We start from the raw sequence: 112,167 nt of genomic DNA, 5'->3' as shown, positions 1-112,167 counted from the left end.
GTGGCAGGGCTCGGTGCGCCAGCGGGTGCGCTGCTGGCCGATGTGCCATGCGATGCACCGGTGCTGGCAGCAGCCGGGGCGCTGGCAGCCACAGGCGCAGCCGCTTTGTCTTTGGCGCTGTCGGGCGCAGCCTCAGCGGGTACCAGTTGCAAACGTAAGGCTTTGAAAAAGTCGTCCGTCATTTTTTTGGCCACGCTGTCGATCAGGCGTGAGCCCACCTGGGCCAGCTTGCCACCCACTTGGGCGCGGGCTTCGTAGGCCAGTTCGGTGCCTTCGGGCGTGTCGCGCAGGGCCACGTTGGCGCTGCCTTTGCCAAAGCCCACGGCACCGCCTTGGCCTTCAAAGTGCATCAGGCACGAGCTGGGGGCATCCACCTCGCTCATGCGCAAGCTGCCTTGAAAGCGCGCGCGCAGCGGGCCAATGACAGTCTTGATGGCCACCTTGAATTCGTTGGGCGCGGTCAGCTCCACCGACTCGCAGCCAGGCAAGCAGGCTTTGAGCACCTCGGGGTTGTTGAGTGCAGCCCACACCACGTCGCGTGGCACGGGGATGACTTGTTTGCCAATGATTTCCATAGGGCTTCAGTGCGCTTTGCGTTTCATGGCGGCCGATGTGTTGACCATCGAGTGCAGGCTGCGTGCGTAGTCGATGGCGCCTTGCTCGTCCATGCGAGGAGCCACGCGCAAGTACTCTTTGAGGCCCAAGATGGCAGGGCGAGGGCGGCTGAGCAAAATTTCGCAGAAGCGGTCCACTTCGGCTTGGAGTTTGTCGGCGGCCACCACGTTGCTGACGATGCCGTAGGTCATGGCTTGCTGGGCGCTGATGAAGTCGGCCGAGTAGGCCATCCACAAAATGGCGTTGCGGTTCATGCGGTCGTACACCGCAGACATGACCATGGTGGGCATCACGTTGTGCGCGATTTCTGGAATGTTGAAGGTGGCGGTGTCACTGGCAAACGACACGTCGCACAGCGACGCAATGGCGGTGCCAAAGCCCATGCAGCGGCCTTCGATCACACCAATCACAGGCACCTTGCAGCTGCGCAGCGCTTTGTAGCTGTTGAAGATCGAGTCGTATTCGTCGCGGCGTGTGTAGGCTTCGGCGGCGGGCGGGGTGGTGCCTGCGTCGCGGATGCGGCCGGTGCAAAAGTCGGGGCCCACGCTGGTGAGGATCACCGCGTCAGAGGTTTCATGGGCGTTGAGCACCGCCTCAGACAAGGCGGCGGCCATGCTGTCAGAAGTGCCGTTGTCTTCGGCGCGGTTGAGTTGGATGCGAAGAAGACGACCGTCTTGTTGAATCAGCAGGTGGGGGTGGCTCATGGTTTGCTCCAGGCGGGGGTGTTGAAAAAGTGGCGCATCAACGCAGCGTTGAAGGCAGTGGGTTGGTCAATGTTGGGCAGGTGGCCGGCGTCGGCAATGATCTCCAACTTGGCATTGGGAATGACCTGGCACAACGCGCCCATGACTTGCGGAAACACGCCGTCGTTGGCGCCGGTCAGCAAGGTCGTGGGGGCTTGAATGCGGGCCGCTTGGGGCAGGTAGTTGAGGGTTTGAATGGCTTGGGCGCAGCCCACAAAGCCCTCCACCTGGGTGGCACCCACGGTGTCTTGAAAACGCTTGGCGGTGTCGGGGTGGGCGTCCAAAAACGCTTTGCCAAACCAACGCTCGGTGGTGGGCACGGCCAGCACGGCACAGCCTTGGGCACGGGCGGCGTCGATGCGTTCGTTCCACATGGCCCCCGCTGCTTCGGGCATGTCGGCACGGCCGTCGCATAGCAGCAAGCTCAGCACGCGCTCGGGGTGGCGAATGCCCAAGCCAAAGCCGCTCATGGCGCCCAGCGACAGGCCCACATAGTGCGCGCGCTCGATGTGCAGCGCGTCCAAGATGGCGATGGTGTCGGCCACCAAGTCGTCCATCACATAGGGGGCGGGGCCGGCTTCAGAGCCGCCGTGGCCTCGGGTGTCGGCACGCAGCACGCGCCAGCCGCAGGCGGCCAGCAGCTCGGCTTGTTGGGCCCACATCATGCTGGACGACAAGATGGAGTGGCTCATCACAATGGCGGGGCCGTTGGGGTTGCCTTGTTCCAGCACCGAGAGGTTGCCCACGGGGCCGGGGATGTGGTGTTGCAGGGTGGCGTGGCTCATGTCAAACACTTCCTTGTCTCTGTTGTAGGGCAGCCCAGATGGCCTGCGGGGTCATGGGCAAATGGTCGATCGAGGCACCCAGGGGCGCCAAGGCATCGTTGACTGCGCTGGCAATCGCGGCAGGGCTGCCGAGGTAGCCAGCTTCGCCCGAACCCTTTTGGCCGAACTCGGTCAAGGGCGAGGGGGTGCAGTGGTCGACGATGGTAATGGCGGGCACTTCGGCGGAGCTGGGCAACAGGTAGTCCATGAAGGTGCCGGCCAGCAACTGGCCTTCGTCGGAGAACGCAAACTTCTCCATCAGCGACGCACCCAGGCCGTGGGCAATGCCGCCGTAGGTCATGCCGTGAACGACGTCGGGGCTGATCATCACGCCGCAGTCGTGGCCACACACATAACGCTGGATGCTGACTTTGCAGGTCTCGGGGTCGATGCTGGCCAAGATCACGTGCGACTCGAACGAGTGGCAGGGGTACATCTGGATGCGGCCGTCTTCGGTGGGCAAGGCGCCCCCGGTGGGCACTTCCATCACAAACTTTTCTTGCAGGCCGGGCTCCATGTGCTCGGGCAGCAGGTGGTATTTGCGGTGGGCCACGTCCACCATGGCGTCCCAGCTCATGCGCACGCTGGGGTCGCTGCGCAGGTGCACATCGCCGCCTTCGTACACCAACTGATCGAGGGGTTGCTTCAGGTTGTGCGCCGCAATTTGCAACAGCTGTTGGCGAATTTTTTTGGCCGCACCGGCTGCAGCGCCACCCAGCATGATGGCCATGCGGCTGCCCACCGGGCTGTTGGAGGGCAGGGCGTTGAGCGAGTCGGCGTGGATGACGCGGATGCTGTCGGGCGCACGGTGCAAGATTTCGGCCACCACGGTGGACACCAAGGTCTCGTGCGCTTGGCCCGAGGTGGAGGTGGCCATCAACGCCGTGACGGTGCCGCCTAAGTCCACGCGCACCAGGCACGAGTCCATCCAGGTGGTGGTTTGGTTTTTGGGGTTGAACAGCGGCTCGAACGACGAGTTGCCGCCCGAGGGCTCCAGGCAGGTGGAGATGCCAATGCCAGCCAACATGCCTTGGGCGCGCAGGCGGTCGCGCTCTTGCACGATGTGGGTCATGGGCGCGGCGTTGAGGGCTTTGTCCATCACGGTGGCGTAGTCACCCGAGTCGTAGTGCGTGCCGCTGGGGATGAGGTAGGGGAACTCGTCTTTGCCAATCAGGTTGCGGCGGCGCAGCTCGATGCGGTCCATCTTGAGAAAGCGTGCCACTTTGTCGATGCCGGTTTCCAGCGCGTAGTTGGTGGGCGCTTGGCCAAAGCCACGCACCGCTTCTTGGGGCGTTTTGTTGGTCATCACCGCCATGGCGTGGTACTCGACGCTTTGAATGCGGTACGGCCCCACGATGGCGCCCACTGGCTTGCCCAACTGCAAGGGCGAGCGGCCCGAGTAGGCGCCAATGTCGTCCAAGGCGCGCATGCGCATGGTGCGCAAGGTGCCGTCGTTTTGAAAGCCCAGCGTCACATCAAAAATGCGATCCGGGCCTTGCATGTCGCCGCCGCGCATGTTCTCGATGCGGTCTTCCACAAAGCGCACCGGGCGACCGAGTTTTTTGGCGAGGTAGCCCACCATGATGGAGTGCTTCAAGCCGCGCTTGACGCCGTAGCTGCCGCCCACGTCGACGTCAAAGTGCACGCGCACGCCGTTGCCGGGCAAGCGCAGGGCTTTGGCCAGTTGGTCGGGGAACTTGGGCATCTGGATCGAGGCCCACACGTCGAGCACCTCGGTGGCGTCGTTCCACTCGCAGGCCACGGCAAAGGTTTCGATGGGCACGGTGGAGTTGCGCGCCCAGCGCACGCGGTAGCTCAGCTGGTGGTCGCACTTGGCAAAGTCTTCTTCGACCGGGCCCCACACAAACTTGCGGTCAAAAATCAGGTTCGAGCCGTGGGCGGGGTGCACCAGCGGTGCGTCGCTGTGCAGCGCCGCTTCGGGGTCGACGATGTGAGCTGTTTGTTCGTACTCCACCATCACCAGCTCGGCGGCGTCTTCGGCCAGGGCGCGGGTGTCGGCCACCACAGCGGCCACCCATTCACCGGCGTAGCGCGCCACGTCCGAGGCCATGGGGTAGCGTGTGACCTGCGGTGCATCTACGCCCGGCAACACCGGGTCGGTGGCGGCGCGCAACTCAGCACCGGTGACCACGGCATGCACGCCGGGCATAGCCAGGGCTTGTGAGGCATCGATGCTCAAAATTTTGGCGCTGGCGTAGGGGCTGGCCACCAAGGCCACGTGCAGCATGCCTTGGCGGTGAATGTCGGCGGCGTAGTGGCCTTGGCCCACGACAAAGCGTTTGTGTTCGACCGCGCGGCGGTGTTTGCCGATGTAGCGGAAAGGGGTGGCGTCACTCATGGCTGTGCTCCTGGGGGGAGGTGGCGTGCATCACCGCATCCACGATCTGTTGGTAGCCGGTGCAGCGGCACAGGTTGCCGCTGATGGCTTCGCGCACTTGCGCCTCGCTGGGGTGCGGGTTGTGGGCCACCAAGGCGTGGCAGGCAATCAACATGCCGGGCGTGCAGTAGCCGCATTGCAGGGCGTGTTTTTCGCAAAACGAATCTTGAATCTTGGACAGACAGCCACGCTCGGGTGCTAAGCCTTCGACGGTGGTGATGTTCATGCCATCGGCTTGCACGGCAAACATGCAGCACGAGCGCACGGGTTCGTCGTTGAGCAGCACCGAGCAGGCACCGCACACGCCGTGTTCGCAGCCCACGTGGGTGCCGGTCAGGGCCAGCTCGTCGCGCAGAAAGTCGACCAGGGTGGTGCGGGGTTCAACGTCGCGCTGTTGCAAGACGCCGTTGACGCGAATTTGGACAGTCTTTTTGGAGGGCATGGTCATTCTTTCGGGGTGGCGGCTTGCAACAAGACACGGGCCAACAAGGCGGCGGCCAAATGGCGGCGGTAGTCGGCGCTGGCGTGCATGTCGCTGCCGGGGTCACAGGTTTGGGCGGCGGCGTGGGCCACGTCTTTGGCCAGCTCGGGGCTCAGGCGTTGGCCCACCAGTTGTTGCGCGAGTTCTGCAAACACCAGCGGTGTGCCACTGACGCCACCCAAGCCAAAGCTGGCGCGGGCGACCAAGCCTTGTGCATCGAGTTGCACCTGGCAAGCGGCCGAGGCCATGGCGAAGTCGCCGTGGCGAATGGCGGTTTCTTGAAAAGCCGAGCCAATGCGTGTGCCTTGCCAGATGGGCCAGTCGACGCGACGCAGCAAGTCGGTGTCGCCGATGGCGGTGAACATGGGGCCCAAGAAGAAGTCTTGCGCGGCCACTGCGCGTACGCCGTCTTCGGCGTTTTCAAGGTGCAGCGTGGCACCCAAAATCAAAGCGGTCAGGGGCAATTCGGCGGAGGGGTCGGCGTAGGCCAAGCTGCCGCCCACGGTGCCACGGTTGCGGGTTTGCTGGTGGCCGACCCAATGCAGGGCTTGGTGAATCAGGGGCAGTCGCTGGCCGATGTCGGCATGGCGCTCCACCTCGCACTGGCGCACACCGGCACCCAGGGTGAGGGTGTCGTGGGTGAGGGTGATGGTGCGCAGGGCGTCGAGGCGGTGGATGTCCACCAACAACTCGGGGCGCGCCAGGCGCATGGCCATCATGGGCACCAGGGTTTGGCCACCGGCAATCAGCTTGGCGTCGCCGCCGTGCTGTTGCAGCAGGCTCAGGGCGTGCTCGACGTTGTCGGCACGGATGTAATCGAAGGCGGCGGCTTTCATGGGGTGATGTTCCGAATGGCTGTGGGGGTGTGCTGACTATTTCTCACGCGCGGCTCCTTCTTGGGTCGGGCCAGAGTGTCTATTGAAAATGCCCATGCAAGCAATTCAGTAATATTCACGTTGCCTGAGAAAATCTCATACGGCAGAGCCGCCCCCCTAACTAACATTGCCTTCACTTATGAGAAAACTTCCTCCTTTGAATGCGGTCCGTGCATTTGAGGCAGCGGCGCGTCATGTGAGCTTCACCAAGGCGGCCAAAGAACTCTTTGTCACACACGGTGCCGTCAGCAAACAAGTGGCGGTGCTGGAGGCCTGGTTGAGCACACCGCTGTTCAACCGCAGCCAGTCGCAGCTCAGCCTGACCGATGCGGGGCGCACGTTCTTGACGGCGGTGACCCCAGCCCTGGACCGCATTGCCGTGACGGCCATGCAGTTGGTGGAGCAGGCCGAGCCCACGGCCTTGCGCATCAACGCGCCACCCACGTTCACCATGCGCTGGTTGATCCCGCGCATCTCGGCATTTCAAAAACGCCGGGGTGGGGTGGAGGTCAAGCTCACCACCTCGACCGCGCCGGTGAACTTTGAAGAGCGTGGCTATGACGTGGCCATTCGCGGCGCCCACGAGCCCTTGCCCGGCATGGTGTCGGTGCCATTCATGACCGAAACCATCGTGCCCATTTGTCACCCCGACTTGTTGGAAGGTGGGCGACTCCAAGACCCAGAAGATTTGGCCGAACACACCTTGATCAATTACGACACCGAGCCCCTGACCTGGGCCGAATGGCTGGCCTTGGCTGAGGTGTCGCCAGACGCAGCACCTAGCAAGTCTTTGCACTTTGAGCAGATGTACTTTGCCTTGCAAGCCGCCGCCGAAGGCTTGGGCGTGGTGCTGGTGCCTTTGTTTTTGGTGGCCGATGACGTGATTGCCGGGCGCTTGTGCGCGCCCTTTGGTTTGCGGGTGGCGCGTCAGCGCCGCTACTTTGCCAACTCGCCGCTGGGCGCGGCACAAAACCCCGTCATTGAGAGTTTCAGTGACTGGCTGCTCAAAGAAGGACAAGACACCGAGCGCTCCATCGCGCAGTTGGCCGACACCATGAAGTGGTGAGGGGTGTGAGTTTTTCTCGGGTATTGCCGGATGCAGGGTGACAGCGATGCAGGCATCATCGCAGCCTGATTTCTCAGACTACAGATTGAACCTCTCCCATGAGCCAACACACCACCGGTTACCCCGATTTGCACGACCACTTGGAGGAGCTCAAGCGTCGCGGCTTGCTGCAAGTGATTGACCGTCCCATCGACAAAGACTCTGAGTTGCACCCCTTGGTGCGCTGGCAGTTTGTGGGCGGCATGGACGAAGCCGAACGCAAAGCGTTTCTCTTCACCAACATCGTCAACGCCCAAGGCCGCAAGTACGACATCCCGGTGGTGGTGGGCGCACTGGCCGCCAACCGCGAGATTTACAGCGTGGGCATGGGCTCGTCGGTGGAGCAAATCCAGGCACGCTGGGACCATGCCATCAACCACCCCATCAAACCGCGCATGGTGGAGAACGCGCCTTGCCACGACGTGGTGCATGAAGGGGCCGACTTGCAAGGCGAGGGCAAGGGCCTGGACATGTTGCCCATTCCCATTTCGACGCCTGGCTTTGACAGCGCACCGACACTGACCGCCACCAACGTGATCACGGTGGACCCCGAGACCGGCGTGCAAAACATGGGCACCTACCGTTGTGCCCTGAAAGCGCCCGACCGTTTGGTGGTGCGCATGGCCACCCGCGTGGGCGGTGCTGGCGGTTACCTGCATTACCAAGCTTGGAAGAAGGCCGGACACAAAACCATGCCCTGCGCCATCGTGCTGGGCTGCCCGCCATATGTGGCGTTCATGGGCCCACAAAAACTGCCCATCGGCATGGACGAGTTCGATGTGGCCGGTGGCTTGGCGGGTGCGCCCATTGAGGTGACCCAGGCCCGCACGGTGAACCTGCGTGTTCCGGCGCAAGCCGAGATCGTGATTGAAGGCCAAATCGATTTGGAATTTTTGGAGCCCGAGGCACCGTTTGGTGAGTCGCATGGCCACGTGGCGTTGGAAGAGTTCAACCTGCCCATGACCATCACGGCCATCACGCACCGTGCCAAGCCGGTGATTCCGTCGTACATCAGCCAGGTGGCACCCAGCGAGTCGAGCGTGATCAAGCGCGTGGCCTACGAGCCCTTGTTCTTGGCGCACTTGCGCAATGCCTTGGGCATTCGCGGGGTCAAGCGTGTGTCCTTGCACGAGCCGCTCACAGGCTTGCTGCGTGTGACGGTGATCACCTTTGACAAAGACACCCCCAAGACCGAAGTCTGGCGTGCCCTGTATGGCGCGGCTTTCTTCAAAGGCGACTGCGGCAAGATTTGCATAGCGGTGAACGAGGACATCGACCCCGACAACGCCGACGCGCTGCTGTGGGCCATGGCCTACCGCATGAACCCCGTGGTCGATGTGCAAACGCTGGAGCACCGCGGCCAGGGCCACGGACCCAAGCGCGAGTTGGACGGCGAAGAAGACTCCACCTTGTTGATGGACGCCACCATGAAGTCGGTCATGCCGCCCTTGGCCTTGCCCACGCAGCCCTACATGGAACGCTCCAAAGCCATTTGGGAAGAGCTGGGCTTGCCCAAGCTGCGCCCGCAAGCGCCGTGGTTTGGCTACACCCTGGGCGACTGGCTGCCCCAGTGGGAGGCCGCTGCCCAGCGCGCCGCCACCGGACGCTACCTGGAGAACGGTGCCATCAGCTTGACGCAGCAGCGCAATGACGTGAAGGCCGAAACCAAGTTTCGACCGGACGAGCAGTGAGCGCTGTCATGACAAGCGTGCACAACACAACACCCCGGCGTCTGATCGTGGGCATCAGTGGTGCCTCGGGCATTGTGTATGGCGTGCGCATCTTGCAAGCCTTGCAACACAGTGACATCGAGACCCATTTGGTGATGAGCGACTCGGCGCGTTTGACGCTGACGGCCGAGACCGACTACACCCACAAAGAGGTGGAGGCCATGGCCTTTGAGGTGCACAACGCCAAGAACATTGGCGCCACCATTTCGTCCGGGTCGTTCAAGACCATGGGCATGGTGGTGGCCCCGTGTTCGATTCGCTCGCTGTCTGAAATTGCCTATGGCATGACCACCAGCTTGTTGTCGCGTGCGGCTGACGTGGTGCTCAAAGAGCGCCGCCGCCTGGTGCTGATGGTGCGTGAGACACCGCTGCACGCCGGCCACCTCAAAGCCATGACGCAAGCCTGCGAGAACGGCGCCATCCTCATGCCACCGGTGCCCGCTTTGTATGCGCGGCCACAAACCTTGGACGACATGGTCAACCACACGGTGGGACGGTGCCTGGACCTTTTTGACATTGAGACAGACCTTGTGTCGCGCTGGGCGGGCATGGGTAAAACAGGAGACAAAAAATGACAACGACGATGGCTAAGTCTGCCGCCTGGTGCGCGCGGTGGTTGGTGTGTGTGGGGCTGCTGGGTGCGGCGTCTGTGCTGCATGCGCAAAGCAACAACTACCCCAACAAACCCATTCGTCTGGTGGTGGGCTATGCACCCGGTGGTGTGGCCGACATCACGGCACGCATGGTGGCGCAAAAACTCTCTGACGCTTTGGGCCAGCAGGTGGTGGTGGACAACAAGCCCAGCGCGGGCGGCATTGTGGCCGGTGAAACCGTGGCCAAGGCTGATGCCGATGGCTACACCTTGCTGCACATGAACTACGGCAACGCGGTGAGTGCGGCCATGTTCAACAAAATGCCCTACGACATCAAGCGCGACTTTCAGCCGATCTCGGCCATGGGCTTTTTTGACGTGGTGATGTTGGTGGACAAAAGCTCTGACATTCAGAGCGTGCAAGACTTCATCACCAAGGCGCGCGCCAACCCCGAGAAGTACAACATTGGCACTGTGAGTTTGGGCAGTGGCCAACACATGTCGGCCGTGCTGTTCAAAAGCCTGACCGGCTTGAACGCCACCATCGTGCCTTACCGCACCACGCCCTCGTTGATGCTGGCACTCAAGAGCAAAGACATTGCGGTGGCGTTTGAAATCATCTCGCCTGCCATGCCCTTGATTCGCGGTGGCGAGATCAAGGCCATGGCGGTGTCCTCAGGCTCGCGTTTCCGTGGCTTGCCCGAGGTGCCCACCCTGGCCGAGAGCGGTGTGAAGGGCTACAACGTGACGGCCTGGAACGGCGTGGCCGCACCGGCCAAAACACCGCGCCCCATCATTGAGCGCTTGAACAAAGAAATCAACGCGGCACTGGCCTTGCCCGATGTACGCAGCAAGTTTCAAGACGTGGGCATTGACGCACGCGGTGGCACCCCCGAAGAGTTGCGTGACATTTTGTCGACCGAGATCGACAAGTGGAACAACTTGGTGACCACCATGAAGTTGGAGCGCCAATAAGGCCGGACCCATGAGCACCGCACACACGCACACCGGCGTCACTTTGTTTGTGTACTACAAGCTGCCGCTGCCCGAGCATGCGCAGTGGGTGGGGCGTGTGCGTGCGTTTCAGCAGGCGGTGGTGCAAGCCTGGCCGGGCATGACCGTGGAGTTGATGCAGCGGCCTGAAGCCTCACCCGAGGGCTTGGAGACGTGGATGGAGGTGTACCGCCACCCCCAGGGCGTGTCGCCTGACATGATGGCCTCAGTGGCCACCCTGGCGCAAGCGCACGGACTGCCCCCCAAACGTGCCGCCGAGCTGTTTGTGCCTTTGCACTGACGTCAAAGCGTGATCACCACGTTGCCCATCACCTGACCACTCTCCACCGCTTGGTGGGCTTTGACGATGTCTTGCAGCGGGTACTGCGCCGCCACCGCGTGGACCAGCGCGTTGTCTTGCAGCAGTTGGGTCAAATAGCGCAAGCCATGCTGGCGGTCTTCGGCTGTCAAGTCGTAGACCAAGAAGAACTTCAAGGTCATGGAGTTCCACAGCAGCGGTCTGAAGCTCACCGTCACATCGCCCGCCACGTTGGAGCCGTAGCACACCAAGGTGCCGTGGCGCTTGATGCTGCCGTCAGCGGTGAGGCGGTGTGAGGTGGAGAAGTCCATGTCAATCACCACATCCACACCTTGGCCGTTGGTGAGTTGTTTGATGCGCTCACTCACCGATTCGGTTTTGTAGTGAATCACCTCATGCACGCCGATACGGCGCACATGCTCGGCTTTGGCTTCGGAGCCTACGGTGCCAATCACGCGTGCGCCTTGCAGCACCGCCAATTGCGCCGCGTAGTGGCCCACTGCCGACGAAGCGGCAACGACCAACACGGTTTTATCTTTGAGGTCGCCCGCCAAATGAATGGCTTGAACAGCGGTGAGGGCCGGGATGCCAAAGCAGGCAGCAGATGCAAAGTCGATGTGATCGGGCAGCGCCACGGCTTGTTGTGCAGGCAGGGCGATGTATTCACACGCAGTGCCCCAGGGGCGCTGCCACTGGCCATTCCAAATCCACACGCGCTCGCCGATGCGTGCAGCGCTGACGCCCGCACCCACCGCGTCGATCACGCCCGCGCCATCGCTGTGGGGAATGATTTCGGCGTCGGTGATGGGCCGCGTTTTGCGCGACTTCACGTCAGACGGATTGACGCCTGAGGTGGCGAGCTTGACGCGCACTTCACCCGCAGCGGGTTGTGGGGTGGGCAGTTCGCCCAACGTCAACACCTCAACGGCTTCACCGTTGCGGTTGTACCAAGCAGCTTTCATGAGAATGTCTTTCAGGATCAGTTGTTGTGAATCACATGGGCGGCGCAAAACCGTTGCGCCCCACGGTCACGCGCACAGCGGTGGGCTGACCGTCTTTGACCTGAGCCACCACCATGACCTTGGCACCAGGAATCAGCAACACATTTTCTTCTTGCTTGGCCGGGCGGATGGTGACGATGGGCGTGCCCGCAGGCACCAGCAACCGCTTTTCACCGTCTTTGTATTTCAGCAGCAGTTGCTGACCGCCAGGCATTTGGCTGGGAGCTACGGCTAGGCTTGCCACGGTGGCGTTGGTCATGGTGCTTTGCGGTTGCAAGTCCCACGCGTAGTGACCTTCGCCCGTGCCGCGTGCGGCTTCAGGAAACACCAACACTTCCAAGGCCACCTGAGACCCATCGGCTTGTGGCATGGCGGCCGAGCCGATGAAGCTGCCCACTTGAATGTCTTGCAACGCGATGGGCAAGACCTCAGACACGGGCATATCGGCAGGTCGCACCAGCGTGACGACTTCGCCGCTGCGGTCTTTCACCACCAGTTGAGTGGGGCTGACTTGTTCAATCGTGCCGCGCACGCGCACAGGCGCAGAGGGGCTGGCTGTTTGTGCGTTGATGCACAGGGTGAGACAAGATAAAAGGCCTGCAATGAGCATGCGTGGCAACATGGCAACTCCTAGAGGGGGACGGTGGATGTCTCTGGACGATACCGGGTTTCAAGAGGCCGTGCTGGCGTCGACGGCAGACCACGCCTCGCAGGCGTTGAACTCTTTGACTTCGGGGTAGTGCTCCATGCGTTGGAATTTACGCATGAGCACCGTGCTTTGAAAATATTTGAGGCCGCAGCGCAAGCCGGTGCTGGCGGAATACGAGGGCATCACATAACTACACGACTGGCATCGCGGCTCATTGGGATGCTGCGATGCCAGGCTTGTCATGGTCAGTCGTCAGGCCTTGACGGGTTTGCAGTCTCCGCACATGAACATGCTTTGGTTGAGCAAGCGCTTGAAGGTGCCCAACGCACGCGGTTTGTGTAAACCGCATTTGTAGCAGCTCATGCTGGCTGCTGTGTGCCCAGAGCCACCAAATGGAGACCCTCCGGCTTTGGATTTGTAGCGAAGTCCGTCGCTGGCGATCTTGGTGGTTTCGTCTCTGCTCATGCTTGTAATTTTAGGTCATGTGGATGAAGTGTGGGTGCCTGGTGTCTGGGACGCTCAAATCGCGTCTGCAACATGTCGATGCAAGACGGCGCGGCGCATCATGTCGCAAAAATATTCAGCGGCGGGGGTGAGTGGCAAACCGCTGCGTCGCACCAAGCAAATAGGGGGCGCAGGCAAAACTTCGCGCACAGGGATGGCTTGCACCATGTCGCGCAATGGCATGAATTGGGTCCACTGCACGGGCAGCATCATCAGCAAGTCTGAGTGAGTGAGGGCCACCAGGAAGGACAGGGTGGAGTGAGCCTGCATGACCAAGCGAGGTGCAGGCAAGCCGTGTTGGGCAAACAAGGGGCCGAGTTCTTCTTCGGCAATGTGGGTGACGGAGGTGGTGATCCACTCGGCGTCAACCAGGTCAGCCAAAGACTTGGCATGTGCCAGCGGGTGGCCTTTGCGGCCATAGATCAAGCGTGTGTTGTCAAACAGTTTTTCGCGTGTTAACTCTGGCGCCAATACGCCTGGGTCGGGGCCCAGGTAGCAGTCCACGCGGCTTTCTTTGAGGTCGGCTTCGATGGTGGGGTACATCGCATCGCGTATGTCGATGGTGACATGCGGGTAGCGCGCACGAAAAGGTTGCAGTGCGTGGGGCAGCAAGGCAATGTGCGGCACGCTGGAGAGGGCCACCGTCAATCGGCCATGGGTTTCGCCGCGCAGTTGGTCGAGTTCTTCTTGGGCCAAGCGCAACTCGTTGCGCACCGCGCTGGCGCGTCGCAAAAACACCGAGCCCATGGGGGTGAGCTGCACGCCGCTGGGGCTGCGTTCGAACAAGACCACGCCCAGTTCACGTTCCAACTCTTGAATGCTGCGGCTGATGGCGGGTTGTGAGCCATTGAGTTGGCGTGCCGCCGCACGCAGGCTGCCGCGTTCGGCCACGGCCAAAAAGTCACGAACCGCGCTGAACTTCATGCCATAGGCCTCAACAAAGCCGTGATGTTGGCAACATAGGGAAAACGAGAGAGATCGAATTTGTGCATCAACATTCGAATATTGTCATCTTCCCGGTTCACCAACGCATCCGTACCATCCCTAGCCATTGAAAAAGGAGACTGTTGCATGGGTGATTCGTTGTTGAAGACGGGGGTGTTGATCGTGGGTGCTGGGCCGGTGGGCTTGGCATTGGCGATTGAGCTGGGACACCGATCCATTCCTTGTGTGTTGATTGAGCGCAATGAGCGTGTGGGCTATGCCCCACGTGCCAAGACCACCAATGTGCGCACCCGTGAACACTTTCGCCGCTGGGGCATTGCCGACACGCTGCGCGCTGCCTCGCCGTTTGGCATGTATTACCCCTCCAACGTGGTGTTTTGCACCAGCTTGTCGGGCCACGAGCTGACCCGATTTGAAAACGCCATGTACTGCGCGCCAGGGCGCAACCCGCTGTATTCAGAGCATGGCCAATGGATTCCGCAGTACACGGTGGAAGAGGTGATGCGTGAGCATGCGCAATCGCTGCCGAATGTGGACTTGCGTTTCAACACCGAGTTGACGACTTTTGAACAAGACGGAGACGGCGTACACGCGGTGGTGCGTGATTTGCGACAAGGCCAGAACATCACCATCGAGGCCAGTTTCATGGTGGGTGCGGATGGTTCGCGCAGTGCCGTGCGCGAAGGCATTGGCGCCAAGATGGAGGGCACGCGAGGTTTGTCACGCAACTACAACGTGGTGTTCAAGGCCCCAGGTTTGGCCGAAAAGCAAAAGCATGGGCCGGCCATCATGTACTGGCAAGTCAATGCCGAAGCGCCCAGTTTGATTGGTCCGATGGACCAAGGCGACAAATGGTTCTTCATGCCCACCGGCATGAAAGAGGGCACCAAGCTGGATGTGGCGAACACGCCCGATTTGATCCGCAAAGCCACGGGCATTGACTTGCCCTACGAGGTGCTGTCCACCGACGAGTGGGTGGCCAGCCGTTTGCTGGCCAACACCTACCGCGACCGCCGCGTGTTCTTGGCCGGCGACGCGTGTCACCTGCACCCGCCGTTTGGGGGCTACGGCATGAACATGGGTGTGGCTGATGGGGTGGACTTGGGTTGGAAGATCGCTGCCGTGCTGCAAGGCTGGGGTGGGCCCGCGTTGCTCGACAGTTACGAACAAGAGCGCAAGCCGGTGCACAACATGGTGCTGGACGAGGCGGTGGCCAACCACGCCATGTTGGGCAACCAGCTTTGGAAGGAGGGCTTGGATGGCGACAACGCCGAGGGCGCTGCGATGCGCCGCGAGGTGGGCGCAGTGATTCAGGCTGGCAAGTTGCGCGAGTTCACCACGCTGGGCGTGATGCTGGGCTACCGCTACGAAAACTCGCCTGTGATCGTGCCGGACGGCTCACCCATGCCCGGGCATGACTACATCAACTATGTGCCCAGTTCACGTCCGGGTTCGTTGGCCCCACATGCTTGGTTGCACGATGGCTCTTCGCTGTACGACCACTTGGGTCAAGGCTTTACCTTGTTGGCGTCCAAAGACGCGCCGTCTGAGGCGATTGAGCAAGCGCGCTTGCAAGCCCGCAACGCGGGGGTGCCTTTGACGGTGATTCAGCCCAACGAAGCAGGCATTGCCGAGCTGTATCCGACACGCTTCACGCTCATTCGTCCTGACCAACATGTGACATGGCGCGCCGATGCCTGGCCACACGCAAGCGTAGGATTATTCGAAAAAATCAGTGGTCGCAACAATTCGTTCACACCTGGAGGAGTCAAAGCATGAGTTCAACCCCCCACCTCGAATCACGCCGTCCCGGCGTGTTGGCCGTTCATTCGGTCGATCGTTTTGTCTACACCGTGCCAGACTTGAGCGTGGCGATCAAGTTCTACACCGACTTTGGTTTGGATGTACGCCAAGTCGACCAGCGTTTGGACTTGTACACCTTTGGTCACGACCACTGCTGGGCGTCGGTGTTTGAAGCGGGTGACCGCAAGCAACTGCAATATGTGCGCTACGGCATCTTTGCTGAAGATGTGGCTGCATTTGAAAAGCGCGTGAAAGACTTAGGCATTGGCTGTGCGCCGCATCCGCTGGGCAGCCAAGACGGCATTTGGTTGCGCAACCCGGATGGCACGGCGGTTCAGCTGTTGGTGGCCAAGAAGTCGTCACCATCGGTCAAGTCCACCCCCGCGCCCAAGAAGCCCGTGCCCGCTGGAAAAGGGGCCGCGCCAAGCCGCAGCCAGGTGGTGTCGACCCGCCCTAAGCATTTGTCGCATGTGTTGTTCTTCAGCCCCGATGTGTTGCGCATGACACGCTTCGCCGAAGACGTGTTGGGCCTGCGTTTGTCAGACTCCTCGGGGGACATCATTGCCTTCATCCACACCCCTCATGGCAGCGACCATCACCTGATCGCCTTGGCCAAGTCGCATGCACCCGGCCTGCACCACAGCAGTTGGGAGGTGGGCAGCATTGACGAGGTGGGCGTGGGGTCTGAGCAAATGCGCAATGCAGGTTGGGACCGTGGCTGGGGCTTTGGCCGTCACGTGTTGGGCTCGAATTATTTCTACTACGTGCGCGATCCGTGGGGCAGTTTTTGCGAGTACTCGCACGACATCGACTTTGTGCCCGCCGACTTGGATTGGCCTGCGGCTGACCACGCAGCCGAAGACTCGCTGTACGTGTGGGGGCCCACCATGCCCGAGGGCTTCATCACCAACCAGGAGCAGCCACTACCGGCTTGAGTCGGACACCACGGCCACGATTTCAATTTGAATCAGCATGCCCATGGGCAAGTCCATCACCATGGTGTGGCGTGCCGGGCGGTCGTGTGGGTCGGGAAAGCAGGCCAACCATTCGGCGTTCAGCAGTTCGCGCAGGCTGTTGTTTTGGATGTAGGCCTTGACATGCACCACGTCTTCCAAGGTGGCGCCGCCATTGCGCAACAAGGTGCGCAGGTTTTGAAACACAAACTTGGCCTGGCTGGCTGCGTCGCCGGGCAAGGTGTCGTTGGCCGGGTCGCGGCCCATGATGCCCGAGGAATAAATCGTGTTGCCCACACGGGCCCCCATGGGAATCGGTGCGTTGCCGTGGGTGATGCCGTCTACTTCGATGGAGCGGGGTCGTCTGGTGGTCATGGGTCAATCTCACAAGTTGAATGGTTGTGTTGTTCAGTGCGGCAGCGGCAAGGCCGTTTTGTAGCGCACTTGTTTGAGGGCAAAGCTGGAGCGAATTTTTTCGATGCCAGGGATGGGGGTGAGTTGTTCCAGGATGAACTTCTCGAGTGCCGTGATGTCGGCCACGGCCACACGAATCAGGTAGTCGCTGTCGCCGGTCATCAGGTAGCACTCCATCACCTCATCGTGTTCGGCAATGCGTTGCTCAAACTCAGCCAAGGCTGACTTGGACTGCTCTTTCAAACTGATGGAGATGAAGACCGACAAGTTCAGCCCCAGCTGTTTGGGGTTGACCAGGGCCACATAGCGGTCAATCACGCCAGCAGCCTCCAGGGCTTTGACCCGCGTGAGGCAGGGCGAGGGCGACAGATGCACCCGTCGTGCCAGCTCGATGTTGGTGAGGGAACTGTCGTGTTGCAGCTCCGTCAAAATGCGCAGATCGGTGGCGTCTAAATTCATTTCATGCTTCTAAATCAATTGATCGAAGCATTTTATTTTGTTATTTGCCGAAGTCGACCTGAAAACAATAGCCTATTTGGGTCATTTTTTTTTACAGTGAATGCATGACCGATCACAGCCTTCACTCTTTCTTGGCCGCAGCCAGCGGCGATGTGGACCCCTTTGAAACCGCCGAATGGCGCGACGCATTTTTGTCGCTGGTGGCCACCCACGGCCCCGAGCGGGCGCGTTTCATTTTGGACAACTTGGTGCAAGTGGCCAACACTTCCAAAGTGCAGTGGCAGCCCGAGTTGGCCACGCCCTACGTCAACAGCGTGGCGGTGGAGCAGCAACCCGCTTTTCCAGGCGACTTGGCGATGGAAGAACGCTTGGGTTCGCTGATGCGCTGGAACGCGCTGGCCATGGTGGCCAAGGCCAATGCCGCCTATGGCGAGTTGGGCGGGCACATTGCCAGTTATGCCAGCGCCGCCGATTTGTTTGAAGTGGGCTTCAACCACTTCTTTCATGCGCGCAACACCGCACACGGTGGGGACTTGGTGTTCTTTCAGCCGCACAGCGCACCCGGCGTGTACGCACGCGCTTATTTGGAAGGGCGTTTGAGTGAGGCTGATTTGTCGCACTACCGCCAAGAGCTCACAGCTCCCGAGGGTGTGCGTGGTTTGAGCAGTTACCCGCACCCTTGGCTGATGCCTGATTTCTGGCAGTTCCCCACGGGCTCGATGGGCATTGGCCCGATCAGCTCGATTTACCACGCGCGCTTCATGCGTTACCTCACACACCGCCAGTTGCAAGACTGCAGCGCACGCAAGGTGTGGGGCGTGTTTGGCGATGGCGAGATGGACGAGCCCGAGAGCATGAGTGCACTCACGCTCGCCTCGCGCGAAAAGCTCGACAACTTGGTGTGGGTGGTCAACTGCAATTTGCAGCGCTTGGACGGCCCGGTGCGTGGCAATGGCCGCATCATTGACGAGTTGGAGCGCTTGTTCCGTGGTGCCGGATGGAACGTCATCAAGCTCGTGTGGGGCAGTGATTGGGATGGTTTGTTTGCCCGCGATGTCACCGGTGCTTTGGTGCGTGCCTTTGCCGACACGGTGGACGGCCAGATGCAAACCTTTGCGGCCAAAGACGGTCGCTTCAACCGTGACACCTTCTTTGGTCAAAACGAAGAGCTGGCGCGTTTGGCCCAAGGCATGACCGATGAGCAAATTGACCGCCTCAAACGCGGCGGCCATGACCTGGTGAAGATCCATGCGGCCTATGCCGCAGCGGCCAACCACCAAGGGCAACCGACGGTGATCTTGGCCCACACCAAAAAAGGCTATGGCATGGGCGAGGCCGGGCAGGGCAAGATGACCACCCACAGCCAAAAGAAGCTCGACGAGACGGCCTTGATTGAGTTCAGAAACCGTTTCAACTTGCCGTTGACCGACGAGCAGGCCACACAGTTGCAGTTCTTCAAGCCCGCCGATGACAGCGCAGAGATGCATTACCTGCATGCGCAACGCCAACGCTTGGGCGGCTACATGCCCCAGCGCCACACCCAAGCCGATGAGGTGCCGGTGCCTGCACTGGCCCAGTACGCGAACTTCGCGGTCAATGCAGCGGGCAAAGAAATGTCCACCACCATGGCCTTTGTGCGCTTGCTGGGTAACTTGCTCAAAGACTCCGCGCTGGGGCCACGCATTGTGCCCATCGTGGCCGATGAGGCGCGTACCTTTGGCATGGCCAACTTGTTCAAACAGGTCGGCATTTACTCCAGCGTAGGCCAGCGCTACGAGCCGGAAGACATTGGCTCGGTGCTGAGCTACCGCGAGGCCCTGGATGGCCAAATTTTGGAAGAAGGCATCAGCGAGGCTGGCGCCATTGCCAGCTGGACAGCGGCGGCCACCAGCTACAGCGTGCACGGCTTGGCCATGTTGCCGTTCTACATTTACTACTCGATGTTTGGTTTTCAGCGCGTGGGCGACGCCATTTGGGCCGCCGCAGACCAACGTGCGCGGGGCTTCTTGTTGGGGGCCACGTCTGGGCGCACCACGCTGGGCGGTGAAGGTTTGCAACACCAAGACGGCAGCAGCCATTTGGTGGCCGCCACGATTCCCAATTGCCGAGCCTACGACCCAGCCTATGCGGGCGAGATGGCGGTGATCGTGGACCACGGCATGCGCGAGATGTTGGTCGAGCAGCGCGATGTTTTCTACTACGTCACCTTGATGAACGAAAACTACGCCCAACCCGATTTGCCCGTGGGTGTGGCGCAAGACGTGATTCGCGGTTGCTACAAGTTCAATACCTTCGAGGTCACGCAAGCCCAGGCGCCACGTGTGACCTTGATGGGCTCGGGCGCGATCTTGACCGAGGTGGTCAAAGCGGCTGAGCAACTGGCGGCACAGGGCATTGCCAGCGATGTGTTCAGCGTCACCAGCTGGAGCGAGTTGGCGCGCGATGGCCTGGCGTGTGAAGAGCGCGCTATGGCCGGCGACGCCACACCGGGCGTGCCGTTTGTGCAGCAACAGTTGGCACACAGCCAGGGCCCCATCGTGGCGGCCACCGACTATGTGCGCGCAGTGCCAGAGAGTGTGCGTGCGTATGTGCCCGCAGGCCGTCGTTACCTGAGCTTGGGCACTGACGGGTTTGGCCGCAGCGACACGCGCGCGGCGTTGCGTGCCTTTTTCCATGTGGATGCGACCAGCATTGTCAAAGCCGCACTGCACACCTTGGCGTCATGAGCCTCAGGGCATGGTGTGCTGCAGGGCGCGGTTGAAGTAGCTCAAGTCCAAAAACTTGTCGGGTGCTGGTGCTTTGCCACCCCATTGGCCTTCGATCTCGGCGCGTAAGGCCAACACGTTTTTGAAGCCCTGCATGTCGAGCGCGCAGTCTTTGGACAAGCCGCTGCCTGATGGGTCGTTCAAGGCTTGGTAAGTCATCTCGGCTTTGTTGGCGTCGAGTTTCAACTCACGCGACAGCACCTTCAGGGTGAGTGCTTTTTGCGCGGGGTCTTGGGCCGCGCGGCAGCCTTCGATGTAGGCCGCGATGTAGCGCTCAACAGCCGATGCGTGGGCAGCGGCCCAAGGGCGCATTACAAAAATACCACCGGCCTGGTAAGGACCGTACAACGCTGTGGTGGTGCCCAAGCTTTTGGCGCCACGTTCTTTGGCCAAGAAGTTCCAGGGTGGGTTGAGCAGGGTGGCCGCTCCAGCCGGACTGTCCAAACCTTTGAAGCGATTTTCTGAGCCGCCCAGTGGGTCAATCTTGTAGTCTTTGCCTTCCACCAAGCCTGCGTCTTTGAGGATTTTGCGGCCAATCAGGGCGTACGCCGTGTCGGGTGCGTCCACCACATAGGTGCGCCCGCGCATGTCAGACGGCTTGTTGATGTCTTGGCGCACCAGCATTTCGTTCATGCCGCCATCGCCCCCAGAAAGAATGACCACATCCTTTTTGGCGACCTCGATCATGGCAATGGCGTTGTCGACGGCTGCGTGTGCAATGTCAAATTTGCCTTCGGCCAAACCTGCGCGTTGTTGCTCAGAGTTGGGGGTGAACTGCATCACCGGGGTGATGCCCCGACGGGCAAAGTAGCCTTTTTCCATCGCCATGTAGATGGGGATGTTGCTGGCACCACGGAACACGTTGACGCGCAGAGTGACGGGGTCGTTGGCGGGGGCTTGTGCGACTGGGTTTGAGCTGCAAGCAGCGAGCAACAGGGCCACAGATGCGGTGATGATTTTGTACATAAGGCCTTTCAGGGGTTAGCGAATGTATTGCTCGCAGCTTTTTCTCTTTTTGTCATCAGAAATGCGTTTGCAGTATTTCGCGTCGTTGTTGACTTTGGCGAGGCATTTGTTTTGCAAATCGCCGTTGCCAATGCGGTTGCAGAACTCGGCTTTGTTGGCATCTATGGCTTGGCAATACAGTTTTTTGTCGTTGTTCTGGATACCGTTGCAGCCTTCGTAATCTGCTTTTTGTGCGTAATCTTTGGTGGCCGCCGTGGCGTTCAAGGTCAGCATCAACAGCACAATCCATAAGCGCATAGGGTTCTCCTTGGTCTCTCAGGGGCGCCAGATGTCGTCGATTTCTTTCACATCCAACGCTGCGTAGTTTTGCGCACAACCATGCAAATGCCATGGGTGTTGACCCGACTCTATGTCGAGTCGAACCGCGTCTTCGTTGTGTTTTTTAGCCAGCGCTTTGTGCACCACTTCAGCGGCATCTTTGCGTGCAATCACCATCACGCCATCGCCATCGGCCACCACCAAGTCGCCGGGGTAGACCGTCACACCATCACACACGATCGGTGCGTTCACGGTGCCGTGTCCCAGTTTTTCTGGGCTGCTGGGACCAATCTTGGTGGCCCACACGGGAGACTGCATGGCAACCAAATCGTCGGTGTCACGAATGAAGCCATCGACGATGGTGGCTTCTAGGCCTTTGACTTTGGCGTAAAACGCCGCCATGTCGCCCCATTGGGCGCCAGACTCTGGGCATTGCACCACCAACACGTCACCGGCTTGGGCCAGGTACAGCGCGCGGTGCATCATGAGATTGTCGCCAGGTTCACAAAACGCGGTCACTGCCGGGCCTGCAATGCGCACGCCGGGCAGCAAAGGGCGCATGTGTGGTCCCATGGTGGCCAAGCGGCCTGCAATGCCGCCCATCGCTTCATGCAGATCGGACACGCTGACTTGGCGCGCCAGGGCGCAGAGGTCTGCATCGACGCGGTTGACCTTCAGATAGACGATGGATTTTTTCATGGCGTGCTCAAACGGGTGTGTCGCCCGCGAGGGTGATGCGGTGCATCACGCGCTTGAAGCCGTGGTAGTCGTTGACCGGGTTGTGTTGTGTGCAGCGGTTGTCCCAGAACGCCAAAGAGTGGGGCCTCCAGACAAAGCGGCAAGTGAACTCGGCCTTGACCTGGTGCTCAAACAGGAACTTCAGCAACGGTGCACTTTCTTCATCGGTCATGCCCACAATGCCCGAGGTGTGGGCCACGTTCACGTACAAGGCTTTGCGGCCTGTTTCTGGATGGGTGCGCACCAGTGGGTGCGCGTGGGTGTAGTTTTTGGGCGCACCTTCTTTGCCATCGGTCTTGAGGCGGTCTTCACGTGTTTTGGAGACATCGGCTTTGGCCGAACTGCTGATGCCTTTCAAGCCATCCAGCAAAGACTTCATGGTGTCTGACAGTGTGTCCCACGCGAGGTACTGGTTGGCAAACAAGGTGTCGCCGCCATAGGGGGGAATTTCATGTGCCAACAGCATCGAGCCCATGGGCGGTTGTTCGAGGTAGGTGGTGTCGGAATGCCAGATGCCACCAAAGTTGTTTTTTTCGTGCTCGAGTTTTTTGACTTCAATCACACATGGAAAGCCATCCAAGCCTTTGACGAAGGGGTATTCCACGGGCGTGCCCATGGCTTGGGCAAAACGCATGAACTGTTCGGTGCTGAGGTGTTGATCGCGAAAGAAGATGACCAAGTGTTCGAGCAACGCGGCACGAACGGCTTGCTGCACATCGGTTGACATGGGTTGGGTCAAATCAACCCCGTGCAACTCAGCGCCTAGTGCGCCTGCGATACGTTGAATTTTCATTAAATTATTCTGTCACAGCTCACGTTTTTGAGATCCCGCGTTTGTCCGCCCTGCGACAAGAGAAACAGGACGTTCATGCCATCCTCTCGCGACAAAAATATTTGGAGTTTGTGTGTTCAAAATTCTCATCAAAATCATGGCCTTTGCTTGGCTGGGCATTGCCATGCAAAGTCAGGCACAAGACTTTTTGTCGCGCCCCGTCAAGATCGTGGTACCGCAAACACCGGGCGGTGCATCCGATGCTTTGGCGCGCATCGTGGGGCAAAAGCTCAGCGAGAAATGGCAGCAGTCGGTGGTGATTGAAAACCGTGCAGGGGCCGGTGGCAATGTGGGCATGGAGTACGTGGCACAGGCTGCGCCCGATGGCCATACCTTGTTGATGAGTTATGTGGGTTCGCACGCCATCAATGCATCGCTGTACAAAAAACTGCCTTTCGATCCTGAAAAAGATTTCGCCCCTGTAGCCACCTTGGCCACTTTGCCGTTTGTGTTGGTGGCCCGCCCTGATGCTTCTTTCAAAACAGTGAAAGAGCTGGTGGAGCAGGGCAGAAAAGCGCCACTGACTTTTGGCTCCGCAGGCAATGGGTCGGTGAACCATTTGCTGGGCGTGATGTTCAACTCGGCCGCTGGCACCAAGCTGGAACACATTCCTTATCGCGGTGCCGCGCCCGCGATGCAAGACTTGATGGGCGGACAAATCAACATGGTGTTCACCAGCTTGCCTTCGGTGGCCGGGTCGATCAAGAACGGGACCTTGCGTGCCATCGCGGTGACCAGCGGCGCACGTTCATCCAATTTCCCCAGCATTCCCACGATTGCTGAAGCAGGCTACAAAGAGTTTGATGTCTCGCCTTGGTTTGGTTTGTTCGCCCCAGCCAAAACGCCTGCGGCGGTGGTGCGTCGCATCAACCAAGACATCCAAGAGGTGTTGAAGAACAAAGAAGTGATCGAGAAGTTCAACGCCCAAGGCGCAGATGTGTTGATCACGCAACCGGCGGAGTTTGGGGCCCTGTTGAAAAACGACCTCGTCAAATGGGGCGAGGTCGTCAAGGCCTCAGGCGCACAGATCGATTGAGGTGCCTGAGCGTGCTGTGCCTCAAGCGCGGGGTGGCAGCACCACGTTCACAGGTTTGCCGCCCTCGGCCTTGCCTGTGATGGGCGGCTTGGGCAAGCGGTTCTCACCCGGTTCAATCACAAACGTGTAGTCGAGCGAATACCAATCGCCTTGGACCTGCGGGTCAGGCGCGGGGGTGTTGGTGTGCAGCACGTAGTGCCCGATCAAGGCTTGGGTCACCGCAAATTGCACATCGGTTTCTAAAAACGGATCGTCGCTGGAATACACCTGCGAGAACTGGGTTTTGTAGCCCGGTTTGTTGATCATGAAGTGGATGTGTGCAGGCCGCATGTTGTGGCGGCTTTGTGCCCGCAGCAACGCGCCCACCGGACCACTCAGCGGAATGGGGTAGCCCGCAGGCTTGACGCTTTGAAACGCGATGTGGCCCTGGGCGTCGGTGGTGAACTTGCCCCGCAAATTCATGTCGGCTTGCTCGGGGTCTTGGTTTTCGTAAAACCCTTCAGCCGAGGTGTGCCACACATCCACGTCGGCATCGGCCACGGGTTGGCCTTGACGGTCACGCACCCAGGCGTTGACGAAGATGGGCACGCCTGCTGTGGGTGAACGTACCAGCGATGCCCCCGAAGCCATGCGCGGTGCGTCTTGACGCCAAAACGGACCCATCAAATTGGCGGTGGTTTCGGACTGGCCGCTGTCGCCGTTGTTGAGCAAGCACACCAGCGACGACAGCCCCATGGAGCCCGCAGCCAACACCACCTCGTTGTGGGAGGGCGTGGTGAGTTGCCCCAGTTGGGCGATCACGCCACAGACCTGGTGAAACTCGGCTTCGGTGAGTTGGGCGTCGCGCGCAAAACCGTGCAGGTGGATCACCGCTGCTTTCATGATGGTTTTGAAGCGTTCGTCAGTGGCGTGTTCCAGCTCTGCCAAAACAGCGGTGGTGACGTCTTGCTGGTTTTTGATGATCATGTGTTTTTCGCTTCGATGTCGTCGTGTGTCAGGTAGTCCCACATGCGCTCCACAATGCCACCGTTCCAGGTGGCGCGCTCTTGGGCTTCTTGGGGGGTGTTGAAGATGGCTGTGTCGGCATGACCGGCTGCTTGCACAGCATTTTCAACCCGCCCTGCATCTTCCAAGAACCAGGCCAAGACCAAGGCTTTTTGAATCGAGTCGGCCACGGTCACGGCACCGTTGACACTGACCACCACCGCAGGGGCGTTGCCCAGTGTGTCGACCACGCCCTCGGCGGCGGCTTCGTTGCGTACCAGCGCTGTGTGCTCCCACCGGGGCACGTGTGGATAAAAGTAACTGGAAAACCCGTGCCGTGCACTGGGCGTTAATTTCATGGCGGCGAGGGCCATCACATGCGGTGGGAAAAACCGGCAGATGCCATTCACCTCGGCGCGTCGTTTGTAGACCTGTTGGTGGATACGCACCTCACCCAGCACGCCGTCAGGCAACGGCCCATGGACTGACACCACGGTGCCACTGTTTTGTGGCGTGAGCAGCCCCATCGGGCGTGGCGCGCACACCAGGAAGTGCTCAGCGTCGAGTCGCAGGCTGCAATGGCCGTAGGCGGTGGCCAAACCAGCGCGCGCCAAGGCGCGCCCGGTGGTACGCACAAGCTGCTCTTGTGCGGGTGTAGGTGTTGGCGTTGTCATCAGTTTTTGAATTCAGGAATATCGGGCACCGAGCCCCACATGCAAAACGATTTGGTATCGAACGGAAATTGACGTGGCATGTCATCGGGATCGGTGATCATGCGCACGCCGCTGGAGAACTCGTAGACCATGCCATCGGGCCCTTCAAAGTACAAGAACATCGCGCCCGATGTGGGGTGACGGCCCGGGCCAAACACCACCCGCACGTCATGCTTTTGCAGCAAGTACCAGGTGCGCATGATGTCGTCGATGGACTCAACCTGGTGGTTGATGTGTTGAACACCGGCAAAGGTGGATGGGAACAAGGCAATCTTGTGGTGCACTTCGTCGATGCGCAACAAGGGGGCCTGCCCAATGCGGTCACTCACCTTGGCGCTGAGCACCTCGGTCCAGAATTTTTCATCGCGCACGGGGTGGGTGGTGCGCAGTCCCACATGCGAAAAGCCTGTGCTGCCCGTGTCTCGGGTCGGGAAGAAGCGCACCCCGCAGTGGTGGGGGCGAACCACCAGGTCGATGGAGTTGCCGCTGGGATCTTTGAAGTTCAAGAACGCTTGGACGTGGCGCATCTCACACGCGTCGGCATCGCCCTGTGTGAAGGCGTAGCCAATCTGGTCCAGATGCGCGGCAGCGGCTTGCAGCGCGGCCTCATCGCGCAATTCAAAACCCACGGTGTGGTCGCTCGGGTCGCCATCAAAGTACACCAAGGTGTGGTCTCGGTCATCGCTGCGCAGGTACACGCTGCTGCCGTGTTTGGGGTTGCCGACTTGTTCGCCCACACGCAACCCCAGGATGCGGTCGGCGTAGCGGGTGGCGCTCTCTAAATCGCGGGTGCCCAGGCGAACGTAGCGTATGTCGTGGAGATGAATCATCGGAACTCAGTGACGGGGTACTAGGTGTCCCGAAGCTTATCGACAGTTCAGGGCATGGCAAACATCGCTGGATCAATTCCTACCATTGATGAAACGAATGGCCAGTTGTGCCAGGAAACAGCATGCCGGCGTCACTGCTGGAACAAATATTGAAATTGCGCACGCAGCCATTGGTTGGCCGAGTCTTGGTGAAAGCGGGTGTGCCAATGCTGGCGGATGTCGATCATGCCAATGTCGATGGGCAAGGGCAGCAGCCGAACGCCTTCGCCGGGTTTGAAGGTTTCTGCCAACCGGGAGGGGATGGTGACCATCAAGTCGGTCTGCGACACGATGCTGGACAAGCCCATGGAGTGGGCCACCCGCAAGCCCACCTGGCGCTTGACGCCGAGGTTGCTGAATTCGCGGTCGAGCAGTTGGTCGAGCGAGTCATGGCTGGCCGACGAGGGCAGGTAAGAGATGTGTGAGCTGTTGAGGTAGGTGTCCAAGGTCAAGGTGTCTTTGATCTTGGAGTGGTTCTCTCGAATCATCACCACATAGTGTTCGCGAAACAAGCGCTGGATGTAAAAGTTGGGGCCAAAGTCGCCAAAGAAACCCACCGCCAAATCGATTTCGCCGCTGGTCAGGCTCGCGTCGATGCGGTCGGTGGGCGTGTCCACTATCGAGAGGCTGACTGTGGGCGCGACTTGGTGAAGGTGAGCCAGCAGCTTGGGCAAGAACACACGCTGCCCCACTTCGCTGGTGCAAATGGAGAACATGCGCTGGCTGGTGGCTGGGTTGAATTGCCGCTGTTCTTCAATGGCTTGTCGCAAATGTCCCAAGGCAGTTTTCACAGGCTCTGCCAGGTTTTGGGCAAACGGTGTGGGTTGCATGGCGCCCTGGATGCGCACAAACAGGGGGTCTTGAAAGTAGTCTCGCAAGCGCCCCAGGGCGTTGCTCACAGACGATTGCGTCAGGCCCAACTCTTCCGAAGCCAATGTGACGCCTTGGGTGCGATAGATGGCGTCGAACACCAGCAGCAAATTGAGGTCGAGGGCGTTGAGTTTCATACCAAGTCAGATTATTGATAACCTCAATAGTAGACATCATTCAGCAGTGGTTGAAAGCAGCTACAGTCCTGCCAAGCACAGGGCCTCACGCCGACGTGACGAGAGGTGTTTGAAGTCAATTTTTGTCATTCAATAGGGGAGATCGACGCATGATGAACGAAGCAGAAAGACAGCAAGCGGTGGAGCGTTTGTTGCAGGCAGAAAAAAACCGCAAGCAAGCGACGCTGTTGTCTGACAGCTTTCCGCACATTCAGCTCGAAGATTCTTATGCGATTTCGAGCGCAGTGGCGGCGCACAAAATCAAAGAAGGCGCCAAGTTGATCGGCCACAAAGTGGGCTTGACGTCCAAGGCCATGCAAGCCTCTTCCAAGATCGATGAGCCCGATTACGGCCATCTGCTCGACACCATGTTGATTGCTGAGGGTGCCAAAGTGCCGCATGCCAATTTCTGTTTGCCCCGCGTGGAAGTGGAGTTGGCGTTTGTGTTGGGTGAGTCACTCAAAGGCCCGGGCATTGGTTTGGTCGACGTGTTGCGTGCCACCGAGTACGTGGTGCCTGCACTTGAAATTGTGGATGCTCGCCTGGTCGATCAACGCAAGATTTACGACACCGTGGCCGACAACGGTGCCGCAGCGGGCTTGGTATTGGGGGGGCGACCCATCCGACCTTTGGACGTGGATTTGCGCTGGGTCAGTGCGCTGATGTACCGCAACTCTGACATTGAAGAAACAGGCGTGGCTGCCGGTGTGCTGGGCCATCCCGCTTTGGGCGTGGCCTGGTTGGCCAACAAACTGGGGCAGCACGGCGTGACGCTTGAGAAGGGGCACATCATCTTGTCGGGCTCTTTCACGCGTGTGGTGTTCGCCCGCAAAGGCGACACCTTGTTTGGCGACTTTGGTCCTTTGGGCAGCGTCAGCGTTCAGTTCGTTTAAGAGACCGTCATGGATTTGCCTGTCAATGTGTTCAAACGCGCCATTCAATCGGGCGTGCATCAAAAAGGTTTGTGGACCACACTGGCCAACACGTATTCAACCGAAGCGGTGGCCGGGGCTGGATTCGATTGGTTGCTGCTGGACATGGAGCATTCGCCCAACGAGATGGACACCATCTTGCAGCAATTGCAAACCATTGCAGGCTACGCCACCCAAGCGGTGGTGCGTCCGGTGTGGAACGACCCCTTGGCCATCAAACGCTTGCTCGACATTGGCGCGCAGACCTTGTTGATCCCGTATGTGCAAAACGCATCTGAGGCTGAGCAAGCCGTGCGCTCGATGCGCTACGCGCCGCGCGGCATGCGGGGGGTGAGTGCCTTGACGCGTGCCACGCGCTTTGGACGCACCCCCGATTACATGCAGCGCTGCGAAGATGAGTTGTGTTTGTTGGTGCAGGTTGAAACCCAGGCTGCCTTGGACGAGATTGAGGCCATCGCGGCAGTAGACGGTGTGGACGGCATCTTCATCGGACCGGCGGATTTATCGGCCAGTTTGGGGTTTCCCGGCCAACTCAAACATCCAACGGTGTTGGCTGCGATTGACGGTGCGATTCAACGCATCCGTGCAGCGGGCAAAGCTGCTGGTATCTTGACTGGGGACAAGGAATTGGCCCATCACTTCATCCAGCGCGGCACCTTGTTCACCGCCGTGGGTGTGGACGCCGGCTTGTTGGCGCGCGCAGCAGACGCTTTGGCCAAAGAGTTTTGAACGCTGCTGTTTGAGCGCTGTCTGCGTTTCAGGCCAACCATTCCTTGAGGCGTTGAAGGGTCAGCCAGCCTCCCAATAAGCGCCGTCCCCAGACCAAGACACGGCGGGGCTTCCAGATGGCCAAGGCGAGCAAGCCCGCCGCAGAGGGAACCGGGTGGCGGTACAGCCACTGCACCCCCGAACGTGCGCGGTCAAACAACGCAACCGGTGCTTGAATGGCCTGTGTTTGTTGCGCCCAATTCGCGCGCAGTTGGGCGCTGCGCAGCAGCAGGCGTTGTTGGCGTAACAGCAAGTCGGTGTTATCCATGAGATTTGGAGGATTGAAGGCTTTCTTTGTCACGTTCAAGCTCGCTGGTGCTCGCATGAAACATACCCAAAGGGTTGTGCAGTCGCTTGCGCGCCTGCGTCAACAACACACCGGCAATACCGAGACACAGCACTGCCATGACACCCATGGCGGCCAGTCGGTAGCCTTCCCAAAACATCCAGATGATGGTGCTGCACAACAGCAAGACACCAACGATTAAAAACACCATGGCGATAGCGGCACATAAAAAGCCATCGAACAAACGACGCTTTTCAAATTCCAGCTCCGTGCCAATCAGCTCGATGCGTACTTGCACCATTTCCAGTGCGGTGGCGACCAATTGACGCACGGAGGCGAACAACCCGCCTGTGTGGGGATCATGCATGGTGGGCCTGGCCTAGCGGCGGCTGATCAGCAAGCCCACAACCAAACCAATGCCAGCGGCAATGCCAACCGACTGCCATGGGTTTTCATGCACAAACTCATCGGTGGCATGGCCTGCCGCTTTGACTTGGGCCACCGCAGCATCTTGCAGATGCTGCAACTCGTCTGTGGCTTGGTGCAGACGCGCTTTCACGCGGGAGCGAACACCCTCTGCGTGATCGCCCACCTGATCGGCAGTCATGCGCAGCAACTCTTCAGCGTCGGCAATCACGGTACGCAGGTCGCTCATCAATCGGTCTTTGTCCGCTGTCTTTGTGTGAAACATGAGAAGCCTCCGTGGCGGTTTAAAAACTTCAATATAAATGATCAGTGATGTCTTGTGTTTGATACGTGTCAAGCGATGGTGTGATCTTTCCGGTGTAGGCTAGAGCCATGAGTCAAGAACCTGTTGATGTCTTGCCGGGTGAACCTATGCCTGGCAACCATGCCCCGTCTTCTCCCATGGCTTTGCGTCGCGTGGCCATTGATACCTACCACGAGAACGTCGTGTACTTGAACCGCGACTGTGCGGTGTATCGCGCAGAAGGCTTTCAAGCGCTGGCCAAAGTGGAGGTGCGTGCCAACGGAAGAAAAATATTGGCCACGCTCAACGTGGTGGATGACGCATCTATTGTGGGCTGTGGCGAAGTGGGCCTGTCTGAAGATGCCTTTGCGCAAATGGGTGTTGACAACGGGCACACAGTCTCCGTATCTCAGGCCGAACCCCCAGAGTCGATGGGTGCCTTGTTTCGCAAGATCAATGGCGAGCGGTTGAATAAAAACGATTTTTTGGCCATCGTGCGTGACATTGCGCATCACCACTATTCGAAGATCGAGCTGACCGCTTTCGTAGTCGCCACCAACCGAGGTGAGATGGACCGCGATGAGGTGTTTTATTTGACCGACGCGATGGTGGCGTGCGGCCGTCGTCTGGATTGGCGCTCCAACCTGGTGGTCGACAAGCATTGCATTGGCGGCATTCCTGGCAACCGAACCTCGATGTTGCTCGTGCCCATCGTGGCTGCGCACGGCATGTTGTGCCCCAAGACCTCGTCACGTGCCATCACGTCGCCTGCGGGCACGGCGGACACCATGGAGGTGTTGGCCAATGTGGAGTTGCCGTTTGACCAGTTGTCCGACATTGTGCGAGATCACCATGGCTGTTTGGCCTGGGGGGGCACGGCCGATTTGTCACCTGCCGACGATGTGCTGATTTCAGTGGAGCGGCCTTTGTCGCTCGATTCGCCAGCGCAGATGGTGGCCTCTATCTTGTCAAAGAAGATTGCGGCGGGTTCGACCCATTTGGTGTTGGATATTCCCATCGGGCCCACGGCCAAGGTGCGCTCCATGCCCGAGGCACAGCGCTTGCGCCGACTGTTTGAATATGTGGCGTCGCGTATGCATTTGTCTTTGGACGTGGTGATCACCGACGGTCGGCAACCGATTGGTTTTGGCATAGGCCCTGTGCTGGAAGCGCGCGATGTGATGCGTGTGTTGGAGAACGACCCACGCGCCCCGAACGATTTGCGACAAAAAGCCCTGCGCTTGGCCGGGCGCCTGATCGAGTGTGACCCCGATGTGCGTGGTGGCGAAGGCTTTTCGATTGCCCGCGATATTTTGGATTCTGGCCGCGCACTGTCTTGCATGAACGCCATCGTCCAAGCGCAAGGCTCCAAGCACTTCAACCACAACCAACCGAAATTGGGCGCCTTGACTTTTGAGGTGCTGGCTCACGCCAACGGTGTGGTGACAGGCATCGACAACCTGCACATCGCACGGGTGGCCAGATTGGCCGGCGCACCCAAAGTGCAGGGCGCTGGGGTTGACCTGGTTCGCAAGTTAGGCGATGCCGTGTCGATGGGTGACGTGTTGTACCGCGTGTATGCCGACTTCAGCACCGATCTCGAATTTGCCCGGCAACTCAGCAACAAGTTCAGTGGTTACACCGTGGGTGGCGTTGAAGACTTGCCACATGTCTTTGTGGAGTTCTGATGGCCGACAGCACGTGTTTGTTGTATTTCGAAGATGAGGCGAGAGCTGCCTTGCACTTGGCCGATGTTGCAGGCATGGTGCCGCAACTGGTGCAGCGTCACCGTTTTCCAGATGGCGAACTCAAACTGCGTCTGCCTGTGACCTTGCCTTCTCGGGTGGTGGTGTTGCGCAGCTTGGCGTATCCGAATGAAAAACTGGTCGAGCTGATGCTGACTGCCGACACCGCACGCGAACTGGGTGCCCAGCACCTCACACTGGTGGCCCCTTACTTGGCCTACATGCGTCAAGACATTGCCTTCGTGCCGGGTGAAGCCGTGAGCCAGCGCATTGTGGGACGTTATTTGGCGTCCATGTTTGACGCCTTGGTCACCGTGGACCCGCATTTGCACCGTATCGCCAGTTTGGACGAGGTGATGCCTGGCTGCACAAACACCGTGCTCAGCGGCGCGCCTTTGTTAGGCGATTTGATTGCGCAGAGGCGCACGCATCCGTTTCTGTTGGGCCCAGACAGCGAGTCCGCACAGTGGGTGGCTCGCGCTGCGGCCGCGCACGGCTTTGAGTTTGCGGCCTGCGAAAAAATTCGTCATGGCGATCAAGCCGTTGAGATTGCCATGCCCAACATCGATGTGCGTGGACGCGCCGTGGTGCTGCTCGACGATGTGGCCAGCAGCGGTCGCACCCTGGCACGCGCCGCGCAGCTGGCCTTGGCTGCTGGAGCGGCCAGTGTGGACGTGGCGGTGACGCATGCCTTGTTTGCGGGCGATGCTTTGTCGGTCCTCATGGCAGCCGGTGTCACCGAGGTCTGGAGCACCGACTGCATTGCGCACAGCAGCAATGCGGTCAGCGTGGCACCTGCGATTGCTCAGGCGCTGTCACGCGGGGGCCGTGCCTAAACGAATCAGACCGTACAGCGGTCCCCCTGTGAACGGGGCTGTGAGCAACTCGGTGAGACAGCATGCCATGCCATAGGCTTCGGAGACACTGCGTTGCTCAAGCATTTCCAGCCCAGGAAAGGTTTGTACGAACTGCGGCACATGGCGCATGCCCCACATGAACTCTGCGCCTGTGTCTTTGACGCTTGGATGCAGGCAGGCCGTGCCGATACCCACCGGGGAGATGAAATCAAAAACGAACTCGGAGCCAGGCGGCGCGTTGTCACTGATTTCCTGCAACACCGCGTGTACTTGCGTCGGTTTCAAATACATCAACACGCCTTCACAAATCAGCAGCACCGGTCGGCCCCGCTTGCCTCGGGGCAGTTTCAGACGTCGCCACCAGCCCGGGCGCGCGATGTTGAGTGTCTGGTGCCGACAGTGAGGCGGCAGCACATGAAAAATTAGCTGTCGCAGTGTCATCACTTCGGGCAGATCGGCATCTAGCCAGCGGTTTCGGCCGTTGTCAAACCATTGGAAGTAGTTGGACAAACCAGCGCCCAAGTTAACGCCTTGGCTGTTTGGATGACGCCCGAAGAAGTCGAGCCCCATGCGCTTGATGGCCTGCGTGCGCCACAACACGTTGAGCACCGTCATCCAGTCATTCAGGTAGGTCTGAACGTTCGTGTGCAGGGCTTCGAGTACCTCATTCGCGCAGACATCGTGTGGGTCGAGTTGCGGAAACAAGCTGGCCCCTCTGGCCCGTGCTGCCAGCGGGATGAGCAAGGTGCTGGGAACTGCCCCCAGCTTTTGCCACGCCAAGTGATGTCCGGGGAGTTGCAAGGGGAAGTGTCCCTTTGATGAAAGCTCCATTCTGACCAGAGGCCCACGGTGCCATATTGATTCATATCAAATCAATAGAAGAGTCTGGCTTGGTCTGTGTCAGCGTTTGATGAACCGCAGGGTGAAGCGGTCGCTCTCGCCAATGGCTGTGTATTTTTGCCGGTCCTTGTCTTTCATACGGTAGGCGGGCGGCAAAGTCCAGACACCCTCTGGATAGTCTTTGGTGTCTTTGGGGTTGGCGTTGATTTCTGAGCTGGCGTCGAGCTGGAAGCCCGCTTGCTCAATCAGCGCAATCGCCAAGTCCTGGCGTACATAGCCCGAGGTGGTTTGTTCGGCCTGTGTTTGGTCGTTGCGCCCTCGGTGATCGACGATGCCCAACACGCCACCGGGTTTGAGCGCCAGGTGAAAGGCTTTGAGGGATTCTTGCAACTCGTTGCGTGCCATCCAGTTGTGCAGGTTGCGAAAACTGATGACCACGTCAACACTCCCTGCGGGCGCAATGGGGTGGTGGTCTGCTCTGAATTGGGTGACCTTCACCTGGTTGTACAAGGCGGGTTCGTCTTGGAGCCGTTTCAACAACTTTTGATGGTCTGCCAAGTATTCAGGCAGCGAGGCATCGCGATCTGCGGCAATGTACAAGCCTTTGTCTCTGAGCCAGGGGGCCAGAATTTCCAGGTAATAGCCGCTGCTGCCAGGCAATATTTCAACCACCGTGCTGTTGGGCTGAATGCCAAAAAATGCCAAGGTTTCAGCCGGGTGGCGAAACGGATCGCGCACCACATTGCCCGATGAGCGGTGGGGGGCCGACAGCAAGGGCCGAAAGCTGTCTGGTGAGACTGTGTCGGCCAGGGCGGCCCCGCACAGAAGACTCACCAGTGCGCAGAGTTGACCGATGGATTTGAAAAATCTAACCATGTGCAACTTAATCGAGTTTGATGTTTGCCGACTTGATGAGCTTGGACCACTCCACCAAGTCTTCGCTGATTTGTGTAGCAAATTCTTCCGGTGTGTTGGCCACAGGCTCCATGGCGTCGGCATAAATACGCGCCTGAAACTCAGGGCGCTTGATGATGGAGGCCACGTCGTCGTGGATTTTTTTCACCAACTCTTTGGGCATGCCAGCCGGGCCCATGAAGCCATACCAGGCGTCGATGCGAAAGCCGGGCAGTGTTTCGGCAATGCTGGGCACCTGTGGCATGGCTTTGGAGCGCTTGGCGCTGGTCACTGCAATGGCTTTGAGCTTGCCGCTCTTGGTCAGTTGAATAGAAGCCGTGATGCCGCCAAAAATCAAGGGCACGTGGCCTGCCATCACATCGTTGACACCTTGACCAAAGCCTTTGTAGGGCACGTGTGTGATGTTGACATCTGCCATGTGCTTGACCATTTCCATGGACAGATGCTGTTGCCCGCCTGCACCCGATGAGGCGTAGGTGATTTTGCCGGGCTGCTGCTTGGCCATGGCAATCAGGCTCTTCATGTCATTGGCAGGGAAATTGGGATTGGCCAACAGCACAAAAGGTCCTGTGGCCGCGTTGATGATGGGCGTGAGGTCTTTGGTGGCGTTGTACGGAATGTTGTTGAACAGATGCGGTGCGATGGTGATGGTCGCGTCGGCAGCAAACAGCAAGGTGTAGCCATCGGGGGCGGACTTGGCCACAAAGTCGGTGCCAATCGTGCCACTGGCGCCGGTCTTGTTTTCAACCACGACAGATTGCTTCCACAAATTGGAGAGCTCTTGCGACAAGATGCGTCCGTAAATATCAGGCGTGCCACCGGGCGGAAACGTGACGATGACTTTCACAGGCTTGTTGGGATACGACTGTGCGAGGGACAAAGATGGTGCGAGAGCCAAGGCACAGAGCGCAGCCCAGCTCAAACACAACAACCGACGGCAAGATTTTTTCATCACGAACTCTCAGTCCATTCAAGGTGGGGGGCAAACAAGTTGCTGATCCTAAAACACGCGCAGGCGAGGGCGGTGTCGCCATGGCGCTTGGCCCCCATCTTGGTTTGAACACCCACACTAGGTTCGCTGGCGAACAGACTGCACATGTCCCCGCCTTTACTGTCGGGCCACAGAGTCAGCAGTTGGCACTGGCGCGCTCTCAGGGCGTTGCAATACCAGCATGGAGAAATACGTGGTCACACAAATCAAAAGCTCAGACATTCGCAAAAAACCGAAGGTCTCAACACCCAAGAGCACCCCAAACCGCGGCCCACGTCGGACAGTGCCCCTTGAGGATGACTTGCAAGACGCCGCGTACACCGAGGCGCATCGCCCAGCCCAGCCAGACCGCTCAGCGGCTGGCGCAACGCCTCGGCTCAGCCACTTGGTTGCACGTGGCAAAGACTTGGTGTCTGGTGACGCCACCTCAGTGGCCACGGCTGCGGCCATCGTGGTGGGGGCAGCCTTGATTGAGGTGGAACTCATTCCTGGCCTGATCATTGGTGCCGGTGCGGTGTTGCTGAGCAAATTTTTTCCTGAAATGGGCGACTACGTGCGTCCCGCCATCAAAGGTGCCATACGTGCAGGCTTTGCCATGACGCAAAAGGCACGGGAAGTGATGGCGGAGACCAGTGAGCAAGTGCACGACTTGGTGGCTGAAGTGATGCTGGAAGAAAAGCATCCCCAAGCCACCCAGAAGACGCCGCCAAAGCCAGCCAGCGCTGCCGTGCCAAAGGCTTGATGTGCCGCAGACCGACCACAGGGCCGTGCGCACGGCGCGTATCGCGCACCATGTGCCTGGTCGCATGCGGCTCAAGGTGTTGGGAGTTCGCGCAGAGCCAGAATTTTTTGCGACGGTTCAACACGTGATCGCTGGCTTGGAGGGAGTCGACAAGGTGCGCGTGAATGCGGCATCGTCGAGCATCGTCATCGACTACAGCCCGGCTGACACGGTATTTCACTTTCGCCTGCAAGACGATCCAGATGTCAACAGTTGGCTCAGCCTGCAAGGCGATGACGCCTTGCTGGCGGGCATTGACGAGGCAGTGGTCACCGGTTCGCACTATTTGGCACAGCATTCGCGTTTGGCTGAAGACTTGGTCTCGGGCGCAGAACAACTGGATGTTCGGTTGCGCCGTGCAAGCGACGGTTATCTGGATCTCAAGCTGTTGTTGCCATTGCTGTTTGCGGCGGCCACCTCGATGCGTCAGGCTCGTGGCAGGGGCACACCCATGTGGCTGAGTCTGGGTACTTTTGCGTTCAACACCTTCATCTCGCTGCACCGCAACCGTATCTATGCACCGGTGGTCAAAATTGTGTCAACCGGCCTTGCGCATGCACGAACCAAACCTTAACGCCAGCCTCGCGTTGACACGCGCAAGCTACCAGGTATTGCATGAAATGCCAGGGCGCTGTCGCATCCGCGTGGCCCGTCTGCGCATGGATGCCACCGTGCGTGAGCGCATCAGCGAGCGCTTGACCCACAGCGCCTTGGTGTCGAGCTTTCGTCTCAACCCCGCGTGCGACTCGGTCACCATCGAGCATCTGGGGCAACTCGACGCGCTGTTTGACATGCTCTTGCAACCCCTTGTGATGTGCGTCACATCGCCCGACAAGCAGACGACAGAGATCCAAAGCACACAAGGTGAAGCCAACCCGTTTCGTGCCATGGCTTGGGCCAGCACGGCCTTTGTGCTGGGGCCAGCAGGCGGCTTTGGCTTAGACCTGTTGTTGATCGTGCTGACTGGGTTGCCTATTTGGCGTCGTGCCGTGAGCACCTTGGTCCATGAGCGTCGCTTGAATGTTGATTTCTTGGATGGCCTGGCCTTGGCCATTGCGGTGCTGCGCCGTCAGCCACGCACAGCTGCTTTGATGGCCATGATGGTGCACTTGGGCGATGTGGTGCGGGAGCTGACTGCGCGTCAATCACGCGGTCACATCCGTGAGTTGCTTGATTTTCAGACCGTGCAAGCCCGGCGCCTGGAGGCTGATGCCAGCGTGACGCTGATTGCAGCGCAAGCGCTGCGTTGCAACGACATGGCGCTCATGCTGGCAGGCGACTTGGTGCCTGCTGACGGCATGATCAGTAGCGGCTTGGCCTCGGTGGATCAGCGCCACATCACGGGTGAGTCGGTGCCCGCCACGCGCCGTGTGGGTGACATGGTGTTTGCGGGCTCATCCATTGTGGAAGGCGCCATCACCGTGCAGGTCACGGAAGTCGGTGCTGCCACGGTGGTGGCGAAGATTGTGCAGGTCATTGAGTCGGCCCCTGTGGGTGAAACGCGCATTCAAAACTATGCCGAACAGTTTGCCGACCGACTGGTGGCACCGCTATTAGGTGTGAATGTGGCCATGCTGGCACTCACCGGCAATGTGGACCGCTTCATGTCGATGGCCATCGTCGATTACGGCACTGGCATCCGGGTGGCGGCCCCCACCAGCATTTTGTCGAGCATGACGCGCGCTGCACGGCAGGGCATTTTGATCAAGAGTGGCCACCATGTGGAGCAGTTGGCAACGCTGCGCGGCATCGCTTTTGACAAGACGGGCACCCTGACTTGCGGCCATCTCACAGTGCTGGATGTGCGGCCCATGCATGCGCGCATGAGCGCCGACCGCGTGCTGCAACTGGCCGCTGCGGCGGAGACCCAACTGCGCCATCCGGTGGCACGCGCCTTGGTCTTGCATGCCGAGCGCACGCGCGGGCTTACCTTGCCGCTGTGCGACGACGTTCAGTTCATCATTGGCATGGGGGTGACCGCGGTGATTGCGGGCCAACGTTTGCATGTGGGCAGCGAGCGTTTTTTGCGTAGCCTGGGCATTGCCACGGGCAAGGCTGCCAAGTACTTGGCGGAGGCCGAGCGCCATGGCGACATTGCGCTGTTGGTCGCCTTGGACGACAGCTTGATCGGTGTCATTGCGTGTAGCGACACGCCCAGACCCGAAGCCCGCGCAGTGGTTGACGGACTCCGAGCGCGCGGTGTGCAGCACATTGTGATGCTGTCTGGCGACCGCGAAGGCGTGGCCCGACGCGTGGCAGAAAAAGTGGGCATTGACACGGTGTATTCAGAAATACTGCCGCACGACAAAGCCGAGATGGTGCGCACGCTGCGCCAGCAATACGGGCCGTTTGCCATGGTGGGCGACGGTGTGAACGACTCGCCCGCTTTGGCCCAGGCCGATGTGGGCATCTCGCTGGTCGATGGGGCCGACATTGCGCGTGCCGCAGCCGATGTGGTGCTGATGGAAGAGGGCTTGCACCTGTTGCTGCCCGCCATGGACATTTGCCGCGACGGCATGGCCTTGGTGCGTCAAAACTTCAGTTTGATTGCAGGGGCCAACACTTTGGCTTTGGCGTTAGCGGTGCCCACCGGTCTCATGTCGCCCATGGCCTGTACGCTGCTCAGCAATGGCTCTGGGTTGCTGGCCACTCTCAATGCCATGCGCCCCTTGCTGGCTTCCAAGAATGGCTGATGTTCATATCTTGCGCAAGCATGCACTGGGCTTGCTGGCCATTCGAAAAATTGCGTTCAGGTGGGCAGAGCTTGCGGAGGCCGAGTACGGCATGCGCTGTGTGTATCAGGAAGGCCGGGCAACCGACGAATTGTTTTTTACTGGAGCAGGTGTGCAAGGTCACTTGGTAGCAACGCGCAGCAAATTAGAAATCAAGGTTGAACTTGGCATTTTGCTGCGTGCATTCAAATCGAGCATTGAACAAGAGATGGTGAAAAACATCGACGCGCTTCTTCCTGCAAAGTTGTCGAAGTAGAGCGCGTCATGGTGGTTCAGTTCACGGTGCTGAAATTTCCACCATGATTTCGTTGCGTCTGAACATGGGCAGTGTCCAAGGTGGGTCATACCTAGCCAGCTGTGGTTTGCCGACGACTGTGAGCGATTTTTGATGGGCCCATTCAAGCGCCTCTTCGGTTTTTTTCTGGACTCTCGCGAGGGTGTTGAAGCCCGAGTATTTGAGGACTACAAAGTGCTTGCTTGGAATTTCTCTCAAACTCACAGCAGGATTCTTGGGCTGCGCAATGTTGGCCAAGGTGTACTGGCTAGGCATCACAAAATGGATGCGCCATTTGTTGGCGGTTTGCATATTTGTTTCTGCTGACGCGGGCTGTGCCGTGACAGATGCCGTCATTGAAATTTTGGAAGACTGTGGCTCGACCGTGACAGGGGCTGTCATGGCGATTTTCGAATTTTGTGTGGACTCAGGCCGTTGGTTGTTTCCAAAAATAAAGTCTGCAATGAGCCGAAATCCTTTGCCAGAAGCTTCATCCATATCGCCTTCCACCACCGTCTCGGCAATGAGGCTAGGTGCGTAGTGTCGAATTTCAAATGGATCTTCGGATGAAATGACGTTGTATGTCGGTTCTTCGATGGCCATGGCAGGTCCAATCCAGCAAAGGCTCAGTATGAGGCTTATGCGCAGCAGTGTGTTTTTTTTCATGTCATCAAGCATGGCGCTGATCCTCACGCAGATCAATGCCTTCATGCTGGGCAATTTTTTCAAGTGCGTTTTCAAACAGCGAACGGGCAGAACCTGAAATAGATCGGAGGTAGGCGTGCAGGTGGGCATCTTCGGTGCTGTTGTTCAAACACGCTTGGCTGTATTCCTCAAAACTTGCGAGCTGTGAAATCAGCTCCGCGACATGCCTGGGACATTCGCACAAGACTTGGGTGGAGATGCTGGCCACTCGGCTGAGTGTTTCCTCCGAGTATTTGCGTGCGGCAATCACGGCACCGCTTGTTCCGAATTGTTGTGCGTGGTCGCGGTCTGCTAACAAAACGGACTGCAGCAATTCGGCCAGCTCACTGTCTGAAATCGGTTCGCGCCTGACGATCACACCTGAGAACTTCATCGCCTGAACCACGGACTCCGGCGCAAAGTTGTAGATGACGATGGTTTGCGCAAACTTGTGTTGATCAATCAGGGCTTGAATTGACGCATGCACATTGGTTTGCAGTGTGTTGACTTTGATCAACAAGACTTGTGGTGCGTCGGACAGTTTGGCTTTGCTTGCCACATCCAGATCCATCCACACGTTCGTGACCTTGAGTCTGTGTTGCTGCAAACCCGCCGCAAACTTGGTGGATTCAATGCGATTGGCCATGCTCAGACCCACGACAGCCAGAGACACCGGTTGTCCGGGTGTCACCAAGCGCTTGTGGGCGTTGTGGGGCATGTTGCTGATGCGCCTGAGTTGCTCCAAATCCAAGTGGGCCACCGCGCTGATGGCATGCCCCGCATGAGAGAGCTGCTTGAGCAGCAATGCCTTGGAGACATCGTGCTCTGCAAACAAGCGCTGCTTGCCTGTTGTCTTGATTGGGCTGAACGCGCCGTAGCGCGTTTCCCAGATGCGCAAAGTGGAAACGGGAATGCCTGAGGTCTTGGATACCGCTCCAATTCGATAGAGGGCGGTGGTGGCGTGGTGTGGTGTGTTCAATGTTGCACCTTTGAGTAGATGTTGCGTAGATTATTGTTCGAAATGTCGATGATTTACCAAATATTTGGATTTTGCGTAGATATATGGCTGAAAATCCTACTCATTAGGAGCTAAGCCATGATTTCGAAGAAAACAATCAACGCCATTGAAGTTTGTGTCTTCCTCGCAGGGCGGCGCAACGTCGGTTATGTCACCACGACAGAGCTGTCCCCCAGGCTCGACCTGTCCATCTCTTACCTGGAAAACATCCTCAAGCTTTTGAAGGACCACAAAATTGTGACTTCTATGAAGGGGCCTGGCGGCGGGTACATGATTCAGGGCGATGTGTCTTGCATCTCCATGTGGGATATCGCTTTCGTGTTTGAGCAAACTCTTGATGGCGCACACCCAGCCGACGCTGAGAAGCCGCCCAAGCTTGCAAGCTACGAGCTGGGTCTTGAACACGTCATCAAGGACACGTTGAGCAAATTCACCTTGTCAGACTTTGCGGACACATCCTCCGCCGTGATGAAGTCCTACGCACAAGAGATGGGTCGTTTCCATTTCAAGCCATTGGCTGCACCGTTCATGCCAAAAGCTCCCAATTCGGTGTTCCAACTTCACATGACGTTTTGATGCGCAGCCAAAGAAATTGGCTGAGTGATTGAGCTCATGAACCTACCTAAGATTTTTTGGTGCTTGTGCATATTTTTGTGGATGTCGAGCGAGGGGATCGCACAAAACAAGCCGGTAACTTCTGAGCTGTTGGAGGCTGAAGTCAGTCAATTTCGACGTACCGGTACGTATGCAGAGGTCGAAGCGACGTGTCATCGCTTTGCAAGCACATATCCTGAGGCGGTTCGTTGCGTCAGCATTGGGCGCACGGCGGAAGGGCGTTCCATCATGGCCTTGGTCGTCAGCCGCAGTGGCGCTTTGACGCCAGATCAGGCACGACGCATGAAGGTGCCTGTGGTGTTGGCCATTGGAGGGACGCATGCGGGTGAGATGGACGGCAAGGATGCGGGGTTGATCGTTGTTCGAGACTTGTTGAAAAAAGTTTCTTCCAATGACCCGCTCAAGCACCAAGTTTTTTTGTTTGTCCCCGTGTTCAATGTGGACGGGCATGAGCGTCCCAGTCCCTTCAACCGACCCAATCAAAACGGCCCCAGTTTGCAGGGCGAGCGGGTGACCGCACAGCGCATCAACCTCAACCGCGACTGGATATTGGGCCAATCATCCGAGATGAATGCCATGCTGCAATTCATCGCCGATTGGGATCCATTGCTGACCCTGGATTTGCATGTGACAGATGGCGTTCGCTTTCGTCACGATGTTTCGTTGTCCATGTCGCCCATGTTCGGTGTGGACGATGCATTGCGTGAAGTGTCAGATCAGTTCTCTGTGGACATGATGAAGCGCCTGTCTGCCAGCGGCCATCGTCCCCTGGACTTCACGCCGGTTTTGCTGGATTTTGAAAATCCGCGTGCGGGCATCATGCGTGATGCAGATGCGCCTCGGTTTTCGCATGTGTACGCCGTATTGCGCAATCGCATGGGCATCTTGGTGGAAGACCACGCGTGGGACCCCTATGCGCAGCGCGTGAAAACCAGCCACGATGTGTTGACCGCTGCACTGGATCTCATCGCCAAACAAGGCAAGCAGTTGTTGGATGTTGCACTTCAAGCGGATGAGAAATCCGAAACGATGTACAGCCAAGCTGTGGCCCTGGACTGGCACAACATGCTTGAGGCAGGAATTGACATTCCTACGGGGCAAGCCAATTTGTTGGGTTACGAATACACCACACACAGCGATGCGCCTGTGGTCGGCGGTCGCCACATCACCTACCATTTGCAGAAACCCACGGTGTGGCAGGTGCCTGTGTATGGTGATATTCAACCTGTCAACGAAGCCATCGTTAGTTTTCCTCAAGCGGGTTACATCATTCCAGCCGGATGGGCTTCGGTGGTGTTGCCCTACCTGCAAAAGCACCACATCACCTACCAGGTGCTGACGAAAAATATGCAGGGCGTCGATGTGCAGGAACTGCATGTGGACCCCGAGAGCATTTCCTTCGAGTCGCGAACTTTTCAAGGGCGCTTGCGAACTCAGATCAGCGGTGAATGGGTGACGGCTCAGGTCAACCTGACATCAGGCTCACTGTATGTGCCCATTCGACAGGCGCGTGCATTGCTGGTGGCGCATTTGCTTGAACCCGTTTCGCCTGACTCCTTGTCGCGCTGGGGTTTGTTCAACACGGCCTACGAAATTACAGACCACATCTCCAACCACAGACAGCTGCAAATTGCGCAGTGGATGTATGTGCAAGACCGACGTATTCGGGAAAGATACGGTGAAACACTTCACAAAAAACTGTCGGCGTTGCGGCAGGAATATCAAATACGCATGGACCGGGATGAACGCTTTCACGAAGATCCCGAGCAAAGAATGGACTTTTGGATCAGCCAAATCCCGTACCACGACCCAACGTTCAACAAGTACCCGGTGATGCGTACCGATCACTTGCAGAGTTCCGCATGGTTATCTCGTGCTGAATCAGGCCACTGATGCGCGTTATTCAGGAAAAAATGTTTATTAAGTTTTCACAGAAGATGGCTGCGCTCACGCCCGGTGATGTATCGGCTGTGATTCAAATGGCGTGGGAGGACAGAACTTCATTTGAGTCAATCAAAGAGCGCGTCGGCCTGTCTGAGTCTGACGTTGTACGTTTGATGCGTCACGAACTCAACCCAAGCTCGTATCGGTTGTGGCGTAAAAGGATGAACGGCCGCGTCACAAAACATCGTGCGTTGAGAAGTCCCCAAATGAAATTTGACGACCGAATGGTTGCAAACCATCGCCGTGCCAATTGCTAATTCAAAACGATCGGAGCTCCACATGACAAACGACCCTAGATGCTGCGGAACCGGCACTTGCATCATCAACGATGAAGGCCTTTGCTGGTGCGGTCAACAATGGGATGGTCAAAAAATGTGTTTCACAGCCTCAGCGGATGTCAGCAACATTGATAACTCGGCCGAGCCTCAAGAGCCTGTGCCCAATGAGTGATTTGTTCGCAACAATTGGTCGAATCAATGACCTGTATGTTGTGTTGACCTATGGCAATTGCCGATCCAACTGTTGCTGCACACAAGATTGATTCAGCCAGTCTTGTTGCATTACCTCGCTCCTCAGGTGTTTACATTTTCAAAGGCGAGGGGACCTTGCCCCTGTACATTGGCAAGAGCGTGGATATCCGTAGTCGTGTGATGAGTCACCTCAGGGCACCTGACGAAGCCAGCATGGTGGCTCAGACACGCAGGATCGACTTCATCGAGACAGCCGGGGAGATCGGGGCCTTATTGCTTGAGTCCCGAATGATCAAAGAGCAAAGTCCACTGTTCAATCAGCGTTTGCGACGAATCAAAACGCTGTGCGCCATTCGCGTGAATCAAACAGCCCAAGGGGTCGTACCTGAGATCGTTGACAGCAAGTCAGTCCACCTTGGATCAACGCCTGAGCTTTATGGATTGTTCTCATCGGTTCACTCCGCGAATGCAAAGTTAAAAGACCTGGCACAGCAACATCTGTTGTGTATGTCGGTTCTGGGTTTGGAGAAGACGTCTCAGCGAGGGTGCTTCGGTTGGCAAATCAAAACCTGCTTAGGTGCTTGTGTGGGCAAAGAAGATCGACACACCCACGATCAAAGACTTTTGTCAGCGTTGGTCGATTCACAGGTGGAGGTCTGGCCGTTTGGTGGTCCTGTTGATCTCGTCGAAGAGAGGGATGGTTGGGTGCAAAGACACAGAGTCAACAACTGGTGCTACCTGGGTACGCAATGCTCAAAAGCTGGGCCAGCGCGTATGTTCAAAGCGCATCAACAACACAACTTTGATCTGGACAGCTACAAGATACTGGTCAAGCCCATCATGCTCAAAAAGGTGAAAGTTCAAGCAGTTGAGCCATGACGCCACAAAAAGAAAAACCCCTCTTGCATTGCTGCAAGAGGGGTTCTTTTTTTGGCTCCTCGACCTGGGCTCGAACCAGGGACCTACGGATTAACAGTCCGGCGCTCTACCGACTGAGCTATCGAGGAATAAGACCGAAATTATAAAGCGTTTTTTGGCGTTTTTCTAGACCGACTGCATGATTTTTATAAAACCTTGCGCGCGGGCTTGTGGGTCTGGCGCATCGGTGATGGCGCGCACCATGGCCACCGAACCCACACCGGTTTGCAACACCGCAGACAGGCGCGATTCGTTAATGCCGCCAATGGCCACCAGCGGGTGCTGCTGCATCAAGCGGGCATAGGCTTGCAAGCGTCCCATGCCTTGCGGTGCGGTGGCCATGCGCTTCAAGGTGGTGGGAAACACCGCACCCAAGGCGATGTAGCTGGGCGACACCGCATCAGCGCGCAGCATCTCGGCGTAGCCGTGGGTGCTCAGGCCCAAACGCAGGCCTGCGCCGCGGATGGTTTGCAGGGGTGCATCGGCCATGTCTTCTTGGCCCAGATGCACGCCGTAGGCACCCGCATCAATGGCCGCTTGCCAGTGGTCGTTGATGAACAGCAAGGCTTGGGTGCCTTGCACGGCGGCCACGGCGGCGTGCACTTCACGCGCAATGGCGGCGGCATCGTCTGACTTGAAGCGCAGTTGTACGGTGGGCACACCGGCACGTGCCATGCGGCCCACCCACTGCGCATCGGGCAGCACGGCGTACAAACCCAAGGCGTGCGGGCAGGGCGCAAACGCGTGGTCTCTGGGCGCGGGGGCGATGCCAAAGTCTGCGGGGTGTACAGGCCATGCGCTCACATCAAAACCACCCAGACGTAGGCTTTGTTGTTGCCAGGCTTGCATCACGCATTGCGCGTCGTGTTCTAAAAAGCCCAGCATGCGGCAGCCTTGCAGTACGCCTGCCATCTCGGGCGTTAAGGTGTTGTCCGACGGTGCTTGTGCATGGCTTTGCGGCTCACCGGCCAGCATGTGGGCATGTTGTTGCGCAATGGCGTTAGCGATGTCGTGTGCGTTCATGCTTGGTGCCAAAACGGTGTGCCCAACACGGGGGTGCTGGGTTGGGCGCTGTCTTGCGCTTGCATAGCGCCTGCCACATAGGCGCTGTGCCCGGCATCTACCGCATCGGCAAATGCGCCGGCCATGCGCACCGGGTCTTGGGCCAGGGCCACGGCGGTGTTGAGCAACACCGCGTCGTAGCCCCATTCCATCACCTGGCAGGCGTGCGAAGGCAAGCCCAGCCCAGCATCCACGATGAGCGGCACATCCAGCCGCTCACGCAGTGTGCGCAGGGCGGTGGGGTTGACGGGGCCCTTGCCGGTGCCAATGGGTGCGGCCCAGGGCATCACGGCTTGGCAGCCCACATCGACCAAGCGTTGGCACAGCACCAGGTCTTCGGTGCAGTAGGGCAGCACCTTGAAGCCGGCCTTGATCAAACGGCTGGCGGCTTCGGGCAAGTTCAGCGTGTCGGGTTGCAAGGTGTAGTCGTCACCGATCAGCTCCAACTTGATCCAGTCGGTTTCAAACACTTCGCGTGCCATCTCGGCGGTGGTGATGGCTTCTTGCAGGCTGTGGCAACCCGCGGTGTTGGGCAACACCGGCACACCCGCTTGGCGCAGCAGGTTCCAAAAACTTTGCGAGGCTTCGCCACCGCTGCCAGTTTGTCGGCGCAAGGAGGCGGTCAGCATGGCTGGCTTAGCGCGCTCAATGGCAGCCAGCAACACGCTGGGTGAGGGGTAGCGCGAGGTGCCCAGCAGCAAGCGGCTGGCAAAGGTTTCGCCGTAGAGCGTGAGAGAGGTCGAGTGAGGCATGGTGTGGTGGGGTTGCGATCAACCGCCCGTGATGGGCGCGATCAATTCAATGTGGTCGTTGTCGTTCAAGCTGTGTTGGGCATATTGGGTACGTGGCACAAATTGCAGGTTCACGGCGGCGGCAAACGGCGGTTGAATGCCCGCGTGTTGCACCGCATCGGCCAATGTGGCACCTACGCTCAGATCGTGTGGGGCTTGGTTGATCAGCACCCGGATGGTGGTGGTTTCAGACATGTTCAAACTTCAATGCAAATTTTGCCGCAAGCTCAGTGCTCTGGTGCTCCACCCATTCCAGCGCCACGTCGAGCATGGCCGGTGCAATCAAAAAGCCGTGGCGGTACAAGCCGTTGAGTTGCACGCAGCGCGGGCTCAAGCAGCGCACCGCAGGCAGGTTGTCGGCCAGGGTGGGGCGCGCTTGGGTGTTGATTTCCAAAATGCGTGCCTCTGCAAAGCCACTGTGCACGGTGTAGGCCGCGCTCAGCAGCTCCAGGGTCGAGCGCACGCTGGCGGGTGACAGGTCTTCGGTTTCAATTTCGGTGGCCCCAATCACAAACACATGGTCTTCTTTGGGCGCGATGTAGATCGGGTAACGCGGGTGAATCAAGCGCGTGGGTCGCAGCAGCGTGACCTCGGGTGCATGCAGGCGCACCACCTCGCCGCGCACACCGCGCAGCTGTGTCCAGTCGCTGCGTGCGCCCAAGCCACGGCAATCAAACACCCAATCGGGTTGACCGGGCGTGCCCGGTGCAAAGTCGCTGGGTGACTTGGGGCTTTGCCAGTGCAGCGCCACGCCGTGTGTGTGCAGGCTGTCTAACAAGGCCGCCAGCAACTGGCGGTTGTCGAGTTGGCCTTCCTCAGGCAAATACAAGGCGCGTTGAAAGCGTCCATCCAACGCGGGCTCGCAGGCCGCCAGTGACGGTGTGTCCAGGCTTTGCGATGCGGGCAGACTGGGCAGTTGGGTGTGGGTGCGGGCCAGCAGTTGTTCAAAGCGTTGGGCTTCGCCTGCGTCTTGGCGGTGCCACACGATCAAGGTGCCGTTTTGTTGAAAAAACACCGCTTGCTCTAACTGCCCAATCAATTCAGGCCAGCGCGTCAGCGCGTGCTGGCCCATGCGCACCACCGGCAGTTCGGTGATGGCCGATTCGGCCAGCGGCGCCAACATGGCTGCGGCCACACGGGCCGCTGCGCCTTGGGCATCGGGGCCCAGGGCTTCGTGCACTTCCACCCGGTGACCGCGTCGTGCCAAGCTGTGTGCCAACAAGCGGCCCATCAGGCCCGCCCCCAGAACCACGCTGTGTTGTGGTGAACTCATTGATCTCTGTCTTTCTGAAAAATACCTGAAGCGAGTTGCGGATAATTCAACGCATGAGCAGCATCACTTCTACCTCTCCATCGCCCTTGCATTACGCACGCGTTCTCACGATTGCCGGTTCGGACAGCGGCGGCGGCGCGGGCATTCAGGCCGACCTCAAAACCTTTGCCGCCCTGGGCTGCTATGGCATGAGCGCCATCACGGCGCTGACCGCACAAAACACCGTGGGCGTGCAGGGCATCCATGGCATACCGGCTGAGTTTTTGAAGGCGCAAATCCAGTCGGTGGTGGAAGACATTGGCGTCGATGCCGTCAAGATCGGCATGCTGCACGCGCCCGCCATCGTTGACGTGGTGGCATGGGCCATTGACCATTACCAACTCAACAACGTGGTGCTCGACCCCGTGATGGTGGCCACCAGTGGTGACCGGTTGATTGCCAGCGAGACCGTGCAGGTGCTGGTGCGCGAGCTGTTCCCGCGTGCGCGCTTGATCACGCCCAATTTGGACGAAGCCGCTTTGCTGCTGGGGCACGACATTGCCAACGCAGACGCGCTTGAAGCAGCCGCACAAGATCTGTTGGCCCAAGGCGCACGCGCGGTGTTGCTCAAAGGCGGGCATTTGCCCGGTGACGAGGTGGTGGACCTGCTGGCACAACCTGGCATCGCGTCGCAACGGTTGGCGTCGCGCCGCATTGCCAGTCGCAATGTGCATGGCACGGGCTGCACCTTGTCGTCGGCCATTGCTGCACATCTGGCCTTGGGGCACGACTTGGCGCAGGCCGTCACGCTGGCACGCCGCTTTATCTTGGGCGCCATCGAGCACGGCGCAGCGGTCACCACGGGCCACGGCCACGGGCCACTCAACCACGGCTTTGCGCCCGTGGCCATGCACGTGCGGCGCTGACGCTCGGCTCATGCCATCACCAACCCGCCGTCCACCACCAGCACTTGCCCGGTCATGAAGCGGCTCCAGTCGGAGGCCAAAAACAGCACGGGGCCCGCCACATCGTCCGGCGTGGCCAAGCGTCCCAGGGGGGTCTGTGCCACCAGCACGTCTTTGACAGCTTCCTTGGTGTGCTGACTCGACGCCGTGGGGCTCACCAGGCCAGGTGCCACGCAGTTGACCCGAATGCCCAAAGGCCCTAGCTCAGTGGCCAAGTTGCGGCTGAAGCCCACCAACGCCGACTTGGCGGTGGTGTAGTCGTGGTACGCAATGCTGGGGCGTTGCACCAGGTCGCTCACCAGGTTGACGATGCTGCCGCTGGCCCGTTGACGCATGTGGGGCAATACCGCTTGGCACACGTGATAAGCGGCTTGCACCGCGCCGTCGAACTGGCCTTGGTAAGCGCTCCAGGGCAACTCCCAAAACCGCTGGCGGTGTTCGGGGTCAAACGCGTAGGGGCCCAAGGCGTTGTTCACCACGGCATCAATGCGCCCGGTTTCGGCCACCGCTTGGGCCACCATGGCTTGCACGGCCTCAGGCGAGCGCACATCGGCTTGCAAGGCCCAGGCATGGCCGCCCGCTTGCTCGCAAGCGCTGACCACTTCTTGGGCGGCGGCTTCGTTGTGCAGGTAGTTCACCAACACCAGCGCGCCTTCGCGCGCAAAGGCTTTGGCAATGGCCGCACCGATGCCCCGGCTGGCCCCGGTGACCAAGACCACTTGGCCGTCAAAGCGTGCAGTGGGCGCGCTCATTTTTTTCCTGGCAACAGGTCTTGGCTAACCACGTCGCTCACCTTGATGTCGCGTTGAATCACACCAAACGCTTTGTAGGCTTGCGCGCCTTTTTGCAGCGAGGCCAAGTCAAACGCACCCAAGCCGCGCTGTGCGGTGGTGGTGGACACGCTGGACGCGTTGCGCAGCTTGATGACCTCCAAGTTGATGGCTTCGTTTTGTCCGTCAATCGCCACCTTCACCGCCAGCTTGGCCGCTTCTTGGGGCGAGCGCATCATCCACTCCGCGCTGTCTTGGTAGGCCTGCAAAAAGCGTTTCAGCGCATCTTTCTTTTGGGCGTAGGTGTCTTCGCGCACCACAAAGAAGTCGCTGGAAATGTTGACGTAATTTTTCACCTCCATCACGTTGACATCCCCCAGGCCTTTTTGTTTGCCCACCAGCAAGCCGGTGTCGGTGGCGGCGGTGGCGTCAACTTGGCCTTGCATCAGCGGCGCAAAGTTCAACAAGCCCGTCACCACCACGGTCACGTCAGACTCACTCAAACCGGCTTGGTGCAACAGCACTTGCAGGTTTTGCCGGGTGCCGCTGGCGAGGCTGTACACCCCAATGCGCTTGCCTTTGAGGTCCGCCGGTTTGGTGATGTTTTGGGACTTGAGTGACACCACGTTGAACACGTTCTGCGGATAAATGTCGTAGATGGCGCGCAGCTTCTCGCCCTTGTCGAGCGCAGCGAAGAAGGAGCCTGGGTCGGTGAAGGCGATGTCGGCCTGGCCGCTCAAGATGTTGCGCAGCGCGTCACCGCCACCGGCACCGGGCACGTAGGCGAGTTCAATGCCACGGGCTTTGAAAAAGCCCTTGTCTTCTTCCACCAGCAGGTTGGTGATTTCGGTGATGGGTTTGCTCCAGCCCGCCACCACCACTTTGTCGGTCTTGGGGCTAGATTGCGCAAGGCTGCTCAGCGGCAAGGCACCGGCAACCAGGGCAGTGAACAACGTGGTGCGCGCAAAAATCAGGGCTGCGCGGCGGGCAAGAGAGGTCATGCGTCAAACTTTCGAAGAGGTTGAAGAAGGGAAAGGTGAAAACCGGCGCTCAAGCGCTTGAACGCCGCTGTAACTCAAGAGGCCCAGCACGGTGATGAGCACCAGCACGGCAAACATCAAAGGCGTGTCCATCGAGCCTTGGGCCGCAATGATCAAGGCCCCCAGGCCTTTGCTGCCGCCAATGAATTCGCCCACCACCGCGCCCACCCAGGCCAGCACCACCGCGACGCGCAAGCCGGCCATGATGTGGGGCAGGCCCGCTGGAATTTTCAAACGCCACAAGGTTTGCCAGGGCGTGGCACGCAGCATGCGAAACAGCTCCAGCCGTTGTGCATCGACTTGCTGCATGCAGGTGGCGGTGTTTTCAAGCAGCGGGAAAAAGCAAATCAGAGCGGTCATCACCACCGTGGGCAAGGTGCCAAAACCAAACCACACGATGAAGAGCGGTGCCAGCGCGAGTTTGGGCACCACTTGGCTCAGCACCACATAGGGCATCAACACGCCACGCAGACGGGCCGATTCACCCAAGGCCACGCCGCCCGCAAACCCCAGCGTGCCACCCAGCAGCAGTCCCAAGCCGACCTCGCTCAAGGTTTGCAGCACATGGGGCCAGAGATAGCCGTTGCTCAAACCCCGCCACAAGGATGAGGCGATCACAGTGGGGGCAGGCAACACCAAAGCCGAGGTGGCGAGTTGTTGCACCGCCAGCTCCCACAGGCCCAGGCACAGCAGACCCAACATCACAGACAGCAGGCGTGTGTGGCGCATCACAGCCCCTCGTCCATGTGTTGGCGCAACTGGGCACACACGGCATTGAATTCGGCGCTGTGACGCAAGCCATGGGCCCGTGGCCGAGGCAAGTCAATGCGCAGCGTGTGGCCCATCTGCCCTTGGTGCATCACGGTCACTTGGTCGCCCAGGTACACCGCTTCGGCCATGTCATGCGTGACAAACAGCACCGTGGTGCCCTGCTGGGCGCACAGCGCGAGCAAGTCGTGTTGCAGTTCTTCGCGGGTGATGGCGTCGAGCGCGGCAAACGGCTCGTCCATGCACAACATGTTTGGCTCGCCCATCAGCGCACGGGCCAGCCCCACCCGGCTTTGCTGCCCGCCTGACAAGGTCAACGGGTTGTGCTGCGTGTGAGCGCCCAAGCCCATGCGCGTGAGCAGGTGTGTGGCCTGGTCGCGGTCGCTGCTGCGCACCTGGCGTTGCAGCGAGACGGGCAACAACACGTTATCCAGCACGTTGAGCCACTCCAGCAGGGTGGGGCGTTGGAACACAAAACCCACGTCGGCCCTCGGCCCGTTCACGGGTTCACCGTGGCACACCACCTGGCCGTGTTGGGGCACCAACAAACCCGCCGCGAGTTTGAGCACGCTGGTTTTGCCGCAGCCGCTGCGCCCGACCAAGCAGTGCACGCTGCCGGGTGCGATGTCCAAGCTCACGCCCCGCACGGCTTCGCCGCCCGTGGCGTAGGCGAAGCGCAACGCGTGCAGGCGCAAGGCGGGTTGTGGGGGCAGGGTGTCAGGGCTCATAGGCTGTGAAGTTCTCGGCAGCCGCTTCGGTGGACGCTTCGATGTCCACCATGCGCACCAGATCGAGCAAGCTGAAGCGCCCGTCGTGGTGCCAACCCGCAGCGGGTGCGGTCATGGCGCCTATGGCGCAGATGCGCGTCACACCCGCTTGCGCCAATGACTCACCGAGGCGCAGCAGTTCTTCAGGCGCTGCTGCCAGCCCCACGGTTTGCAGGTAGTCGCGTTGGGCGCGGGCCAGCTCGGCCACTTCGTCCAGTGTGTCCACAGCGGCCACCACCACGCAGCGGTTCAAGGGGCCGGGTTGCAGGGGTGTGGGCGCGTCGCAGTAGACCACCGCCCAGGCCTGGGTGGCGTCGCCCAACACCTGGGTGTTGGGGCTGTTGACCATGGCGAATTCGTGGGACTCGCGCCAAGCGGCAACGCTTGCGGCCTCTTCCAACGACAGAGTGCGGCGCACAAACTTGTGGCTCAAGGCGGCCAGCTCGCTGGCCAGGCTCTGCGCAAACTCGTGCGGGCTGACCTGGGCACCACGTTGCACATAAAACATTTGCGGCGAGTAGCAACCTTGCTGCTCGTAGCGCGCCACGTCCAGCGCGGCCAGCGCCGCGGTGGCCTTGGCACGGCGCAGCGTCAGCGCCGCCGTGGACACCATGCCAAAACTCAGCTTGTGGCCATGCGGCAAAAACCGTGCAGTCACCGGCACATGCTGCTGCATGTCGCGCAAGGCGGTGTTGCCGCCATAGGCCAGCACCACCTCAGCTTGTTCAAACAAGGGGGCTGCCTGCGCTGCCTCGCTGCCCGGCCACCACACCACAGCCAGGCAGTCGGCCAAGCGCGGCTCCTCCGCCACCAGCACACGCGCCAACACGCTGGCAAACACCGGCTCGGCGCTGGCGACTTTGCCCACCGAGCCCGCTTTGACCAGCAGGCCCGACAACAGGCTCCACATGGGCAAGCCCGGCACATTGCCCGCCCACACATGGGCGATCAGTTCGGGGCCATAGGCTTTGCTCCAGCCGCCACCCACGCGGGGTTGAAACGCATCCAGCAACAGCGGGTTGGCAAAGTCTTCCACCACAAAGCGTTGCAGTTGCAGGGCTCGAAAGGTCTGCAAGTAGGCGCTGAGGTGGATGCGCACCATCTCGGCATCCAAGCCCGTGACACGTGGCAACAAGGTGTCGAGTTGTTGCCGGTAAGGGTCGTTGGCATCGAGCAAACGCGCCACGGCACGGTCGATCACGGCCACCATGTCAGACACCGGCCCGTGTTGCAACTGCGTGCGGCTGGCTTCGCGCACACGCGTGGCCAAGGCGGTCATTTGCGCGGGCTTGAGTTGCGGCACCTGCACCGTCAGCGGGTGCTCAGGCGTGCCAAAGTGCAGCGCGTGCCAGTGCACTTCGGCGTCAGACAGTCCCGGCAGGTAGCCCGCTTTGAAGCTGACCGTGCTCATGCTCGTGCGGCTTTCAAAAAGTCTTCCACGGCCAGCGAGCAGCCTTTGGCTTGCGCACCCTGGGCGCGGCCCAGCAGCACAAAGCCGTCGTCGGTAGCCACGCCCACGTCTTCGGTGAGGATGGTGGTCACGGCGTTGTAGTTGCCCAAATCGGTGTGGACCAAGATGCCGCGCTCGCCGCGTGGCATCTCGCGTCCGCTGATCGGGTCGATCACACGCGAGCGAATCCAATGAGGCCCGCGTTTGACCGATGGCACCGTGGCATTGCCCCGGTCGTAGAACTGGGTGCTGAGTTCGGTCATGCCGTACATGTTGAGGCAATGCGTGCGTGGCACACCAAAAGTGGCTGAGAGCTGGTCGTAAAACGCATCCATCTCAATCTCGCGCGACTGGCCTTTGAAGCCCCCGGTGTCAAACAGCCAACTGCCTGCGGGCAACTGGAAGGATTGGCCCAGGGCCGCCAGGGCGTCCATGGCATGCACCAGGCTGTAGCTCGCGCCCAGCAAGGCCAATGGCTGTGCTGTGTCTTGTGCCTGTTGCAGCGCGGCGGTCAGCCCAGCAATGTCCAAGCCTTGCGCGCCCATGAAGTAGCCGCTGTCTGCCGTGCCAAAGTGGGTGAGGGCCAGTTGCAGGTAGTGGGCCAGCGACGAGTTGGGCAATGCCACTTCGTCGGGAAACAAAATGCCCATGCGAATGCGGGGCTGGCCTTGCATCACGTGTTGTGCAAAGTTCAGGCGCATGGAGCTGTCGTACACCTCGAGCGCGGGGTGGTGGTGGCGGCCTTTGACATCACCGCGCGTGGTGCCACTGGTCATGAACACGCGAGCGCAGGTGTCTGGCGGCACACAGCTGAGCGTGAGGTCTTTGAAGGCGTTGATCGGCACGGCTGGAATGTCATGCCAGTGTTTGACACTGCGTGGCGTCTTGCCGCGCAGCTGGCAAAAGCGCTGGAAGGGCAGGTTGTGCTGCACCTGATGGGCAAACAGACGCAGCGCCATGGCATTGAAGTCGTCGTCGCTCACTTCGGGCAAAGCGAAGAAGTTCAGCAAGTCAGCAGGAATCGTGGACGCGTCAAAAGCCATCTGTGTTTCACTTGCAACAAGCAGGGGGCTGACGGGGAATCGGCAGTGAAGAGGGAGGTGTCCCTGTACCGGTTCTTTTGACAAGCTTCCCTGCGCGAGGATTACCTCAATCAGGTTCAAAGGGACTTTCTCAGTCGATGTCTGTCGAGACACCAACACCCCCAGCGGATGCGTCGCTCAAACTGAACAAGAACGACACAATTCGATTCTAGGCGAATTCAATTGAACCGAGATTTGCAGCAGATAGGCCACACCTTCTTTGGTGTTGGCGAACTTGACAACACCTCAGCTGACGACCAAAATAATGCACATGCCTGCTGAACTGATCACACGTTTCAAAGACATCATGGCCGATGGTGCTGTGCTCGAAGTTGTGATTTGGAAAGTCCCCAAAGCTGTGCCGCCCTCAGACCATCGGTACAAGTACCGCGCCGTCTATGTTGTCGATGGTGTTCGGATTGTTGGTTTTGACAATGAGCGAGGCAAAGGCGATCACTGCCACCTCGATGGTGAACAAGTGCCTTACGTCTTTACGAATGCGGAGCAACTGATTGAAGACTTTATTGCGGCTGTTGCTGCTAGGAGAACCTTATGACAGAACGTTATCTGACCATCACCTTGCAACCTGACTGGCAGAGTGGTTTGCGCACTGCGGCCAAATTGGCCAAAGCCAACACCTACCAAGGCGAAGTGTTGAACTTCGAAAGTCCAGCCCATTTCTTTGGACAACTTTCCGAAAAACGCTGGGAGATTGTTCGAGCAGCACAGGGAAAAGGCGAGCTTTCTGTGCGCGAACTGGCGCGCTCAGTGGGGCGCGATGTCAAGCGTGTGCACGAAGATGTGGTGATCTTGGCTGACTTGGGGTTGTTGGAGCGCACAGAGAGCGGTGGCGTACTTTGCCCCTATTCGTCGATGCACATTGACATGTATCTGAAAGCGGCTTGACACCAGCCGCAACCAAAGTCTGAATCAGTTCACACCCAGCAAGCGGTGCAGCTCGCTCGAGGTGGTGGTGTATTGCAACAAGGTTTTGCGGTTCGGGTGCACGATGTCGGCGGCACCAAAGGCGGCCAAGGTGGCTTCGTGAAAACCACACAGGATAAGTTTTTTCTTACCCGGGTAGGTGTTGATGTCACCCACCGCAAAAATGCCGGGCACCGAGGTGGCAAAGTTTTCGGTGTTCACCACCAATTGCTTGCGCGCCATCTCCAGGTCCCAATGAGCCACGGGCCCGAGCTTGGGTGACAGGCCCCAGCACACCAGCAACTGTTGCGCGGTTCGCTCTATGGTCTCGCCCTCGGGTGTGGCCACCTGAACCGCTTGCAACCGTTGGTCTGCGCTTTGCAGGGCCGTGATTTGGCCAATTTGCAACTGCAAGCGGCCAGCGGCCACAGCGTCACGCATGGCACTCAGCGCCTGCGGTTCAGCTTGAAACACATCACGACGGTGGATCAAGGTCACGCTGCGTGGGGCCTGCTCGCGCATTTGGCTCAGCTGCACGGCCGCATCCACGGCTTGGGCTTCTCCACCCAGCACCCACACATGCTGGTCTGCCAACGGCGTGGTCTCGCTCAGGTGGTAGTGGATGTGGCGACCTTCCAGCTCAGCAGCACCCTCCAGGTTGAGCTTGCGCGGTTGGAACGCACCCACACCCGCCGCAATGAACAAGGTTTTGCACACGAAGTGTTGCTGTGCCGAGGTGTGGACGTCGATGCGGCCATCGGGCCGTTGCGCCACTTGGCTGACTTCTTGGTGCAGGTGGAAGTGGGGGGCAAAGGGGCGGATTTGCTGTTGCAAACGCTCGACCAGTTCGCGCCCGGTGCAAAACGGCAAGCCCGGGATGTCGTAAATCGGTTTGTCTGCGTACAGCTCAGCGCACTGGCCGCCTACGTAGGGCAGGGCGTCGATGAGGTGGCAGCGGATGTCTTGCAGCCCCAGCTGAAAGGCTTGAAAGAGGCCGACGGGGCCGGCACCCACAATGACGGCGTCGGTCTCGATCATGGGGGTGTCAATCAGCGTTGCAACTCGGCCAGCTTGCCGGTGCGGTCTTTCCAGTCGTCGGCGTCAGGCAGAGGTGCCTTGCGCTTGGTGATGCTGGGCCAGCCGATTTGTGACAGCTCGGCATTGAGTTTTGTCATGTGCTGTTGACCATCGGGCACGTCTTCTTCGGCGTAGATGGCATTGACGGGGCACTCAGGAATGCACACCGCGCAGTCGATGCACTCATCGGGGTCGATGGTCAAGAAATTGGGGCCTTCGCGGAAGCAGTCGACAGGACAAACGTCCACACAGTCGGTGTACTTGCAACGGATACAGGCTTCGGTGACAACGTGCGTCATGACAATTCAATCGGTAAAGAGGTAGGTACTCAGCGGCGAAGGTTTGAGCGCCAAGAGTTTTGATTTTAAACGGTTCAATTCACCAGCACGGCGCCTGAGGTTTTGTGGCTGGCTGTGTCCACCAAGACCAGCGCGCCCAAAATGCGCGATTGGGCAAAAGGCAGTGTCACCAAAGGCTCTTGCAGGGCCAGGGTGACGTGGCCAATGCTGTTGGGTGCCAGCTCGGTGGCTTCTTCTTCTGCCAGGGTGTTCACATTCAGACGGTGTACCACGCGTTGCACCTTGGCTTTGACCCAGCGGTGACCGTGCAGTGCCCAATAGACACGACCGGCCACCAAGGGCTCGTCGTCCATCCAAGCGATGGTGGTGTTGAGTTGGCGCTGGGCCTCAGGTGTGTGTTCGGCAGACAGCAGCCAGTCGCCGCGTGACACATCCACTTCGCGGTCCAGCACGATGCCCGCACTGTGACCTGCGGCTTTGTTTTGCGGCTCGCGGGTGGCCGAGAGAACTTGCGACACCACAGCGGTTTGGCCGCTGGGGAAGACTTTGACCGTGTCGCCAGGTGCCACGCTGCCGGTGGCCACACGGCCCCAGAACACACGTCGGCCTTGGGTGGTCACGTTGGAGTCGTGGAACTTTTCCACCCACTGCACAGGGAAGCTGAAAGCCACATCGGTCTCGGCGGGAGTGACGGGCAAGCCTTCCAAAATGCTCAACAGGCTGGGGCCGTTGTAGCCGCACCAATCGGCTTGCGAGTCCACCACGTTCCAGCCTTTGAGGGCCGAGACGGGTACCAAGGCCGTGATGGTGATGCCTGCGGCCTGGGCAAACTGCTTGAGCGCAGCGGCAATGTGTTGGTAAGCCAGGGTGGCGTCTTCTACCGCATCGAGTTTGTTGATGGCAAACACCACCGACGGCACACGCAGCAAGTTGACCAGCAGCGAGTGGCGACGGGTTTGTGGCAACAGTTCAAGCGCGGCATTGCGCCAGTCGAGTTTGGTGGCGTCCACCAGCACCACAGCAGCGTCAGCGCTGGAGGCCGCAGTGACCATGTTGCGGGTGTATTGCTCGTGACCGGGGGCGTCCCCGATGATGAACTTGCGGTGCTCGGTGTTGAAGTAGCGGTAGGCCACGTCGATGGTGATGCCTTGCTCGCGCTCTGCGCTCAGGCCGTCGGTCAAGAGCGCTAGGTCGGTTTCACCGGCACGTTGCACACCCGCCAAGTGGTCTTGCAGCACGGCCTTGGTATCCACCAACAAGCGGCCAATCAAGGTGCTTTTGCCATCGTCCACCGACCCGCAGGTGATGAATTTGAGGGCCGAAAAATGTGTGTCGTTGCTCATTAGAAATACCCGTCTTTTTTGCGCTTTTCCATTGAAGCGTCTGAAGTTTTGTCGTCCATGCGTGTCGCGCCGCGCTCGCTGACGTCAGCGGCCAAGGTTTCGATCACGATTTGCTCTGGTGTGGCGGCCGTGCTCTCCACCGGGCAGGTGCAGGTGATGTCGCCCACGGTGCGAAAACGCACATCGCGCACTTGCACTTGCTCGCCGTCTTTGGGCGGGGTGAGTTCGGTCACGGGCACCAGCAGGCCACGGCGGTCGACCACCTCGCGCTTGTGGGTGTAGTAGATCGAGGGCAGGGCGATTTTTTCGCGGGCGATGTATTGCCACACATCGAGTTCGGTCCAGTTGGAGATGGGGAACACGCGAAAGTGTTCGCCAGGCTGCAAGCGGGTGTTGAACAAGGCCCACAGTTCAGGGCGTTGCGCCTTGGGTTGCCACTGGCCAAAGCTGTCACGGTGGCTGAAGATGCGCTCTTTGGCGCGGGCTTTTTCTTCGTCGCGGCGCGCGCCACCAATCAGCGCGTCAAAGCGGAATTCTTCAATCGCTTCGAGCAAGGTGACCGACTGGTGCACGTTGCGGCTCTCACCTGGGTGGGCTAGGCGCACGGTGCCACGCTTCATCGAGTCTTCCACGCTGCGCACGATCAGCTCGGCCCCGAGTTCTTGGGCGCGTGAGTCGCGGAAGTCGGTGACTTCTTGGAAGTTGTGCCCGGTATCGATCATCAACAGCGGGTAGGGGATGCGGCCGCTACCGGAGGGGCTGGTCTTTCCTCCAAAGGCTTTCTCGGCGCACTTGAGCATGACGAGCGAATCTTTGCCACCCGAAAACAGCAAGGTGGGACGCTCGAAAGCGGCGGCAACTTCACGCAAGATGAAGATGGTTTCTTCTTCCAGCGCATCGAGGTGGGCGTTGCTCAGGCTGTGCAACTCGTTGTGGGTTCTGGCGTTCATACAAACTCTCGGTGAATCTTGTTCGGTGTGCTTCAGTGGTGTGTGGGTTAAGACTTCACATGCAAGCCACACTCTTTGGCAGCCTCGTCCTCCCACCACCAACGACCGGCGCGGAAGTCTTCGCCCATGGCGATGGCGCGGGTGCAGGGTGCGCAGCCAATGCTGGGGTAAAACTGGTCGTGCAGCGGGTTGTAGTCCACCCCTTGGGTGGCGATGTAGTGCCACACGTCGCCCCAAGTCCACTGGGCCAAGGGGTTGAATTTGCTCAAGCCTTTGCTCGCTACTTCGCTGTCATCGCGCAGAGGCACGTCGGCGCGTGCATTGGACTGCTCTTTGCGCAAGCCCGTGATCCAGGCGCGTTGGCCTTGCAGGGCGCGTGCCAAGGGTTCCATCTTGCGAATGCCGCAGCAGGCTTTGCGCAGCTCGATGCTTTGGTACATCGCGTCTTGGCCGTGCGTGCGCACAAAGGTCATGACCGATTCGTGCGCAGGCTTGTACACATGGACAGGCGCATGTGAGTTGGCTTCGGTGCGTTCCAGCAAGGCCAAAGTTTCGGTGTGCAGTGCGCCGGTTTGCAGCACAAAGATGGGAATGTCGAGGCGCAGGCTGTTGATGAGGTGGGTGATGACCACGTCCTCAGCCCCCAAGCTGGAGGCTTGGGTGACAGGCGAAAACTCAGCAGCGGCGGTTTTCAGCAAGGCCTGTGTTTCAGCCAGTTTGGCAGCGAAGTCGTCGCTGGCGCGGGCGTTCACCTCGGTCGCTTTGGCAGCGCCGTGTGAAGAAAGAAGAGAGGAAGTGCTCATGGGGATGCGCGGGCTCAGTGGGGTGCGGGGGTGTTGTGGGTGTGCATCAAGCGGCGTCAGAAAAATGCGGCGCGGCATGCACCGCATCGCCTTGGTAGAAGCCTTTGTAGTGGCCCAGCAAGCGTTGGCCGTGTGCCGCGTCTTGGTCGGCACGCAGCACGGCGCTGGAAAAACCACTGCGTTGCATTTGCAGCAGTTGGTCAATCAGCACGTCGCCGTGGGCGCGAATATCACCCTTGTAACCACGGCGGCGCAGCACAAACGCCTGGCTGAAGGCGCGGCCATCGGTGAACTTGGGAAAGTTCAGGTCAATGCGTGTCACGCCCTCAAGGGCTACGTTGTGCGCGTCGGCATCGTTGGCCAACGCGAGGCCCGCCGTCTCGTCGGCATGGGCAGTAGAAGTAATGAGTTGCAGGGTCATGGGGTGTGCTCAACAGATCAGGCAGTGGCGCGCGCGGTGGCGTGACGGGCCGCATTGGCGGCGTGTTTGAAGGCATCAAAGCCCACGCGTTGCAGCGCATCGGTGAAGGTTTCGCCCGCTGTGCGTTGGTCTTTGTAGACCTCCAGCACGGCTTCAATCACGTCCACCACCTCGTCGGCCGCAAACGAGGGGCCAACCACCTTGCCGGCTTTGGCTGCACCGCTGAGGGTGGAGCCATCCGAGCCGCCCAAGGTGACTTGGTACCACTCTTGACCATCTTTGTCGACGCCCAAGATGCCAATGTGGCCGCTGTGGTGGTGACCGCAGGAGTTGATGCACCCGCTGATGTGCAGGTCAATCTCTCCCAGGTCAAACAACTCGTCGAGGTCTTGGTAACGCGCGGTGATGGCGGCTGCAATGGGCAGTGAACGGGCGTTGGCCAAGGCGCAGTAGTCGCCACCGGGGCAGGCAATCATGTCGCTGAGCAAATGGATGTTCGGGCGGGCAAAACCCGCCTTGCGCGCTTCGCGCCACAACTCGGGCAGTTGGTCGCAACCGACCCAGGGCAGCAGCAGGTTTTGGTCGTGCGTGACGCGCACTTCACCGGCGCTGTATTTGTCGGCCAAGTCTGCGGCCAGCTTGAGTTGGTCTGCCGTAGCGTCGCCAGGGGCTTGGCCCAAGCGCTTGAACGACAGGGTCACGGCGCGCATGTCCGGGTTTTTGTGGGCGGCCACATTGCGCTCGATCCAGCGACCAAATTCCACATCGTCTTCGGCGGCTGCTTTCAAAATGCGGGCAATGCGCGCTTCGGCGTCCGAGGCACTGCACTGTGTCAACACCGGTGCGACAAAGCAGGCGCTGACGCGGTCCAACTCGGCTTGGGGAATGGTGTGGTGCGCGCCGTTGGCCAAGATGCGCTGGTACTCGGCCTCCACCTCGTCAAAGTAACGCTGGCCTTCGGCTTTGACCAAAATTTTGATGCGGGCTTTGTAGATGTTGTCGCGACGGCCCCAGCCGTTGTAGACACGCACCACGGCTTCGAGGTAGTTGATGATTTGGTCCCAGGGTAAGAAGGCACGAATTTCGGTGCCAATCACCGGCGTGCGGCCCATGCCGCCACCCACGAACACCTGAAAACCCACCTCGCCTTGGGCGTTGCGCAGCACGCGCAGGCCAATGTCGTGCCAAGCAATGGCAGCACGGTCCTCAACGGCCCCCGTGATGGCGATCTTGAACTTGCGTGGCAGGTAGGCGAACTCGGGGTGCAAGGTGCTCCATTGGCGCAGCACTTCGGCGTAAGGGCGTGGGTCCACCGCTTCGTCCACCGCAATGCCGGCGCGCTCGTCGCTGGTGATGTTGCGAATGCAGTTGCCGCTGGTTTGAATGCCGTGCAGGTTGACGCTGGCCAAGAGCTCCATCACATCGGCACTTTTCTCCAGCGGAATCCAGTTGAACTGCACGTTCTGGCGGGTGGTGAAGTGGGCGTAGTGCGTGGTCAGCCTCGGGGCGGGAATGTGCCCAATCTTGTCTTGCGTGGCTTGTGCCTGAGCCAGCAGTTCAGGCGAGGGGGCGTCATAGTCGCGGGCGATGGTGGCCAGCACGCGCAACTGGGCGCTGTTGAGTTCACCGTATGGCACGGCCACGCGCAGCATGGGCGCGTAGCGCTGGATGTACCAGCCGTTTTGCAAACGCAGCGGGCGAAACTCGTCGTCGCCCAAGGTGCCGGCCAGGTTGCGGGTGAGTTGGTCGCGGTACTGCGCAGCGCGTGCTTGAACAAACTCTCGGTCAAATTCGGTGTATTGGTACATCTTGAAAAATCAGGCTAAAACCAGTTTGCTGCCGGCCCAGGCCAGCAACACAGAAAGAATCGAACGGATCACGCGCTCGGGTGTTTTGTGCACCAGACGCGAACCGACCCAAATGCCGGGCAAAGAACCCGCCAGCAAAAGCGACAGCATCGACCAGTCCACAGACCCCAATGAGGCGTGGCCCAAGCCTGCCATCAAGGTCAAAGGCACGGCGTAGGCAATGTCTGCCGCGATGATGCGCGACAGGGGCAGTTGGGGATACAGGATCATCAACACCGTCACGCCAATGGCCCCAGCCCCCACCGAGGTGAGCGTGACCAAGGTGCCAATCACCGCACCAAACAACACGGGCAAGGCCCAGTGACGTGGCAGGGTGGCTTCAGACAAATTGAGTTCGGTAACGCTGGCGGGTGCCTTCTTGCCGCGAATGGCTTTGTAGAGCATGGCGCAGGCGGTCAACAGCAGCGCGACGCCGAGTGTAAAGGTCATCACATGTTGCACCGCTGGGTCAGACGGCCCCACGGTGTGTAACACCCACAAGGTCAAGCCCGACGCCGGCAAGCTGCCCGCGCACAGCGACAACACCACACGCCAAGGTACCAAGCGCTGACGCGCCATGCTGAGTGTGCCGCCCGCCTTGGTGAAGGCGGCAAACAGCAAGTCGGTGCCCACGGCCAGGTAAGGCTTGACGCCAAAGAAAAAGATCAGCAACGGCGTCATCAGCGAGCCGCCGCCCACCCCCGTCAAACCGACGATCACACCGACAAAAAAGCCAGCAAACACAAAGCCAAAATCTTGCATGGCCGGGACTGTAATCGCCCCTTAGGTCAAATCAAACGATTTGTTTGTTGGGCATATATGCTTATGCGGCATAAGGCGCTAAGCCGCCTCAGATCGGTGTGCGCTGGTAAATCACACACACCGGCCCTCTGCCCGCAGGCCCTTGGTGTTCTGCACCGCCTGATACGTAAAGTGCGGTTTGCCCCACAAGACTGGCCAATACGCCCCCGACGGCGGCCCGCGCATGGCGGGTGGCGTTGATGTCGGAGTCGTCGTGCATGGTGTGGCGCGTGCCGCGAATTTTGCCGCTGGGTGCAGCTTCGGCTTTGGCCAGTAGGTTGACCAGTTGCGTGGGTTCGGCTGAAGGCGATTCACCATGCCCATTCAGTCTGTTGGCTCCTACGAAGCAAAAACTCACCTCGCTCGGTTGCTCCGCGAGGTGCAAGCCGGCAAGGTCTTTGAGATTTCTGTTCGCGGTCAGGTTGTCGCTCGTCTCGCGTCAGCCGCTGTGGATGGTCACGATGAAGCGGCGGCAACCAAGATGCGTGAATTCATGCACGCGCAACAGGCCAGTGATGCGGGTGCCGGATTGGACTTGAGAGAGCTGCGCAAAAACTGACCTGTTGCCACGTCGATTGCTTGATCCTCAAAGCTTCACGCCCGCCCCTTTGACCGCCGGTGCCAAGGTCTCCACCTGATCCCGCACATAGGCGGTGAAGCTGGCTGTGGAGCTTGGGGTGAGGGTGATACCCAAATCGAGCATGCGTTTTTTGATGTCTGCTTGCGTCATGATTTCGTTGCAGGCGTCGTGGATGCGTGCCACCACGTCGGTGGGCATTTTGGCGGGGCCAGACACGCCAAAGAAGTTGTCCAGCACGAGCTTGCGGTAGTTGCCCAACTCGGTGATGCTGGGCACATCGGGCACGAGCGCAGAGCGTTTGGCCGAGGTCACGGCCAGAGGCACCAACTGCCCGGTTTTGAAGTACGGCACATAGGCGGTCAACACATCCATGCCCACCGGGATGACGCCCGAAATCAAATCGGTGGTCATGGGTGCACCACCACGGTAAGGCACGTGCACCATGTTGAGGCCCAACTCTTTCTTCATCAACTCGCCGTAGATGTGGCCAATGGATGCTGGCCCGCCAGAACCAAAGTCGAGTCGGCCTTCTTTGCGAGCGAAAGCTTGCAAGTCATTGATGCTGCGGATGCCCGATGCCGGGTTGGCCATCACCACGCAAGGTGCCGCACCAATCGAGGCGATGTGGGTGAAAGCTTCCACCGGGTCATAGGGTTGTTTTTCCAACGCGAATGGCCCAATGGAAATGGGTGTGGAGTTGGAGAGCATCAGCACATAGCTATCAGCGGGAGACTGCGCCACATAGCTGCCACCCACGCTGCCTCCGGCGCCAGGGCGGTTGTCCACCACCACGGGCTGACCTAATTTGATGCTCAGTTGTTCAGCCATCACGCGCGCCACGATGTCGCTGGCACCTCCCGGTGGAAAGGTCACCACCAACTTGATGGGTTTGTCGGGCCAGGCCGCATGTGCCGGCAGGGCCAAAACGGCCACGCTGGCAGTCAGTGCATGCAAGGCGTTGCGGCGTGTGATGCCAGCAGATGAACGGTGCGTGGACATAGGAACCTTTCAACGTGCACAGCACGTGGTTTTTGACAAGACACAACGGGGACTTCAACAGGGGTTTACATAGCAAAGAGTGTGCCGTAAAGCACCAACTTCTGGGTTAATCTTGATCATGCAAAGGAAACGTCACGATGAAGATCAGAATTTTGGGCGCAGGGCCTGCCGGTTTGTATTTCGCTGCCCTGATGAGGCAACTCGACCCGACGCACGACATTGAAATTTTTGAACGCAACCCGCGTGACGCCACCTGGGGTTTTGGCGTGGTGTTCTCAGACCGCGCACTGGATTTTTTACGCGCCGACGACGATGCGCTGTACCAATACCTCACACCGCACCTGGAGAACTGGCCTGACATCACGGTGGTGCACAACGACACCACCATTCCGATTGCAGGCAACGGCTTTGCCTCGATCGGTCGCCTGGAGCTGTTGACCCTGCTGTTTGACTACGTGGAGAAGTTGGGTGTCACCATCCATTTCGAGACCGACATCACCAGCCTGGCGCAACTCGGCGAGGCCGATTTGGTGGTGGGGGCCAACGGCGCATTCTCTTGGTTGCGCGCGGAAAACGAAGACAAGTTTGAAACCACCACCGATTGGCGGCCCAACAAATTCATTTGGTACGGCACGACCCAGCCCTTCAACAGCCTGACCCTGACGTTTCGCGAAACCGAGCATGGCGTGTTCTGTGCGCACCATTACCGCTACCGTCCTGACATGAGCACCTTCTTGGTGGAGGTCACGCACGACACCTGGGAGCGTGCGGGCTTTGCCGACATGAGCCCTGAAGACACCATCAAGCTGTGTGAGCAGGTGTTTGCCAAAGACTTGAAGCAGCACCCCATCATCAGCAACCACTCGCATTGGCGTAACTTTCCGGCTATCTGGAATGAACACTGGAGTTTTGACAACGTGGTCTTGATCGGCGACGCGCTGCGCACGGCGCATTTCTCGATTGGCTCGGGCACCCGTTTGGCGATGGAAGACGCGGTGTCTTTGTACAAAGCCTTCAAAGAGCTGGGCACCGATGTGCCCGCCGCCTTGGCGCGTTTTCAGGAAACACGTTTGCCCCCGATGAAAAAGATTTGGGACGCCGCCAACGTGAGCATCCGCTGGTACGAAGAGATGGACCAGTTGGTGCCCGCGCTCACCCCCGTGGAGTTTGCCTACAGCTACATGACGCGCACCGGTCGCGTCAGCCACGCCGAGATGCTGCGTCGCGACCCTGCATTGGCCAAAGCCTACGAGGCCTTGCATCCCGAGGTGGCCTCATAAAGCACACAGCCACATCACTCACAGACAGCACACAACAAAGAGGCAACGCATGGATGGATTCATTGGATGGCCGCTGGAACTTTCCCAGCGCTACAAACAACAAGGTGTGTGGGAAGGGCTGACCATTTCAGAGATGGTTGAGCGAAGCGCCCGCCAGCGGCCCGACCAAGTGGCCGTGACCCAGGCGGGACAAACGCTCACCTACGCCCAGCTGATTGACCGCTCCAAGCGTTTGGCGGTGGGCTTGCACCGTGCCGGCTTGCAAGCACAAGACCGCGTGGTCATGCAGTTGCCCAACTCGATCGAGTTTGTGGTGACCTACTTGGCCTTGAATTGGATCGGTGCCATTCCTGTGATGGCCTTGCGCGCCCACCGACATGCCGAGGTGCGCCACTTCATCCGCGCCTCCGGTGCCGTGGCCTACATCGTGCCTGCCGTGGTGGGGAACTTTGACTTTCGAACCATGGCGCAAGACGTAGCGCCAGAGTTTGGTGGCTTGAAGCATGTGTGGGTAGCAGGCGAGCCCTTGCCTGGGCAAGCTGCCTTGATGTCGCACTTGGCGCAAGACCTGTCGGCTGCCGAGGTGGACCAGGTGTTGCAAGGTTTGCGGCCCGATCCAGACCAAGTGGCCACCATGTTGTTGTCGGGTGGCACGACGTCGATGTCCAAACTGATTCCGCGCACCCACAACGACTATGTGCTCAACGCCAAGTTGTGTGGCGCGGCCACGGCCTTCAACGAAGACACACGTTTCATGGCCATCTTGCCCTTGGCGCACAACTACAACCTGGCGTCGCCAGGCATCTTGGCCACCTTTTATTACGGCGGCACGGTGGTGTTGTCGGAGGGCACCAGCAGCGAAGAAATTTTCCAACTCATCCAAGACTGGCGCGTCACCGTGGTGGCGGCTGTGGTGCCCTTGATCATCAATTGGCTGAACTCAGACCTGTACCAACAGTACGACCTGTCTTCTTTGCGCGTGGTGCAAAACGGCGGTGCGCGTTTGCCTACTGAGTTGCGCATTCGCTTGCGCGAGCGTTTGCACTGCATCCCGCAAGAAATTTATGGCACCGCCGAGGGGCTGATCAACATGACGCGCTTGGACGACAGCGAGGACATGTTGCTCAACAGCTCGGGTGCGCCGGTGTCGGAGCTGGACGAGATCCGGGTGGTCGATGACGACGGCCACGACGTGGCCGATGGGGTGCCCGGCGAGCTGGTCACGCGCGGCCCCTACACCATTCGCGGCTACTACAGGGCCCCTGAGAAAAACGCCGAAGCCTTCATGGAGGGTGGCTGGTACCGCATGGGTGACATCGTGCGTCGCGAGGGGCGCTATGTGTTCACCGAAGGGCGACGCAAAGACCTCATCAACCGAGGCGGCGAGAAGATCAGCTGCGACGAAGTGGAGAACTTGATCTTGACCCACCCCAAAGTCAAATCGGTCGCCTTGGTGGCCATGCCCGACCCCGTGTTCGGCGAAAAAGCCTGCGCCTGTGTCGTGACCAAGACTGGGCAAAGCCTGAGCTTTGAAGAGCTGGTGGCGCATTTGAAGACGCTGCAAATTGCCTCGTTCAAACTGCCCGAGCGCTTGGTGGTGATGGCGGCTTTTCCGGTCAGCCCGGTCGGGAAAATTCTCAAACGTGAGCTGCGCGATCACGTGGCGGCGCTCTGACAAACAAGCCACGGTGTTGACGCCGTGGCTTGCTTGTCAGCGAGGTGCGCTCAAGCCATGCTGTGCGTCAACTCGCCAATCTCTTCAATCCACAGCTTCACCACGTCCCCTGGTTTGAGGAACAGCTGACGGCCCATGCCCACGCCTGCGGGGGTACCGGTGAGGATCAGATCGCCGGGGTAGAGCGTCACGCGTTCGGACAGTGCGGCGATTTGTTCTGCCGTGTCAAAGATGAGTTTGCTGGTGTTGGAGTCTTGCATCAGCACATCGTTGACCCACAGCTTGAGGCCCAGGTTGTGTGGGTTTTTGATTTGCTCGCTGGGCACGATCCACGGTCCCACGGGGCAGGCGCCGTCAAAACATTTCTGGCCAATCCAATCGATGTGAAAGGGCGAGGTGGGTGGGTTTTTGGCGCGCTTCATCATGTCGCGCGCCGACAAGTCGTCGGCAATGGTGTAGCCCGCCACATACGACAGGGCCTTTTCCACCGACACGTTCTTGGCCACTTTGCCGATCACGGCGACCAACTCAATTTCCCAGTCCATGGCTTTGGAGTAGGGCGGAATTTTGACTTTGGCGCCGGGTCCCACGATGGAGGCGCGTGTGCTCTTCATGAAGTGCCAGGGTTTTTCGCCCAGCTCTTTCATGTTGGGGCCGGGGGGCTGGTTCATCACCCGCGCCATCTCTTGCATGTGGTCGGTGTAGTTGGCGCCTGCGCAATACATGTCGCCAGGGTAGAGCACCGAAGAGAGCAGTTTGGTTTTTTTCAGCGGTGTGCCTGCGATGCGGCTCTTGCCCGTGCTGATCTTTCGCTCGAATTCGGCCAAAGCTTTTTTGGCTTGTGCCCAATGGGCCAACACACCCATGACGGTGGCATAGGCCGGCGTGGCGGTGACTTTTTGCACGTCGTAGACGGTGTCGCCCACCAGCACGCCAGCGCGGGCTTGCTTGTTGATTTGGTAGCTCAGGAGTTTGTAGGTAGACATAAATCGTGATGAGAAAAAAAGGGTCAGTCGTGCGAGTCGGCGCTGTCGGTGGCGATCACGTCGTCACCGAACTTGTCGCCGCCATGGAAGAAGTGGTTGATGGTGCGTTCTTCGTGTTGAATTTCCCACCAGTTGCAGTCGAGGTCTTGCATGTAAAAGCCGTAGGCTCCGTGGCGTTCGCGCACACTTTGAATTTTGCGAATGCCGTAGGTTTCTTGAGACGCCACCGCCGCAGCGTGGGCCGCATCCACCTCTTCACGTGTGGCCACGTTCAGCCCCCAGTGCGTGAGTACGTGTTGGTTGGGCACGTTCTCGCCAATGCACACGCACACGATGTACATGCCCGAGTTCAGGCGCACCATCATGGCGGGCTTGGCGTGGCGCACCACCTCAACGCCTAAAAACTCTTCGTAGAACTTGCGGGTGTTGGCCAAGTTGCGGCACAGCAAGGTGCCGTGCGACAGCAGCAAAGGATGAACGACGGCCATACGTTCAGGGTGCCATCAGCTTGGTGCCGGGCGCGGCGTATTCACGCGGCCACACCACTTGCCATTTGCCGTTTTGCACTTGCTTGACGCGGTACAAGTCGGTGCCCTTCATGAAGTTGTTGGTGCCGTCCCAACGCACTTTGCCAATCACGGTGTCGACTTGGTTTTTCTTGAGCCAAGCAGCCAATGTTTTGTCGTCCAGGCTCTTGGTGGCATTGACGGCGGCGTCCAGCGCTTGCCAGGTGGCATAAGCCACAGCGGCAATCAACTCCACCGAGCTGTCGGGCAGGTTGGCTTTGGCAGCACGTTCGTTGAACTGTTTGACAAACTCAGCCGCAACCGGGTTGCTGGTGAAGGGCGCGTGTTCTTCAAACACGGTCAGAGCCAACACGCCTTTGCCGTCGGGCGACTTGAGCATGGGGCCTGAGGCCGGAAAGGCAATGAAGAACTGTGGGGGCACATAGTCGATCTTCTTCATGGCGTCGAGCAGCAAGTTGCCGTCCAAGCCCACGCCGCCGACCCACACCATGTCGGGCTTGGCTTCTTTCACACGGGCGGCAATGGCGCCAAAGTCGCGGTTGCCAAACTCCCACTCCAGGTAGGTGGCTTCGGTCATGCCACGTTTTTTCAGCACCTCGCGGGCCCCTTGGGTCACGAAGTGCACCGAGGGAAATTTGCTGGTGAGCATGGCCACGGTTTTAGGCGGCTTGTTGCCTGAGCCCACGGCGTCGAACACCAAATTGGGCCAAACGCTTTCAATCTCATACGACTGACCGCCGACCGAAAACAACATGTCGTACTTGGCCAATGCAGGCAAGCCAAAGGTGTTGTGCAGCAAGAGCTTGTTGTAGCGCTGCGCCACGCCCATGGCCGACAAGATCGAGCCGGTGGCGTAAGGGCCGACGATCAGGTCGACTTTTTCCGTGGTGATGAGTTGTTCGTACAGGGTGCGCGTGACATCAGGCTTGGACTGGTCGTCTTTGAGTACCCACTCCACCGGGCGACCGAGCCAGCCACCGCGTTTGTTGAGTTGCTCGATGTAGATGTCACCGGCGATTTTTTGCATCACTGCGGTGGCGCTCAACGGACCGGTCAAGGCCAGTGTGCTGCCCACGCGAATGGGCGCGGTGTTGGGGGCTTGCGCGTGTGCGCCAGCGGCTATCAATGTCGCAGCTCCGAGCAAAAAAGCCCTGAGCCATTGTTGAATCTGAATTGCCATGTGCTTGTCTCCAAAAAGGTGAGGGGTCTGCTGCGCTTATGTTTTGAGTTCTTGCAGGTTGGCGGCGTCGCCTTCTTCGTCCATGGTGAAGCGGTCGCCAAAGTCAAAGAAGTCGTCGTGTTGAAAGCCGTTGGCGTAGTGCTGAATCTCCCACCAGTTGTGGTCGAGGTCTTCCAGATAGAAGGAGTACACGCCATGCATTTCTTGCTGTGGCAGCACTTGGCGAATGCCGTATTTCTCTTTGTGCTCGATGGCCTTGGCATGGGCTTGGTCCACTTCTTCGCGGGTGAGCACATCCACGCCCCAGTGGTTGAGCAAGCTGCACGGGTGAATTTGGTCGCCGACTTCCACGCAGACGATGTGAAAGCGCATGCCGCCACGAATCACCATCGCAGGCTTGCCGTGACGCACACACTCCAGTCCTAAAAACTCTTCGTAAAAACGTCGTGATGCTTTGAGGCTGTAACACTCCAGCGTGCCGTGGCTCATGCAATAGGGCTTGATCACAGAGTTGTGCTGGGGCATGCCAACGGTACAGTTTTCGGGCAGCATGGGAGGTCTCCTTGTGGTGAATTAAGACGCCGCTTTGGCGCCATCGGCTTGGCTTAAAAATGAGTCGGCAAAGAAGGCGTCTTCGGACAAGTGCGCCAACGCTACAAAGTCACGCCTGGCAGACTCCACCATGATGGGTGCACCGCAGGCATAGACCTGGTGTTGACTCAAGTCGGCAAAGTCTTGCAGCACCGCTTGGTGCACCAGGCCCGTTCGACCCTGCCACTGGTCGTCGGGTGTGGCGTCACTCAACACCGGAATGAATTCGATGTGGGCGTGCTCTTGGGCCCACGCTTGCGCTTGTTCCAGCGCATACAAATCGGCCTTGCGGCGTCCGCCCCAATACAGGTGAATGGGCCGAGTCAGGCCAAGGCCGAGGCTGTAGAGCAGCAGCGATTGAATGGGGGCAAAGCCCGTGCCCGAGGCCAACAAAATCATCGGGGCCGCGCTGTCTTCGCGCAGGTAAAACGAGCCCAAGGGCATTTCAATCTTCCAGATCTCGCGCGGCTTGAGGGGCCCAAACACATGGTCGGTGAAGACACCGCCTGGCATGTGGCGCAAGTGCAGTTCCAGCTGACGCACGCCTTCGGCTTTTGGCGGGTTGGCGATGGAGTAACTGCGACGCAGACCGTCTGGGCGCAGCACGTCGATGAATTGGCCGGCGCGAAACTGCATGGGTTCGTTGGCCGGCAGTCCCAAGGTGATGATGCGCACATCGTCGGCCACTTGCTTGACGTCGAGCACCCGCGCGGGCAGTTGTTGGGGTTTGAGGTGACGGTCGGGGTCAATTTCTTCGACCTCCACCACCACATCACTCAAGGGTTTGGCACAGCACAGCAAGGCGAAGCCCTGTTCGCGTTCGGCGTCAGAGAGGTATTTGACGTGGGCGCCGCCAAAGTCCACCTGGCCTGAGGTGACCTTGCCTTTGCAGGTGCGGCACATGCCTGAGCGACAACTGAAGGGCATGCGCAAGCCGGCGGCTAGGCCTGCTTTGAGAATTTCTTGTTCTGAATCGCAATCAAACCGACTACCGCTAGGCTGCAAGGTGACAGAGAAAACCATGGAGGAACAACCACTTTTCAAGAGATCAATAACGCTTGTAAGTGTTGTTCACAAAGTGGGCGAGTCGAGCCTAGGACATACCCGTGACCTTCAAGTCGCAGGCGCGACTACGACGACTCTTGCAACACTTGCCTCAAAAAGCGTGTGGGCAAGGTGGGCCCCAGACCTTGGTAGCCCGGCATCTCCAAGTTGTTCTGGCTGACCAGCGCGTGTGCACGCAAATTGGCGTAGAGCGCGTCGTAGATGGGAAAGCTGGCTTGCAAAATCGTGTCATCTGCTTCGTGCAGCAGCATCATGCCTTCCGAGATGGCCAGCAGCCCGGCGGCAATTTGTCCCCAACGGTCATCGGACTCTACTTTGGCGTGGTGCAGCACCTGTGCCACGCCCGAGTGGATGACGCGTGCGATGTTGTGCAACGAGGGGTCATCGAGCGCGTACTTGCGGATGATTTTTTCGAAGGTGGTGCCGTGTTCGTCGTGCGCGCCCAATTCCACCCCGGGCACTCCAAATGGAATGGCGTCGCTGGGTCGCGTGTCTTCTTGCCCCCACGGCACAAACACGAAGTGCGCTTGGGGGTCGACAAAGCGTTGAATCAACCAGGGCGACGCCACGCGGTCGAGGTGGACGAAATCACGGGTGACCCATTTCATAACTGTCCTTGATGCTGAAACTCTAGGACCGCCATTCTGGCGGCACTTGTGGGCTTGCGCGTGGATGCCCGCCTAGGACATACCCGAGAGGTGCACGTCCACCTCGCCATGCGCTGGGTGCGTCTACACGCGGCTCAACCCAGGCAAGCTATCAAGCCTTCTTCGATGGCAGGCCACGAGGGCCGTTGGCGCATGTCGTGTTGAAGGCAACTGTCGACCAGCTGTTGCAGCGCTGTGGCCCGCTGGGGTTGTGCCGCCAGTGCGTCACAACGCGCCACCAACTCTTGCAGCAAGCATCCAAACGCACGCACCTCGATGCGCGTCAAGGCGTGTGCGTGGTCTGTGTCTTGCGGGTCAAACAGCGAGGCTGCGCCAAAGTCGCCCAGCAAGACCTCACCTTGGCCGTTGTGCAACAGGTTGTGGGCGTACAAGTCGCCATGCAAGATGCCACGCGCGTGCAAGTGTTGGGCGGCACGTGTGACTCCGAGCGCCAGTTGCAACATGGCAGCCACCGAGAAGCGTGTGTCACGCGCATACACATCGCGGGTGCAGGAGTCCAAGCTGGGTGGCCCCGCCAGGGTGATGAACGACGAGTCGATCAGCGGCATCACCAAGCCTTGGGTGTGCTCGGGGTGACCTTCAATTTGGCCCATGGCCGCAATCAGGTGCGGGTGCGCGCCGGCATGCAAACAGGCCGCCATTTCGCAGGCGGGCAAACCGTCGCTGGTGAGGTCGCCTTTGAAGAGTTTGACCGCCACCGCTTGCGTGCCCCTGTCGGTCTGCCAGTTGGCTTGGTAGATCACGCCTGAGGCACCTTGACCCAACACCTGCGCCAACCGCAAGGCCGTCCATGGGACGCGACGCAAGCTGTGTGTTGGCTGAGCCGCAGCTTCGTGTGCAGCGCTCAAGGGGTTGCCGCCATAGGCCAGCCAGCTCAAAGCGGGCAGCGCCAGCAGCCACGCCGGCAAGGACGTGAGTTGGTTGGCCGACATGCGCAACAACTCCAGTCGGGTGCAGGCTTGCAGTGCAGGCAGGGCACGCAAGCGGTTGCCTGCCAGCATGAGCTTTTGCAGCTGTGTGCATTGGCCCAAAGCGTCGGGCAGTGTCTCGATCTGGTTGTCGGTCAAGATCAACCAGCGCAGCAGTGGGGGCAGCGACTCAGCGGGCACGTGTTGGATTTGGTTGGCCTTGAAGCCCACCATGGTCAACGCCGTGCAACGGCCCAGCACGCGGGGCAACTCGGTGAAGCGGTTGTCCGAGCAAAAAATCACCCGCAGCCGGTGCAAGCGTGGCAAGTCGTCTGGCAAGCGGCTGAGCTGATTACCCGACAAGTCCAGAATTTCCAGCGAGTCGGCCAGTGCGTAAATCTCTTGGGGGAACTCGCGCAGATCGGCGCGCAATTGCAAGCGCGTGATGCCCGCCAATTCCCCTGCGCGAAGCTGCGCCAGCGTGTGCATGGTCAGAGTGGCAAGGTGGTGATGGCCAAGCCAATCAAGGCACTCACGCCAATGACTTGCATCACGCTGCGCTTGTACTTGAACAAGGCCACCGCAGCGCCCACGGCCAGCACAGCAGAGCGCCAGTCAAAGTGTGCGTTCAGTGCCTCTTGCCAAGAGTGGCCCAGGCCTTCAGGCCACAGCAGGTGGTAGCCAAAGAAGAGCGCAAGATTCAAGATGACGCCCACCACCGCCGCCGTGATGGCGGTGAGAGGTGCCGTGAACTTCAAGTCGTTGTGGGTGCTCTCCACCAAAGGGCCACCGGCCAAGATGAAGATGAACGACGGCAAAAAAGTGAACCACGTCACCAAACACGCCGCCAGCGCACCGGCCATGAACAAGCTCTCAGGCCCCAGCAGCGCTTTGGCGTAGCCGCCCACAAAGGCCACAAACGCCACCACCATGATCAGCGGTCCTGGCGTGGTTTCGCCCAAGGCCAGCCCATCCATCATTTGCGTCGGCGTGACCCAGCCAAACTCACCCACTGCGCCTTGGTAGACATAGGGCAACACGGCATAAGCGCCGCCAAACGTCAGCAGCGCGGCCTTGGTGAAAAACCAACCCATCTGCGTCAAGCCGTGGTTCCAACCGAACACCGCACACAGCACGCCCATGGGCAGCGCCCACAACAGCGCACCGGCCAGCAGCACCTGAGCCAGCCCCTGCCAACTGAAGCGTGCATGGTCGGGCGTGGGCGTGTGGTCGTCGATCAGCGCGGGGCCATACGAGGCCTTAGCCGCACCGTGCCCACCGCCCACCTGAAAGTGCGCTGGCGACACACGGCCCCCGAGGTAGCCGATACAAGCCGCCGCGCCCACGATGAGCGGGAAGGGCACATCCAGGGCAAAGATGGCCACAAAAGAGGCGGCTGCAATGGCCCACAACCACGCGTTTTTCAGCGCCCGTGATCCGATGCGGTGGGCCGCTTGCACCACGATGGCGGTGACGGCGGGCTTGATGCCGTAAAACAACCCGGCCACCAGCGGCAAGTCGCCATACGCCATGTAAATCCAAGACAGGGCGATCAGCAACACCAGCGAAGGCAGCACAAACAAAGCACCGGCCACTACACCGCCCCAGCGATTGTGCATCAGCCAGCCGATGTAGGTCACCAGCTGTTGCGCCTCGGGTCCGGGCAACACCATGCAGTAGTTCAGGGCGTGCAAAAAGCGCCGCTCCGAGATCCAGCGGCGCTGCTCCACCAGCTCTTGGTGCATGATGGAAATTTGCCCCGCAGGTCCGCCAAAGCTGATGAACCCGAGCTTGAGCCAAAACCAAAAAGCTTGCGCCAGGCTCACGGGTTCGGGTGCGGTGTCGGGGGTGGGCGTCGTGTGTGTCATGAGTGGCTTGTGATGTGACAAGTGAGGGGTGATGTTAGGCGTGTGTGGCGCTGCGGTGCTTGAACCGGTTGGCGTCGAGCGCTTGCGCCAGCTGCGCTTCCAGCGGCAAGGGCTCTCCATGCCAGCGTGCAGCCAACAACTCGCCGCACAACAAGGCCAAGGTCAGCCCACGCGAGCCCATGGCCGCGTTGACCCACAGACCCTCGCTGGCGTGGGCCACAGGGCCTACCACCGGCAGTCGGTCGGGCACGCTGCAACGCACCCCCGCCCAGCCACGCACACCGTTGGCAAACACCGGGCCCAAGGCTTGGGCGGTGTCGGGCAGCAGGGCCTGTAGGCGTGCCAAGTTGTCGGCATGGTCGGCGGGCAAGACCACGGGCTGGTCGTTCACCCGGTCAAAGCTGGAGCCCGCAAACCAAGCAGGGCCCAGCTCGGTGGGCACGCTGTGCACAAAGCTGCCATTGCCGTTGACGGGTGTGGCTGGCCAAATGTCTGCCAGCTCAACGCTTGGCTGTTGTGGCTGGGCTTGACTGGCGCTTGTGCTTCTGCTCGTGCCCGCTGTTGGCACTGGCGCTGTCACTTCCGCCATCAGCCCCCAAGAAATTTGCCCACGCAAGGGTCGAATGGGCAGGGTGTTGGCCTCATGTGTGGCGTCGCCTGAACAGTCGTTTGTGGCACCCGCTGTGACGCCCGCTGTGACGCTGGCCAAAAGCGCTGCGCTGCCCGGCCCACAGGCCACCACCACCCTTGCCGACTGGGCCAGCACCTGGTCGTCTTGCAGCACCTGCCAGGCCGTACCTTGGGCGGTGTCCACCGCGCGCAGGGCATCGGCGTTGGCCTGACCCTGCCAGCGGATGTTGGGGTGTTGCAGCAGCGCATGCACCAAGCGGGCTGGGCGCAACCAAGCGCCCTTGGCGTGCCACAGCGCATTGGGTGGCGCGGGGGGCGATGCCGCACAGGTCCAGGCCTGTCCTGCATCCGCCAGTGCCTGTGACCAGCTCTGGGGTGCACCACCTTTTCGGGTTTTGCCGGGCAAGCGGCGCTCTTGCACGCCCGTTGCGGCCCAGTCCACGCCTGCTTGCAGCAGGGTGTGCATGGCGTGCTGCATGGTGCGCACACCCGCGCGCGAGAGGCGTGAGATCAGACTGTCGTCAGGCGAGGTGTGCGGTGCCACCAAGCCCACTGGCAAGCCCGAAGCGCCTGCGGCAGGGGCCTCACCCGCGTCGAGCACCGTCACCTGCCAGCCACGCTCAGCCAGTGCGCGCGCTGTGCCCGCTCCGGCCATGCCCGAGCCCAGCACGGTGACCGTGCGCTCGCCCACGGGCGGCAGCGCCGTGCTGGGGGTGCAGGGGCCGGTGGGGTGACGCGCCAGCAGGTCGGCGTAGTCGGCGGGGGAGCCCACACACAGGGTGAGCAGCACCTGCCCACCAACCTGCCCATCACTCAGACGCAAGCGGTGCATACCGGGCAACAAACCCCAGCATTGCGCAACCAGTTGATCGATCAGCGCCGCATGGACGGGCTGGGCGCTGGCGACGTTTTGCAGATCTTGGGGCGTTGGGGCGGTGGCCGCGATGGCCAACACATGCAACAGCGCAGGGCGTTCAGGGTCGGCCAACCACTGCGCCCAAGCGCTCAAGAACGCAGGCAGGTCGAGCGTGGTTTGTGCGATGCACCAGATGCTGTGCCCGTGCCAGGCGTGTGCTGGCGGCTTGGGCATGGGCATCACCTCAGATCAGGCGCTAGGAGGCGGAACGTAGCCTTGCACGGCATCTGCGCCGTCGCCAAAAAAGTGTTTTTCCATTTGGCGCTTGAGGTATTCGCGAGCGCGCTGGTCGGCCAGGTTGAGGCGGTTTTCATTGACCAACATGGTTTGCTGTGTCATCCACTCGGCCCACGCTTTTTTGCTGACGCTCTCCCACAATTTTTTGCCCAACTCACCGGGGTAAGGAGGGAAGTCGAGGCCTTCAGCTTCGGTGCCAAGTTTGATGCAGTGAACGGTGCGTGCCATAAGGAAAATTCTTCTGTGAGGTGAGCGTTGAAATCAGAGCGAGACTTTAGCAGGGGATCAGATCACCCTGAAGCCGTGGGTGCCATCGCGCGCGAGCTGCTCGACCAGACCAAACTCCCAGTCGAGGTAGCCCTGCATCGCTTCCACAGGGTTGTCGGTGCCCTCATACGGGCGGCGGTAGCGGTCCACCCGCTCGGCGCCGAGTTGGCGGTCGCCACTTTGCAAGCTATGACCCGCAGCCGCCCAGGCCGCATTGCCGCCTGCCAGCCACACCACGTCCACGCCGGGCTTGACCAAGGCTTTCACCTCCGCCAGGGCGTAGCGTGACACATGGCCGTCTTGGCAGGTCAGCACATAGCGGTTGCCTTTGTGGGCTTTGACCAAACCATCGGCCAGCTGGCTGCGCAGCAACCACCAGGCGCCTGGCACATGGCCTTTGACAAACTGGGCGCTAGAGCTGAAGTCCAGTACCACGGTGTGGCTGTTGCGGTCACCCACCCAGGTTTTAAGCTGCGCCACCTGTGCCGTGGGCACCTCGCCGAAGGGGTCGGGCAGAGGGGCGGGCGGTGTGCTGGTGTCGTGTAGGTCGGCAGCGCTCAGACCGTCGAGCACAGACACCTGCCAGCCCATTTGGGCCAGCCAAGAGGCCGACATGTTGGCGCGCACGCCGTCGTTGTCGCACAGCACCAGACGCGCGCCGCGCACTGGCGCTTGGTGGTCGGTCTCTTGCACCAGTTGGCCCCCCGGGGCACTGCGTGCGCAGGGCAGATGGCCTGCGGCATATTCTTCGGGCGTGCGCACATCCAACACATAGGTCGTGCGCGTGGTGTCAGCCAGCCATTCGCCCAGCTCGGGCAGGCGCACGCGCTTGACGCCAGCGCGGTAGGCCACCGCCAGGGCCGAGGCGGCGGCTTGGCGTTGGGTGGCTTCGTCCACTTCTGGAAAACGCTGATCGGCGCCATGCGCCAGTTCTTGGCCAGCCAAGGTCCAGCCAATGGTGCCGTTGCGCAGGGCGCTCACCGGGTTGGGAATGCCTGCGTTGATGAGTGACTGGGTGCCAATGATGCTGCGGGTACGCCCCGCACAGTTGACGATGATGCGCGTGGTGGCATTGGGGGCCATGGCACGGGCACGCAGCACCAGCTCGGCCCCGGGCACGCTCACGCCACTGGGAATGCTCATGGTGTGGTACTCGTCATAGCGGCGGGCGTCGAGCACCACCACATTGGCTTTGGCGTCGATCAGGGCTTTGACCTCTTGCGCCGACAGCGAGGGTGTGTGGCGCTTGGACTCCACCAATTCGCCAAACGACTTGCTGGGCACATTCACATCACGGAACAACTCGCCACCCCCGTCGTGCCAGCCTTTCAAGCCACCTGCCAGCAGGCTGACTTGGGTGTAGCCCATGCGGCGCAAGGTGCGCGCAGCGGGCAGGGCCATGCCTTCGCCGTTGTCGTACACCACCACGGTGGTGTCTAGGCGCGGAATGCGTCGCCAGGCATCCACTTCGATGCGCCCGATCGGCAGGTTGGCGGCGAACAGGGGGTGAGCTTGGGCGAATGGGTCTTCTTCGCGCACATCGACGATGGCAATTTCTTGACGCTGCAACAGCGCTTGGCGCACCTCCAAAAAGGTGGTGGTTGGAAATTCGCTGGGCACTTCCCGCAAGGCGTTGCTGTAGCCCGAGATGAATTCTTTGGCCGTGCCGTCCTCCGCGAACACGCTGCGACGGATCTTGCCAATGTTGCCGCCGTAGACATGGATGCTGATGGAGGGCTGGTCGCCCAGCGCGTTCCACACCCGGTGCACATCGCCAATGCGCGGGGACACGGCTTCGACGTGGCCCGCTTCGATGCGTTGTTGTGCGCCGCTGGCCAGCCAGCGGCCTTGCCCGTCCTGCGCAAAAGCTTGTGTCAACTCGGCTCCGCGCAACACGCCCACCAGGCCCCACACCGTGTGGTTGTGGATCGGGGTGGATTGGCCCGGGCCCCACACAAGGCTGACCACCGAGAAGCGGTCGTTGGGATCGGCGTAGAGCAAATACTGTTGGTAGCGCGCGGGGTTGGGCTGTGCAAACTCGTCGGGCAGCCAATCGTCTTGGGCCAGCAGTTGCGTCAGCAACACCTGACCGCGCTCCAAAATCAGGGCCTCGTTGTCGGTGCGGCGCAGCAAATCGTCCAAGTGGGTGATGAAGTGCAGCAAACGGGGCGTGTGTTCAAGCGCGGGGAGGCGGAGGGTCATGACAAATCTCTGGTCTTTACTTCTGTGTGTGCGTCATCCAATTGTTTCACAGCGACAATGAGACATTGCTTTGGAGAAAGTGTTGTGAAGTTAGAACTTTTGAATCGAACAAGCCGCGTCTGGGGTTTGATTTGTCTGGCTTGTCTCGGCTTGTTGTCGTTCGGGTTGTACTTGCAACATGTGGTGGGCCTGGAGCCTTGCCCGATGTGCATTGTGCAGCGCTATGTGATGGTCTTGATCGCCTTGGTGGCGGGCCTGGGGGCCGTATTGCCAGGCCGTAAAACCTGTTTGTTCGTGGGTGGTTTGCTCACGGTGTTGGGTGTGTCGGGCGCATACGTGGCAGCTCGCCAGAGCTGGTTGCAGTGGTACCCACCCGAGGTGGTGTCGTGTGGACGTGACTTTTACGGAATGATTGAAACCTTCCCGCTCAAGCGCGCCATTCCCATGATTTTCAAAGGCGGGGGCGACTGCTCCGTGGTGGATTGGACGTTTTTGGGCGGCTCCATCGCCAATTGGTCCTTCGTGTGTTTTGTGGGCATTGCGCTGTTGGCACTGGTCACCACCCTGCGCTTGTGGCGCAGCACCGACCCGTTGAAAGCGGCCAACGACGCGGCGTTTGACGCTTGAGCGCATTCACGATGCGTGCAGGGCGTGGTCTATTTTGAGTCGCAGTTCCATCAGCAGCGGCGCCATTTCAGTAGCAATCTCTGCCGCATTCCCTTCGCGTGTGACGCTCACGTTCAACACGTAAATTTGTTCCCCTACTTCGAGAGGCGTTGCCAGGGCAACGACCTCCGGCTGCCAGCTCGCCACGCAGTACCCCTGTTGGGTCACTTGCATTTGCGCATGCGAGATCTCATCTCGCAACAGCGGCCATTGCTGTGCGCGTGTTTTCTTAAAGTGCGCAAACAGTTTGTTTTTTTGTGATGGCGGGGCAATGGCCAAGTAAGCCCTTCCCAGAGAGGTCAGCTCGATCGGAACGCGCTGGCCTGACACCACCGTTCGCAATGAGGGGCGTCGGTTGTAGCGTATGGATTCCAAATAGACCATCTCATCACGGTCGGGGGCAGCCAAGCCCACGTTGATTTTGTGTTTCTCGGCCGTGCTTCGCATCAAGGGAGCCGCTATGGCGAGCACATGTGAACCCGTTCGCATGGCATGGGCCAGACTCATGACAAGCGGTGCTAGCCTGTACACGCGCGTCCCGGGTTCAATATGAAGCAAACCACAGGCAACCAAGGTTTGTGTCAAGCGACTCACGGTTGACTTGGACAGCCCGGTTCTCTCGGCGATGTCACCATTGCCCAGCAGCGCAGACCCTGGCCGGAAGGCGCGAAGGATATCGATGCCTCTCTCCAGCGACCTGTTCGAAGGGGAGACACCGGGTTTGCTGGTGATGGGGGGTGGAACCTGAAGTGAATGACGCATTCACAAACTCCTGAAAGTCATGCTTGAAATTTTAGGCGCTCAATTTCCATTCTGTGGAATTCGATGGTGATCGCAACTTGAGCATTTGATTAAGCTCTGTGCATCAAAAAAATTCGGAGACTCCTGCATGAAAAGTTTCTTTGCTTCAGGTATCAAACAGTGTTGTGTCTGGGTCGCAGCTGCCGGTCTTTGCATCTCTACCGCCTTGGCAGCCTATCCTGACAAGCCCGTCAAATTGGTGGTGCCTTTTTCTCCGGGTGGCGGGACGGACAGCATTGCCCGCGCGTTGGCGGTTGGCATGTCTCAGGCCTTGGGGCAATCGGTCATCGTTGAAAACAGGCCTGGGGCTGGGACCATCATTGGCACAGATGCAGTGGCGAAAAGTGCCCCGGATGGCTACATGCTGGTGGTGGCCACGTTTGCGCATGCCGTCAACCCCAGCCTGATGACCAAACTGCCGTTTGACACCGAGAAGTCATTTGCTCCTGTGGTGATGGTTGCACGAGGCCCCAATGTGCTGGTTGTTCGTGCGGACAGCCCTTTGAAAAGCGTGTCCGATTTGCTGGAAACAGCCAAAGCTGAACCCGCCAAACTGTCTTATGCATCCCAAGGCAATGGCACCTCTGCCCACTTGGCCGGCGAGATGTTTGAGAACATTGCGCAAGTCAAACTCACCCACATTCCTTATCGGGGCGCGGGCCCTGCGATGACAGATTTGCTGGGTGGGCAAGTGAGCATGATGTTTGCCACCGCTGCGGCTGTGTCACCGCACATCGCCAGCGGCAAGCTGCGCGCATTGGCCGTGACATCCGCAGAACGGTCTGCTGCCATGAAGTCCATTCCTGCCATTGCTGAGACGGTTCGTGGGTATGCCTTGGAGAGCTGGTACGGACTGTTTGCGCCTGCTGGTACGCCGTCGGATGTGATTGCCAAATTGAATGCTGCCGCCAAGCAAGCGGCGCAATCTTTGGAGTTTCGACAAAGGCTTGAATCGGAGGGCTTGGCGGTTTCGACCGGTACGCCGCAAGAGCTGGAGGCGTATGTCAAACGCGAAGAAGCACGCTGGCGAAAGATCGTCAAAGAAAACAACATCAAACCAGATTGAATCAAAGGAAAAAGTCGTGGATTACACCCTCATCGAACTTCAAATTGACCACGCTGTGGCAACGTTGACACTGAATCGTCCAGATAAACGCAATGCTTTCAGCGATCAGATGCGCACCGAATTCATCCACGCACTTGAAAGCATCACGGCTGACAAAGCCATCAAGGCCTTGGTGCTGACTGGCGCAGGCAAAGGTTTTTGTGCGGGAGGCGACATCAGTGGCATGCAAAAGCGCATGAACGCGCCAGCAGGTGACGTGGGTTTCAACGGCTGGCATCGCCAGCAACGCGTGCACTACACGCAGTCGTTGTTGCACACCTGTCCCAAACCGGTGATTGCTGCTGTGAATGGCGCTGCTTCAGGCTTGGGGGCTGACACTGCTTTGGCGTGTGACTTCATCATCGCCAGCGAATGGGCGAGCTTTACTTGGTCTTATATCCACCGCGGCATCATCCCCGATGGTGGTGGCATGTATTTCTTGCCCCGTCGGGTGGGTTTGTCAAAGGCCAAGCAGCTCATCTTCAGTGGTCGAAAAGTCGATGTGGATGAGGCCTTGGCTCTGGGGATCGTTGATCGAAAAACGTCGGCCGATGCCCTGCTTGCGCAGGCGCAGGCCTGGGCGCTTGAGTTGAGCCAGGTGTCGTCAACGGCCTTGGCACTCACCAAAACGATTTTGAACCAGTCGTTTGAGATGAGTTCTCACGATGTGTTTGCCCAGGGCAGTCAGGCACAAGGCATTTGCTACACCAGCGCAGAGCACCGTGCATCGGTGGAAGCGTTCTTGGCAAAAACTGCGGGCTAGGATCAACCATGGATGCAATTTCACGACTGATCAAACCTCGCAGTGTGGCCGTCATTGGGGCGTCGGCTGACCCCACCAAAACGGCCGGTCGGCCCGTGGCCTATTTGAAAAAATTGGGCTTTTCTGGCGATATTTTTCCGGTCAACCCAAAGGTTGAGGCGATTGACGGCCTCAAGTGCTTCCCTAGCATTGCCTCTTTGCCCACTGTGCCAGATGTCGCCATTGTGTTGTTGGGTGCCGAGCGCGCGCATGGCGCGGTTCGAGATTTGGCCCAACTGGGTTGTCAAGCTGCGATTGTTTTAGCCAGCGGTTACACAGAAACCGGGCCAGAGGGGGCCGTTCGCCAAAAGCAGCTGATGGATGCTGCCGGCGCGATGCGCATCTTGGGGCCCAACACCATTGGTCTGGTGAACTTGACCGACCAGATCATGTTGAGTGCGACGGGTGCGCTGGAGATGGACCATTTCCCCGTAGGTTCCATCGGCGTGGTGTCCCAAAGTGGCGGCATCATGGGCTCCTTGCTCTCGCGTGCATCAGCCCGCGGCATCGGCTTGTCCAAATTGATTTCAACCAGCAATGAGGTGGACCTTGAGCTGGCAGACTTCATCGACTATTTGGCTGACGACCCTGCCACCCAGGTCATTGCGCTGTACATCGAAACGGTCAGACATCCTGAGAAATTTCGCGCCGCTTGTTTGAAGGCGGCACGGCTGGGCAAGCCTGTGGTGGCCTTCAAAATTGGCCGCTCTGAAGCCGGTGCGCGGGCTGCCGTGTCGCACACGGGCGCCTTGGCCGGTGCCGACCGCATGTACGACGCGCTCTTCAAACAAGTGGGCGTGATTCGTGCACAAACCTTTGCCGATTTGTTGGACATTCCTGCGGCACTTGCAACGGGAAGAACCTTGTGCGGACAGCGCGTCGCGATCTTGACGTCCACAGGTGGGGCTGGCACCTTGGTCTCCGATGATTTGGGGCTGGCAGGTTTTGAAACGCCTGCCCCCGATGAAGCCACTGCGAGTGCGTTGCGCGCTTTGAACACGGGCACGGAGGCGGTGTTGGATCGCAACCCAATTGACGTGACCTTGGCCGGGCTGCGGCCCGATTTGTTACGTGGTGCCATCCGCACGCTGTTGGCCAGTCCAAGCTACGACGCTTTGGTGATCGTGGTCGGTTCCTCGGGCTTGGCACAGCCAGAGTTGATGGCTGGCGCCATTCAAGATTGTTTGCCAAGTTCCAACAAACCTGTGTTTGCCTATGTGAGCCCGCATGCGCCAGACGTGGGCAAATTGCTCACTGAAAGAGGTGTGCCCGCGTATGCCGCTGCGGAGAGCATCAGTTCTGCGTTTGCTGCCATGCGCCACACATCCAACTTCAAGCCCAGTGCTTCTCTTGCTGTGCTGCCGCGTGTTACCCCGTTAGAAGATTTACCCGTTGGTTCATTGAACGAAGTTCAAGCCAAACAACTGTTTGCACGGTTTGGTGTACCCAGTGTGGCGGAGCGAACAGTACATTCATTGCCGCAAGCGCAAGAGGCTGCCGTGGCCTTGGGCGACCGTGTTGTTTTGAAAATTCTTTCCTCCGAGATCATGCACAAGAGCGATGTGGGTGGCGTTGCTGTGGGTGTGACCTCACAGACCATGGGCGACAGTATGGCGGCCATGACAACGCAGGTCCATGCCAGAACAGGAAAAATCCCCGATGGATTTTTGGTTCAAGAGATGGTCGCCGGTGGCACAGAGTTGATTCTTGGCATGCACCGCGATGCGTTGGGAACAGCCATCTTGTTGGGCATGGGGGGCGTGACCGCTGAGCTGTTCAAGGACACCAGCATTCGACTGCTTCCCGCGCAACGTAGCTTGTCGCGTGAAGAGGCTTTATCGATGGCCAAAGAGCTCAAGACCTGGCCTTTGTTGGATGGGTTCAGAGGTCGCGCCAAAGCAGACATCGATGCGCTGGTCGATGCCATCGTTGCTTTCTCGCGTATGGCTGCGCAATTGGGCGATCAATTGGCGGAGGCCGAGATCAATCCGGTGTTTGTGCTGCCTCAGGGGCAAGGCGTCAAAGCCGCGGATGGTGTGGTGGTGCTCAAAGCTGTTTGACCAGCACCAAGCTCTTGCGGTCCCAGTTGTATTTGCGCTTGCGGGCCTCGGGCAACCAGTCGGCGTCGACTTGCACAAAGCCGCGCTTCAAGAACCAGTGCTTGGTGCGGGTGGTCAGCACAAAAATGCTTTTCAAGCCCATGTTGCGCGCCAGTTGCTCAATGCGCTTGAGCACTTTTTCGCCATCACCTTGACCCTGCGATTGGGGTGATACGGTCAGGGCTGCCATTTCGGCGGTTTTGGCTTCGGGGTAAGGGTAGAGCGCGGCACAGGCAAAGATCACGCCGTCGTGCTCGATGACTGTGTACTGGTTCACATCACGTTCAATCTCGGTGCGATCGCGCTTGACCAGGGTGCCGTCTTTCTCGAACGGTTCAATCAGTTGCAAGATGCCACCCACGTCTTCGTGCGTGGCTTCGCGCAGCTCTTCGAGTTTTTCGTCTACCACCATGGTGCCAATGCCGTCGTGCATGTACACCTCCAACAGCAACGCGCCATCCACCGCAAACGGCAAGATGTGGCTGCGCTCCACGCCCGACTTGCAAGCTTTCACACAGTGCTGCAAATAAAACGCAATGTCAGACGGGTTGGACGTGGCTGGCAGCGACGCCAACAGTTTTTCTGCGACGTCCAGCGGCAACTCGGTGTCGATGGGGTTGTCTTCGGCCTCGGGCTCGAGTGGGCGCACGCGCAGCCCTGGGGTTTCTGTCACAAACAACAGTTTGTCGGCCTGCAAGGCGGTGGCCACTGAGGTGGCGACTTCTTCCATGGTCAAGTTGAAAGCTTCGCCGGTGGGTGAAAAGCCAAATGGCGAGATCAACACCATCGAGCCAGCGGTCAAGGTTTGTGTGATGCCCGCCACATCCACCTTGCGCACCAAGCCCGAGTGCTGGAAGTCCACCCCATCCAAGATGCCCACCGGGCGCGCGGTGATGAAGTTGCCCGAAATCACGCGCACCGTGGCGCCTGCCATTGGGGTGTTGGGTAAGCCCTGGCTGAACGCTGCTTCAATTTCGTAACGCAGTTGACCGGCGGCTTCTTGCGCGCAGTCGAGCGACACCTCGTCGGTGATGCGCATGCCGTGTGAATACTGGGGCACATGGCCCTTGGCCGCCAACTGTTCGTTCACCTGAGGGCGAAAGCCGTGTACCAGCACCACGCGCACGCCCATGCTTTGGATGAGCGCCAAGTCTTGTGCCAAGTTGGGCAATTTGCCTGCGGCAATGGCTTCGCCCGCGATACCCACCACAAAGGTTTTGCCTCGGTGCATGTGGATGTAGGGCGCGACAGAGCGAAACCAGGGCACGAAGGTGAAGTTGAAGACAGCGGACATGTAATGTGGCGTGGGGCTTGGCTGGGATAATTGCGGATTGTCTATCAAGATTGCGCCTGCTTGTGTCCACGTCAGCTCCCCTCCAGATTGAATTCCCCGAATCGTTGCCCGTCTCGGCACGTCGTGACGACATCATGGCGGCCATGCAGGCGCATCAGGTGATCATCGTCTGCGGCGAGACGGGCTCGGGCAAAACCACCCAGTTACCTAAAATGGCTTTGGCTTTAGGTCGCGGTTTGGGGCTTGGGCTCAAACCCGGTCAGCGCAAACCCATCATTGGTCACACCCAGCCGCGACGCATTGCCGCCAGCTCGGTGGCCAAGCGCATTGCAGAAGAACTCAAAACGCCCTTGGGCGAGGTGGTGGGTTACAAGGTGCGCTTTCAGGACCGATTGAGCAAAGACGCTTCGGTCAAGTTGATGACCGACGGTATTTTGTTGGCCGAGACGCAAACCGACCCTTTGCTCAAGGCCTACGACACGATCATCATCGACGAAGCCCACGAGCGCAGCCTGAACATCGACTTTTTGCTGGGCTACCTGCGCGAGATCTTGCCGCGTCGGCCAGACCTCAAAATCATCGTCACCTCGGCCACCATCGACGCCGACCGCTTTGCGCAGCACTTTGCGTCGATGAGACCGGCGCAGGGCCGTCCCAAGGCGGGCTCAGCCCCCTCGGGGGGCAGCGAGCCACACGAAGTGGGGGAGCGTGGGGGCATGGTGTTATGGCCTGCACCCGTGCTGATGGTGTCGGGCCGCACCTTCCCGGTAGAAATGCGCTACCGCCCGTTTGAAGAAAAGCGCGACTACGACCTCAACAACGCCATTGCCGATGCTGTGGATGAGTTGTGGAGCGGGCCGACTCGGCTGGCGCTGGGCCGCCCCAAGCCAGACGACGCCCCCTCGGGGGGCAGCGACGACGCGCAGCGCGTTGCGTGGGGGCCTGATGTTCAGGGGGATATCTTGGTGTTCTTGCCTGGCGAGCGCGAAATTCGTGAAGCCGCTGATCACCTGCGCGTACACCTGAGCCACTCGCCCGTGTTGCGCAATGCCGAGGTGTTGCCGCTGTTTGCCCGTCTGTCGCAAGCCGAGCAAGACCGTGTGTTTGACAACCACAGTGGGCGGCGCATTGTGTTGGCCACCAACGTGGCCGAAACTTCGCTCACCGTGCCAGGCATCCGTTATGTGATTGATGCGGGACAAGCGCGTGTCAAGCGCTACAGCTGGCGCAGCAAGGTCGAACAGCTCATGGTCGAGCCCATCAGCCAAGCGGCGGCCAACCAGCGTGCGGGCCGCTGTGGCCGTGTGGCCAACGGCATTTGCATCCGCTTGTACGACGAGCAAGACTTCAATGGCCGCACGAAATTCACCGACCCCGAAATTTTGCGCTCCTCACTGGCGGGCGTGATTTTGCGCATGAAGTCGCTGCACCTGGGCGATGTGGAGCAATTCCCTTTCCTTGAGGCGCCTCGCCCCAAAGCCATTGCCGACGGCTACCAGTTGCTCAACGAACTTGGCGCGGTCGACGACATGAACGAATTGACGTCCACCGGACGCGAGCTGGCCAAGCTGCCACTCGACCCGCGTGTGGGGCGCATGATTTTGGAAGCGCGTGACCGCCAGGCGTTGGACGAAGTGCTCATCATTGCCTCGGCCCTGAGCGTGCAAGACGTGCGCGACCGCCCGATGGAAGCCCAAGCCGCCGCTGACCAAGCCCATGCCAAATTCGACGACGACCGCAGCGAATTCAGCGGCTACTTGAACCTGTGGAAATGGCTGGAAAACTCACGTGGCGGCAAGCCCCATGTGCCTGCCAGCGTGAAGCACGCCATGGCCGCCAAACAAACCCAGAGCAAACCCGCTGTGAGCGCGACCGGGCACGCCGAACACAAGCTGAGCAACCGCCAATACGAAGCACTGCTGCGACAAAACTTCATCAACGTGCGTCGCGTGCGCGAGTGGCGCGACACCCACACTCAGCTGCTGACGGTGGTGACCGAACACAAGTGGCGGCTCAACACCTTGCCCGCGAGTTACGAGCAACTGCATCTGTCGATGTTGGCGGGCTTGTTGGGCAACGTGGGCTGCAAGCTCGACGACGACGAGGCCTATTTGGGCGCGCGTGGCATCAAGTTTTACCGTCACCCTGGCGCGCACCTGCGCAAAAAGCCCGGGCGCTGGCTGGTGGCGGCTGAGTTGGTGGAAACCACGCGCTTGTTTGGCCGTGGCTTGGCAGGCATCGAGCCGCAATGGTTAGAGCAAGTCGGCGGCCATGTGTTGCGAAAACAATTGCTCGATCCGCATTGGGAAAAGAAGGCCGCAGAGGTGAAGGCCCTGGAGCGCGCCACTTTGTATGGCTTGGTGGTCTACAACGGACGACGTGTGAGCTACAGCAAAGTGGACATGGCGGGGGCGCGTGAAATTTTCATCCGCGAAGCGCTGGTGGAGGGCGAGCTCGACACCAAGCTGCCGTTCTTGGCTGCCAACCAAAAGCTGATTGCCCAAGTGCAAGAGCTGGAACACAAGTCGCGCCGCCAAGACGTGTTGGTGGACGACGCCTTGATCTACGCCTTCTACGACCAGCAATTGCCCGCCGATGTGTGCGGCTTGGTCACGCTGGAACACTGGTACCGCGAAGAGGTCAAGCGCCAACCCAAACTGCTGTACCTGAGCCGCGAGGAGCTGATGCGCCACCAAGCGGCGGGCATCACCACGCAGGCGTTTCCCAAAACACTGCGCATGGGCGGTGTGGATTGCCACGCCGACTACCTGCACGAACCGGGCGACGCCAAAGACGGCTTGACCGTGACCGTGCCGCTGTTTGTGTTGAACCAAGTCAGCGATGAACGCGCCGAATGGCTGGTGCCTGGCATGCTCAATCAAAAGGTACACGCGCTCTTGAAAACGCTGCACCAAAAACCACGTTCGCGCTTGGTGCCACTGCCCGACAGCGCAGCCCGTCTGACGGCGGCCTTGTGTGCGCCTGAGGTGTTTGGCGCGGGCTCTTTGACCGATGCGGTGCTGAAACTGGTGCGGGCTGAAACGCAAGTGGATGTGAAACGTGCCGACTTCAAACTCGACATGCTGCCACCCCACCTGTTCATGAACTTTCGGGTGGTGGACGAACATGGCCGACAGTTGGGGCATGGCCGCAACCTGGGGGCTTTGAAAGCCGAACTGGGCAGCCAAGCGCGTGGCGCGTTTCAGGCCTTGGCCGCGTTGAAAGGTGTGGGGCCTTTGGGGGCTGGCTCTGGTGTTGGCGTAGCGGCCGCGTCAGCCGACGGCGAGCGCAAATTGGGATCAAATCCCGATGTCGCGCAGCGAAATTCGGGCGACGGAAATCGGGCTCTGACCCCAATTGCGCCAATTGCGTCCAAACCAAGGCAGCAACAGACGAGCCCTGCAAAAGCCGATCAACGCTACACCAGCTGGACCTTTGGCGAGCTCCCCGAGCTGATGGAAATCGCGAGAGGTCAGCAAACCCTGATTGGTTTCCCCGCCTTGGTGGACATGGGCGACGCCGTGTGCATCGAGGTGTTTGACGAGCCCGAGGTGGCCGCCACCAAGCACCGCGCAGGCTTACGACGTTTGTTTGGTTTGCAAATCAAAGACGCGCTCAAGTACCTGGAGAAAAACCTGCCTGACCTGCAAAAAATGTCGGTGGTTTTCATGATGGTGGGCAAGTCGCCCGATGGCTCGGGCGGTGGCACGGGCGACGAACTCAAGCAACAAATTTTGGATGTGGCCTTAGACCGCGCCTTCCTGCTCGACCCGCTGCCCACGAGCCAGGCCGACTTCAAACGCCGCCTCGACGAGGGACGTGGCCGCCTGACGCTGATAGCCAACGAAGTGGCGCGCCTAGCAGGCACGGTGTTGACCGAGTTTGCAGTGGCGAGCCGCAAAGTCAAAGACACCAAAATTCAACACGACGCGGTGGCCGACGCCGCGCAGCAACTGCAACGCTTGGTGGGCAAACGCTTTGTGACCGACACGCCTTACAACCAGTTGCAGCACTTTGCCCGCTATCTCAAAGCCGTGGTGCTGCGACTCGACAAACTGCGTGCCGACCCCGCGCGCGATGCTGCCAAACTGGCCGAACTCAAACCGCTGGAGCAAAAGTATTGGCGCTTGGTGGCAGAGCGCAAAGGCGTGAGCGATGCACGCATGCAAGAGTTCCGCTGGCTATTGGAAGAACTGCGCGTGAGCTTCTTCGCGCAAGAGCTGCGCACGCCACAGCCGGTGAGTGTGAAGCGGCTTGAGAAGGCTTGGCAGCAGTTGAGTTATTGAGGTCGTACCGCTAAACCAAAGTCAACCCCACCTCAATGTTGCCGCGTGTGGCGTTGGAGTAAGGGCATACCTGGTGTGCGGTGTCGATCAGGTCTTGTGCCACGGCACGCTCTAGCCCCGGCAATTTGATGGCCAAGCGCACGGCAATGCCAAACCCGGCAGGGATGGGGCCAATGTCCACGCTGGCATCGATGCTGGCATCGGCTGGCACGGTCACCTTTTTCATGCTGGCCACGTGTTTCAAGGCGCCCATGAAGCAGGCGGAATAACCCGCTGCAAACAACTGTTCCGGGTTGGTGGCGTTGCCCGAACCCCCCATCACTTTGGGCGGTGACAGTTTGACGTCCAACAGGCCGTCGTCGGTGACCGAACGGCCTTCGCGTCCGCCGGTGGTGTGGGCATGGGCGGTGTAGACAACTTTGTCGAGTTTGGTGGTCATGGTGTTTTCCTTTCAGGGTGAAGTCCATGGTTTGCCTGTGAGGCCTGATGTGCCCAGTCAGCATGGCGAAATACCTCGCTCTGGTCAAGGCATTTCCCGTGCAGTTGTGAGGTGAAATGCGTGAAGGTCCGTTGGTATTTGGTGGATTTAACTCATAAATTCTTTGTCTTAGACTAGGTCAATTCCTGACCACAGTGAAAGCCAAAACGATGAGTGAATTTGCCACCGACATTTACACCGAGCCCAAAGACATCGACGTTCACACACTGCGCAACTTAGGGCCCTTAAGGGCTATGGCCGGGGTGTGGGAAGGTCATCGTGGTCTGGACGTCAAGCCCAAAGCCGAGGGGCCCAAAAAGCAGGCCTATGTTGAACACATTGCGTTGCAACCGATCGATCCGCAGACCAACGGGCCGCAGCTGTTGTATGGCTTGCGCTATCACACCTTCATCACCAAGCCCGATCAGGTCAAGACCTACCATGACCAAGTGGGTTACTGGCTGTGGGAGCCTGCCACCGAGACCATCATTCACACGCTGACGATTCCGCGTGGGCAGGTGGTGATGGCCTCTGGCAAAGCCAAACCAGATGCCAAAGAGTTCGAGGTGGTGGCCACGCACGTGGACCCGCACTTTGGCATTCGTTCGTCGCCTTTCTTGGACCATGCATTCAAGACCGTGTCGTTCACCATCAAAGTCAAGATCAACGACGACGGCACCTGGGGCTATGAAGAAGACACCGTGCTCATGATTCGTGGCAAGTCCGAACCGTTTCACCACACCGACCGGAATTTGCTGAACAAACTGGCGGAGCCCACGCCCAACCCACTGGCTGCTTGAAGATTTTTAAAGGATTCATGGATCGACCCGAATCTAGAACACGAAAGAGATTTTTGTGAGAGCCAGATTCATTCAAACGTTTTCCCCATTTCGCAGCCTCAGGGCACGCTTTGCCGTGGCGATGGGTATTTTTGGCATCACATTGGGCATGGTGATGACGGGGCTGATCGAGTGGCGTTTGGAGGAAGGTCTGAGCGCCTCTGCCCGCGACAGCTTGCAGTCGACCGCTGGTGAGATTGCCCACACGCTGTCTGACAGCCTGGAAACCCGCCAGCACGAGGTGGCCTTGATTGGCTCTTTGGTGGGGGCCAGCCAAATCAAAGACTTCATCGCCTTGCAAGAAGTGCTGGATAGTCTCAAGCAACGCCAGCCGACCTACGCTTGGATTGGACTGAGCAGCCCTGATGGGGTGGTGTTTGCCGCGACCGATGGGTTGCTCAAAGGGGTGAATGTGTCTGAACGTCCCTGGTTCATCCAGGGTGCGCAAGGTCCATTTTTGGGGGACCCACACGACGCCAAGCTGTTGGCCAAGTACCTGAAGCCCGGTGCAGATGGCTCGCTCTCGCGGTTTTTGGATGTGGCCATCCCTGTCAGGAACAACAGCGGCCGCACGATTGGCGTGCTGGGTGCGCATCTGTATTGGGATTGGGTGCATGAGGTGGTGTTGTCTTCGCTGGCACACCGGGTGCAAAAAACACCCGTGGAGGTGTTGATTGCCAACCAGCGCGGTGACTGGTTGCTGAGCCCCCACACCGAGACGTCCAAAAACCTGGCTGAATGGCGTCAGACCGTCGATGACGATCGGTTCTTGTCGGTGGTGCAGACCACCTCGACGCCAACGTCGCCCAGTGATTTGAAATGGACGGTGGTGGTGCGCGAGAAAACGACGGATGCGCTCTCGCCGATTGACGAAAACCGCCGCTTGATGCTGTTGCTGACCGCCTTGTTGGGCACGGCCTTTGGTGTGGGCACATGGCAGATTGCTGGGCGTGTGGTGCGGCCCATTGTTGATTTGGCCGATGCCGCCAAAAACCATGCCTCGTTTTCCGGGCACGGCACAGACCTGGCCGAGGCCAAGTTGCACGACGAAACGATGCTGGTCGGCCAAGCCTTGGAACGGTTGGCACGGTTTGACCCTCTGACCGGGTTGGTGAACCGACGGGTCTTGAAAGAGCGCTTGGCAGGGGCCATGCGTGCGAAAGCGAGCAGCCAGGGCAGCAGTGCGGTGTTGTTGGTCAATATGGACAACTTCAGCGTTCTCAACAACACCCAAGGGCATGAGGTTGGCGATCAGTTGTTGCAAGCCGTGGCGCAACGGTTGTTGCCGCTGGTGCGAGCCAACGACACATTGGCACGCGTGGGTGGAGATGAATTTGTGTTTGTGATGACAGGGCTCGACCCCAGTCCTGTGGTCGCCATGCATGAAGCGTCTGCTTTTGCGAGCACAGTCAGCCAGAGTTTCAAAGCACCGTTCGAGCTGGCACACGGGCCATGCCAGTGCGACGCGTCAATCGGCATGACGATGTTGCAGGCCAACGCCGATGGCAAGGTCGACGATGTGCTCAAGCAAGTCGAGTTGGCTGTTTTGGAGGCCAAGCAGTCTGGCAAAAATCAAACCGTGGTGTATGACCAGCAAATGCAAGAGCGCTTGCTGGCCCAGGTGGCGTTTGAACAAGCGCTTCGTGATGCCGTGCCCGACCAGTTGCAGGTGTATTACCAGGCGCAAGTGGATGCGCAGGCTCAAGTCACAGGGGCCGAATTGCTGGTGCGCTGGCAGCATCCGACGCACGGCATGGTGTCGCCCGCCAAGTTCATCCCCGTGGCAGAACAAAACGGTCTGATTGTGACGATTGGGTACTGGATGCTGTCGTCTGCGTGCCGCCAAATCAAGTCCTGGCAGACAGACCCCATCAAGTGCCATTGGGTGCTGTCGGTCAACGTCAGTGCCAAGGAGCTTGGGCAGCCAGATTATGTGGAGACGGTGAAAGAAATTCTTGCTGGCACGGGTGCCAATCCACAGCGCCTGAAGTTGGAGTTGACGGAGAGCACGCTGGCCTCTGACATGCAGGGGGTGGTGGCCAAGATGCATCAGTTGAAAGCCATGGGCGTGAGTTTTGCGCTGGATGACTTTGGCACCGGTTTCTCGTCGCTGAGTTACCTTCAGCAAATGCCCATCGACCAACTCAAGATCGACCAGTCGTTTGTGCGCGATCTGGGCCTCAACGGCAGTGACAGCTCCATTGTGCGCACCGTGATTGCACTGGGCCAAAGCCTGGGCCTGTCGGTGATTGCCGAAGGCGTGGAGACTGCCGCGCAACGAGACCTATTGGCCCAATTGGGCTGCCACCATTACCAAGGTTATTTTTATGGCAAGCCCGCGCCACTGGAGACGTTTGTTCAAGGTCTGGCGTGAGCCCGCGCGTTGGCCCATGAAAATGCAAACCGCAAGGCCATGACCGCGCCCAAGCTCACAACGCCCAACAAGGTGGCCTTGCCCAATGGCATGAGCGGCAGGGGTGCAAAGCCCAAGGCCGAGGACAAGCCAGGGGTGTAGATGCCCACCAGCAACAGCACCACAGCACCCGCCATCACCCCCAATGCCACCCGGTTGTCCACCCGCAAGCTTTGTAAAAACCGTGAGGCTTGTGCGCGGTTGGCCAAAATGAGCATGGCGTTGGATACCACCAGGGTGACCAGCACCATGGCGCGCACCTGAGGGGTTGGCAGGTCTTGTGCAGCCCAATAACTCAAACCAATGGCCACGGCCACACACAGGCCTTGACCCAACGATTCCAAAATTGCGCGAGTGCCAAAGAAGGGGGCCAGCGTGTCACGGGGTGGTCGGCGCATGACATCGTGTTCAGCGGGTTCATTTTCAAACGCGAGGGAGCACGAGGGGTCAATGATGAGTTCGAGCAACGCGATGTGCAAAGGAAGCAGCAACGGCGGCAGCGCAAACAGCATGGGCACCAAGGCCAAGCAAGCGATGGGAATATGAATGGCAAAGATATAAGCCATGGACTTTTGCAAGTTGCCAAAGATGCGTCTTCCTAAGCGAATGCCTTTGACGATGGAGGCAAAGTTGTCGTCCACCAATACCAAAGCAGCGGCTTCACGCGCCACGTCGGTGCCACGTGCGCCCATGGCAATGCCCACGTGGGCGGCGCGCAGGGCAGGGGCGTCGTTCACACCGTCGCCTGTCATGGCCACGATCTCGCCGTTGCGTTTGAGGGCTTGCACGATGCGCAGCTTTTGGTGCGGCGAAATGCGCGCGCACACGCTCACCGTTTGCATGGTTTGGCACAGCGCCTCGTCGGACAGTGCGTCGATGGCGTCGCCCGTCAAGGTGTCGCCTTGGGTAAGCCCGGCTTGCTGCGCAATCATGCGCGCGGTGGTGGGGTAGTCACCGGTGATCATGATCACGCGAATGCTGGCCGAGTGGCAATCGGCCACGGCCTGAGGAATTTCTGGACGCAACGGGTCGCTCAGCCCAATCAGGCCCAGCCATTCAAAATCAAAGTCGTGCTCCGAGTCTGGCCAGTCGTTGCCCTCAAAACGCCCTTGGGCCACCGCTAGCACACGCAAGCCTTGTGAGGCCATGGCATCGATGGCCTGCGCCCACTGGGCTTGCAGTTCAGCGGGCATGTGGCACATGCTCATCACGGCTTCGGGCGCACCTTTGGCCGACACGGTGTGTAGCTTGTTGCCTTGGGCTTTCCACACGTGCGACATGGCGCGCAAGGCGGGGCTGAGTGCATAGGTTTGCACCAAGGTCCAGTCACGGTGCAGGTGCTCGGTGGTGGCGAGGAAGCGCTGGCCAAGTTGATGAAAGGCCGTCTCCATCGGGTCAAACGGTTCCGGTGCACTGGCCAAAATGGCGTGCTCCAGCAAGCCGTGAAAGGCTTCGGGCAATGTGGGGTCTGAGGCTGCTGACAAGTCCACCAAATTCAGCACCAAGGGCTGTGCGGCAGGCCCCACCGCCAAGGCCGACACCTGCATGCGGTTCTCGGTCAAGGTGCCGGTTTTGTCGGTGCACAACACCGTGATGGCACCCAGGGTTTCGATGGCGTTGATGCGCCGTGTCAACACGCCTTCTTGGGCCAGACGGCGCGCGCCCAAGGCCGGAAACACGGCCAGCACCACCGGGTACTCTTCCGGCAGGATGGCCATGGCCAAAGCAATGCCTGACACCAGCGCTGGCAGCCAAGCGCCGTTGCGCAAGCCAAGCGTCAGCACCATCGACACACACAGCGCGAAGGTGATGAAGGCCAGCACTTTGACCAGCCGCGCGGTTTGTTGTTGCAGCGGCGTTTTCTGGTCTTCGATTTGGTTCAGCGATGCGCCAATTTGCCCCACTTGCCCACGCATGCCGGTGGCGGTGACGCGCACCAGGCCTTGTCCGCGCACCACAAACGTTCCGGCAAACACCGTGGGTTGGTCGTCACCACTGGGACCGGCTGGCGTTGCGTCTGCATGAAAGGGCGCAGCGACTTTGTTCACCGGCACCGACTCACCGGTGAGCATGGATTCGTCCACCTGCATCTGATCCGATTGAATCAGCCAGCCGTCGGCGGCCATGCGGTTGCCCTCGCTGACTTGCAGCAGGTCGCCCACCACCACCTCACGCGAGGCAATTTTGCAGATCTGTCCATCGCGGATGACGTGTGCAAAGGGTTGGCTGAGTTGGCGCAAGGCCTCGATGGCCGCTTCGGATTTGCCTTCTTGGTAAAAGGTCAAGCCAATCACGGCGTTGACAAACACGAACAGGGTGATGCCCTCGCTCAAATCTCCCAGCAGCATGTACAAGCTGGCCGCCAGTACCAGCAAGGCAAACATAGGCTCGCGCAGCATGGCGATCAGGCGTTGCCAGGTGGAGCGTCGCTGTGCGGCTTGCAGTTCGTTGGGGCCATCGCGCAGCAAACGCGCTTGCGCTTGCTGGCGGGTGAGGCCTGAGAGTTCGGGTGTGGTCTGGTTCATGCGGGCGTGCTGGCGTTAGGCTTTCAGCACCTGCTTCAAGGCGGCAATGCCGACGGGCGGTTCGGTCAAAAACGGAATCACAAACAAACGTTTGGACAATCCATCGGCCATGCGTGCCATTTGCCGTTGTTCACCCAAGAGCCTGGCTTGCAGCAAGGGGTCGTGGGTATGCGCAGCTAACACCGAGCGGTTCATCACCCAGGCAAAGGGTTCAATGTGGGCGCGCCGCAAGTCTTCTTGCAGTGCCGCCGCTTGCGACACGGGGGTGACTTCGGGCAGGGTCACCAACACGATGCGCGTGTAGGCCGGGTCTTGCAAGCGCATGAGGGGTGTGACCACGTTGACCGAGCTGCCACTTTTTTTATCAAATGCGCTGAGCATCTGGCGGTGGTAAGCCCCTGCGGCATCCATCAACAGCAACGAGTGGCCGGTGGGTGCAGTGTCGAGCACCACAAAGCCGCTGCGTGCCTGCGCCACGATGTGCGAGAAGGCGTGAAACACAGCCACTTCTTCGGTGCAGGGCGAACGCAGGTCTTCGAGCAGCAAGGCGCGTTCTTTGTCGTCCAGGCTTGGCCCTCTCGCGGCCATGATTTTGTCGATGTATTTTTGGGTCTCAACCTTGGGGTCGATGCGGCTGATTTCGAGGCCCGGCACTTGATCGACCAAGGTGGTGGCCAGGTGTGCGGCGGGGTCGGTGGTGCTCAGGTGCACGGTCTTGCCCTTGTGCAACAAACCCAAGGCGAGCAGGGCGGCCACGGTGGTTTTGCCCACACCGCCTTTGCCCATGACCATGATCAGGCCGTGATCTTGTGCGGCCAGCTCGTCCACCAATGCAGCGATGTGGGGCAGCTCCGGCGTGTCATCGTGGCACGGCGTGGTGGGCAGCGCGCTGGGTGTGTCACGCAGCAAGCCACGCAAGGCGGGCAGGCCCACGCTGTCGAAGGCACGCAAGGGCACGTCATCGCGTGGCAAACCCCGCAGCACATCGGGCATGTGGGCCAAGGCGTACTGGCCTTGTGCTTCCAACGCATGTGCCACGGCATCGTCGGGTACGCTGGCATGGAACACCCCGTTGACGATGAGGCGTTGCTGCGAGAGCCCGAGGCTGCGCAACTCTTCGCTGGTGCGGGCGGCTTCTGCCAGGGCACTGGTTTCTGCGCGGGCGACCAAGATCACCGAAGTGAGTGCCGGGTTGCTCAGCGCGGCCAAGGCTTGGTTGAAGCGAGCCTCTTGCATCTTCAGGCCCGAGTGCGGGCCTAAGCAGGAAGCGCCTTTGTCGTTGCCCGCCAAAAAACCGCTCCAGGCTTTGGGCAGGCTGAGCAGGCGCAGGGTGTGGCCGCTGGGAGCCGTGTCCAACACCACATGGTCGTAGGCGTGAGCACCCTCGGCCAACAGGCTGGAGAACTCGTCGAAGGACGCAATTTCGGTGGTGCATGCGCCTGAGAGTTGCTCCACCACGGTGGCGCGTTCTGCGTCCGTGGCGTTGGCCCCCATTTGTTGCACCACCCGATGTCGGTAGGCTTGTGCAGCCTCGTCGGGGTCGATGTTGACCAGCCACAGGCCTGCAACACCGGGCACTTGAACCGGATGGTTGCTGAGGGCCACGCCCAGCATTTCATCGAGGTTGGAAGCAGCGTCGGTGCTGACCAGCAACACGCGCTGGCCTGCGTCGGCCAGGTGAATGGCGGTGGCGGTGGAGAGCGATGTTTTGCCCACGCCACCTTTGCCAGTGAAAAACAAAAAACGTGTGGGGTGCGAAAGCCAGCGCAGTGTGTGTGCAGTCATAGCCAATCAGTCTATTCCTCATTGGCACCACAGCGGTGATCAACCGCAAGCGCACATGACCTGGCACAAACTGCGTGTGAAAAATAGACGGGCCTCAGCCCCTCGCGCTCGTCGTATCAGCTCAGTCGGTGGCGGCATCCAGCGCCGCTCGGCTGGGTGCGCGCTGGCTGTGCAGCAGCCCCAAGCCCGCCATCACCAGCAGGGCAATGCCGCCCCAGGCCAGCAGGTTGGGCGCTTCGTCCCATAACAGATACCCCAGCACCAAGGCCACCAACAGACCGCTGTAGCGGAAGGGACCAATCACGCTCATGTCGCCCGCGCGCATGCTCAGGGTGAGCAAGTGGTAGGCAATGGCCAGGCAAAAGGCGGCACCGCCGAGTTGCAGCAGTTGCTCCAGCGAGATGGGTTGCCAAGGCGCGGTCAAGGTCCACAAGCCTGAGAGCAGGGTGACCATGGCCGAGGTGGAGATGGTGATGAGCAGTGAGGGCACGTGCGCAGGCACCAAGCGCGTCAGCAGGTCGCGCCCCGCATGAAACAGCGTGCCCACCACGCACAGCAAGGCGTAGGCGTTCAAGCCATGTGCATCGGGCTGCACCACCAGCAGCACGCCGGTGAAGCCCAACACAATGAAGGCCCAACGCATGACGCCCACACGCTCACGCAAAAAGACCACCGCCAGCAGCGTGAGAAACAAGGGGGCCGCCAGGTTGATGGCGGTGGCATTGCCCAAGGGCAAGTGGAACAAGGCGGTCAGGTAGGTGAAGGTGGCCGCGCTGTCGAGCAGGGCGCGAATGGGCACCGAGCGCGTGCGCATGCTGCGCCATTGGGCCCAGCTGCCGGTGAGTGTGACCATGAGCAGCAGCAACAGGGTGGTGAAGGCACCGCGCACAAAGATGAGTTGCGGCGTGGGCAGGTGGCTGCTGACCAGTTTGACCAAGGCGTCGTTGGTGACAAAGAACAGCATGGCCGCCATCATGGTGACGATGCCGCGGCGGTTGTGTGGGTTCATGGTTGTCCTCAACTGCGCAGAGGACTGGGGGTGACCAGCAACTGAAAGGCTTCCCACAAGGCAGAAGGTTGTTTTTTGCTTTGTTTCAGGTTGGCAGGCACCACGTAGCGGTGGCCTGCGGGCAGCAGGTGCAGTTGCAGCCCGAGCATTTCGAGTTTTTCTTCGGTGGCCACATCGTCAAAGTTCGAGTGCATCTTGCGGCCATCAATCAGCGTGACTGCGCCTTGACCGACCACTTCAACGGCTTGCCCGCGCTCGATGATGAGGGCGGTGTTTTCGTCGATGCCCACGCCCAACATGTCGGGGCGTTGGGCCAGGGCCGAGAGCAAGCGCCCCAGGCGTTGGCGCTGTGAAAAGTGTTGGTCCACGATGGCGCTCGAGAGCAACCCAAGGCCAATGTCCATGGACACAATGTCTTTTTCAGGCACGGGGGTGGCGGTGCCTTGAGCCAGCATTTGGCGCGACATCACGGCAGCACCGGCGCTGGTGCCCGCAATGCAGCTGCCATTGAGGTGGAACGCGCGGTGGATGGCACGTGCCGCAGGCGACTCCCAAAGACAAGCCATCAATCGGTTTTGATCGCCACCGGTCATGAAGATGCCGTCAGCCTCCAGCAATTGCTGTTCGATGTCAGGCAGAAATGCGTCATCTCGGCTGGCAATGGCAACTTGTGCTGTCTGTGTGGCACCCAGCGCTTCAAATGCGGCTTGGTAGCTTTGCCAGGTGGCATCGGGCACGCCACTGGCGGCGGTGATGAATTTCAGGCGTGCATTCACTCCGCCACTGAGCGCCATGAATCTCTTCAGGATGACACTGTCTTGTTTGCGGTCTTCTGCGCCGCCAATGATCATCAGACGCCCAGGTCGCTTGGGCGGGGCGGGTTGTGCGGCCAGCGGCAGTGCTGTCGTTGCGAGCAGCAGCGCCAATACATCACGTCTGGGCAGTGGCGTCATGTGATCAGAGGCGAGCGAGTCGTGACAGGGCCAGCTTCAAGGTCTCGTCCTTTTTGGCAAAGCAAAAGCGGACCACGCGCTGGTCAAAGCCATCGGCGTAGAAGGCCGAGAGGGGAATGGCCGCCACACCGATCTCGCTGGTGAGCCATTGGCAAAAGTCGGCTTCGCTGAGGTTTTTCTCGGGCACACCCAACTGGTCAATGCGCACGCACTGAAAGTAGCTGCCTTCGCTGGGCAGCAACTCGAATTTGGTGGTGGCCAAGCCGGTGCGAAACAGGTCGCGCTTGGCGGCATAAAACGCTGGCAACTCCAGATAGGGCTTGGGGTTGGCCATGTAGGCGGCCAAGCCATGTTGCACCGGGGTGTTGACGGTGAACACATTGAACTGGTGCACCTTGCGGAACTCGGCGCTCAGGCTGGCGGGGGCGGCCACGTAGCCGACTTTCCAGCCTGTGACGTGGAAGGTTTTGCCAAAGCTCGACACGATGAAGGCGCGCTCAGCCAATCCTGGAAAACTTGATGCACTCAGGTGTTGGCGCGGCGCGTACACCATGTGCTCGTAGACCTCGTCGCTGATGAGCAAGATCTGGGTGGGCTTCAACAGTTCTTCGAGTTGGCGCATTTCCTCCTGCGTCCACACGGTGGCGCTCGGGTTGTGCGGGCTGTTGACGATGATGGCGCGCGTCTTGGGGCTGATGGCGGCGGCGATCTTGTCAAAGTCGGGGCGGAAGGTGCCGGGTGTCAGTGGCACGCGCACGGCCACACCACCGGCCAATTCGATGTTGGGGATGTAGCTGTCGTAGCAGGGTTCCAGCACGATCACTTCGTCTCCTCCGCGCACCACGGCCAGGATGGCGCTCAAGATGGCTTGGGTGGCGCCTGCGGTGACGGTGATCTCGCTCACCGGGTCATAGCGGTAGTGGTAGAGCGATTCAATTTTTTGGGCAATCGCTTCGCGCAGCACGGACACACCGGTCATGGGCGGGTACTGGTTGAGGCCTTGGGTCATGGCGTCGGTGACGCAAGCCACCAAACGGGGATCGCAGTCAAAGTCAGGAAAGCCTTGACCGAGGTTGACCGCATTTTTTTCTGCGGCCAGAGCCGACATGACGGTGAAGATGGTGGTGCCGACTTTGGGAAATTTGGTGTCAAGAACAGGTGTGGTCATAGGTCAGAGCTCACAGGTCGTAGTCGTTGGCGTGGCCCTCGAGGGCTTTGAGAATCAAGTTGCGGTCCAGGCGGTCGCTGAGCAAGGTGGCGAAGTCGTAGACAAAGTTGCGCAAGTAGGCACTGCGCTTGAAGGCAATGCGTGCGGTGTTTTTGCCAAACAGCTGGGCACCGGGGCGTACAACCAGGTCGTCGTCGGTGCTATCGCGCACCGCCATTTCTGCCACGATGCCCACGCCCATGCCTAAGCGCACATAGGTTTTGATCACGTCCGAGTCAATCGCTTCGAGGGCAATGCGCGGCGTGAGGTGCTTGGCGGCAAAGGCTTTGTCGATGCGGGTGCGGCCCGTGAATGACGGGTGGTAGGTGATGATGGGCTCGGCGGCCAAGTCTTCCAGGGTGATGCGGCTTTTGGCGGCGAGTGGGTGCGTCTTGGGGATGACCAGCACGTGTTCCCACTCGTAGCAGGGCAGGGTCACGAGATCCGGGTAGTCCGACAGCGATTCGGTGGCAATGCCAATCTCGGCCACTTCGTCCAGCACCATTTGCGCCACTTGCGCGGGCGCACCCTGGTGCAAGCTGATGTTGACTTTGGGGTAGGCCGCCCGCAACTTGGCCACGGGCACCGGCAGCACATAACGCGCCTGGGTGTGGGTGGTGGCGATGGAGAGGGTGCCACTGTCTTCGGCACTGAACTGTTCGCCAATGCGCTTGAGGTTGCCCACTTCGCGCAAGATCACCTCGATGCTGCGCAGCACGTGTTGCCCAGGCTCGGTGACGCGTTTGAGGCGTTTGCCGTGGCGGGTGAAGATTTCAACGCCCAACTCTTCTTCGAGCTCAATGATGGCTTTGGAAACGCCCGGCTGTGAAGTGTGCAGCGCCTTGGCCACCTCGGTCAGGTTGAGGTTGCGGCGAACAGCCTCTTGGACAAAACGAAATTGGTGAAGATTCATGACGTGGGCGTTGAATTTGCCGCGTCATTATGCCCTGGGCATCTAACCGGCCCGTTCTTTATTCGGGAGTCTGGGTGTGACCCAGCGCGATATCAGCCAACAAATCGAGTAAGGCGGCTTGTTCGCCCACGGCGGGCTGGCAGTCGATTTGCAGCTGGGGGTGGGCTTGACGCAGCGCTTGCATGAGCACAGGCAAGTCTTCGCGGGCGTGTTTGCCAACGCCCAAAAACAAGGGCAGCACGCTCAGGCTGGTCGCGCCTTGGGCCACCACCTCGGCTGCGGCCTGGGCCAAGCTGGGCTCGGTGAGTTCCAGGTAAGCGCAGCGCACAGCGATGTGGGGTGCGCGTTGCGCAATGCGCGCTGCCACGGCCTGGATGGGCCGGTGCCACAAAGGGTCGCGTGAGCCGTGGGCGAAAAGAAGAATGGCGTGCATGGTGTGTAGGGGTGTTTATTGGCGCACCACCAGCCAACCGAAGGCGGCGAGTGAGGCGACGGAGTACAGCATGCCGGGTGCCGCCGCAGCGAACCACGGGGCCCAGCTGTTGAGGTTGCCGATGTAGCTGAAGACGTTGTTGAGCAAGAAAAAGCTGATGCCTGCCAACACGCCGCCAAAAACATGGCTGGCGATGTTGCCGCTGCGGAAATGCAAGTAAGCAAAGGGCAGGGCGAGCACCACCATGACCAAGCAGCTCAAGGGGTAGAACACCTTCTTCCAGAACTCGATTTCAAAGCGCTGCGTGGCTTGCCCGTTGGCACCGAGGTGACGGATGTACTGGAACAGGTCGATGGTGCCCATGCGGTCGGGCTTGAGCAGGGCCACCGACACCATTTCGGAGGTGATGCCCGTGGGCCACGTTTGTTCTTGTGTGCTGCTGCGAACCAAGTTGGAGGCCGTGCCTTGGCGCGTCAGGCTGTCGCGCTCGACGTGTTGCAAGACCCAGGCGTCGTCGTTGGTCAAGATGCCCAATTTGGCGCGGATCAAGCCAGTCCATTGGCCGTCTTTGTCGAATTCAAAAATGCGGATGCCGCTGGGGTTGCCGTCTGGTGTGAGGGTTTGCACATTCACGGCAAAGCTGCGATCTGCTTGGCGCTCGCGCAACCAAGCCCCGGTTTGGCCGACGCTGATTTGCCCCATGTAGCGGGACTTGAGCAATTGGCCGTAGCGGTCGCACAAGGGCGATACATAGTCACCCACCACAAAGGTCAACACCACAAAGGCCAGCCCCAGGCCCATGAGGTTGCGCAGCGCCAAGCTTGGGCCTAGGCCGCTGGTGCGCAGGATGGTGAACTCGGAGCTTTGTGCCAACCGGGCCATGACAAAGATGGTGCCAATCAACACCGAGATGGGCAACAACTCGTACAAGTGGCTGGGCACCAACAGCAGCACATAGATGAACGCATGTTTGAGTTGGTAGCCTCCGTTGTTGCTACCCACCCCTTGGAGTTCATCCACAAAGTCGAAGAAGAAGAACAAGGCCAAGAAGCTGAGCGTGACAAACGCCACGGCCACCAGCACCTCACCGTAAATGAGTCGGCGCAATGTCTTCATGCGCTCGCCTCTTGGCGGCGACGTGGGCCCAGCAGTTGTCGCCAGCTCCAGTTGTTGTGGCGAATGTTCAGCCACATCAAGCTCAGGCACAGCATGCCGCCGTGCAAGCCAAGCACGTAGGGAACCCACTGAACTTTGCCCGCACCGATCCAGCTTTGGCCCAAGTTGATGAAGTTGTAATAGACCACAAAGATGAACAAGGCCAACGCCAAGTTACCGCCTCGTCCCACACGTGGGTTGGCGCTGGTCACGGCCAAGGCGACCACCAAGAGATTGATGGCGGCCAATGCCATACCCAAGCGCCAAGATAGCTCGCCCAGGTAGGAGGGGATGGGTTGTTGAATCAAACGCAGCGTGCTGAGCGCCTTGGGTGGCGCATCGGCGGCCACTTTGACGTCTTTGCCAATGCGTGAGCCATAGACTTTGAATTCGCTGATCTTCAAGTCAGGTTCGCCCACGGTTTGCTCGACACGCTGGCCCCTGTCGAGCATCAAGAAGCGCTCGCCATCAATCAGTTCAATTTGTCCGCCTTGGGCCGAGGTCATGGCTTGTTTTCCGTGGTCTGTCGAGGAGATGAAAACGTTTTTGCCTTTTTTGTTTTCCACGCTGTCTTTGTCCACAAAAAACACACGTTGGCCACTGGATGACTCTTGAAACAAACCAGGCGATACCCGCTCTAAATCGCCCCGGCGCTCAAAACGTTCGCGCAGCTCACTGATTTGGCTGTTTGACCAAGGCCACACCAAGAGCACCAGCACAGCCACGGTCACCAACATGGGCCAGGCAAAGTGCAATACGGGCGAGAGAAAGGCGCGCAAGCCTTTGCCGCTGGCCAGCCAAATCACCATTTCGCTGTCGAGGTACAAGCGAGAGAGCGTGCCCACGGTGGCAATGAACAAGCTCATGGTCAACACGGTGGGCAGGTGACCGAGCATGGTGTAGCCCATGACCAGACTCACTTCTGAGGGGTTGACGCTGCCTTGCGAGGCTTGGCCCAGGGTGCGGATCAGCATCATGGTCATGACGATCGTGACCAACACCACCGAGGTGGCGCCGAAGCTGCGAGCCAGCTCTTTACGGAGGGAGGAATGGAATAACATCAGAGCGAAAGAAAGACGCAATTATGAACTTTGAACTTAAGACGCTGGATTTGACCGCAGCAGCCGTGCTGAAAACCGATGCGCTGATTGTGCTGGTATCGGCCACGTTCAAGCCCGGACGTGACACGCTGTCGCAACTGATTGTTGAAGCCCGCAAGAGCGGTGACTTGGACGCCAGCCCGGCCAAGATGTTGAGCGTTTGGCGTGCCGACGGCGTGAGTGCTGGGCGTGTGTTGTTGGTCTCCATTGGCGAGGGCCATGCACGCCACGTGCGTCAAGCGGTCACGGCGGCGGTGAACGCGCTCAAGTCAATAGCGCCCAAAAGTTTGGCTATTTGCCTAGAGGATGCCACTCAGCAGCGCCTGCATGCGGCCACCCAAGCCGTGGCCGATGCCAGTTATGTCTACACCGCCACCAAGCCCACGGCCAAAGCCAGTGTGTTGAAACGCGTGGTGTTGGGTTTGCCCAGCGCCAGCCAAACCAAAGCCGCCAAGGCAGACTTTGACCACGCCTGCGCTCAAGTGGCCGGTGTGGCCTTGGCCAAAGAATGGGGCAACCGTCCAGCCAACCACGCCACGCCGAGCATGCTGGCCAAGGTGGCACAAGCTTTGGGCAAGAAGCCCCGGGTGCGCTGCGAGGTGCTGGGGCCCGCCGAGATCCTCAAGTTGGGCATGGGCTCGTTTGCTGCCGTGGCACAAGGCTCACGCGAGCCGATGCGTTTCATCGTGCTGCATTACAACGGGGCTGCCAAAAGTGAAGCGCCAACGGTGTTGGTGGGCAAGGGCATCACGTTTGACACGGGGGGCATTTCCATCAAGCCCGCCGCAGGCATGGACGAGATGAAGTTCGACATGTGTGGCGCTGCCAGCGTGTTGGGCACCTTTGAAGCTTTGGCGCAGTTGCAACCTGCCATCAACGTGGTGGGCTTGATACCCACCTGCGAGAACATGCCCGATGGCCTGGCTTTGAAGCCCGGTGATGTGGTGACCAGCATGAGCGGGCAAACCATTGAGGTGTTGAACACCGATGCCGAAGGCCGCTTGATCTTGTGCGACGCCTTGACCTATGCCACGCGCTTCAAGCCCCGTGCGGTGATTGACATTGCCACTTTGACCGGGGCGTGTGTGGTGTCGCTCGGCCATGTGCGCAGCGGTTTGTTCTCGGCTTCTGATGAATTGGCTCATGCGCTGCAAGCGGCGGGCGAAGCGGCGTTAGACCCTTGCTGGCGTTTGCCCCTGGACGACGAATACGCCGAGGGCCTGAAGTCCAACTTTGCCGACGTGGCCAACGTGGGTGGGCGCGATGGCGGGGCCATCACTGCCGCCAAGTTCTTGCAGCGTTTTGCCAAAGACTACCCCTGGGCGCACTTGGACATTGCGGGCTCGGCTTGGAAGAGCGGCGCGGCCAAAGGGGCCACGGGTCGCCCTGTGGGCTTGTTGTTGCATTACCTCTTGAGCGTGGTGCCCGCCGCCAAAGGCCGGGCCGCGACCGTCCCCGCCAAACCCGTGGTTCGTCGTCGCGTACCTGCACGTCAGGCATGACCGAAATTGCTTTTCACTTCAATGCGCCCGACAAGCTGGCCTATGCCTGCCGCTTGTTGCGCAAAGCTGTGGCCAGCGGAGCCAAGGTGGTGGTGACGGGCGATGAAACCAGTTTGCAAACCTTGGACACGCTGCTGTGGACCTTTTCTGCGTTGGAGTTTTTGCCGCATTGCCGTGCCGACAGCCCGCTGGAGCAGCGCATGGTGTCGCCCATTGTGTTGGCTGCGCAAATCGACGGCAACGAGGCTTTGCCGCATCACCAGGTGTTGCTCAACTTGAGCGATGCCGTGATGCCGGGTTATGAGCGCTTCGAGCGCACCATCGAAGTGGTGACCCTCGATGAGCAGGACCGACAGCACGCACGTCAACGTTGGAAGCACTACGCCGACCGGGGCTACGCCATCACACGGCATGATTTGAAGTTGCGAGAGAACGCATGAGTTGTTCGCGTTGCTCGAAAGTTATGATTTTCTCGTCCTCGTTTTATCCATAAGGAGTTTTCCATGCGCACCCCTTTCAAACTCACGTTGATCGCCAGTTTGGCCGCACTCAGTGGCTTGGCGTTTGCACAAGAACAAGTGGTCAAAATTGGCCATGTCGGGCCCGTCAGCGGCGCGATTGCGCACTTGGGCAAAGACAACGAGAACGGTGCCCGCTTGGCGGTGGAAGAACTCAACGCCAAAGGCGTGAGCATTGGCGGCAAGAAAATCAAATTTGAGTTGCTGGCTGAAGACGACGCGTCCGATCCCAAGCAAGGCACAGCCGCTGCGCAGAAGTTGGTGGATGCCAAAGTGTCTGGGGTGGTGGGGCACTTGAACTCAGGCACCACGATTCCTGCATCCAAGATTTACAGCGATGCGGGCATTCCACAAATCTCGCCTTCTGCCACCAACCCCAAGTACACCCGCCAGGGCTACAAAACGGCATTCCGTGTGGTGGCCGATGACGTGCATCTGGGCGGCACCCTCGGGCGCTATGCGGTGAAAGAACTCAAAGGCAAGTCGATTGCGGTCATCGACGACCGCACGGCTTACGGCCAAGGCGTGGCCGAAGAGTTTGAAAAAGCCGTCAAGGCCGCAGGCGGCAACTTGGTCGGGCACGAGTTCACCACCGACAAAGCCACCGACTTCATGCCCATCTTGACCACGATCAAAGGTAAGAAGCCTGACATTGTGTTTTTTGGCGGCATGGACGCCGTGGGCGGGCCGATGCTCAAGCAAATGAAGTCGCTGGGCATTGCTGCCAAGTTCATGGGGGGCGACGGCATTTGCACCACCGAGTTGGTCAAGCTCGCGGGCGACGCCATGGCCGATGGCCAAGTGATTTGTGCCGAAGCAGGTGGTGTGGATGGTGCCTTGAAGAAAGGCATGGAAGATTTTGGTGTGAAGTACAAAAAACGCTTCAACGACGACGTGAAGCTGTACGCGCCCTATGTGTATGACGCGGTCAATGTGATGGTGGACGCCATGCAACGCGCCAAGTCCACCGACCCCACCAAGTACTTGCCTGAGCTGTCCAAGACTGCGGGCTACAAGGGCGTGACGGGCACCATTGCCTTTGATGCCAAAGGCGACATCAAGAACGGTGCGCTCACGCTGTACACCTACAAGGCGGGCAAGCGCGATCAAATTGCCGTGGTGCGTTAAGCCTTGACGGCAACGCCCATGAGAAGAACCACCTTCGGGTGGTTTTTTATGGCTTGGGCGGCAGGTAGGCGAACGCGATGTAGGCAAAGGGCTTGTGCTGCGGAAAACGCACGCCTTGGCTGGCCACCGTCAACTCAATAGCTTCAGGCGTTTGTCCTTGTGCGCTCAGCCAGGCGCGCATGTCTTGTTCGCAGCTGCTGGGTTCTGGTTTGTCTACCGGGCCCAAGGGACACAGCAACAAACCCGCTTGTTGTTGCCAGTTGGGCAAAGGCGTGACAGTGGCTGGAAATTGATCGGGCACACCGGGCACCACCCGCAGATCAGGATTGCCATAAAAGGCGAGCAGGGCGTTCTCAGCCCATTGCCCCCCGACCCAACGCAGGGGTTGATCTGGGTAGCGTTCATGCCAAGTGGCCAGCAGTGCTTGCGCGGCTTCGCGCCGTGGCAGGTAGTGGTTGGGGGTGCCGTTTTGGCCTTGGTGCCAGGCGTACCAAGGGCTGACCAGCACCACCAAGGCACACCAGACCATGAAAACTTGGGTGAGTTTGGCGCTAGGGTCTTGAACATTGCCAAGGCTCAGGTTGCGCAACCACAACAAAGAAAACCCATAGCCGATGGGAATGGCCCAGGGCATGGACAGCTCGACAAAACCTGTGATGCCAAACACCAAGGTGATGGCCCAGGGCAGGATCGCGACCCAAAACAAAGTGTCACCCCAACCTTGTGGTTGCCAACTGCGCAGCAAACGCTGTGGCCAGCCACGCAGCCTTTGTCCCAAGCTCGGGTTGTTGGGGGCGTGCACCCAAGCGCACAACAGCCACGGTAGCAACCAGTAGGCGATAGGGGCCAACGCAAATTTAAGCACCATGCCCCAGCTCACACCGTCGTCACTGCCTTGTTCGCCGACATAGCGCAGGGTGACCCAGTCGTGCGCCTGAAGCCACAGCAGGTGAGGGGTCAGACACAACACAAACACGCCCAGGGTGAGCCAAGGTTTGTAAGTGGCAAACCAACGACGTCCGTTGGCAGAGGCGAGCGAGCTCATGAAAATGGCCAGCAAAAACACGCCGCTGTAATACTTGCCGAGCATTGCCAGCGCACTCAGTACCCCCAGCGCCAGTGACCACAGCACACCTGCCCGTCCCGTGCTGGCGACGCAACGCACCCAGGCCAAGACCACCCAAGGCCAGGCACTGAGCAAGATGGCATTGGCGTTGAACTTGACCGCCAAGGTGCTGTACGGAAAAGCCAGGCACAGCAGCAGCACCGCAGGCACTGCCAACTCAGGTCGCTCGATGGCCTCAGCCAAACGGTAGACACCGAACAGTCCCAGCGCCACGTTCAGGTAAGACAACAGGTGATACGCCGCATCTAGGTGAGGGAAAACGGCAAACCATGCCCCTGTGACCCAGGCAAACAAGGGCGGATGCTTGGCGCTGCCCCAGGCCCAGTTTTGCCCCCAGGCAAAGTTCTCCAGCATGTCGGCATAGCCGTCCAGGTTGGTGTCTGAGATGCCATGTGCCAGCACCCATGCCAGCACATGCAGGCCAAGAACAAGGCCCACACCTGTTGTGAATCGGGGGGAAGAGACGGTAGAGAGGGGAGGGGGTGACAGTGACAGAAGGGGCTTTCAGAGTGAAAAAATTATAGAAGTCTTGCTTGCGCTTGATCTGTCAAAGCCGTGTTGAGGCTATAAAAATCAATCACTTACGATTTTTTTATGTTTTTTTCATTTCATGTGTCCACCAAATCTTGCCGTCATGCGTTGTTTGCTGATCAAGTTCTGAGGAGCCTGCAATTGGATAAGTCAGTATTTCAAATGGATCCCCCTGATGTGGCGCTGGAGCGTCGCTTCAAATTCGTCCCCCCCGAGAAGTCTGGGATCAAAGCCACGTTTGACCGCATCCGTGCGCAATTGGCACAAGAGGCGGAGCAACGCAGCCGTCCTGCGTCACGTATTTACTCGGGCTTTAGGGCTGTGAAAGCTTAAGTCGTCACTTTCTCTGTCGCAGACAGACACACCTACAACGGGCCCCTTGGTGGGCCCGTTTCGTTGGGATAATCGCTTTTTTATCTGAGCGCACAGCGCTTTTTATAGCCTCATGTTGTTTGTGCTCAGTTCTTTGGCCCCGGTGGTCTTGTTGATCGCCATTGGCTTTTGGGTCGGGGTGCGTGGTTGGGTCACCTCTGACGGGGCCAAAGAAATCTCCAACCTCGCGTTCATGGTCTTGGCGCCCGCCTTGTTGTTTCGCACCATGAGTCAGGTTCATCTGGACCAGTTGGATGTGCAGCCCGTGGCCATGTACTTTGTAGGGGCGATTGGCTTATTCGCTGTGCTGTTCTTGAGCTTGGGTTGGAACCGCCGCGCCACTGTGCTGGCCTTGGCGGCCACCTTCAGCAACACCGTCATGCTGGGCATTCCCTTGATTGGGTTGATGTATGGCCCGCCTGGCTTGGTGTATTTGTTCACCCTGATTTCTTTACATGCACTGGTCATGCTGACCTTGGCCACCGTGGTGTTGGAGTTGGTGCTGGCGCGTGAAGCTGCCTTGGACCCCACGGTAGATTCAGCCCAGCGCCATCCGCTGATGACCATTGCCGTGGCTGTGCGCAATGCGGTGATTCATCCGGTGCCATTGCCCATCTTGCTGGGGCTGGCTTGGGGTCAACTGGGTTGGGTGATGCCCGAGGTGTTGGACAAACCGATTCAGTGGATGGGCAGCACCTTTGGGCCTTTGGCCTTGTTGTTGGTGGGCATCACCTTGGCTGGGGTGTTGCACGATGTGCGTCAATCTTGGGCCGGACAGAGCCGATCACAGGCCATGCGGCCCTTGTGGGTGGCCACCAGTTTGGCCTTGCTCAAGAACCTGGGCCACCCCTTGCTGGTGCGTGAGCGTCCGGTCTTCCCACCTATTTTGTGGGCGAGTGTTCACACGGTCGGACTTGCGGGCTTCCAGCAGTGCGGAAGTAACTCTTCGATGCGGGCATTTGGGTGGCTGTGGATGCGAGCCAACAC

111 protein-coding genes, 1 tRNA gene, 1 pseudogene and 1 riboswitch (1 of these 114 only partly in view) are annotated in these 112,167 nt (G+C 59.5%); of the genes and pseudogenes, 39 read left to right on the top strand and 74 right to left on the bottom strand.

Translation table 11 applies throughout. The features are described from left to right. The 6 genes in view from B9Z39_RS09825 to B9Z39_RS09800 are tightly spaced (at most 6 nt apart) and all read right to left on the bottom strand, a layout consistent with a single transcriptional unit that may run on beyond the window. Positions 1-575: the 5' portion of a CoxG family protein gene (locus tag B9Z39_RS09825; RefSeq protein ID WP_108301589.1), read on the bottom strand. It extends 109 nt beyond the left edge of the window; 575 of the gene's 684 nt are visible here — the first part of the coding sequence; the start codon lies at positions 573-575; its stop codon lies beyond the left edge, outside the window. Between the two features lie 6 nt (positions 576-581). Continuing rightward, positions 582-1,319, bottom strand: a complete 738-nt coding sequence (locus tag B9Z39_RS09820; protein ID WP_100144403.1) for an enoyl-CoA hydratase/isomerase family protein — start codon at positions 1,317-1,319, stop codon at positions 582-584. Then, on the bottom strand, positions 1,316-2,143 hold the full coding sequence (locus tag B9Z39_RS09815; protein ID WP_108301588.1) for an alpha/beta fold hydrolase: 828 nt from the start codon (positions 2,141-2,143) through the stop codon (positions 1,316-1,318). The genes B9Z39_RS09820 and B9Z39_RS09815 overlap by 4 nt, the downstream gene beginning before the upstream one ends. A 1-nt stretch (position 2,144) precedes the next feature. Beyond that, a complete protein-coding gene (locus tag B9Z39_RS09810; RefSeq protein ID WP_108301587.1) occupies positions 2,145-4,541 on the bottom strand; it encodes a xanthine dehydrogenase family protein molybdopterin-binding subunit in 2,397 nt (798 codons plus the stop codon). Then, a complete protein-coding gene (locus B9Z39_RS09805; RefSeq protein WP_108301675.1) occupies positions 4,534-5,022 on the bottom strand; it encodes a (2Fe-2S)-binding protein in 489 nt (162 codons plus the stop codon). Before B9Z39_RS09805 ends, B9Z39_RS09810 begins: the two co-directional genes overlap by 8 nt. Before the next feature lie 2 nt (positions 5,023-5,024). After that, complete coding sequence (locus B9Z39_RS09800) at positions 5,025-5,897, bottom strand: xanthine dehydrogenase family protein subunit M (RefSeq protein WP_108301586.1); 873 nt, start codon at positions 5,895-5,897, stop codon at positions 5,025-5,027. Positions 5,898-6,075: 178 nt separating this feature from the next. On the opposite strand from B9Z39_RS09800, the gene gcvA reads away from it, so the two are divergent. From gcvA to B9Z39_RS09775, 5 genes are all read left to right on the top strand, one after another. Beyond that, positions 6,076-7,002, top strand: coding sequence for a transcriptional regulator GcvA (gene gcvA / locus B9Z39_RS09795; protein ID WP_108301585.1), 927 nt, complete (start codon positions 6,076-6,078; stop codon positions 7,000-7,002). Positions 7,003-7,100: 98 nt separating this feature from the next. After that, positions 7,101-8,732 carry a UbiD family decarboxylase gene (locus B9Z39_RS09790; protein WP_108301584.1) on the top strand — a complete coding sequence of 544 codons (1,632 nt, stop codon included), beginning with the start codon at positions 7,101-7,103 and terminating at the stop codon, positions 8,730-8,732. A gap of 8 nt (positions 8,733-8,740) precedes the next feature. Continuing rightward, positions 8,741-9,346, top strand: coding sequence for a UbiX family flavin prenyltransferase (locus B9Z39_RS09785; protein WP_108301583.1), 606 nt, complete (start codon positions 8,741-8,743; stop codon positions 9,344-9,346). Then, positions 9,343-10,338, top strand: coding sequence for a tripartite tricarboxylate transporter substrate binding protein (locus B9Z39_RS09780; protein WP_100144415.1), 996 nt, complete (start codon positions 9,343-9,345; stop codon positions 10,336-10,338). The genes B9Z39_RS09785 and B9Z39_RS09780 overlap by 4 nt, the downstream gene beginning before the upstream one ends. 10 nt (positions 10,339-10,348) lie before the next feature. Then, positions 10,349-10,657, top strand: coding sequence for a DUF4936 family protein (locus tag B9Z39_RS09775; RefSeq protein WP_108301582.1), 309 nt, complete (start codon positions 10,349-10,351; stop codon positions 10,655-10,657). 2 nt (positions 10,658-10,659) lie between these two features. Here the strand turns inward: B9Z39_RS09775 and B9Z39_RS09770 are convergent, their stop codons facing one another. The 4 genes from B9Z39_RS09770 to B9Z39_RS09755 all read right to left on the bottom strand — a co-directional run bounded on the left by B9Z39_RS09770 (position 10,660) and on the right by B9Z39_RS09755 (position 13,753). Next, a complete protein-coding gene (locus B9Z39_RS09770; protein ID WP_108301581.1) occupies positions 10,660-11,637 on the bottom strand; it encodes an NADPH:quinone reductase in 978 nt (325 codons plus the stop codon). Between the two features lie 31 nt (positions 11,638-11,668). Further along, positions 11,669-12,298 carry a hypothetical protein gene (locus B9Z39_RS09765; RefSeq protein WP_100144421.1) on the bottom strand — a complete coding sequence of 210 codons (630 nt, stop codon included), beginning with the start codon at positions 12,296-12,298 and terminating at the stop codon, positions 11,669-11,671. A gap of 279 nt (positions 12,299-12,577) precedes the next feature. Further along, positions 12,578-12,790, bottom strand: a complete 213-nt coding sequence (locus B9Z39_RS09760; RefSeq protein ID WP_100144423.1) for a hypothetical protein — start codon at positions 12,788-12,790, stop codon at positions 12,578-12,580. Positions 12,791-12,844: 54 nt separating this feature from the next. Further along, complete coding sequence (locus B9Z39_RS09755) at positions 12,845-13,753, bottom strand: LysR family transcriptional regulator (protein WP_108301580.1); 909 nt, start codon at positions 13,751-13,753, stop codon at positions 12,845-12,847. Between the two features lie 147 nt (positions 13,754-13,900). On the opposite strand from B9Z39_RS09755, the gene B9Z39_RS09750 reads away from it, so the two are divergent. Both B9Z39_RS09750 and B9Z39_RS09745 read left to right on the top strand, forming a co-directional pair. Next, positions 13,901-15,553: an FAD-dependent monooxygenase gene (locus tag B9Z39_RS09750; RefSeq protein ID WP_108301579.1), complete on the top strand. Its 1,653-nt coding sequence runs from the start codon at positions 13,901-13,903 to the stop codon at positions 15,551-15,553. Continuing rightward, positions 15,550-16,512, top strand: a complete 963-nt coding sequence (locus B9Z39_RS09745) for a VOC family protein (RefSeq protein ID WP_108301578.1) — start codon at positions 15,550-15,552, stop codon at positions 16,510-16,512. Before B9Z39_RS09750 ends, B9Z39_RS09745 begins: the two co-directional genes overlap by 4 nt. Here the strand turns inward: B9Z39_RS09745 and B9Z39_RS09740 are convergent. After that, positions 16,501-16,905 (bottom strand): RidA family protein, encoded by a 405-nt coding sequence (locus B9Z39_RS09740; protein WP_108301577.1) that lies wholly within the window; start codon positions 16,903-16,905, stop codon positions 16,501-16,503. The two genes, B9Z39_RS09745 and B9Z39_RS09740, sit on opposite strands and share 12 nt — an antisense overlap. Before the next feature lie 33 nt (positions 16,906-16,938). Further along, the gene (locus B9Z39_RS09735) at positions 16,939-17,403 is read right to left on the bottom strand and encodes an Lrp/AsnC family transcriptional regulator (RefSeq protein ID WP_100144434.1); all 465 of its coding nucleotides are present in this window, start codon (positions 17,401-17,403) and stop codon (positions 16,939-16,941) included. Positions 17,404-17,507: 104 nt separating this feature from the next. Here B9Z39_RS09735 and mdeB point away from each other — a divergent pair, with 104 nt between their 5' ends. After that, entirely contained in the window at positions 17,508-20,129 is a 2,622-nt protein-coding gene (gene mdeB / locus B9Z39_RS09730) for an alpha-ketoglutarate dehydrogenase (protein WP_108301576.1), read from the top strand. Positions 20,130-20,132: 3 nt separating this feature from the next. On the opposite strand, the gene B9Z39_RS09725 is transcribed toward mdeB, so the two are convergent. Genes B9Z39_RS09725 through B9Z39_RS09710 form a run of 4 tightly spaced genes read right to left on the bottom strand, consistent with a single transcriptional unit; the run spans position 20,133 to position 22,983 of the window. After that, a complete protein-coding gene (locus B9Z39_RS09725) occupies positions 20,133-21,134 on the bottom strand; it encodes an ABC transporter substrate-binding protein (RefSeq protein WP_108301575.1) in 1,002 nt (333 codons plus the stop codon). Between the two features lie 15 nt (positions 21,135-21,149). Beyond that, the gene (locus tag B9Z39_RS09720; RefSeq protein WP_108301574.1) at positions 21,150-21,431 is read right to left on the bottom strand and encodes a hypothetical protein; all 282 of its coding nucleotides are present in this window, start codon (positions 21,429-21,431) and stop codon (positions 21,150-21,152) included. Between the two features lie 18 nt (positions 21,432-21,449). Continuing rightward, on the bottom strand, positions 21,450-22,151 hold the full coding sequence (locus B9Z39_RS09715) for an RraA family protein (RefSeq protein ID WP_108301573.1): 702 nt from the start codon (positions 22,149-22,151) through the stop codon (positions 21,450-21,452). A 7-nt stretch (positions 22,152-22,158) separates the two neighbouring features. Continuing rightward, a complete protein-coding gene (locus B9Z39_RS09710) occupies positions 22,159-22,983 on the bottom strand; it encodes a TauD/TfdA family dioxygenase (protein ID WP_108301572.1) in 825 nt (274 codons plus the stop codon). Positions 22,984-23,095: 112 nt separating this feature from the next. Here B9Z39_RS09710 and B9Z39_RS09705 point away from each other — a divergent pair, with 112 nt between their 5' ends. Then, the gene (locus B9Z39_RS09705) at positions 23,096-24,058 is read left to right on the top strand and encodes a tripartite tricarboxylate transporter substrate binding protein (protein WP_233202463.1); all 963 of its coding nucleotides are present in this window, start codon (positions 23,096-23,098) and stop codon (positions 24,056-24,058) included. 21 nt (positions 24,059-24,079) lie between these two features. Here B9Z39_RS09705 and B9Z39_RS09700 read toward each other — a convergent pair whose 3' ends face one another. From B9Z39_RS09700 to B9Z39_RS09685, 4 genes are all read right to left on the bottom strand, one after another. Next, on the bottom strand, positions 24,080-25,024 hold the full coding sequence (locus B9Z39_RS09700) for a dioxygenase (RefSeq protein WP_108301571.1): 945 nt from the start codon (positions 25,022-25,024) through the stop codon (positions 24,080-24,082). After that, positions 25,021-25,677: a class II aldolase/adducin family protein gene (locus B9Z39_RS09695; RefSeq protein WP_233248971.1), complete on the bottom strand. Its 657-nt coding sequence runs from the start codon at positions 25,675-25,677 to the stop codon at positions 25,021-25,023. Before B9Z39_RS09695 ends, B9Z39_RS09700 begins: the two co-directional genes overlap by 4 nt. Positions 25,678-25,715: 38 nt before the next feature. Then, a complete protein-coding gene (locus tag B9Z39_RS09690) occupies positions 25,716-26,585 on the bottom strand; it encodes a VOC family protein (protein WP_108301569.1) in 870 nt (289 codons plus the stop codon). A gap of 131 nt (positions 26,586-26,716) precedes the next feature. Beyond that, positions 26,717-27,631, bottom strand: a complete 915-nt coding sequence (locus tag B9Z39_RS09685) for a LysR family transcriptional regulator (RefSeq protein WP_108301568.1) — start codon at positions 27,629-27,631, stop codon at positions 26,717-26,719. Between the two features lie 149 nt (positions 27,632-27,780). Here B9Z39_RS09685 and hpaH point away from each other — a divergent pair, with 149 nt between their 5' ends. Further along, positions 27,781-28,563, top strand: a complete 783-nt coding sequence (hpaH, locus tag B9Z39_RS09680) for a 2-oxo-hept-4-ene-1,7-dioate hydratase (RefSeq protein ID WP_108301567.1) — start codon at positions 27,781-27,783, stop codon at positions 28,561-28,563. Between the two features lie 9 nt (positions 28,564-28,572). Beyond that, a complete protein-coding gene (locus tag B9Z39_RS09675) occupies positions 28,573-29,331 on the top strand; it encodes an aldolase/citrate lyase family protein (RefSeq protein ID WP_100144455.1) in 759 nt (252 codons plus the stop codon). A 28-nt stretch (positions 29,332-29,359) separates the two neighbouring features. Here B9Z39_RS09675 and B9Z39_RS09670 read toward each other — a convergent pair whose 3' ends face one another. From B9Z39_RS09670 to B9Z39_RS09660, 3 genes are read right to left on the bottom strand one after another with little or no spacing between them, the layout of a single operon-like run. Further along, on the bottom strand, positions 29,360-29,638 hold the full coding sequence (locus B9Z39_RS09670) for a YqjK-like family protein (RefSeq protein WP_158236118.1): 279 nt from the start codon (positions 29,636-29,638) through the stop codon (positions 29,360-29,362). Continuing rightward, complete coding sequence (locus tag B9Z39_RS09665) at positions 29,631-30,023, bottom strand: phage holin family protein (protein ID WP_108301566.1); 393 nt, start codon at positions 30,021-30,023, stop codon at positions 29,631-29,633. The genes B9Z39_RS09670 and B9Z39_RS09665 overlap by 8 nt, the downstream gene beginning before the upstream one ends. A gap of 12 nt (positions 30,024-30,035) precedes the next feature. Further along, positions 30,036-30,311, bottom strand: a complete 276-nt coding sequence (locus tag B9Z39_RS09660; protein WP_369823277.1) for a YqjD family protein — start codon at positions 30,309-30,311, stop codon at positions 30,036-30,038. Positions 30,312-30,523: 212 nt separating this feature from the next. Here B9Z39_RS09660 and B9Z39_RS09655 point away from each other — a divergent pair, with 212 nt between their 5' ends. Then, entirely contained in the window at positions 30,524-32,053 is a 1,530-nt protein-coding gene (locus tag B9Z39_RS09655; protein ID WP_108301673.1) for a thymidine phosphorylase family protein, read from the top strand. Then, the gene (locus B9Z39_RS09650; RefSeq protein WP_108301565.1) at positions 32,053-32,946 is read left to right on the top strand and encodes a ribose-phosphate diphosphokinase; all 894 of its coding nucleotides are present in this window, start codon (positions 32,053-32,055) and stop codon (positions 32,944-32,946) included. The genes B9Z39_RS09655 and B9Z39_RS09650 overlap by 1 nt, the downstream gene beginning before the upstream one ends. On the opposite strand, the gene B9Z39_RS09645 is transcribed toward B9Z39_RS09650, so the two are convergent. From B9Z39_RS09645 to B9Z39_RS09635, 3 genes are all read right to left on the bottom strand, one after another. Then, the gene (locus B9Z39_RS09645; protein WP_233202464.1) at positions 32,926-33,768 is read right to left on the bottom strand and encodes a class I SAM-dependent methyltransferase; all 843 of its coding nucleotides are present in this window, start codon (positions 33,766-33,768) and stop codon (positions 32,926-32,928) included. The two genes, B9Z39_RS09650 and B9Z39_RS09645, sit on opposite strands and share 21 nt — an antisense overlap. Before the next feature lie 99 nt (positions 33,769-33,867). Continuing rightward, the gene (locus B9Z39_RS09640; protein ID WP_100144467.1) at positions 33,868-34,683 is read right to left on the bottom strand and encodes a class I SAM-dependent methyltransferase; all 816 of its coding nucleotides are present in this window, start codon (positions 34,681-34,683) and stop codon (positions 33,868-33,870) included. A 7-nt stretch (positions 34,684-34,690) separates the two neighbouring features. Next, on the bottom strand, positions 34,691-35,674 hold the full coding sequence (locus B9Z39_RS09635; RefSeq protein ID WP_100144469.1) for a tripartite tricarboxylate transporter substrate binding protein: 984 nt from the start codon (positions 35,672-35,674) through the stop codon (positions 34,691-34,693). 340 nt (positions 35,675-36,014) lie between these two features. On the opposite strand from B9Z39_RS09635, the gene B9Z39_RS09630 reads away from it, so the two are divergent. The 4 genes from B9Z39_RS09630 to B9Z39_RS09615 are packed head-to-tail and all read left to right on the top strand — an operon-like array spanning position 36,015 to position 39,482. Continuing rightward, the gene (locus B9Z39_RS09630; RefSeq protein WP_158269482.1) at positions 36,015-36,455 is read left to right on the top strand and encodes a DUF5132 domain-containing protein; all 441 of its coding nucleotides are present in this window, start codon (positions 36,015-36,017) and stop codon (positions 36,453-36,455) included. 1 nt (position 36,456) lies between these two features. Further along, entirely contained in the window at positions 36,457-37,068 is a 612-nt protein-coding gene (locus B9Z39_RS09625) for a cation transporter (protein ID WP_108301563.1), read from the top strand. Next, the gene (locus B9Z39_RS09620) at positions 37,049-39,187 is read left to right on the top strand and encodes a heavy metal translocating P-type ATPase (protein WP_158269481.1); all 2,139 of its coding nucleotides are present in this window, start codon (positions 37,049-37,051) and stop codon (positions 39,185-39,187) included. The genes B9Z39_RS09625 and B9Z39_RS09620 overlap by 20 nt, the downstream gene beginning before the upstream one ends. Next, positions 39,180-39,482 carry a polyhydroxyalkanoic acid system family protein gene (locus tag B9Z39_RS09615; RefSeq protein ID WP_108301561.1) on the top strand — a complete coding sequence of 101 codons (303 nt, stop codon included), beginning with the start codon at positions 39,180-39,182 and terminating at the stop codon, positions 39,480-39,482. The genes B9Z39_RS09620 and B9Z39_RS09615 overlap by 8 nt, the downstream gene beginning before the upstream one ends. A 21-nt stretch (positions 39,483-39,503) precedes the next feature. Here B9Z39_RS09615 and B9Z39_RS09610 read toward each other — a convergent pair whose 3' ends face one another. Then, on the bottom strand, positions 39,504-40,103 hold the full coding sequence (locus B9Z39_RS09610) for a heme-binding protein (protein ID WP_108301672.1): 600 nt from the start codon (positions 40,101-40,103) through the stop codon (positions 39,504-39,506). Positions 40,104-40,170: 67 nt separating this feature from the next. Then, the gene (locus B9Z39_RS09605) at positions 40,171-41,163 is read right to left on the bottom strand and encodes a MerR family transcriptional regulator (protein WP_108301560.1); all 993 of its coding nucleotides are present in this window, start codon (positions 41,161-41,163) and stop codon (positions 40,171-40,173) included. A gap of 117 nt (positions 41,164-41,280) precedes the next feature. Here B9Z39_RS09605 and B9Z39_RS09600 point away from each other — a divergent pair, with 117 nt between their 5' ends. The 4 genes from B9Z39_RS09600 to B9Z39_RS09585 all read left to right on the top strand — a co-directional run bounded on the left by B9Z39_RS09600 (position 41,281) and on the right by B9Z39_RS09585 (position 45,110). Continuing rightward, a complete protein-coding gene (locus tag B9Z39_RS09600) occupies positions 41,281-41,778 on the top strand; it encodes an Rrf2 family transcriptional regulator (RefSeq protein ID WP_108301559.1) in 498 nt (165 codons plus the stop codon). Positions 41,779-41,814: 36 nt separating this feature from the next. Continuing rightward, positions 41,815-43,710, top strand: coding sequence for a M14 family zinc carboxypeptidase (locus B9Z39_RS09595; protein WP_146183313.1), 1,896 nt, complete (start codon positions 41,815-41,817; stop codon positions 43,708-43,710). Then, positions 43,710-44,018 carry a TIGR03643 family protein gene (locus B9Z39_RS09590; RefSeq protein WP_233248970.1) on the top strand — a complete coding sequence of 103 codons (309 nt, stop codon included), beginning with the start codon at positions 43,710-43,712 and terminating at the stop codon, positions 44,016-44,018. The genes B9Z39_RS09595 and B9Z39_RS09590 overlap by 1 nt, the downstream gene beginning before the upstream one ends. 243 nt (positions 44,019-44,261) lie before the next feature. Beyond that, positions 44,262-45,110, top strand: coding sequence for an endonuclease (locus B9Z39_RS09585; protein WP_108301557.1), 849 nt, complete (start codon positions 44,262-44,264; stop codon positions 45,108-45,110). A 52-nt stretch (positions 45,111-45,162) separates the two neighbouring features. Here B9Z39_RS09585 and B9Z39_RS09580 read toward each other — a convergent pair. The 5 genes from B9Z39_RS09580 to B9Z39_RS09560 form a co-directional block, all read right to left on the bottom strand. Then, a tRNA-Asn gene (locus B9Z39_RS09580) sits at positions 45,163-45,238 on the bottom strand. Between the two features lie 37 nt (positions 45,239-45,275). Then, positions 45,276-46,172, bottom strand: coding sequence for a thiamine phosphate synthase (gene thiE / locus B9Z39_RS09575; protein WP_100144489.1), 897 nt, complete (start codon positions 46,170-46,172; stop codon positions 45,276-45,278). Beyond that, positions 46,169-46,963 (bottom strand): thiazole synthase, encoded by a 795-nt coding sequence (locus tag B9Z39_RS09570; protein WP_100144492.1) that lies wholly within the window; start codon positions 46,961-46,963, stop codon positions 46,169-46,171. Before B9Z39_RS09570 ends, thiE begins: the two co-directional genes overlap by 4 nt. An 18-nt stretch (positions 46,964-46,981) precedes the next feature. Further along, a complete protein-coding gene (gene thiS, locus B9Z39_RS09565; RefSeq protein ID WP_108301556.1) occupies positions 46,982-47,197 on the bottom strand; it encodes a sulfur carrier protein ThiS in 216 nt (71 codons plus the stop codon). Then, positions 47,190-48,275, bottom strand: a complete 1,086-nt coding sequence (locus tag B9Z39_RS09560) for an FAD-dependent oxidoreductase (protein ID WP_108301555.1) — start codon at positions 48,273-48,275, stop codon at positions 47,190-47,192. The genes thiS and B9Z39_RS09560 overlap by 8 nt, the downstream gene beginning before the upstream one ends. A gap of 53 nt (positions 48,276-48,328) precedes the next feature. Here B9Z39_RS09560 and thiD point away from each other — a divergent pair, with 53 nt between their 5' ends. Beyond that, entirely contained in the window at positions 48,329-49,180 is an 852-nt protein-coding gene (gene thiD / locus B9Z39_RS09555; RefSeq protein WP_100144499.1) for a bifunctional hydroxymethylpyrimidine kinase/phosphomethylpyrimidine kinase, read from the top strand. 8 nt (positions 49,181-49,188) lie between these two features. On the opposite strand, the gene B9Z39_RS09550 is transcribed toward thiD, so the two are convergent. Genes B9Z39_RS09550 through B9Z39_RS09525 form a run of 6 tightly spaced genes read right to left on the bottom strand, consistent with a single transcriptional unit; the run spans position 49,189 to position 55,057 of the window. Beyond that, a complete protein-coding gene (locus B9Z39_RS09550; RefSeq protein WP_108301554.1) occupies positions 49,189-49,971 on the bottom strand; it encodes a 3-oxoacyl-ACP reductase in 783 nt (260 codons plus the stop codon). Continuing rightward, positions 49,968-50,990 (bottom strand): ABC transporter substrate-binding protein, encoded by a 1,023-nt coding sequence (locus B9Z39_RS09545; RefSeq protein ID WP_108301553.1) that lies wholly within the window; start codon positions 50,988-50,990, stop codon positions 49,968-49,970. The genes B9Z39_RS09550 and B9Z39_RS09545 overlap by 4 nt, the downstream gene beginning before the upstream one ends. Before the next feature lie 3 nt (positions 50,991-50,993). Beyond that, positions 50,994-51,758 (bottom strand): ABC transporter permease, encoded by a 765-nt coding sequence (locus B9Z39_RS09540; RefSeq protein ID WP_108301552.1) that lies wholly within the window; start codon positions 51,756-51,758, stop codon positions 50,994-50,996. Beyond that, positions 51,758-52,525, bottom strand: coding sequence for an ABC transporter ATP-binding protein (locus B9Z39_RS09535; RefSeq protein WP_108301551.1), 768 nt, complete (start codon positions 52,523-52,525; stop codon positions 51,758-51,760). The genes B9Z39_RS09540 and B9Z39_RS09535 overlap by 1 nt, the downstream gene beginning before the upstream one ends. After that, the gene (locus tag B9Z39_RS09530) at positions 52,515-53,975 is read right to left on the bottom strand and encodes an acyl-CoA reductase (RefSeq protein ID WP_108301550.1); all 1,461 of its coding nucleotides are present in this window, start codon (positions 53,973-53,975) and stop codon (positions 52,515-52,517) included. Before B9Z39_RS09530 ends, B9Z39_RS09535 begins: the two co-directional genes overlap by 11 nt. Then, a complete protein-coding gene (locus B9Z39_RS09525) occupies positions 53,972-55,057 on the bottom strand; it encodes a long-chain fatty acid--CoA ligase (RefSeq protein WP_108301549.1) in 1,086 nt (361 codons plus the stop codon). Before B9Z39_RS09525 ends, B9Z39_RS09530 begins: the two co-directional genes overlap by 4 nt. A 70-nt stretch (positions 55,058-55,127) precedes the next feature. After that, positions 55,128-55,230, bottom strand: a riboswitch (TPP riboswitch). Between the two features lie 137 nt (positions 55,231-55,367). Here B9Z39_RS09525 and B9Z39_RS09520 point away from each other — a divergent pair. Continuing rightward, positions 55,368-55,652 (top strand): DUF6516 family protein, encoded by a 285-nt coding sequence (locus B9Z39_RS09520; protein ID WP_108301670.1) that lies wholly within the window; start codon positions 55,368-55,370, stop codon positions 55,650-55,652. Next, entirely contained in the window at positions 55,649-56,002 is a 354-nt protein-coding gene (locus tag B9Z39_RS09515) for a hypothetical protein (RefSeq protein ID WP_108301548.1), read from the top strand. The genes B9Z39_RS09520 and B9Z39_RS09515 overlap by 4 nt, the downstream gene beginning before the upstream one ends. 24 nt (positions 56,003-56,026) lie before the next feature. On the opposite strand, the gene B9Z39_RS09510 is transcribed toward B9Z39_RS09515, so the two are convergent. The 9 genes from B9Z39_RS09510 to B9Z39_RS17155 form a co-directional block, all read right to left on the bottom strand. Further along, positions 56,027-57,058, bottom strand: a complete 1,032-nt coding sequence (locus B9Z39_RS09510; RefSeq protein WP_108301547.1) for an NAD(P)/FAD-dependent oxidoreductase — start codon at positions 57,056-57,058, stop codon at positions 56,027-56,029. A gap of 11 nt (positions 57,059-57,069) precedes the next feature. After that, positions 57,070-57,396 carry a ferredoxin FdxA gene (gene fdxA, locus B9Z39_RS09505; protein WP_108301546.1) on the bottom strand — a complete coding sequence of 109 codons (327 nt, stop codon included), beginning with the start codon at positions 57,394-57,396 and terminating at the stop codon, positions 57,070-57,072. A 74-nt stretch (positions 57,397-57,470) separates the two neighbouring features. Further along, a complete protein-coding gene (locus tag B9Z39_RS09500; protein WP_108301545.1) occupies positions 57,471-58,739 on the bottom strand; it encodes a sulfate adenylyltransferase subunit 1 in 1,269 nt (422 codons plus the stop codon). After that, complete coding sequence (gene cysD, locus B9Z39_RS09495; protein ID WP_108301544.1) at positions 58,739-59,689, bottom strand: sulfate adenylyltransferase subunit CysD; 951 nt, start codon at positions 59,687-59,689, stop codon at positions 58,739-58,741. The genes B9Z39_RS09500 and cysD overlap by 1 nt, the downstream gene beginning before the upstream one ends. A gap of 47 nt (positions 59,690-59,736) precedes the next feature. After that, positions 59,737-60,492 carry a phosphoadenylyl-sulfate reductase gene (locus tag B9Z39_RS09490; RefSeq protein ID WP_108301669.1) on the bottom strand — a complete coding sequence of 252 codons (756 nt, stop codon included), beginning with the start codon at positions 60,490-60,492 and terminating at the stop codon, positions 59,737-59,739. Between the two features lie 46 nt (positions 60,493-60,538). Then, positions 60,539-60,913: a DUF934 domain-containing protein gene (locus B9Z39_RS09485; RefSeq protein ID WP_108301543.1), complete on the bottom strand. Its 375-nt coding sequence runs from the start codon at positions 60,911-60,913 to the stop codon at positions 60,539-60,541. Between the two features lie 17 nt (positions 60,914-60,930). Beyond that, positions 60,931-62,721, bottom strand: coding sequence for a nitrite/sulfite reductase (locus B9Z39_RS09480; protein ID WP_108301542.1), 1,791 nt, complete (start codon positions 62,719-62,721; stop codon positions 60,931-60,933). A gap of 9 nt (positions 62,722-62,730) precedes the next feature. Continuing rightward, positions 62,731-63,522, bottom strand: a complete 792-nt coding sequence (locus B9Z39_RS09475) for a sulfite exporter TauE/SafE family protein (protein WP_108301541.1) — start codon at positions 63,520-63,522, stop codon at positions 62,731-62,733. An 88-nt stretch (positions 63,523-63,610) separates the two neighbouring features. Further along, complete coding sequence (locus B9Z39_RS17155; RefSeq protein ID WP_304481859.1) at positions 63,611-63,919, bottom strand: ring-opening amidohydrolase; 309 nt, start codon at positions 63,917-63,919, stop codon at positions 63,611-63,613. On the opposite strand from B9Z39_RS17155, the gene B9Z39_RS09465 reads away from it, so the two are divergent. After that, the gene (locus tag B9Z39_RS09465; RefSeq protein ID WP_146183311.1) at positions 63,878-64,120 is read left to right on the top strand and encodes a type II toxin-antitoxin system Phd/YefM family antitoxin; all 243 of its coding nucleotides are present in this window, start codon (positions 63,878-63,880) and stop codon (positions 64,118-64,120) included. The two genes, B9Z39_RS17155 and B9Z39_RS09465, sit on opposite strands and share 42 nt — an antisense overlap. Positions 64,121-64,147: 27 nt before the next feature. Here the strand turns inward: B9Z39_RS09465 and B9Z39_RS09460 are convergent, their stop codons facing one another. After that, positions 64,148-65,140 (bottom strand): tripartite tricarboxylate transporter substrate binding protein, encoded by a 993-nt coding sequence (locus tag B9Z39_RS09460; protein ID WP_108301538.1) that lies wholly within the window; start codon positions 65,138-65,140, stop codon positions 64,148-64,150. 137 nt (positions 65,141-65,277) lie between these two features. Here B9Z39_RS09460 and B9Z39_RS09455 point away from each other — a divergent pair, with 137 nt between their 5' ends. Beyond that, positions 65,278-66,420 (top strand): FAD-dependent monooxygenase, encoded by a 1,143-nt coding sequence (locus B9Z39_RS09455; RefSeq protein ID WP_108301537.1) that lies wholly within the window; start codon positions 65,278-65,280, stop codon positions 66,418-66,420. Positions 66,421-66,469: 49 nt separating this feature from the next. Further along, entirely contained in the window at positions 66,470-68,095 is a 1,626-nt protein-coding gene (locus tag B9Z39_RS09450) for a (2,3-dihydroxybenzoyl)adenylate synthase (protein ID WP_108301536.1), read from the top strand. A gap of 50 nt (positions 68,096-68,145) precedes the next feature. On the opposite strand, the gene B9Z39_RS09445 is transcribed toward B9Z39_RS09450, so the two are convergent. The 12 genes and pseudogenes from B9Z39_RS09445 to B9Z39_RS17090 all read right to left on the bottom strand — a co-directional run. Next, positions 68,146-69,081 (bottom strand): fumarylacetoacetate hydrolase family protein, encoded by a 936-nt coding sequence (locus B9Z39_RS09445; RefSeq protein ID WP_108301535.1) that lies wholly within the window; start codon positions 69,079-69,081, stop codon positions 68,146-68,148. Between the two features lie 23 nt (positions 69,082-69,104). Then, positions 69,105-69,569, bottom strand: coding sequence for a VOC family protein (locus B9Z39_RS09440; RefSeq protein WP_100144559.1), 465 nt, complete (start codon positions 69,567-69,569; stop codon positions 69,105-69,107). Positions 69,570-69,573: 4 nt separating this feature from the next. Next, positions 69,574-70,788, bottom strand: coding sequence for an amino acid ABC transporter substrate-binding protein (locus tag B9Z39_RS09435; protein ID WP_108301534.1), 1,215 nt, complete (start codon positions 70,786-70,788; stop codon positions 69,574-69,576). Positions 70,789-70,824: 36 nt separating this feature from the next. Then, positions 70,825-71,340, bottom strand: coding sequence for a VOC family protein (locus B9Z39_RS09430; protein ID WP_233202468.1), 516 nt, complete (start codon positions 71,338-71,340; stop codon positions 70,825-70,827). Positions 71,341-71,361: 21 nt separating this feature from the next. Beyond that, positions 71,362-72,402: a CDP-6-deoxy-delta-3,4-glucoseen reductase gene (locus tag B9Z39_RS09425; protein WP_100144563.1), complete on the bottom strand. Its 1,041-nt coding sequence runs from the start codon at positions 72,400-72,402 to the stop codon at positions 71,362-71,364. A gap of 107 nt (positions 72,403-72,509) precedes the next feature. Further along, a complete protein-coding gene (locus B9Z39_RS09420) occupies positions 72,510-73,052 on the bottom strand; it encodes a chromate resistance protein ChrB domain-containing protein (protein WP_108301533.1) in 543 nt (180 codons plus the stop codon). Positions 73,053-73,186: 134 nt separating this feature from the next. Next, on the bottom strand, positions 73,187-74,509 hold the full coding sequence (locus B9Z39_RS09415) for a leucine-rich repeat-containing protein kinase family protein (protein WP_108301532.1): 1,323 nt from the start codon (positions 74,507-74,509) through the stop codon (positions 73,187-73,189). 2 nt (positions 74,510-74,511) lie between these two features. Then, a complete protein-coding gene (gene chrA / locus B9Z39_RS09410) occupies positions 74,512-75,888 on the bottom strand; it encodes a chromate efflux transporter (protein WP_108301531.1) in 1,377 nt (458 codons plus the stop codon). Between the two features lie 34 nt (positions 75,889-75,922). Then, positions 75,923-77,608, bottom strand: a complete 1,686-nt coding sequence (locus B9Z39_RS09405) for an FAD-dependent oxidoreductase (RefSeq protein ID WP_158269480.1) — start codon at positions 77,606-77,608, stop codon at positions 75,923-75,925. Positions 77,609-77,623: 15 nt separating this feature from the next. Beyond that, positions 77,624-77,899 (bottom strand): oxidative damage protection protein, encoded by a 276-nt coding sequence (locus B9Z39_RS09400; protein ID WP_100144572.1) that lies wholly within the window; start codon positions 77,897-77,899, stop codon positions 77,624-77,626. 57 nt (positions 77,900-77,956) lie between these two features. Beyond that, positions 77,957-79,558, bottom strand: a complete 1,602-nt coding sequence (locus tag B9Z39_RS09395; RefSeq protein WP_199221197.1) for a rhodanese-like domain-containing protein — start codon at positions 79,556-79,558, stop codon at positions 77,957-77,959. An 81-nt stretch (positions 79,559-79,639) separates the two neighbouring features. Further along, a pseudogene (locus B9Z39_RS17090) lies at positions 79,640-80,140 on the bottom strand (cysteine dioxygenase); the annotation flags it as partial. Between the two features lie 84 nt (positions 80,141-80,224). Between B9Z39_RS17090 and B9Z39_RS09390 the strand changes: the two are divergent. Beyond that, positions 80,225-80,767 carry a disulfide bond formation protein B gene (locus B9Z39_RS09390; RefSeq protein ID WP_233248969.1) on the top strand — a complete coding sequence of 181 codons (543 nt, stop codon included), beginning with the start codon at positions 80,225-80,227 and terminating at the stop codon, positions 80,765-80,767. A 6-nt stretch (positions 80,768-80,773) separates the two neighbouring features. Here the strand turns inward: B9Z39_RS09390 and B9Z39_RS09385 are convergent, their stop codons facing one another. Further along, positions 80,774-81,568, bottom strand: coding sequence for an IclR family transcriptional regulator (locus B9Z39_RS09385; protein WP_100144578.1), 795 nt, complete (start codon positions 81,566-81,568; stop codon positions 80,774-80,776). A gap of 127 nt (positions 81,569-81,695) precedes the next feature. Between B9Z39_RS09385 and B9Z39_RS09380 the strand changes: the two genes are divergently transcribed. Genes B9Z39_RS09380 through B9Z39_RS09370 form a run of 3 tightly spaced genes read left to right on the top strand, consistent with a single transcriptional unit; the run spans position 81,696 to position 85,574 of the window. Continuing rightward, complete coding sequence (locus B9Z39_RS09380) at positions 81,696-82,673, top strand: tripartite tricarboxylate transporter substrate binding protein (protein ID WP_100144580.1); 978 nt, start codon at positions 81,696-81,698, stop codon at positions 82,671-82,673. Between the two features lie 16 nt (positions 82,674-82,689). Beyond that, a complete protein-coding gene (locus B9Z39_RS09375) occupies positions 82,690-83,475 on the top strand; it encodes an enoyl-CoA hydratase/isomerase family protein (protein WP_108301527.1) in 786 nt (261 codons plus the stop codon). 8 nt (positions 83,476-83,483) lie between these two features. Further along, complete coding sequence (locus B9Z39_RS09370) at positions 83,484-85,574, top strand: acetate--CoA ligase family protein (protein ID WP_108301526.1); 2,091 nt, start codon at positions 83,484-83,486, stop codon at positions 85,572-85,574. Here the strand turns inward: B9Z39_RS09370 and argA are convergent. Continuing rightward, a complete protein-coding gene (gene argA / locus B9Z39_RS09365) occupies positions 85,561-86,907 on the bottom strand; it encodes an amino-acid N-acetyltransferase (protein ID WP_108301525.1) in 1,347 nt (448 codons plus the stop codon). The genes B9Z39_RS09370 and argA overlap by 14 nt on opposite strands. 134 nt (positions 86,908-87,041) lie before the next feature. On the opposite strand from argA, the gene hrpA reads away from it, so the two are divergent. Beyond that, complete coding sequence (hrpA, locus tag B9Z39_RS09360; protein ID WP_233248977.1) at positions 87,042-91,193, top strand: ATP-dependent RNA helicase HrpA; 4,152 nt, start codon at positions 87,042-87,044, stop codon at positions 91,191-91,193. Between the two features lie 10 nt (positions 91,194-91,203). Here the strand turns inward: hrpA and B9Z39_RS09355 are convergent, their stop codons facing one another. After that, positions 91,204-91,632: an organic hydroperoxide resistance protein gene (locus tag B9Z39_RS09355; RefSeq protein ID WP_108301524.1), complete on the bottom strand. Its 429-nt coding sequence runs from the start codon at positions 91,630-91,632 to the stop codon at positions 91,204-91,206. 209 nt (positions 91,633-91,841) lie between these two features. Here B9Z39_RS09355 and B9Z39_RS09350 point away from each other — a divergent pair, with 209 nt between their 5' ends. Continuing rightward, positions 91,842-92,471: an FABP family protein gene (locus B9Z39_RS09350; RefSeq protein WP_100145109.1), complete on the top strand. Its 630-nt coding sequence runs from the start codon at positions 91,842-91,844 to the stop codon at positions 92,469-92,471. Positions 92,472-92,526: 55 nt separating this feature from the next. After that, positions 92,527-94,884 (top strand): bifunctional diguanylate cyclase/phosphodiesterase, encoded by a 2,358-nt coding sequence (locus tag B9Z39_RS09345; RefSeq protein ID WP_146183310.1) that lies wholly within the window; start codon positions 92,527-92,529, stop codon positions 94,882-94,884. Here the strand turns inward: B9Z39_RS09345 and B9Z39_RS09340 are convergent. The 9 genes from B9Z39_RS09340 to lptF form a co-directional block, all read right to left on the bottom strand. Next, positions 94,869-97,448 carry a cation-translocating P-type ATPase gene (locus B9Z39_RS09340; protein ID WP_108301522.1) on the bottom strand — a complete coding sequence of 860 codons (2,580 nt, stop codon included), beginning with the start codon at positions 97,446-97,448 and terminating at the stop codon, positions 94,869-94,871. The two genes, B9Z39_RS09345 and B9Z39_RS09340, sit on opposite strands and share 16 nt — an antisense overlap. 15 nt (positions 97,449-97,463) lie before the next feature. Continuing rightward, on the bottom strand, positions 97,464-99,233 hold the full coding sequence (gene arsA / locus B9Z39_RS09335; RefSeq protein ID WP_108301521.1) for an arsenical pump-driving ATPase: 1,770 nt from the start codon (positions 99,231-99,233) through the stop codon (positions 97,464-97,466). 121 nt (positions 99,234-99,354) lie between these two features. Then, the gene (locus B9Z39_RS09330) at positions 99,355-100,242 is read right to left on the bottom strand and encodes a DMT family transporter (protein ID WP_108301520.1); all 888 of its coding nucleotides are present in this window, start codon (positions 100,240-100,242) and stop codon (positions 99,355-99,357) included. Positions 100,243-100,250: 8 nt separating this feature from the next. Beyond that, complete coding sequence (locus B9Z39_RS09325) at positions 100,251-101,195, bottom strand: cyanophycinase (RefSeq protein ID WP_108301519.1); 945 nt, start codon at positions 101,193-101,195, stop codon at positions 100,251-100,253. Between the two features lie 4 nt (positions 101,196-101,199). After that, positions 101,200-102,363 carry a pyridoxal phosphate-dependent aminotransferase gene (locus tag B9Z39_RS09320; RefSeq protein ID WP_108301518.1) on the bottom strand — a complete coding sequence of 388 codons (1,164 nt, stop codon included), beginning with the start codon at positions 102,361-102,363 and terminating at the stop codon, positions 101,200-101,202. Between the two features lie 10 nt (positions 102,364-102,373). After that, on the bottom strand, positions 102,374-103,315 hold the full coding sequence (locus B9Z39_RS09315; protein WP_108301517.1) for a CysB family HTH-type transcriptional regulator: 942 nt from the start codon (positions 103,313-103,315) through the stop codon (positions 102,374-102,376). A 58-nt stretch (positions 103,316-103,373) separates the two neighbouring features. Beyond that, on the bottom strand, positions 103,374-103,748 hold the full coding sequence (locus tag B9Z39_RS09310) for a sirohydrochlorin chelatase (protein ID WP_108301516.1): 375 nt from the start codon (positions 103,746-103,748) through the stop codon (positions 103,374-103,376). Between the two features lie 15 nt (positions 103,749-103,763). Continuing rightward, positions 103,764-104,864, bottom strand: a complete 1,101-nt coding sequence (lptG, locus tag B9Z39_RS09305; RefSeq protein ID WP_108301515.1) for an LPS export ABC transporter permease LptG — start codon at positions 104,862-104,864, stop codon at positions 103,764-103,766. Next, positions 104,861-105,964: an LPS export ABC transporter permease LptF gene (gene lptF, locus B9Z39_RS09300; RefSeq protein WP_100144620.1), complete on the bottom strand. Its 1,104-nt coding sequence runs from the start codon at positions 105,962-105,964 to the stop codon at positions 104,861-104,863. Before lptF ends, lptG begins: the two co-directional genes overlap by 4 nt. A 23-nt stretch (positions 105,965-105,987) precedes the next feature. On the opposite strand from lptF, the gene B9Z39_RS09295 reads away from it, so the two are divergent. The 3 genes from B9Z39_RS09295 (at position 105,988) to B9Z39_RS09285 (ending at position 109,151) form a co-directional block, all read left to right on the top strand. After that, positions 105,988-107,505 (top strand): leucyl aminopeptidase, encoded by a 1,518-nt coding sequence (locus tag B9Z39_RS09295; RefSeq protein ID WP_108301514.1) that lies wholly within the window; start codon positions 105,988-105,990, stop codon positions 107,503-107,505. Then, positions 107,502-107,945 (top strand): DNA polymerase III subunit chi, encoded by a 444-nt coding sequence (locus B9Z39_RS09290; protein WP_108301513.1) that lies wholly within the window; start codon positions 107,502-107,504, stop codon positions 107,943-107,945. The genes B9Z39_RS09295 and B9Z39_RS09290 overlap by 4 nt, the downstream gene beginning before the upstream one ends. Positions 107,946-108,008: 63 nt before the next feature. Further along, a complete protein-coding gene (locus tag B9Z39_RS09285) occupies positions 108,009-109,151 on the top strand; it encodes a branched-chain amino acid ABC transporter substrate-binding protein (RefSeq protein WP_100144627.1) in 1,143 nt (380 codons plus the stop codon). Between the two features lie 46 nt (positions 109,152-109,197). Here B9Z39_RS09285 and B9Z39_RS09280 read toward each other — a convergent pair whose 3' ends face one another. Further along, positions 109,198-110,715: a glycosyltransferase family 39 protein gene (locus B9Z39_RS09280; RefSeq protein WP_146183309.1), complete on the bottom strand. Its 1,518-nt coding sequence runs from the start codon at positions 110,713-110,715 to the stop codon at positions 109,198-109,200. A 255-nt stretch (positions 110,716-110,970) separates the two neighbouring features. On the opposite strand from B9Z39_RS09280, the gene B9Z39_RS16980 reads away from it, so the two are divergent. Both B9Z39_RS16980 and B9Z39_RS09270 read left to right on the top strand, forming a co-directional pair. Continuing rightward, positions 110,971-111,141 (top strand): hypothetical protein, encoded by a 171-nt coding sequence (locus B9Z39_RS16980; RefSeq protein WP_158236122.1) that lies wholly within the window; start codon positions 110,971-110,973, stop codon positions 111,139-111,141. A 112-nt stretch (positions 111,142-111,253) separates the two neighbouring features. Then, positions 111,254-112,167: AEC family transporter (locus B9Z39_RS09270; RefSeq protein ID WP_108301511.1), on the top strand; the 914-nt coding region annotated here is incomplete at its 3' end.

Origin of the sequence: Limnohabitans sp. JirII-29, from assembly GCF_003063395.1 — a bacterium.
In the GTDB taxonomy this organism is placed as follows: Bacteria; Pseudomonadota; Gammaproteobacteria; order Burkholderiales; family Burkholderiaceae_C; genus Limnohabitans.
Note: the sequence above shows the minus strand (reverse complement) of the source record. Positions and strands in the feature narration are given on the sequence as shown.

Coding starts and splice junctions, on each gene's coding strand:
- B9Z39_RS09820 (WP_100144403.1), bottom strand. CDS start 1,319: ATGAGCCACCCCCACCTGCTGATTCAACAAGACGGTCGTCTTCTTCGC.
- B9Z39_RS09815 (WP_108301588.1), bottom strand. CDS start 2,143: ATGAGCCACGCCACCCTGCAACACCACATCCCCGGCCCCGTGGGCAAC.
- B9Z39_RS09810 (WP_108301587.1), bottom strand. CDS start 4,541: ATGAGTGACGCCACCCCTTTCCGCTACATCGGCAAACACCGCCGCGCG.
- B9Z39_RS09805 (WP_108301675.1), bottom strand. CDS start 5,022: ATGCCCTCCAAAAAGACTGTCCAAATTCGCGTCAACGGCGTCTTGCAA.
- B9Z39_RS09800 (WP_108301586.1), bottom strand. CDS start 5,897: ATGAAAGCCGCCGCCTTCGATTACATCCGTGCCGACAACGTCGAGCAC.
- gcvA (WP_108301585.1), top strand. CDS start 6,076: ATGAGAAAACTTCCTCCTTTGAATGCGGTCCGTGCATTTGAGGCAGCG.
- B9Z39_RS09790 (WP_108301584.1), top strand. CDS start 7,101: ATGAGCCAACACACCACCGGTTACCCCGATTTGCACGACCACTTGGAG.
- B9Z39_RS09785 (WP_108301583.1), top strand. CDS start 8,741: ATGACAAGCGTGCACAACACAACACCCCGGCGTCTGATCGTGGGCATC.
- B9Z39_RS09780 (WP_100144415.1), top strand. CDS start 9,343: ATGACAACGACGATGGCTAAGTCTGCCGCCTGGTGCGCGCGGTGGTTG.
- B9Z39_RS09775 (WP_108301582.1), top strand. CDS start 10,349: ATGAGCACCGCACACACGCACACCGGCGTCACTTTGTTTGTGTACTAC.
- B9Z39_RS09770 (WP_108301581.1), bottom strand. CDS start 11,637: ATGAAAGCTGCTTGGTACAACCGCAACGGTGAAGCCGTTGAGGTGTTG.
- B9Z39_RS09765 (WP_100144421.1), bottom strand. CDS start 12,298: ATGTTGCCACGCATGCTCATTGCAGGCCTTTTATCTTGTCTCACCCTG.
- B9Z39_RS09760 (WP_100144423.1), bottom strand. CDS start 12,790: ATGAGCAGAGACGAAACCACCAAGATCGCCAGCGACGGACTTCGCTAC.
- B9Z39_RS09755 (WP_108301580.1), bottom strand. CDS start 13,753: ATGAAGTTCAGCGCGGTTCGTGACTTTTTGGCCGTGGCCGAACGCGGC.
- B9Z39_RS09750 (WP_108301579.1), top strand. CDS start 13,901: ATGGGTGATTCGTTGTTGAAGACGGGGGTGTTGATCGTGGGTGCTGGG.
- B9Z39_RS09745 (WP_108301578.1), top strand. CDS start 15,550: ATGAGTTCAACCCCCCACCTCGAATCACGCCGTCCCGGCGTGTTGGCC.
- B9Z39_RS09740 (WP_108301577.1), bottom strand. CDS start 16,905: ATGACCACCAGACGACCCCGCTCCATCGAAGTAGACGGCATCACCCAC.
- B9Z39_RS09735 (WP_100144434.1), bottom strand. CDS start 17,403: ATGAATTTAGACGCCACCGATCTGCGCATTTTGACGGAGCTGCAACAC.
- mdeB (WP_108301576.1), top strand. CDS start 17,508: ATGACCGATCACAGCCTTCACTCTTTCTTGGCCGCAGCCAGCGGCGAT.
- B9Z39_RS09725 (WP_108301575.1), bottom strand. CDS start 21,134: ATGTACAAAATCATCACCGCATCTGTGGCCCTGTTGCTCGCTGCTTGC.
- B9Z39_RS09720 (WP_108301574.1), bottom strand. CDS start 21,431: ATGCGCTTATGGATTGTGCTGTTGATGCTGACCTTGAACGCCACGGCG.
- B9Z39_RS09715 (WP_108301573.1), bottom strand. CDS start 22,151: ATGAAAAAATCCATCGTCTATCTGAAGGTCAACCGCGTCGATGCAGAC.
- B9Z39_RS09710 (WP_108301572.1), bottom strand. CDS start 22,983: ATGAAAATTCAACGTATCGCAGGCGCACTAGGCGCTGAGTTGCACGGG.
- B9Z39_RS09700 (WP_108301571.1), bottom strand. CDS start 25,024: ATGATCATCAAAAACCAGCAAGACGTCACCACCGCTGTTTTGGCAGAG.
- B9Z39_RS09690 (WP_108301569.1), bottom strand. CDS start 26,585: ATGATTCATCTCCACGACATACGCTACGTTCGCCTGGGCACCCGCGAT.
- B9Z39_RS09685 (WP_108301568.1), bottom strand. CDS start 27,631: ATGAAACTCAACGCCCTCGACCTCAATTTGCTGCTGGTGTTCGACGCC.
- hpaH (WP_108301567.1), top strand. CDS start 27,781: ATGATGAACGAAGCAGAAAGACAGCAAGCGGTGGAGCGTTTGTTGCAG.
- B9Z39_RS09675 (WP_100144455.1), top strand. CDS start 28,573: ATGGATTTGCCTGTCAATGTGTTCAAACGCGCCATTCAATCGGGCGTG.
- B9Z39_RS09670 (WP_158236118.1), bottom strand. CDS start 29,638: ATGGATAACACCGACTTGCTGTTACGCCAACAACGCCTGCTGCTGCGC.
- B9Z39_RS09665 (WP_108301566.1), bottom strand. CDS start 30,023: ATGCATGATCCCCACACAGGCGGGTTGTTCGCCTCCGTGCGTCAATTG.
- B9Z39_RS09660 (WP_369823277.1), bottom strand. CDS start 30,311: ATGAGCGACCTGCGTACCGTGATTGCCGACGCTGAAGAGTTGCTGCGC.
- B9Z39_RS09655 (WP_108301673.1), top strand. CDS start 30,524: ATGGCTTTGCGTCGCGTGGCCATTGATACCTACCACGAGAACGTCGTG.
- B9Z39_RS09650 (WP_108301565.1), top strand. CDS start 32,053: ATGGCCGACAGCACGTGTTTGTTGTATTTCGAAGATGAGGCGAGAGCT.
- B9Z39_RS09640 (WP_100144467.1), bottom strand. CDS start 34,683: ATGGTTAGATTTTTCAAATCCATCGGTCAACTCTGCGCACTGGTGAGT.
- B9Z39_RS09635 (WP_100144469.1), bottom strand. CDS start 35,674: ATGAAAAAATCTTGCCGTCGGTTGTTGTGTTTGAGCTGGGCTGCGCTC.
- B9Z39_RS09620 (WP_158269481.1), top strand. CDS start 37,049: ATGCACGAACCAAACCTTAACGCCAGCCTCGCGTTGACACGCGCAAGC.
- B9Z39_RS09615 (WP_108301561.1), top strand. CDS start 39,180: ATGGCTGATGTTCATATCTTGCGCAAGCATGCACTGGGCTTGCTGGCC.
- B9Z39_RS09610 (WP_108301672.1), bottom strand. CDS start 40,103: ATGGCCATCGAAGAACCGACATACAACGTCATTTCATCCGAAGATCCA.
- B9Z39_RS09600 (WP_108301559.1), top strand. CDS start 41,281: ATGATTTCGAAGAAAACAATCAACGCCATTGAAGTTTGTGTCTTCCTC.
- B9Z39_RS09595 (WP_146183313.1), top strand. CDS start 41,815: ATGAACCTACCTAAGATTTTTTGGTGCTTGTGCATATTTTTGTGGATG.
- B9Z39_RS09590 (WP_233248970.1), top strand. CDS start 43,710: ATGCGCGTTATTCAGGAAAAAATGTTTATTAAGTTTTCACAGAAGATG.
- B9Z39_RS09585 (WP_108301557.1), top strand. CDS start 44,262: ATGGCAATTGCCGATCCAACTGTTGCTGCACACAAGATTGATTCAGCC.
- thiE (WP_100144489.1), bottom strand. CDS start 46,172: ATGAACGCACACGACATCGCTAACGCCATTGCGCAACAACATGCCCAC.
- B9Z39_RS09570 (WP_100144492.1), bottom strand. CDS start 46,963: ATGCCTCACTCGACCTCTCTCACGCTCTACGGCGAAACCTTTGCCAGC.
- thiS (WP_108301556.1), bottom strand. CDS start 47,197: ATGTCTGAAACCACCACCATCCGGGTGCTGATCAACCAAGCCCCACAC.
- B9Z39_RS09560 (WP_108301555.1), bottom strand. CDS start 48,275: ATGAGTTCACCACAACACAGCGTGGTTCTGGGGGCGGGCCTGATGGGC.
- thiD (WP_100144499.1), top strand. CDS start 48,329: ATGAGCAGCATCACTTCTACCTCTCCATCGCCCTTGCATTACGCACGC.
- B9Z39_RS09550 (WP_108301554.1), bottom strand. CDS start 49,971: ATGAGCGCGCCCACTGCACGCTTTGACGGCCAAGTGGTCTTGGTCACC.
- B9Z39_RS09545 (WP_108301553.1), bottom strand. CDS start 50,990: ATGACCTCTCTTGCCCGCCGCGCAGCCCTGATTTTTGCGCGCACCACG.
- B9Z39_RS09540 (WP_108301552.1), bottom strand. CDS start 51,758: ATGCGCCACACACGCCTGCTGTCTGTGATGTTGGGTCTGCTGTGCCTG.
- B9Z39_RS09535 (WP_108301551.1), bottom strand. CDS start 52,525: ATGAGCCCTGACACCCTGCCCCCACAACCCGCCTTGCGCCTGCACGCG.
- B9Z39_RS09530 (WP_108301550.1), bottom strand. CDS start 53,975: ATGAGCACGGTCAGCTTCAAAGCGGGCTACCTGCCGGGACTGTCTGAC.
- B9Z39_RS09525 (WP_108301549.1), bottom strand. CDS start 55,057: ATGGCTTTTGACGCGTCCACGATTCCTGCTGACTTGCTGAACTTCTTC.
- B9Z39_RS09520 (WP_108301670.1), top strand. CDS start 55,368: ATGCCTGCTGAACTGATCACACGTTTCAAAGACATCATGGCCGATGGT.
- B9Z39_RS09515 (WP_108301548.1), top strand. CDS start 55,649: ATGACAGAACGTTATCTGACCATCACCTTGCAACCTGACTGGCAGAGT.
- B9Z39_RS09510 (WP_108301547.1), bottom strand. CDS start 57,058: ATGATCGAGACCGACGCCGTCATTGTGGGTGCCGGCCCCGTCGGCCTC.
- fdxA (WP_108301546.1), bottom strand. CDS start 57,396: ATGACGCACGTTGTCACCGAAGCCTGTATCCGTTGCAAGTACACCGAC.
- B9Z39_RS09500 (WP_108301545.1), bottom strand. CDS start 58,739: ATGAGCAACGACACACATTTTTCGGCCCTCAAATTCATCACCTGCGGG.
- cysD (WP_108301544.1), bottom strand. CDS start 59,689: ATGAACGCCAGAACCCACAACGAGTTGCACAGCCTGAGCAACGCCCAC.
- B9Z39_RS09490 (WP_108301669.1), bottom strand. CDS start 60,492: ATGAGCACTTCCTCTCTTCTTTCTTCACACGGCGCTGCCAAAGCGACC.
- B9Z39_RS09485 (WP_108301543.1), bottom strand. CDS start 60,913: ATGACCCTGCAACTCATTACTTCTACTGCCCATGCCGACGAGACGGCG.
- B9Z39_RS09480 (WP_108301542.1), bottom strand. CDS start 62,721: ATGTACCAATACACCGAATTTGACCGAGAGTTTGTTCAAGCACGCGCT.
- B9Z39_RS09475 (WP_108301541.1), bottom strand. CDS start 63,522: ATGCAAGATTTTGGCTTTGTGTTTGCTGGCTTTTTTGTCGGTGTGATC.
- B9Z39_RS09465 (WP_146183311.1), top strand. CDS start 63,878: ATGCCCATTCAGTCTGTTGGCTCCTACGAAGCAAAAACTCACCTCGCT.
- B9Z39_RS09460 (WP_108301538.1), bottom strand. CDS start 65,140: ATGTCCACGCACCGTTCATCTGCTGGCATCACACGCCGCAACGCCTTG.
- B9Z39_RS09455 (WP_108301537.1), top strand. CDS start 65,278: ATGAAGATCAGAATTTTGGGCGCAGGGCCTGCCGGTTTGTATTTCGCT.
- B9Z39_RS09450 (WP_108301536.1), top strand. CDS start 66,470: ATGGATGGATTCATTGGATGGCCGCTGGAACTTTCCCAGCGCTACAAA.
- B9Z39_RS09445 (WP_108301535.1), bottom strand. CDS start 69,081: ATGTCTACCTACAAACTCCTGAGCTACCAAATCAACAAGCAAGCCCGC.
- B9Z39_RS09440 (WP_100144559.1), bottom strand. CDS start 69,569: ATGGCCGTCGTTCATCCTTTGCTGCTGTCGCACGGCACCTTGCTGTGC.
- B9Z39_RS09435 (WP_108301534.1), bottom strand. CDS start 70,788: ATGGCAATTCAGATTCAACAATGGCTCAGGGCTTTTTTGCTCGGAGCT.
- B9Z39_RS09430 (WP_233202468.1), bottom strand. CDS start 71,340: ATGCTGCCCGAAAACTGTACCGTTGGCATGCCCCAGCACAACTCTGTG.
- B9Z39_RS09425 (WP_100144563.1), bottom strand. CDS start 72,402: ATGGTTTTCTCTGTCACCTTGCAGCCTAGCGGTAGTCGGTTTGATTGC.
- B9Z39_RS09420 (WP_108301533.1), bottom strand. CDS start 73,052: ATGAAATGGGTCACCCGTGATTTCGTCCACCTCGACCGCGTGGCGTCG.
- B9Z39_RS09415 (WP_108301532.1), bottom strand. CDS start 74,509: ATGCACACGCTGGCGCAGCTTCGCGCAGGGGAATTGGCGGGCATCACG.
- chrA (WP_108301531.1), bottom strand. CDS start 75,888: ATGACACACACGACGCCCACCCCCGACACCGCACCCGAACCCGTGAGC.
- B9Z39_RS09405 (WP_158269480.1), bottom strand. CDS start 77,608: ATGCCCAAGCCGCCAGCACACGCCTGGCACGGGCACAGCATCTGGTGC.
- B9Z39_RS09400 (WP_100144572.1), bottom strand. CDS start 77,899: ATGGCACGCACCGTTCACTGCATCAAACTTGGCACCGAAGCTGAAGGC.
- B9Z39_RS09385 (WP_100144578.1), bottom strand. CDS start 81,568: ATGCGTCATTCACTTCAGGTTCCACCCCCCATCACCAGCAAACCCGGT.
- B9Z39_RS09380 (WP_100144580.1), top strand. CDS start 81,696: ATGAAAAGTTTCTTTGCTTCAGGTATCAAACAGTGTTGTGTCTGGGTC.
- B9Z39_RS09370 (WP_108301526.1), top strand. CDS start 83,484: ATGGATGCAATTTCACGACTGATCAAACCTCGCAGTGTGGCCGTCATT.
- argA (WP_108301525.1), bottom strand. CDS start 86,907: ATGTCCGCTGTCTTCAACTTCACCTTCGTGCCCTGGTTTCGCTCTGTC.
- hrpA (WP_233248977.1), top strand. CDS start 87,042: ATGGCGGCCATGCAGGCGCATCAGGTGATCATCGTCTGCGGCGAGACG.
- B9Z39_RS09355 (WP_108301524.1), bottom strand. CDS start 91,632: ATGACCACCAAACTCGACAAAGTTGTCTACACCGCCCATGCCCACACC.
- B9Z39_RS09350 (WP_100145109.1), top strand. CDS start 91,842: ATGAGTGAATTTGCCACCGACATTTACACCGAGCCCAAAGACATCGAC.
- B9Z39_RS09340 (WP_108301522.1), bottom strand. CDS start 97,448: ATGAACCAGACCACACCCGAACTCTCAGGCCTCACCCGCCAGCAAGCG.
- arsA (WP_108301521.1), bottom strand. CDS start 99,233: ATGACTGCACACACACTGCGCTGGCTTTCGCACCCCACACGTTTTTTG.
- B9Z39_RS09330 (WP_108301520.1), bottom strand. CDS start 100,242: ATGAACCCACACAACCGCCGCGGCATCGTCACCATGATGGCGGCCATG.
- B9Z39_RS09325 (WP_108301519.1), bottom strand. CDS start 101,195: ATGACGCCACTGCCCAGACGTGATGTATTGGCGCTGCTGCTCGCAACG.
- B9Z39_RS09320 (WP_108301518.1), bottom strand. CDS start 102,363: ATGACCACACCTGTTCTTGACACCAAATTTCCCAAAGTCGGCACCACC.
- B9Z39_RS09315 (WP_108301517.1), bottom strand. CDS start 103,315: ATGAATCTTCACCAATTTCGTTTTGTCCAAGAGGCTGTTCGCCGCAAC.
- B9Z39_RS09310 (WP_108301516.1), bottom strand. CDS start 103,748: ATGCACGCCATTCTTCTTTTCGCCCACGGCTCACGCGACCCTTTGTGG.
- lptG (WP_108301515.1), bottom strand. CDS start 104,864: ATGAAGACATTGCGCCGACTCATTTACGGTGAGGTGCTGGTGGCCGTG.
- lptF (WP_100144620.1), bottom strand. CDS start 105,964: ATGTTATTCCATTCCTCCCTCCGTAAAGAGCTGGCTCGCAGCTTCGGC.
- B9Z39_RS09295 (WP_108301514.1), top strand. CDS start 105,988: ATGAACTTTGAACTTAAGACGCTGGATTTGACCGCAGCAGCCGTGCTG.
- B9Z39_RS09290 (WP_108301513.1), top strand. CDS start 107,502: ATGACCGAAATTGCTTTTCACTTCAATGCGCCCGACAAGCTGGCCTAT.
- B9Z39_RS09285 (WP_100144627.1), top strand. CDS start 108,009: ATGCGCACCCCTTTCAAACTCACGTTGATCGCCAGTTTGGCCGCACTC.
- B9Z39_RS16980 (WP_158236122.1), top strand. CDS start 110,971: ATGGATCCCCCTGATGTGGCGCTGGAGCGTCGCTTCAAATTCGTCCCC.